The organism is Tritonibacter litoralis, assembly GCF_009496005.1.
Lineage (GTDB): Bacteria > Pseudomonadota > Alphaproteobacteria > Rhodobacterales > Rhodobacteraceae > Epibacterium > Epibacterium litoralis.
Window position 1 is genome coordinate 55530 of record NZ_WIBF01000007.1, and the last position, 115343, is coordinate 170872.

Here is a 115343-nt window from a genome sequence, read left to right on the forward strand (position 1 = left end):
ATGCCCTATGGTTGGGGCACCGGTGGCGTGCAGGTTTCGGCAGCGACGCTGACGCCGGATGATACGTTCAAAGTGATCGACCAGGGTGCGGATGATACGACCAATGCCGTTTCGATCCGTAAATTCTTTGAGCGCACTGCAAATGTCGCCACCACTGAGGAAACAGCAAAAGCCGATGTGATCCAGACCCGCCACCGCATCCCCGAGGCAGAGCTGCGCGAAGATCAGATCCTGGTTTATCAGGTGCCGATCCCCGAACCTTTGCGGTTTTTGGAGCCGCGCGAGACCGAGACACGCAAGATGCATGCGCTGGAGGAATATGGCCTCATGCATGTGAAACTCTATGAGGACATCAGCCAACATGGCGCGATTGCGACCTCATACGCCTATCCGGTGAAGGTCGAGGGGCGGTATGTGATGGACCCCAGCCCGATCCCAAAGTTTGACAACCCCAAAATGGATATGCCTGCGATCCAGCTGTTTGGCGCGGGGCGCGAGCAGCGGATTTATGCGGTGCCACCCTATACCAAGATCGTCAGTCTCGATTTTGAGGACTATCCGTTCGAGGCGACCAAGGCGGAACATGCATGCGATCTGTGCGGATCGACCCACAGCTATCTGGATGAGGTGATCCTGGATGATCAGGGCAACCGGATGTTTGTGTGTTCGGACACAGATTACTGCCGCTCCCGCCGCGCCGCAGGGCATGTGGGCCGACTGGGCACTGAAAACGAATTGGAGGCAAGCGCATGACGCCTTTGTTAGAGGTGCGGGATATCCGCAAAACCTATGGCAGCTTTGTCGGCTGTACTGATGTGAGCTTTGATCTTTATCCCGGAGAGGTGATGGGGATTGTCGGCGAAAGCGGATCCGGCAAGTCCACATTGCTGAACTGTCTGGCGGGGCATCTGGAGCCTGATCAGGGGCAGGTGGTGTTTGACACGCTGGCCGATGGGCCGGTGGATACGGTGACGATGTCCGAACCGGAACGCCGCATGCTGAGCCGCACCGACTGGGCCTTTGTGCATCAGCATGCTCGCGATGGTCTGCGCATGTCGGTTTCGGCCGGTGGCAATATCGGTGAGCGTCTGATGGCGGTTGGCGATCGCCACTATGGCAACATCCGCGACCGTGCGATTGATTGGCTGGGCCGGGTCGAGATCAAGGAAGACCGGGTGGATGACCGCCCTACGGCGTTTTCTGGCGGCATGCAGCAACGTCTGCAGATCGCGCGTAATCTGGTCACTGGCCCACGTCTGGTGTTCATGGATGAACCCACCGGGGGCTTGGATGTCTCGGTTCAGGCGCGTCTGTTGGATCTGTTGCGCGGATTGGTGCGGGAAATGGGGTTGAGCGCCATTATCGTGACCCATGATCTGGCGGTGGTGCGGCTGCTCGCGGATCGCCTGATGGTGATGAAGGACGGTCATGTGGTGGAAACCGGTCTGACCGATCAGGTTCTGGACGATCCGCAACATGCCTATACCCAGCTGCTGGTCTCCAGCGTTCTGCAAGTGTGAGGGTGCCTGCAATGATTGAACTGAACAATGTGAGCAAAAGCTTCACCCTGCATAACCAAGGCAGTGCTGTGATCCCGGTGATGGAGGGCGCCAGCCTGAAGGTCGCACCGGGGGAATGTGTGGGGCTTGTCGGCGCGTCAGGGGCGGGGAAATCCACCCTGATGCGGCTGATCTATGGCAACTATCTGGCTGCCAGCGGGCAGATCCTGATCGGCGATGTGGATGTGGCTCAGGCCGAACCGCGCGAGATCTTGGCGCTGCGGCGCGAGACCCTGGGATATGTCAGCCAGTTCCTGCGGGTCGTCCCACGGGTGCCGACGCTGGATGTGGTGGCGGAACCTTTGCTGGCCGTGGGTGTAGATCAGGCTAAGGCGCGTGATAAGGCTGCAAGCCTTTTGGCGCAGCTGAACATCCCGGAACGCCTCTGGTCCCTGAGCCCCACGACGTTTTCAGGTGGCGAGCAGCAGCGGGTGAACATCGCGCGCGGCTTTGCCTATGAGTATCCGGCGATGTTGTTGGACGAGCCGACCGCAAGTCTGGACGCCAAAAATCGCGCCACGGTTCTGGGGCTGATCAATGCCGCCAAGGCGCGTGGGGCTGCAATTGTTGGGATTTTCCACGATGAGGCGGCGCGCGAAGCGGTTTGTGATCGCTTTATCGATGTCACCGGGTTCTCGCCACAGGTGGCCGCATGACGGATGATATCTCTTTGGGGCCGGTGATTGCGATTGTCGGCCCCTCGGGCGTGGGCAAAGACAGCCTTATGGAGGCACTGGTCGCGGCTGAGCCGCGCCTGTCTTTGTTGAAACGGGTGATCACCCGCGCACCCGAAGCCGGTGGCGAGGATTACACGCCGGTGACTGAGGCTGAGTTTGCCCAGCGTGAGGCTGCGGGGGAGTTTGCGCTCCATTGGTCGGCGCATGGGCTCTTGTATGGTGTGCCAGCAGCAGCCGTGGTTGCACAGCGCGCCGCAGGGCGGGGGGTTTTGGTGAACTTCTCCCGCGCCATGCTGGTCGATGCACAAGATGTTTTTGGAAATTTTGTGATTCTGAACGTGACCGCCAGCCCCGAGGTTTTGGCCGCGCGCCTGGCGGGGCGGGGCCGCGAGAGTACAGAAGAACAGGCCAAACGGCTGGCGCAGGCGTCCAAACCGCTGCCTGAGGGGCTGCACCATGTGCACCAGATCGACAACAGCGGGGAGCTGAGCGCCGCCGTTCAGGCTGCGCTCGCGGTGATTTATCCCGATCAGCCGGAAAGGGCGTAGCGGTGGATCAGGTGAAAGCGTCCGTCCTCAGCCTCTCCCATCAGCGCAAGGTCGCGGATCTCAAACGGGTTGGGCAACAGCGGGGCCAGCGCCTCGCCCAGGGCTGCTTCGACCGCTGGCAGCTCCTGCTTGGGGAGCTTGCCGGACAGGGTGATGTGAAAGCGAAACTGGTCCAGCACATAAGGGTAGCCCCACTGCACCAGATGGGCGTCTTGCTCCGGGCTCAGCCCATTGGCGCGGCGTTTCTCCAGGTCGGCGTCAGACAGCGGGGCGCGAAAGGGGTCCAGCTCGGTCACACAGGCGGCGGCCAATGCATTGAGCGCGGTTTGGTCGCCAACTGCTCGCAGCGCCAGAAACCGGCCAAGTCGTGCAATTTCCAGACCGTCCAGCAGCACCGGTTTTTGACGCGCGGCCAAGGCCTGGCAGGCCACATGCAGCGCCTCAACCGTTTGACCGTCAGCCAGGCGCATCGGCGGCTTCATCGTTGCGTGCAAGCCGTATTTGCGCGGCGTGGCGGTGACCGCGGCCACGTCAAGTTCAGGAAAATCGGGATGCTCGACCTCGGCCCCTTTTTCCATGTCCCAGCCCAGCCAACTGGCTCCGAATGTGCTCCATGCCGCATCGGCGGGGGGCGCGTAGTAAATCGCGTATCGCGTGAATGTCACAATGGCCTCCTATACGTGGCCGTTCCCATAGCCCGAAAGATGTGAAACCGAGATGACAGAAGAATTGATCCTTGCCAATGCCACGGTTGTTTTGGCTGATGAAACCATCCATGGGTCCGTAAAATGTGTGGGTGAGACCATCACAGACATTGCCGAAGGCACCAGCGTGCCTGCTGGCGCGATCGATTGTGAAGGGGATATTGTCAGCCCCGGTCTGGTGGAGCTGCATACCGACAATCTGGAACGTCACATCCAGCCGCGCCCCAAGGTCGACTGGCCCCATGCGGCGGCGATTATTGCCCATGACGCGGAACTGGCGGGGACCGGGATTACCACAGTTTTTGATGCGCTGAGGGTGGGGTCCGTGCGTCGGGAAGAGGCGAATTACGCCAAATACGCACGCGGTCTGGCCAGCGAACTCTGGGAGCTGCGCGAGGCCGATGCGCTGAAGATCAGCCATTTTCTGCATCTGCGTGCTGAGGTGTGTTCAGAAACGCTGGTAGAAGAACTGGATGAGTTTGGGGCCGAGGACCGAGTAGGGCTGGTGTCGCTGATGGACCACACGCCGGGGCAGCGACAGTTTCGGGATGTCACGAAACTAGAAGCCTATGTGAAGGGCAAGCATGGTTTTGACGATGCAGGCTTTCAACGCCATATCGCAGAGCTGAAGGAAATGCGCGAGCTATATGGTGAGAAACACGAAGCGGAGACGGTGAAGGCCGCAAAACGCTTTGGTGCGGTATTGGCCAGCCATGATGACACCACCGAGGAACAGGTGGGAGTCTCGGCTGGCTATGGCATTCGCCTTGCAGAGTTTCCAACAACGGTTGAGGCCGCACGCGCCTGTCATAACCATGATATCAAGGTCATGATGGGAGCGCCCAATCTCATTCGCGGCGGCTCGCATTCGGGCAATGTTGCGGCCAAAGAGCTGGCGGATCTGGAACTCTTGGACATCGTCTCGTCCGACTATGTACCGGCGGCGCTGTTGATGTCAGCGGTGATGCTGGGCGATATCTGGGGCGATCTGGCCCGCGGCCTGTCCACCGTGACCTCGGCACCGGCAGATGCGGTGCGGTTGCTGGATCGCGGGCGGATTGAGATTGGCAAACGCGGCGACCTTATCCGCTTTCGCATGCGTGGCGGGACACCGGCATTGCGCGGGGTCTGGTCCCGTAGCCATCGCGTGGCCTGAACCACACAGGAATCAAAAGGAGCTCCCGCCCCGTGATCTTCCTCCCAGCCTGTCGGCCGGGCCGAAGTCACGCGTTGGGCCAAGCGCCGCGCCAAAGGCGCGGCGCGGGTCGTGCCGCAGGCGCGAAACACCTCATGGACAGGTCCGGCCCTCGGTGCGGTTGATGTCGCAAGAGGCCTTAGGCCACGCGATAAAAATTATATCGCCCCTTTGGGATATCGCAGGGTTCGGGCAGCTGTTCAAATCCAGGCAAAGCCTGATCTGACAGGATCAGACCGCCTGGCAGCATGACTTTTGCCACAAGCGGTGCGAGCCCCTCTGCCAGTACCCGGTTGTCCGCAGCCACGCCGGTGCCAAGATCGTAATGGGCCAAAATCACCTGTGGGCCTGCCTCTGCGAGTTTCGACAGCATGGCATCCGCATCTCCCTGTAGGAAATCATCCTGGGGGGGCACGCAGTCCGGGTGGCAGTTGAGGTTGCGGTCGATCACCCAGATCCGGCGGTCTGGTGTCACCGTGCGCAGATGATCATAGGTGCGCCCATTGCCCAGGCCCAGTTCCAGCACATCGCCGGGGGTGCCCTGCAACTGCTCTGCGGCCCAGTTCAACCCTGCGCGCTGGGCGGTTAGTCTTCGAATAACACTGTCGAGGCGGCTCATGTCTGTTTGGGCTCCTTGTTGTTTGTTTCAATGGGCCCTGTCTGGTGGGCCAAGGGGGTATGCGCGGTGGCTGGACCATCCAGAAGGCGTTTTATCACGCCTTCCGTGAAGGCCCAAATGGCTGGGTCATGCACCAGATGATGGGTTAACAGTCCAAGCGGTTCCGTGGCGTCAGTGTCGCCGGTGCGACGTTGCCGCAGGGTGTCAACAAGGTCGGCGATCAAGGCGGTAGGCGACACCAGAGATCGGTCGCCACGCCAGTTGATTGGGTCAATATGAGTGTTGACCTGAACAAGTCCCGGAGCCGGCATTGGTAGGGTGCGCGGTTTGAATGTTGATAGGCCACGATAGCCGATTGAGGCCAATTGCGGCACAAGGTCCGCTGCGATGCGGTTCCACGGCGGGACAAAGATGGGAACAAGCCGAGGTCCCAAAAGGGCTGTCAACTTGGTCAAAGCAGTGGTTGCATCCCCTTTGCGATCCATCAATGGGCGGCTTTGGGGAAATTCTGACTTCTTTTCAGCTGCCTGAGCATAGGAGTGATGCCCCCAGCCGTGAACCACGGGGATGCAATGTTCGGGCAGATTGGCCGCAAAAATTGGCGATACCCTTGCGGGGATAATGGCCAGATGAACCGGCATGTTGACATCTTCGGCCAGCGCGGACAGGTGATCAAAGGCTGCTGTATGTTCCACAGCATCATCATCACGCCACCACAGCGGCAAGTGGCGATTGTCGCGCGTCCAATGCCGCAGTTCTTCGTTCAGCGGCGACCAGTCGATTTGGGTGGACCGCAGATTACTCATTCAGGGGACCTGTGCCGGTCCAGCAGTTCGCGGGTCAACGTCGCGGTTTGGCGCGCGCCATCAAACCGGTGATGCGGGATCGCACGACGAGGCGTCTGGCGCAGATCTGCCACGGCCTCCAGCAGTTGGTCAGGCGTCAAAGTTGCGCGGCGCAGGGTTTTGATCGCCCCAAGCTTTCCAAGCGCATCGGCGCGAATGCCCTGTTCCACTTCGGTGCCTGCATCAAAAGGAATAAAGATCGCAGGCACGCCGGATTGCAGCACATCAAGGGCGGTATTGTAGCCGCACATGGAGATTGAGACGGCCGCATGGCACATCATCTGGCGGAAATCCGGGCGTGCAACCTCGATAATGGCGGGGGAACCGAGTGCCTTGAACGCGTCAACCCGTGTTGCAGCGTCCGAGCCGCCGATCAAAAGCCGCCACGTCAGCTCTGGTGTCTGGCGACTGGCTTGGATGGCTGCTTCAAACAGTTCATCCCCAATGGATCCGCCGCCTGCGCTGACCAGGATTTCTCCTCTGCCAACTCCATCGGGTTGGGGTTCTGGTGCGGCGGGGGCCACATAGCCGGTATAGTGGATTTTGGGTTCCAACGCTGGATCCAATGGCCAGCTGAGGTCCAGGCGCGTGGTCTCTGGATCGGAATGCACCAGGACACCATCATAGAGATCGGTCAAAATATCGTGGCACTCCTCGATCCGTTCCGGCTTGGTCGGAGGGGCAAGAATATCGCGGATCGACGACAGGATCAGCGGACGCGGCGTTGCGTGTTGGGCGGTTTCAATAATGTCGCGGAATTCGACCCGCAGGGTGCGGCGGCCAAACGGGTAGAGCTCGGTTATAATGACGTCCGGCTGAAAATCGTGAAACGCCTGTCGCAGCGCCGCTTTGCGCCGTTCAAAATAGGCCTCATCCGCCAGTTCGCCTCCCTCACCCAGCAGGCGTTTGAAGTTTACACCATCTGATTTCAGGGGCGGCAATTGCACCAGCGTCACACCTTGGGACGATAACTGCGGTGTGGGAAATCCGCCCGACAGCACCTGCACCTCGTCTCCGGCTGCCGCATAGGCGCGACCAAGTGTCAGCGCGCGCGCCAGATGGCCCGAGCCGAGAAGATGGGTGACGATGATCTGAACCTTCATAATGTGTCCTTTTGGATCAGGCGAACAGGATCTGGAATGGGGGTAAGGGCTGTGCCAGTAATTTCAACCACAAAAAGCCGGTTGCGTTTAACGGCAAAGGGGGCAGGGCCTGCAAAATCCCAGCCATATGCCCGCGCCAGGATCACACGCATGATGCCGATGTGACAAACGGCAATGGTGTCCTGGCTGAGCTGAAAGAGCCAAGGTTCCAATCGGTCCCAGACCTCAGACGGGGTTTCGCCGCCCGGAGGGCGAAAATCCCACCCCCAATGCTCGATGTCTTTAAACCCGCTTTGGGGATCGTTTTTCAGGTCGCGCCCATGAAGCCCTTCCCAATCCCCCCAGTTCATTTCAATCAGATCAGGCTCACGCCGGGCTGGGCGATTTGCCACCAGTTCTGCCGTGTGCCAGGCGCGTTCCAATGGGCTGGCGACAAGATCGGCATTGACCCAGTCCGGCGGCAAAGCTTGCGCCGCCAGTTGCTCCCGTGCGGCGTCATCGAGTGCGATATCACTGCGTCCCTGAATACGGCCCAAACGGTTCCAAGGCGTGTGACCATGGCGCAGCATCGCAAGGCGGGTCATAACTGTTGCTCCAACAAAGGTGTGATCGCGGTCAAAAACCCCTCAGCCGCAGCCGGTAAGAGGTGACGGTCTTCAATGAAACGTCGTGCATCCGTTTGGATCTTGTGGCTGATCGATGGGCTCAGCGTCTTGATCTGATCTACCAGCCCCTTTGGGCCAAGTGTAACATCGGCGGTACGAGCGTGGTTCAGTGGCGACAGGACTTCGCTGACGCCTGGGCGGTTTTGGGCAATGATCGGCAGCCCAAAGGCCTGCGCTTCCAGATAGACCATGCCAAAGGCCTCATTCACGCCGGGCCAAAGAAACAGCCGCGCGGTTTGATACTTCTGCGCCAGTTCACCGCGCGACAGTTGCCCAAGGAACCGCACGCGCCCCCCGAACTGCGCCATCATTGCACGCACGTCGGGTTGTGCTGGCCCGTCGCCCGCAATATCCAGCTGCCAGTCGCCATCAAGGTGGCGCAACGTGTCCGCGATCAATTGATAAGACGCGAGCTTATCTCCGGGGCGCATCATTCCTGCACTCAGCATTGGCCCCTGCAAAGTTGAGGGGTGGGGCAGCTCTGTGGCGGATAAAAAGGGCGGCAGCACGTTTAACGCTTGCGCAGCAAACCGGTCCCGGATCAGCGTCTTTTGATCGCGCTCTGTCAGCGACAAGATCAGATCCGCGTGGTCTGCGGCGGCATGTGCGGCCCGCGCAAACTGGTCCCACGGTCCGCCAAGGCGTTTTAATGCCCGCGTGCTTTCGATCTGCACATAAGGCACACCGCGCGCCTGTGTGAGGCGTGGACCGATCAGATCCGGCGCCTTGTAGTAATTGTGGTAGGTGACCCACAGGTCAAATGGCGCAAGCTCCTTTGTCAGCTTGGCCACTTCGCCCTCGGCCTCACGCAGCAGCTGGGCTTGCACCTCTGCATCGCCTGCTTTGTCCCGGCACCGCAGATCGCTGACCAATGTGACAGTGCAGCCTGCGCATTCCATCATCCGCATCAGATTTCGCGCCATCTCACGATCCCCAGAGGGGACCGGGTGGTTGGGCGATTTCATCGGCGCATAAAAAGCGATGCGGGGCGCCGGGGGCATGGTTACTGGTCCTGAAGCAATGCCGTGAGGCGGGATTTCAATCGCAGGATGCCTGGCATCATACCAAAGTCCTGACGCAGACGGTGCAGCGCGGCCTCCGCCATTTCTGCGACGTGATCGGGAGATCGGGCAATGTCCACGATCGCAGCCGCCAGATCACGGGGGTGATCCGAGCTGAGCCGACCATGGATGCCATCGTCAATGAATTCAGGGATCGCGGAAACAGGTGTGGACAGGATGGGCAACCGTTGTGAGGCGGCTTCCATCAGCACATTGGGCAGCCCATCGCGATCCCCATCTTTGGCAATACGGCTGGGCAGCACAAAAAGATCGCTGACGCGCATTTCGGCGATCACCTCGGGCTGGTCACAGGCTCCACGCCAGGTGATCCGGTCGCCGATCCCGGCCTCGGCGGCTTGTGCCTTCAGCTTGTCGCCCAAAGCACCGCCGCCGATATGGGTGAAATGCCAGTCCAGATCCGCAGGCAGCAGAGAAAGCGCCGCAATCAGATTGTCAAAGCCTTTCTTTTCAACCAATCGACCCACGGACATCAGCTTGAGCGGTGCGTCTGATGTGCGCCAGATCCGTTCGGGCGGTTCTGGGAACCGCGTGAGGTCCAGACCGTGATAAATCAGATCCACCGGGGTGCCATCTGACATGGCTTGCAAATGCTCTGCTCCAAACCGGGTACATGTGGCCCCAAAGGCGGCGCCAAAGCTTTTGTCTGAAAGCTTTTCAGCGATTTCCCAATCCGGCGAGGTCCAGATGTCCTTGGCATGGGCCGCAAAACTCCAAGGCATGCCGCGCATAATCCCAGCATAGCGTGCAACCGAGGACGGGGTGTGCAGAAAATGCGAATACATCGCCAGCACGTCGTCTGACATCTCAGCCGCCAGCACGCAGGCCTGGCCAAACCGGCGGACGCGGTTGGGTGTAATGTCGCGCCGCAGATCTGCGCGCCAGATCTCATAGGCTTTGGCATAGCCTGGCAATTTGCGGGCAACGTCACGGGCGGCCCACACGCGTTCTGGCTCTTCGTACAGATATTCCGGCAGGTAGTGGACGCGCGCTTGCAGGCGTTCGTGCAGCGGATGACGTTTGATATCGGTCGGATGGCGCAGGGACCAGATTTCAAATGCAACGCCCTGTTCTTCCAGCGCGACCAGCTCTTGGGCGATGAACGTCTCAGACAGGCGCGGCCAGCCTTTGACCAGCACAGCAAGGGGAGGAGTATTTGTCATTCAGCAGCCTTTGGCGCAGTGCGCGCAAGTAAAGTGTCCACGCGCCCGGTCACGTAGTCCAAACCATTTAACAGTTCAGCATGTTGATCCGCCGCAGAAGGCGGCTGTTGCTGCGCAAGCGCGCGGATCGCGCGGATCATTGATGTGGGCGTCAGACCGTCGCGTTTGGTATCCAGCATGGTCACAAGGCCCAGCTCTTCGGCGCGGCTGGCCCGGATCCATTGCTCCAGTCTGGGTTTGACGCGGGGCACGATCAGGGCGGGTTTGTCAAAGGACAGGACTTCGCAGAACGTATTGTAACCGCCCATGGCAACCACGCCTTGCGCGCCTGCAAACAGGGTTTCGATCTGGCTTTCAAAGCCCACCGCAGTTACGCGGCCATCGAGCCGAGCAACACGGGTTTCAAATTCTTCGCGGGTCTCACCGGACAGAAACGGGCCATAGACCAAAACAGCGCGTGGGGACAGGTCGGGATCCTGTTCATAGGCCGATAGAACCAGATCCACCATTGTGGCTCCGTCGCCGCCGCCACCGGGGGTAATCAGCACATAAGGCTGCTGCGGGGGCGTGCCAACGTCGCCCAGATCGCGGCGCAGATAGCCGGTCCAATGCATGCGCGCTTGGGTTTCGGATGACAGCGGCAGGCCCGCGGTTGGATCATAAACGGAGCGAGGGCCATAGACCCAGATCTCATCATAAAAGCGCTCGGTCGCGTCCAGGGCCCCTTTGCGCGCCCATTCGGCGGCCAGAACCGTGGCTTCGTCCAAGACATCGCGCAGGCCCAGCACTAGTTTCGCCGAGCCGTCTGATTTCAGCCGTTCTAGCGTCGGCAACAGCTCGCCGCGAAACCCGCAGGGCTCTTTGTCGACAATCAGAATATCCGGTGCATAAGTTTCCACCGTGGATAGGATCAGATTGGCACGCAGCTCGGTTGTTTCTTCGATCCCCATACCCAAGGTGCGCGAGGCATAGGAGCCGTCGGACCGTTTGATCACACCCGGCAGGCGCACGTGGTCGACGCGGGTGGGGAACGCAAAACGCCCGGCAACAGGTGACCCCGTCAGGATCAAGGCGGACGCCGAAGGGTCAGAGGCTGTGATCGCTTCCGCCAAGGCCCGTGAACGACGCAGATGGCCAAGGCCAAAGGTGTCATGACTGTAAAGCACAACACGAGGGCCGCGAACGGGCGTATCGGTGGTGTCGGATGCAATTTCGCTCGGCGTCATGGCAGCGTCCTACAAGAAGAGGTGATCCCTCGCCACGGATTAGGACGGTGATTGACCGATCGCATGCGCCCGTATTCGTGACCCCAATCTTTGGCCATCTTCTGCCCCGGTTCTGGCGAGGTTGCCGTTTTGGCACCTGGCGCTTGTTTTTACTGCACCGACCAGCGGGCAGGTCCTGGACCTGGTGAACCAGGCAATTCGTTACTTGCGGGCACCGGGTCAATTAAACCGGGAGATTTCCAGTGGCTCTTGGCCGTCTGTCCCACCCGCCCGCGTATAACGATACAGTGGCCCAGTTGCAATCAAGCAAAGGCTTTTGCCAAGCACAAGGGAAAACCCCGTGGTCAATCAACCATCGGCTGGATAATCTCAATGTGAGTTAACTTTCTATTCGAAAAGGTGGCGAAATGTCAGGCATATTGCGCAGACTTCTCGCAGTTGTGATTAGTTTATTTTTTGCCACAGTGGCTGCGGCGCAGGAGGCTGCGGCGACGCTTCCCTCCCAAGATCGCACAGAGGCTTTGAGCGAGGCCATTGAACAGGCCGTTGCAAATGGGCTGGGTGTCATTGTGATCGACCCGTCGGGGAACCCTGTTAATACGGCACCGCCTGCAGCCGAAGAGCCGCCGGTCGAGAACCCGATGGAGGGGCCATCGCCGTTGATGCGAGCCCAGTCCAGAATGGATTCTTTCCGACTGGCGTTGGCAAGCCGATTGGATGCGCTGCCGTATTCTGTTTTCGAATTCAAATACGTACTGCGACAGACCAGCCCGGACGGTCGGATCTTGAAGTATCTCGAAGTTCTGGCCGCTGCCGTTGTTTTGCTTCTCATTGGGCGATGGTTATCGACTGAGATCTATGGCAAGCGGATTGCCCGCAAATTTGTCGTAGCGCGGATCAAAGATAAACCTCAGGGCTATGCAGAAAAAATGCCGTTCTTGGTAATGCGATTCGTCACTGGGATCGGCGCGACCATTTTTGCAATGCTCTTTGTGGCGATCACGGCGCTTCTGTTTTTTGGCCGCGCAAATGACCAATCGATTCAGTTCACGATTATTGCGATTTTCACCGCCTTCTTCCTGTCGCGCACAGCGTCTGATCTGTGGCGCATGGTGTTATCTCCGTTCTTGCCGCAATATCGCATCCCAGTATTGAGCGATCGGGATGCGAAACGGCTTTATTATTGGGCATCCGCAATTGCGACCTATGATATCTGTTCGGTTATCTTTGCCACGTGGGTTGGGGACTTTGGCCTAAACTACAACGTTTACGCACTCGTCTATGGCGGGCTGGCGGCTGTGGGGACTTTGGGTAACCTCGCAATGGTTTTGGTCAACGGGCGCGCCATTTCCGGGGCCATTCGAGCCGGAAAACCCAAGGAGACCTGTTCCTGGTTGGTGCGGATCTTGTCCGTCGCCTGGGGGCCTGTTGTTATTGCCTATATGATTTTTGGGTGGTTGGAGCTCGCCGGGGATCTGGTCCTGGAGCGCAATGTTTCAATTCCGCTGATGGCGGGGACATACATCGTATTGACCTCTATCTTGGTGGTGTATGGTGCAATCAACTATGTGATTGAGCGCTATTTCCAAAAGCGGGCCAGACATCAGAGTTCGGCGGAAAGCTTTGAAGATGATATGCCGGAAGATGACGTGGATGTGCCGCGTCGCCACCCGGTTGCCACTTTTGAGGATTTGGCCCGGCGGGTTGCAGGTTTTCTGGCCTTTGTGGTTGGCGTTGTCGCCTTGATCTTTGTCTGGAACCCGGATGCGGCCTGGCTGAGCAGTCCCTGGGCCTCCAAAGGCATTGATGTTATTGCGATCCTTTTCATCGGCTACATTGTCTATCACATGTTCCGGATCTGGATCGACAGCATGATAGACGACGAAACAACAGACATGCCCGAAGGAGAATTGGGCGACGAAGGTGGGGCAGGGGGCGCAAGCCGTCTGGCGACCTTGTTGCCCTTGTTCCGTGGTGCCATTCTGGCGGTTGTTGTGGTCTCGATCATTCTGATTGTACTGATGGAGATCGGTATCAACGTCTCTCCGCTGTTCGCAGGTGCAGGTGTGATCGGTCTGGCGGTTGGGTTTGGATCGCAAACTCTGGTGCGGGATATTTTCTCCGGCGCCTTTTTCTTGTTGGATGATGCGTTCCGAAAAGGCGAATACATCGATATTGGCGATGTCAAAGGCACGGTTGAGAAAATCTCGGTCCGGTCATTCCAACTGCGCCACCACCTGGGCGCGTTGAACACGATCCCTTTTGGTGAGATCAAGGTTCTGACTAATTATTCCCGCGATTGGGTGATGATGAAGCTTCCCTTGCGCGTCACCTATGACACGGATGTAGAAAAGGTGCGCAAGCTGATCAAGAAACTGGGTCAGGAATTGCTGGAGGATCCGGTTGTTGGCGACAACTTCATCCAGCCGCTGAAGTCGCAAGGCGTGATTGAAATGCAGGATTCTGCTATGATCATCCGGGTGAAGTTCATGACCAAGCCAGGGGATCAATGGACGATCCGTAAACGCGTGTTCCAAGAGATCCGCGATCTGTTTGAGCGCGAAGGCATTCGATTTGCGCACCGTGAGGTAACCGTGCGGCTGGCGGGCGACCAAGTTGAGGACATGACCCCGGAGCAGAAGAAAAAAGCTGCAGCGGGTGGTGTGCAGGCGGCAATTGACGAAGATCTGATGGATATCAACGGCGGCTCTGACGGAGATTAACTGGGCTTTGTTTTATGTCTTGGACGGGTGGGGCGCTCCCGCCCGTCTTTGACCTGCCGGAGGGCAGGTCGCATCCCGTTGGGCCAGGCCGCCGTGCCCCTGCGGGGATCGGCGGCGGTTGCGTTTTGGGGTCGCTGAGGTCTCTTTTGAGGCCGATGTGTTTAAGTGGCTGGAGCTGACGGCCAGGACGCAGGATGACTGCCGCAGGCAACAGCGGGGCGGGTCCACTTCAGCTGCGTTTGCCCAACCGAGAGGGGGCTGTGCAGGCGGTGGCCGGGCCCCCAGCTTGTTTGTTCAACGGCAGGGGTGAAATCGCTGTCAACCCAGTCGAGGATTTCGGGGCCGGTTGCATGGGGTGAGAGCTGCGTCAATTCCAGCGCTGTGCGGGCCAGGGACAGATGCGCGGTTCCAATGGGCGCATGGGTTTGGGCCTGGGTCAGAGCGGACAGTACGGCCGCTGCCATCAGATAGCCGGTGGCATGATCCAAAGCTTGAAACGGCAAAGGGTGCGGTTCGGTCTTGTTCGCCCAAGCCCTGCCGCGATGATTGATGCCACAGCTCATTTGCACCAGACTGTCAAAACCACGCCGCAGGGCCCAGGGGCCGGTCCAGCCATAAGCGTTGAGCGTGACCTCCACCCGATTGGGGGCAAGCGCATCCAGTGCGTCCGGCCCAAATCCAAGCGCGGCCAATGCGCCGGGGCGGTAGCCATGGACCAGCACGTCAGCCTCTGCCAGCAAGTCAGACAAACGCGCGCGTCCTTGCGGTGTTTTGAGATCCAGCGTGGCCATGGATTTCCCCAGAGCGATATCCGGGATCACCCCGGGTTCGTCCCAGCCGGGAGGATCGATTCGCAATACTTCGGCCCCGAGGCCTGCCAGCGCGCGGGTGGCAATCGGGCCTGCCAGAACGCGGGTCAGGTCCAATACGCGCAGGCCCTTCAAAGGGCGTTGTTCTGTTGCGTTTTCAAGGGAGCGCGCTTTGACCACCCGTGGCCTTTGCCATGAGATCGAGGGTTCCTGCGCCAAGGCCTGACCTTGAGGATGGTTCGCCCAGCTTTCCGGGCTGCGCAGGGCGGCTGCAACACCTCCGGCTGCATGAATGTCCCGCTCTACTGCGTCTGCCGACAGTCTACGCAAAGTGGCGGATACCGCGCTGCGTGTGGGCGCGCAGGTGAGGGTGGCCAAAGCGGCAGAGCGATGATGCGGCAGGTTGGTGTGCAGACGGATCCATCCGTCTTGGGTCTTGTAGACACCTGCCAGATCGTCCCAGAGGTTTGGCATCTCCCAACCGTCTGGGCGAAAGCTGTATTTTCCCCACAGCGTGGCAAGGCGTTGATCTACCACGACTGAGGGAGCCGCAGCCAAGCCCGTGGCCGTCATAAAACCCGCAAGCTCCACACCCACCGCAGCAATGGCGCGGGTTACAAGATCGGTGACAGCAAAGGCGCTGGGTGCGATTCCTGCGCCGACCGTTTCAAACATGTTCGGCGTGGGCAGGGTGGTGCGCAGGCTCATTGCTGGTATGGATCCAGACTGTCGCGCAGACCGTCGCCTAAGAAGTTAAAGGCAAGCACGACAACCACGATGGGCAGCATTGGGATGGCGGTCCAGGGGTAGATCTCGATACTGGCGAGGTTTTGCGCGTCGTTCAGCATCACACCCCAGCTGACAGCCGGGGCCCGCAGGCCAAGGCCCAGATAGGACAGCGCCGTCTCCCCCAGGATCATGGCCGGGATCGATAGCGTGGCCGAGGCGATCAGGTGGCTGAGGAAATTTGGCAAAAGGTGTTTACGGATCACCCGGCCAGAGCTTGCCCCCATCATTTCGGCGGCGCGCACATATTCCTCTTCTCGCAAGGACAGGAATTTGGCGCGTACGGCTCTGGCCAGTCCGGGCCAATCCAACAGGCCTAGGATGATGGAGATGACAAAGAACACCGCAATGGGTGACCAGTATGATGGCACCGCCGCAGAAAGCGCGAGCCACAAGGGGAGTTCGGGCAAGGAGCGCAAGATCTCAATCACGCGGTTAATCACCCAATCAAGGGTGCCGCCAAAGTACCCCGCCAGCGAGCCAAAGAAGATGCCAAGCACAAAGGATACGGAGATGCCGATCAAACCCACGGTCAGCGACAGTTGAGCGCCATAAAGAATGCGGCTGAACACATCACGTCCCAAACGGTCAGACCCCCACAGGAAGAAGGGCACAACTTCTTCTTCCAAAGTTTCCGGCGGGCAGAACAGATGGGTGTCGGCCGGGATGATGCCTGCGATACGGTACGTCTTGCCTTCGCAGAAAAACCGCAGTTTGCGCGGGTTGTCGAGGTCGGGAATGAATTCCCATTGGAAAGTTTCCAGATTGGCCTCGGAGGTCATCGGATAGATGAAGGGGCCAAGGAATTCACCCTGATGAAAGAAGTGGATGCTTTGCGGAGGTGAATAGAGATGCTCCGCATGGCGTTCGTTGGGGCCATAAGGCGCAACAAAGCCGATGAACGGCAGCAGCAGGTAGCAAAACAGCAGGAAGGCGCCGGATATCAGCCCCAGACGGTGGGTGCGGAATTTGCGCCAGACCAAAAGCCAATTGGGCGCATCCAGATCCTTGCGCTCGATTTCTTGCAAAGCGGGGGCGGGATCAAAGGGGGCGTCGCTGACGTAACGGGTGTCTTTGGTCATGCTTTGCGCCCCTCATAGCGGATGCGGGGGTCCAACAGGACCAAAAGAACGTCAGAGATCATTGTGCCGATCAACGTTAACAGCGCCACAAACATCAGCACAAAGGCGGACAAGAACATATCTTGCGATTTGAGCGCCTGCAGCAGATCCGGGCCAATGGTTTGCAGGCCCAGAACAACCGACACCAGAACCGAGCCCGAGACCATCGAGGGCAGCAGGTTGCCGATATCCGCAACAAAGGGGTTAAAGGCCACGCGCAGCGGGTATTTCATCAACATACGACGCGGCGGCATGCCCTTGGCGATGGCGGTTTCCACATAGGGTTTGCCCAGCTCATCCAGCATGTTGGCCCGAAGACGCTGCATCATGGCCGAGGCTCCCGATGTGCCGATCACAAAGGTTGGCACGATCAGGTGCAGCAGGATCGATTTCACCTTGTCCCAGGACATGGGCGCGTTTTCATAGATTGGATCCATCAAGCCGCCAATCGGCAGGTTCAGGTGCTTGTGGCCATAATAAAACAGCACCAGCGCCAGCAGGAAGTTTGGTGTCGCAAGACCAAGATAGCCCACAAAGGCAGAGGTATAATCCACCCAGGTGCGCGCCCGCGCTGCGGCCAGAACGCCCAAGGGAAGGGCGACAAGGTAGACGAACAAAACGGCGGCCAGATTGACCATCACCGTCATCCACAGGCTGTCACCCACGATATCCGCCACCGGGGCGTCAAATTCAAAAGACCAGCCAAAGTTGCCCTGGATCAGCCCGGAAAACCCATGGGGTCCAGGCATAAACCCTGCCCAGATCAGATATTGCTGCCATAGGGGCCGGTCCAGAGCGTATTCCTTGCGCAGGAACTCAGCTTTGGCCACGCCGGCGGATTGGCCTGAGGCTTGCAGTTCAGCAATCTGGTTTGACAGATAATCGCCGGGAGGCAGGTTGATGATGATAAATATCAGGATCGACACCACCCACAGCGTCAACAGCATGGTGGCAAATCGATAGAGTGCATAGCGCAGGATCTGCATCAGCCTTGGCCACCTTCAAAATAAAACTCATCCATTCGGTGAATGCCAAAATGTGCACCGGGGTCCCAGGCCCAGATCCCTTTTTCGGGCACGTTGCGCAGCTTGCGATTGATCACCACCGGCTGTGGCGCGCCTGCAACCAGGCCGATGCCGTAAACTTGTTCCGCGTGAATCATCAGCATGTCATGCCAGATCCGGCTGCGCTCTTCGTCGGTTGTGGCAATGTTCCAGGCATGCATTAAATGCATCAACTCTTCGGCTGCAGGGTCATCCGGTGCTTCGCCCACCTGGCCGCTGGTCTGATAGAATTGCCCCCATTTGGGCCAGGCCAGAAACGTCTGATCCGTGGGCGCAAGGTAGGAGGGCGAGGTATAAGGCCCCGGCAACCCATTGTCCCAACCATACCAGACCGAGGCCATCGTGGTGCCTGAAAACACCCGATTGCGCAGGATGTCCCGATCCAGCGGACGCAGGATCAGTTTGATACCAACATCTTTCCAATCATCGGTGATGATCTGCAGCGCGTTTTCAACCTCTTGCCGCTCACCCGCTGTTTCCACCACCAGCTGCATCTGGCGGCCATCGGGCAAATAACGGATGCCATAGGCGTCCCTCTCCGTCAGCCCTGCTTCGTCCAGCAGCTGGTTGGCCAATTCAGGATCATAGGCGGACCAGGCGGTGCGCATCTTTTCCTCGTAAAACGGGCTTTTCTCCAGAACGGCCATGGCACCGGGGTGGCCCAGTTTGAAATAGAGCGCTTTGTTGATGGCGCGCCGATTGATCGCCAGGGAGAGGGCGCGACGGACGCGTACGTCCCGCAGCGTTTTACGCCACACCGGGTCGTTGACGTTTAAATTGGGGTAGATCGCAATCTGTGAAGCCGCACCACTTTGCCAAAGCACGGACCGATAGTTGCCGCCTTCGTTCTCGCCTTTGCGCAGGATTGGGATGTCTCGAAAGCCCAGCCCACGGGCCTGCAGATCCGCTTCGCCTGCATTGGATTTGGCCGCAATCAACCCGCCCGACACGATCTCCATCTCAACCGTATCAATATAGGGCAGCTGGATGCCGCGGCTGTCGACCCGGTGGTAATAGGGGTTCTTAACAAACTGATGGCGGATCTTCTTGCCCGAGGATGCGTTCATCCAAGGCTGCAGAGTTGGCAGCTCGTGATTGTCGAACTTGTACATATTGTCGAGCTTGTTGTGCAGCGCGGCCCAGGACTTCACCCGGAAATAGTCCACCTCTTCCTGCAAATCTTCTGGTGACGTGAAATCAGCGTGGAAGTTTTTGAGGTATTCTGAAGGTCGGTAAATGAACGGCGGCCGTGCCTGGGCGAGGCTTTGCATGAAATTGGGATTTGGCGTCGACCACGCGTAGATCACTGTGGTGTCATCCGGAAAGCTGACTTTGGGCAGCTCGCCATCGACACGCAGGAAATCGGGTGGGCCCGCGGGGCTGAGCAGCGGGTTGTTGGCCACATCCTCCCACCAGTACCGGAAATCCTCGGCGGTAAAAGGCGCGCCATTTGACCATTTGTGACCGGGACGCAAGCGCAGGGTGAACGTGCGGTTGTCTTCCGTTTCGCAAGCCAGCAGAAGATCTGGTTTCAGGTTGTAGTCCTGATCGTATCCGACCAAACGTGCATAGCCATAAACAACCATCTGCCGGATGTCTTTGGAACGGCTGACCATGGTGTTCAGCGTACCACCCTGCACCCCAAAACTGCGCCCCTTGGCCGCAAGATCCACAACCAATGGCACCTCTGGCAAGCGCTCGTCCACCGGCGGCAGGTGATTGGCCTTTACCTCTGATTGCCAAAAGGAGCTTTCCTGGAAAACAGGTCGCTCGTCAGCTGTGGATAACTGCGTGGACAAAGAAAGTGCAACTGTTGAAAGGCACAGGAAACGCAAGAGTTTAGACATGACACCTCACCTTATGTCCTGGCTTCAGTTGTATCAAAGGTGGCGCGTCATTTGCCGCAAATCGAAAGGCTTCGGGCCAGGATCCTGGCTCACCTGCGCCTTGGGCAACCAGTTTGAGGTTGATCGGGCGGCCGATCTCGGGCTCGGGCTGGGCGGCAATCAGCGCTTTTGTGTACGGATGTTGAGGATTGTAAAAAAGTTCGGCTGGTGTGGCCTGTTCAACCACCAGTCCACGTCGCATTACTGCAACCTCATCTGCGATGCGGGCCACCACTGCAAGGTCGTGGCTGATGAATAAATAGGACAGTTTCTTGTGTTCGCGGATCTCTTCCAGCAACAACAGGATCTGTTCCTGGACGGAAACATCCAGGGCCGAGGTCGGCTCATCACAGACCACAAGTTTCGGGTCCAGCATCAGGGCCCGCGCGATGGAAAGGCGTTGGCGTTGACCGCCAGAAAACGCATGGGGATAACGTAGCATCATGTCAGGGCCCAGACCGACCAAACGCAAGAGGTCTGCCGCCTTTTCCCGCCGGGAACTGCGGTCGCCAATCTCGTGGATTTCCAAGGGTTCGGTCAGCGCGTCTTGAATCCGCATGCGCGGGCTGAGCGAAGAGTAGGGGTCTTGAAACACCATCTGTGCTTCGCGCTGAAACTTGAGCCGCGTTGCGTGGTCCATCGCGTGCACCGGCAGCGCATCTGCGCCGGCTGCGCTGCGAAATAGGACCTGCCCGCCCGGATCCGGCAATTCCGCCCCAAGCGCAATCCGCGCCGCCGTTGTCTTGCCCGATCCGCTTTCACCAACGATGGCCAATGTCTTTCCCCGCTCCAACGCCAGATCGACACCACGGCAGGCATGGACCATCTGCGGAGCGGACCATCCTCGCCCGGAGCGCAGCTTATAGGTTTTGGCCACGCTTTTCAGCTCAAGGATCACGTCTTCCTTTGGTTGTGTGGTCACCGGTGTCGGCGCCTCGGGGATGCGGGGGGCTGCGTTGATCAGTGCCCGTGTATAGGGATGGGCTGGCGCATCTAGGATCGGTGCGGCATCGCCGGCTTCCATGACGGAACCCTTGTGCATCACAACAACTTTTTCCGCCATATTGGCCACGACACCCAGATCATGTGTGACCAGGATCATGGCCATTCCGGTCTGTTGCTGCAGATCCTTCATCAGTCCCAAAACCTGGGCTTGGGTTGTAACATCCAGCGCGGTTGTTGGCTCATCCGCGATCATCAGCTTGGGACGCGCCACCATGGCCATGGCGATCATGGCGCGTTGGCGCATGCCGCCCGACAGTTCAAACGGATAAGAGCGATAGGTGCGTTCCGGATCTGGAAAGCCAACCTGCTCAAAGACATCCAGAACCTTTTGCCGCGCCTTGGCACCCATCGGCCCACCATGCAGATGCAGGACTTCGACAACTTGGTTGCCGATCCGATGCAGCGGTGACAAGGACCGCATGGGCTCTTGGAAGATCATCGAGACGTGATTGCCGCGAATGTCCCGCAGGGAACGCTTGTCCAACCGAAGCAGATCCACCGGTCCTTGATCCAGGCGAAGATTTATCTGGCCTGATGTGATCTTTGCGGTCCGTGGCAGAATGCCCAAGGCGGCGCGGCAGGTCAGCGTTTTTCCTGAACCGCTTTCCCCAACCAACGCAAGCGTTTCGCCGGCTTGAAGAGCAAAGCTGACATCATTCACCACTGGGGTGCTCCCAGCAAAGGAAATGCTGAGATTATTCACCGCAAAAAGAGCGCTCATCTGGTGAAAGTCTCTCCGTGCGGGGTCACAAGATGCGATAAATAGTGCTGGCCCTTAATCTGCATGGTCTTCCCAGAGTGATGTTCGCTTGTCAGCATCGCGCGAATGTCCTTTCGCCGTCAAATGATTTACACATGCCAATTTGCGGTTCCATAACAGGGATACCCTGCTATGAGCCTACGCGATGTTAAGCGATAACAATACTGTTTAGGATTAAAATTTCATCTGTTGAAAGCTCAAAGCTAACCAACGGCAAAAAAGGCACATCCACTGTCGAGAGCGCCATTTCATGCCGGGGCAATTCAAATGTTCACAAGAACAGTCGCAAAAACGTGTTTAAGCCTTGGGTCGAAAAAGCGTCAAACGAGCACAAATGCGCACCAAGCCCAGCCCATCGCCAGATAGGTCGCCTGATGAAGCGCCTGATCCGTTCCCATCGCCCACCAGTAATGCGCCTGATTTGGTTTCAGTGATTTGCATTCGTTGTATCTGGCTTTGGCAAAATCGATGTGGAAATGTGCAATCCACTCCAAAACGCAGATCATAATCGCAAATAAAACAGGTGAAGAGAGCAGCAAAAAAACCGCGGCGGTGCCGATAAGGTGAACTGTGGCATGTTGGGCCCGCCCCAAATGAAGGTAAATACTGCGTCCTGACAGCATACGGGGGGTCTGAAGGAAAAAGTCTGCGAACATATGCTTGACCTGCAACAACAGCAGTAAGGCCAGCAAAGATACGATATGCTCGGACAACGGTTTTTCCTTCTTAAGATCTTAATTGATTTGAACCTTACGGTTTTTCCGCCCATTGGCAAATACTGCGATTTGAGTCAAAGCACAGAACTCTCAAAACTTTCGGTACTTCGTTGGGCTTGGCGAGAGGCCTCTGGAAGGCTAAATGTACAAAGCCGAGGCCAAAATCCGGAGCAGGGTCATCGAACGTTCTCTATTTAAGTTTATTTGGAAGTACTCCAAGCGCGATCAACTTGTGCTGCTTGTGGTTACCTCCTGTTTGTTTCCACTTCTTTACCTGACGCTGGAACTTCCAAAACGGATCATCAACGACGCAATCGGTGCGCAGACCTCCACCATTGCGGTTATGGGGTATGAGCTGGAGCAGCTGCATTTCCTGTGGCTGCTGTGCGGGGCTTTTTTGGTGTCGGTCCTGTGCCATGGTCTGCTCAAGATGCGGATCAACACAATGAAAGGCATCCTGGCCGAGCGTATGTTGCGTCGGCTCAGGTTCCAATTGATCGAACGTGTCATGCGGTTTCCTCAGCCGTATTTTGAGCGCGTGAGCCAAGGCGAACTGGTCTCTATGGTCACCTCTGAAAGCGAGCCCATGGGGGGCTTGATGGGAGATGCAATCAGCCAGCCAGTGCTTCAGGCCGGGCAGATGCTGACGATTCTGTTCTTTTTGTTCTCCCAAAACCTTTGGTTCGGGCTGGCTGCGGTTGCCTTGATCCCCTTGCAGGGCTGGTTAATTCCAATGCTCCAGCGACGGATCAATTTGTTGAACAAAAAGCGCATACATCAGGTGCGCGCCCTGGCTTCTGAGATCGGTGAAAGTGCGGCAGGAGCCTCTACTTTGCGGGTGAACGGCGGCTGGCGATATCGACTTGCGGTGATCACCGAGCGGCTGGGGCGGCTCTATGACATCCGCTTTGAAATCTACAAGAAGAAGTTTTTTATGAAGTTTCTCAATAACTTCATAACGCAGCTGACCCCGTTTTTCTTTTACGCGGTGGGCGGCTTTCTTGTTCTTCAGGGCAAAGTCTCATTGGGTGCTTTGGTTGCGGCCTTGGCCGCCTACAAAGACCTGGCCTCTCCCTGGAAGGAGCTTTTGGCCTATTACAATCAAACCCAAGACATGTCTTTGCGCTGGGACGTGATCCTTGAGCGATTTGCACCCGCCGGAATGGTAGATGCCGAACTGATGCAGGGTGATCCCCAGGACATTCCCCGTTTGAATGGGGATGTGGTGCTGCACGGGGTGAATGTGCGCGATGGCGATGGCAATCTCGTCCTGGAGGATTTGAATGCCACGCTGCCCAAAGGGAATGTCGTCGGGATAGCGGCGCCTTCTGAGGAAGATCGCCGTGCTTTGGCCCAGTTGCTGACCCGTGAGGTGCTGCCATCTGCGGGACATGTTGCGATCGCGGGTCACGACCTGCGCCAGATGCACCAGGCCGTGCTGGCAACACGTGTGGGCCATGCGACCTCACGTCCCGTGTTGTTCCAGGGGTCGTTCGGCGACAACGTCTTGATGCCAATGCGACCGCGTCCTCAAAGCGTCGCGCGGGATCAGAGGCGCAATGCTGATGCGATCAAGGCCGGCAACAGCGCAGATCCGTTGGATGCTCATTGGCTGGATCCCAGTGTTGCTCGGCTGGAGAATGAGGGCGACCTGCGCCGTTGGTGGTTGAGGTTGGTCGAAGGTATCGGCTCGCAAACGGCTCTGTTTCGCCGGGGATTGGATCAGAAGTTTCAGGGTGAGATCCATCCAATGTTGGCGCAAAAGCTTGTTAATCTGCGCCCCCAGATCCAAGCGGCCATTCGTGAGGCAGAGCTGGATGCGCACGCCCAGTTCTTTGCACCCAAGGCTTATAACGCAGCGATGCCTGTGGCGGAAAACCTGCTTTATGCGACGACCTTTGATCCGCTGACCGATGCGCAGCTGACACAGCAAAGAGAGTTTTTACAACATTTATCGAGACTTGGACTGGTACAGGACTTAGTTGCCCTGACCCAGGACGTGGTTGACATGTTGCGTCAGACTTTTGGCATGGATGGCGTGGATCACCCGCTGTTTCGGAAATTGGGCATTGGCGCCGGGGCCTATGAGACAGCGCTGTCCCTGACCGAAAAAACCCGCAAAAACGGTGCAGAGGCGCTGGATCTGATGGAACTGGCGCAGTTGTTGATTGTGCCCTTCAGGATTTCAGCAGAAAAAATCGGACCTGCGTTCACGGATGAGATGAAGGGCCGCATTCTGGAGTTTCGCCATGCCCATGGTCCGGAGATGCGTGAAGCCTTGAAAGATACGTTTGCGCCCATTTCGGATGATGCGTTTACACCCGGTCTGACGGTGCTTGAGAACGCGATGTTCGGCAAGATTTCAGATGGGGCAGGGGCCAAGGGGGAAGAGCTTCGTAAGTTGGTGTCGCAGATTCTGATCGCCAATGGGCTGCGGGACCTGGTGGTTGAGCTGATCTTCGATCTGCCCATTGCGGTTGGCGGCCAGGGGCTGCCCGCAAGTTTTGCCGAACCATTGGCGTTTTCCCGAGCGACCGTGAAACGGCCTGATGTGCTGATCCTGGATGATGCGATGGCAAGCTATGACATCGAAACCCGCATCGCCGTGCACAAGAACCTGCGGAAGCTTCTGCCTGAGACCACGCTGATTTATTTGAGTGCTGAGTTTTCGAAACCTGAAGTCTTTGACACCTATTATGAGCTGCGTCAGGGGCGTCTGGTGACAGATGAGGTGCGGGCTGATGCTGTCGAAGATGGTGCCGCAAGTGCCGATTTGGCGCGAAAACTCAGAGCTTTGGAGCAAACGGAACTGTTTTCAGGTCTCAATCGTCGCCAATTGCGCCTATTGGCCTTTGGAGCACGTTGGTTTGACGCCAAGGCGGGGCAGACGGTTTTCCGAAAGGATGATGTGGCGTCGGATGGTGCCTATATGATCCTGGATGGAGAGGCCGATTTCTATCTGCCGCAACCTGGTCAAGAGGACCGCTATATCGTAACCTTTGGTCCTGGGCGTCTTGTGGGAGAGCTTGGTTTGATCCGTCGAGAGGCGCGCGCATTGACGATGGTGGCCAAAACGGATCTGACCTGCCTTAGGATCGGCGAAGAAGAATTCCTCGCCGTTGTTGAAAACGATGCTTCAACAGCCTTCAAGCTGTTGCAGGTGGTCGCCGGATATGTGTCGAACTAAATTTGTTTTTAAGCCGGCTGCGGTTCGGCGGGTTGGTCTTTGCAAAACATCTCATGCAGAAGTTCAAGGACCTGTGCTGCGTTTTGATCTTTGAGGCTGTAGTAAACCGTTTTCCCGGCGCGCCGGGTGTGGACCATGCCTTCATCGCGTAAGCGTGCCAGCATTTGGCTCACGGCTGCTTGGCGCAGGCCCAAGAGATCTTCGAGTTCGCCTACGGACCGCTCGCCCTCAATGAGATGACAAAGGATCATCAGGCGCCCCTCATGTGCCAGAGCTTTAAGGAAAGCTGCAGCCGTCGCTGCCCTCTCTGACATGTCTTCGAATGCGGGTTTAGGTGCTTGTGAAGAGATATTCATAATCGTAAAGTTTGATTGCTCACATGGAAAACTGTTACCACATTACATAAAAAGTTTAGCGTAATCTAGAGCTTTGATTTACATCGAAATATCAATTGATAGCGTTTGTCATTCTGGGTTAAATGTCTGAAAATAAATGATTTTTACGGTAATTTCGCCTAGGCATTCGCACCGCGGCAAAAAGTAGCAAACTACTAATTGCGCAATAATCCTTATCACGGCGCGTTTTGATGTAGATTTCATAAAAGTGTAACGAGGCGATCTTGGACGAAAGCCTTGAGACCCACCTGACGCGGGCAACTCGGTTAGGTTCGCTCAGGCGTTAAATTGCCGTCATTTCAAGCGAGAGCACGCACTGTTTGCGCGAAATTATTTGCTGTTTCGCGGCTCTGCCCCATTTGAGCATCAGCCTTGAAAACGGCAGTTAAGTCAGCCTCGGAAGCGTGTTTCTGCGCAAGCTGAGAAAGCGGCACGCCGGTTTCCGTAGCTTCTTTACAGAGGGCTTTCACGATATCTTGAGCTTGGGTTCGAGTTAACGATTGAGCCAGCGCAAATGTCAACGCTTCGGCGTGAATCAGGTCCAAGTTTTGGGACAGTTCGCCGCGCATTTGAGCATCCTGTGGCTGAAGGGCCGCGGAAAGCCCGACCGCGGTTTCCGCTGCAGATGCAGCAGCCAGTACGATTTGAGGTAGGCACAGCCATTCGGTAAACCATGCACCGGCATCGCGTTGGTATTGGTGAGTGGCCGCAGATTGGAGGCTCGCATTCAGGCCTGTGCTGTGTTGGGCCAGGGCGACCAGCTTGGCGGCGGCAACTGGGTTTTGCTTGTGTGGCATGGTTGAGGAACTGCCCGTTTGCGCCAGTCGCAGCGTTGCGATCCCGGTCTGCACCATCGCGTGGCAATCCAGTCCCATTTTGCTGAGGGCGAGGGTCGCGCGGTGCATCCAGCCGAGAATGCGTAGCACGGGCCCGCGGTCCGTGTGCCAGCTGCGCCCCGGGTCTGACAAAGCCAGCCCCTTGGCCAGTTCCGCACGTTGGGCGTCGGCCTTTGGGCCCAATGCGCTGGCTGTTCCAACCGCCCCCGACAATGAAACCAACAGAGATGTGCGGCGCAGCTCTGGCAATTCGTCCAGCAGATCCAAAAGAGGTGCGCCCCAGCTTGCCACAACAGCACCAAACGAAGTGGGTGTTGCATGTAGACCAAAGCTGCGCCCAGCCATTGGGAGCGCGGCATTGGTTTCGGCCTGTTCTGCCAGATGCGACAGAGTGTTTTTCAGATTTTCCTCAATCAACCCCAGGGCCTGGCGCAGGCGCAGCATCAATGCGGTGTCCATGATGTCCTGCGAGGTCGCACCCCAATGCACATATTGCGCATGTTCGGGTGCGTTCATCTCGGCCCGGAATGCAGACACCAGGGCGGGCACGGGTACACCATTTTGGGCGGTCTCGGCCCGCAAAGCGCCGGGATCAATGGCGACTTCCATAACCGCGCGTTGAATGGCTGCTGCACTGATTTCGGGGATGACACCCAATGCGCCCTGAGCTTTGGCCAAGGCACCTTCGACCAAGAGCATAGCGCGTATTTCTGCGCTGTCGGAAAACAGACGACCGGCGTCTCCGGCGTTAAAAGCGCCACCATAAAGCTGGCTTTCAAAGAGAGATGCGGCCATCCTAGCCTCCTGTCTGTGCGTTAAGTGCTGCTGATATGGCCGATTTTGCGCAAGAAGGCCACCAGATGCTCGGCAAAGGCATCGGGTTGTTCAACACAGGGCATATGGCCGGATCTGCGGATAAGATGAAATTCGCTGCCCGGGATCAGCCCAACCGTTTCGCGCACCAGATCAGCAGGTGTCGATCCATCTTCGGTTCCGCACAAACCCAGTGTGGGAAGGCGCAATCCGCTGGTGGGGGTATAAAAATCCGTGCCGGAGATCGCTGCGCAACAGCCGATGTATCCGTCTGGGCTGGTTTTCGTGATCATCGCGCGCAATTCATCTGAAAGCTCACCGTTTCGGTTTGAACGCGCCAGCCAGCGATCCAACGTCGGCTCCGCGATGGCGGGCAGGCCTTTGGCCTCGATCAGATCAATGCGGTCCTGCCAGATCTTGGGCGTGCCGATTTTGGCAGCGGTGTTCGATAGCACCAGCGCCCGGATCTGGTCCAACCGTTTGACCGCAAGGCCCTGGGCAACCATCCCGCCGATGGACAGGCCGACAAAGACCGCATCGCGAATGTCCAGATGGGCCAGAAGTCCCTCGGCGTCCTTGACCAGATTTCCCATGCGATAGGGAGCTTTGAGGGCTGAGGACTGCCCGTGCCCCCGCAGATCAAACCGCAGCACACGCAGCGACTTGGGCAAGCGATCCACGACCTGATCCCACAGCGTCAAATTCGTGCCAAGCGCATGCGCAAAGACAATCGGCGCCCCGTCTTCTGGTCCGTCCAACTGATAATGGAGATCAACGTTTCCGATGGTTGCGATGGTCATGTGGCTCTCCTGCGGCTGATTTTGGCTTTTTGCCGTCTCAGCGCAGGGCAGTGCAACCGGTTTAATGGTCTACCGTGTCGATCTTTGACCATTTGATCGCGGCTTTCGCGATTGTGCCTAGAACGGGTGTTGTGAAAGGGCGGATTGGAACACTGTTGGATCGACATTGCCCCCTGTGGCAACGGCGATCACCGTATCGCAGTCAAAAGCATCCTGTTGGAAGAGTGCCGCCGCCAAAGATACGGCGCCACCGGGTTCCAGCACGATTTTCAAGCGCAAGAAGGCAAGAGCCATTGCGTGAATGGCCTGCGCATCGGTGACAACAACACCGGGTCCAGCCAGACGCGATAAAATGGCAAAGGTGTTTTCCCCTGGTTCAACGGTCAGAATCGCGTCGCAAATGGATCCGGATTGGGAGGGGTTGGATTTAATCTCGCCTGAGGCCAGGGAACGCGCCATATCGTCAAACCCTTGAGGCTCCACAGGACGGACACGCATGTGCGGCGCGTATTTTTCGAGCGCCAGCGCGGTTCCCGCAGCCAGCCCACCGCCACCGCAACAGATGGCCACATCGGCTTGGGTTATGCCCAATTCCGCTGCCTGCCGCGCGATTTCCAGACCAACACTGCCTTGGCCCGCGACGACCTCAGGGTTTTCATAAGGCGTCACCAACGTCAGCCCGCGCTCTTCTGCGAGAGCCGCGCCGACCTCTTCGCGGCTTTCGCCACCAACGCGGTCATAAAGTACAACTTCAGCCCCCAAGGCGCGGGTATTGTCGATTTTAAGCTTTGGGGCATCCGCGGGCATCACAATGACAGCGGGCGTGTTGTGGGCCTTGGCAGCGGCGGCAACCCCTTGGGCGTGATTGCCGCTGGAGTAGGCAATCACCCCACGTTTGCGTTGATGAAATCCAAGCGCCGAAAGGGCGGCCCAACCGCCGCGAAACTTGAACGAACCGGTGTGCTGCAAACATTCCGCTTTGACCAATACACGTCGCCCGGCAATAGCGTCGAGGTCAGGTGACGACAGCAGAGGCGTGACGCGGGCCTTGCCATGCAGGCGTTTGGCGGCGGCTTCGATTTTTTCTATGGTTGCCATTGGGTTTGCTCCAGCACGGTATGGATGGTTTCAACCGCCTCAGGTTCATCCAGGAACGGCACATGGCCACGGTTGGGAATTTCTTGGGCTACAGCAGAAGGGATCGCATCGCGCATTTTCTGAAACGTCTCAGCCGAGAGAATATCAGAATTCGCACCACGCAGCACGCCAAGGGGGAGACCTTCCAGGGCCATGTACATCGGCCAAAGATCCGGAACTGTGTCGCCCAAGGCTTGGGCCTGAGCCAGCAGCGCGTCGCGCATCTTGGCGTCATATCTCAAGTCGAGACCGTCATCTGTCTGGGTGTAAAAGGTTTCGACCTCTTCCCGCCAGCGCTGAGAAGGGACGTCCGGAAACGCCGGCGCCATTGCTGCGTGCAGTTGTTGTGCCGCGAGCTCCAGCGTTTTGGCCGCTGGTTTGCGGCCGAGGTAGTCCATGATCCGCGCCAGCCCATCACTTGGAATTTCAGGACCCACATCATTGAGGATGACGGCCGCCAGCCGGTCCTTGGCCGTGGCGGCCAGCGTCATTGCGACCAACCCGCCGCGCGACGTGCCCAGGATGGCTGCGGTTTTTAATCCCAGATGGTCCATCAGCGCCAGAACGTCCTGCGCCTCTTGGAGGACATTGTAGTTCATGAAATTGTTGTCATAGGCCGAGCGACCACGCCCCCGCGCGTCCAGGGTGATTATCCGATAGGCCTGCGCATGTGGGGCGAAATAGCGAAAATCCAGGCCGCAGCGTGTTAGTCCCGGCAGACAGATCAGCGGGAGTTTGGCATCCTGGGTGCTGTCTGCGGTATCGGTGTAATACAATCGCAGCCCGTCCTGCGTTTCAAAATTAGCCATTTTGCGCGTCCGCCAGATCCGGGATTGGGTTGAGGTTGCACAGGGTATAGTCCGGCACCCAAGGGAGCCTGTCCGTGGGTTCGTTCAAGCGGTTCACCCAAGCGGTTGTAAACCCGTATCCGCCAGCGGCAGCAGCATCCCAGCCATTGGAGGAGACAAACAGAACCTCTTCTTTCTGGCAGGAAAACCGTTGCCCGACGAGGTCATAGACGCTGTGGGCGGGTTTGAAGATCCCAACGCTTTCGACGGACAGCACATCATCCAGAACCTCGCGAACCCCTGCAGAATCCACGGCCCCGGCCAGCATGTTTGGGGACCCGTTTGAGAGGATCGCCACGTTGAACCCTTTTTCCTTGAGGCTTTTCAGGACGCTGGGGACCTCGGGATAGGCTTGGAGCTCCCAAAATAGGTCCAAGAGACGTTGGCGCAACGCGGGGTCGCCTGACAGACCGCAAGCGTCTAGCGCCCAGTCCAGGCTTTCCTCGGTCACAATCCAGAAATCCGTGTGAGCCTTGGTGATTGCACGTAACCAAGTGTACTGTAGCTGCTTGAGCCGCCAATGGCCTGCCAAGGTGACCCAGTGGTCCTGAAGATGTGGAAACTCAGGCTCTTGCGCCGCGCGCCGTGCGGCTGATGTGACATCGAACAAAGTTCCATAGGCGTCAAAGATACAGGTCGTAATAGGCATGGCATGCGTCTCCCTTGCTGCACCCTTGCATATGGGGTTGGGGCCTGGAAGTGTGAATGCAACTGCGGGGTGTTTTTGCAAGCAAAGCAGGGGCTCCCGCCCATTGTGGTGCAGCCAAAGGCTGCACCCGCATTGGTTGGGCCTGGCAGCGCGCGGGCGCGCGCTGCCCACCGTCTGTGGCGTTGTCGCGAAAAAAGGCAGCCGTTGAGCTGCCTTTTGTGTGTCTTCTATGGTGTTGAGGCTGTCGAAATCCGGATCAGAGGTTGTCTGGCTGCGGCATGCCAAGCACGTGAAAGCCGCCGTCGACGCGAATGATCTCACCCGTCGTGCAAGCACCTGCATCGGATGCGAGGTACACAGCCGTACCGCCAACTGCGTCAAGCGTTGCGTTTGAGCGCATTGGCGCGTTCTGGTCAGTGTGTTTAAACGTCTTGCGCGCGCCACCAATTGCGGCACCAGCTAGGGTTTTCATCGGGCCAGGGGAGATCGCGTTGACGCGGATGCCTTCGGGACCCAGATCATTGGCCAAATAACGCGTCGCGGATTCCAAAGCAGCCTTGGCCACGCCCATGACATTGTAATTGGGAACAACGCGGTTCGAGCCCAGATAGGTCAGGGTCAGAAGGGTGCCACCGTTTTCCTGCATCATCGGGTAGGCGCGGCGCGCCACTTCGATAAAGGAATAGGCCGAGATATCCATCGAGTTTTTGAAGTTCGCGCGGCTTGTGTCCAGGAACCGCCCGGTCAGCTCGGATTTATCGGAATAGGCAATGGCGTGGACCACAAAGTCGATTGTCGGCCAGCGTTCAGACAGTTGGGCAAAAGCTGCGTCTAGGGAAGCGTCATCGGTGACATCCACATCCACCATAAAGTCGCTTCCAACACTTTCGGCAAGCGGTTTCAGGCGGTTGCCAAAAGCCTCGCCCTGATAGGTGAACGCCAGTTCCGCCCCGGCGGCGTGCATTGCTTTGGCGATGCCCCAAGCGATAGAACGGTCATTGGCCACGCCCATGACGAGGCCGCGTTTGCCCTCAAGTACTCCGGTCATGGAAGTTATCCTTTGTATTTGCTGAGAACCATGGATCCATTAGTGCCACCAAAGCCAAAGCTGTTGGTCATCACGGAATCCAGGCCTGCGTTTTCCACCAGATCAGTTGCGACTTCGCCTGGCAGGATGCCATCGGCGAGTGTGTCCACATTGATGGAGGGGGTAATGAAGTCATGTTCCAGCATCAAAAGGCAGAAGATTGCTTCCAATGCGCCCGCCGCACCCTGGGCGTGGCCGGTCATGGATTTGGTCGAAGAGATTGGCGGAACCGCGCCTTCACCGAACACGCGGCGTGCGGCCTCAACCTCACCCACATCGCCAACGGGGGTCGATGTGCCATGGGCGTTAATATAGTCCACTTTGCGCCCTTCGGGCAGGGTGGAGAGGGCCAAGCGCATGGCGCGCTCGCCGCCTTCACCGGATGGTGCAACCATGTCGTGGCCGTCAGATGTGGCCGCAAACCCGGTCACTTCGGCGTAAATCTTGGCACCGCGCGCCAGCGCGTGTTCCAGATCTTCCAGCACGACCATCCCGCCGCCGCCGGAAATCACAAACCCATCACGGTCCTGATCAAAGGCGCGGGAGGCTTTGGTCGGGTCGTCGTTCTTCTTCGACGACATCGCGCCCATCGCGTCGAACAGGCACGACAATGTCCAGTCCAGCTCTTCACCACCGCCAGCAAACATCACGTCCTGCTTGCCCATCATGATCTGTTCGGCCGCATTGCCGATGCAGTGAAGAGAGGTCGAGCATGCAGATGTAATCGAGTAGTTGATGCCCTTGATCTTGAACGCAGTCGCAAGGTTCGCAGAGATCGTCGAGGACATACATTTCGGCACCGCAAAGGGGCCAATCCGTTTGGTCGCGCCGGTTTTCAGCACGGTTTGATGCGCGGTCAGCATGGCCGAGGTCGACGGCCCGCCAGAGCCCGCCACAAGGCCGGTGCGTTCGTTCACCACCTGATCATCCGACAGGCCCGCATCAGCAATCGCCTGGGTCATGGCAATATGGGCATAAGCTGCACCGGGCCCCATAAAGCGCAGGGTGCGTTTGTCCACCAGCTCTTTGACGTCCAGATTAATGGTGCCGGCAATCTGGCTGCGAAAGCCATGTTCCGCCATTTCAGGGCTGGCTTCGATACCGGATTTACCGGCCTTCAAAGAGGCCAGAACTTCCTCGGCATTGTTCCCGATCGAGGACACGATCCCCAAACCGGTGACGACGACACGACGCATACGTGCTCTCCCTTTTCTGTTAAAGCCTTACTAGGCTGTGTGGGGCAGGGGTGCAAGGTAGGAAGGATTGCTAAAGAGCAACGCTGTTTGAGTGTCGGCAATGCGGATAAAACCGACATTTGCGCTTTCTCACGAAATGGCCGCATTTCCAAGGCTGCTCATGCAGCGATGCAAACCTCGAGCCGAGAGCGGGAGTTTGTTGCAGAACTGCTGTAATAGGTCGGCAATGTTAGATATGGTGGCACTATCACCCGAGTGTGGTGACTATGATCTGAATTTCTGCAAGGTGTTCGGGCCCAAAGCGGCTCAGCAAAACTCTATTGCCAAATAGCAAAGGGCATTTTTCGAAGGGCAGAACAACGCCCAGAGAAACAGTGCGTTTTAGAGAACAAGTACCGCCCTAAAATCATTCACGTTAGTGAGAGTCGGTCCAGTGTGAATAAGGGCATCCAATTTGTAAAAGAGTGTGTAGCTATCGTGTGACGACAGGTAGTATTCAGGATCCAGTCCCGCGTCTCGGGCCTTGGTTAAGCTGTTTGGTCCGAGGATGGCACCGGCAGCGTCTTCGTTTCCGTCGATCCCGTCAGTGTCGGCAGCGATTGCATGGATATCCGGGCCTGTGGAAAGCCCAAGTGCGAGCCCAAGGAGAAACTCCGTGTTTCGCCCGCCCTTGCCGGGGCGCCCCGATCCGATTGAAACGGTGGTTTCGCCTCCGGAAATCAAAATTGCGGGCGCTTTCGCCGGGTTTCCGTGCGTTCGAATAGCCTTTGCGATTCCAGCCATTACGGTGCCGAGCTCACGTGCTTCTCCTTCCAGCGCATCGCCGAGAACGACAGGTGTGATACCGGCGTCTTGCGCGACTTGTGCGGCGGCCTCAAGTGCCATTTGGGGTACTGCTATGAGCCGGAAATCCGCGTCAAACTCTGGCCCAGGTGCTGGCTCAGCGAGGAGTATGCGCCTTGCTGCTTCCGGCATGCTCTCGCCGAGGCTTTCTACAATGGCGGACAGATCATCCCCGGCTGTTGGATCCGGCACGGTTGGTCCAGACGCGATGGCCGCAGGATGATCGCCGGGAACATCCGATATTGCCAGCGTGACGATTTTCGCCGGATGGGCCGCTTCTGCCAAGCCTCCGCCTTTTATCAGCGACAAGCGGCGCCGGACGCGGTTCATATCGTCAATCGGCAAGCCGGATCTCAACAACGCTTTGTTCACCAGGACTTCGTCCTCGATGGTCAGCGGCGGTCGTGGCATCGGCATCAGGGCGGATCCGCCCCCAGAAATGAGAGCCAGCACCAAATCCCCTGCTTGCGCTCCCTGTGCGGCCCTTAAAACTTCATGAGCCGCCGATAGACCAGCCTCGTCGGGCACCGGGTGTGATGCTTCCCTTACTGTGATCCTGTCTGTCGATGTCGAATGGCCATAGCGCGTGACCACAACGCCCGAAATATCTACATCAGGCCAAGCGACTTCTACCGCGCGCGCCATGCTTGCAGCCGCCTTGCCCGCGCCCACCACGATGCAGCGTCCCGTCGGCTTTTCGGGCAAATGCTGCGCCAACACCATTGCCGGGTCCGCCGCCGATATTGCTGCGTCTAGCATCCGGCGGAGCAAGAGCTGCGGATCAGAAGCGCTCATCAAACCGGCCTCCGTTAGATGTTTTCGCGTCGGATTGCTTCGCAGACCGCGTCGGTAACTTCGCTGGTCGTGGCTGTGCCACCCACGTCCGGTGTGACAATGCCATCGGCGCAGACCCTTTCAACCGCGCGCATGAGGCGTGCGGAGGCTTCGGGTTCCCCAAGGTGGTCAAGCATCTGGCTGGCTGTCCAGAAACTGGCGACCGGGTTTGCGATACCCTTGCCGGTAATGTCAAAGGCCGAGCCGTGGATCGGTTCGAACATTGACGGGAAGCGCTTCTCGGGGTCAATGTTCGCGGTTGGTGCAACCCCCAGCGATCCCGCTAGTGCTCCCGCAAGATCCGATAGAATGTCCGCGTGAAGATTGGTGGCCACGATGGTGTCAATGGATTTCGGATCTTTGACCATTCGTACCGTCATTGCGTCGACCAGCATTTTATCCCAAGTCACATCCGGGAACTCCGCCGCGATCTCGGCTGCGATTTCGTCCCACATTACCATTCCGAACCTCTGCGCGTTCGATTTCGTCACAACGGTCAGGTGTTTACGTGGCCGCGATTGGGCCAGCGCGAAGGCGTAACGCATAATCCGGGTGACGCCGACACGGGTAAAGATCGACACTTCGGTGCCAACTTCTTCAGGCATGCCCTTGTGTGCTCGTCCACCGTGGCCGGAATATTCCCCTTCGGAGTTTTCGCGCACGATGACCCAATCCAGATCGCCGACGCCCACATCCTTTAATGGCGAGGATACGCCCGGGATGATCTTTGTCGGGCGAACGTTGGCGTATTGGTCAAAGCCCTGACAGATCGGCAAGCGTAGGCCCCACAAAGTGATATGATCCGGCACGTCCGCCGCTCCAACCGCGCCAAAGTAGATCGCATCGAATGGCTTCAGCTGCTCAAGTCCGTCGTCAGGCATCATGACGCCGTGCTGTTTATAGTAGTCCGATCCCCAGTCGAACGTTTCGACGTCGAACTTGATGGTTCCGTCCCGCTTTTCCAACGCGGATAGCACTTCAAGCCCGGCTTCTATCACTTCCGGGCCGATTCCATCGGCGGGGATGGCGGCAATTTTGTATGTACGCATAATTTGTCTCCGCATTGGTGCGACCCGCGCTTAACGAAGTTGCTCAGGCGGTTCGAATGCTCCCTCTTTCCGGAACAGTCGCAACTTGACGGTCGCGCTGCAAGAATGCATTTATCATATAAATTTTTGCAATAATGGCCCGAGTATATGGAACTTCGTCAACTTCGCTGCTTGATCGCCGTCGCCGACACTTTGCACTTTGGGAAGGCCGCACAGCAGATGGACATGCTTCCCGCTTCGTTCGGACGGCAAATTAAGCTGCTAGAAGATCGCCTGGGAAGCAGATTGCTGGTGCGCACCACACGACACGTATCGCTGACAGAGGCCGGACGTGACTTTGTCGAAGCTGCACGAGACATTGTGGACCGGGCAGATCGTTTAGAAGCAGAGTTTCGTGAGGGGCAACAAGATCAGTTACCCGTGCTTCGCATTGGGGCAATCGACAGTGCCGCGGCCGGACTGATGCCGCAGTTCTTACCCCATTTTCGTGAGCTTTATCCCAAGATCGATATCGAATTGATGGAACAAAAGACTATCCGGTTATTGCCGAGAGTTCTGTCCGGTCGGCTGGATGCGGCCATTGTTAGACCGCCGGAAGTGAGAGACACAAGGCTGAAATTTCGCTCACTTTTCAATGAGACTGCCGTTGTTGCCGTGCCAGAGCAACATGATTTGGCAACGAAAACCGAAATCACCGTGGCCGATATGGCAGATGAACCATTGATCGTACCAGAGCGGCAGTCGCGGCCCCATAGTCATGACCTGACCATGAAACTGTTCCTGGGTTCCGGCTATGCGGCCCGTGTGGCCCAGGTCGCTGAAGAGAAACAGACTATTGTCAGCCTGGTGTCGACCGGCGTCGGTTTGGCAATCGTGCCAAAATGGGCGTCGCGCCTCGCGGTTGGTGGTGTGCGTTTTGTTCCGCTGTCGATCCCACCGGGCATCGCCCGCGAAAAATTGGCCTTGTCGGTGGTCTGGTTGCGGGACACGCGGCATCCAGCGCGTGATGCTTTTTTGGATGTGCTCGACGCGAATGTGGAGGCATTGTCCCGGACCGCCTGAAAATTATTTAAATTTATTGTATAATAATGGGCGTCATTCTGAACACGCTTTTTTCTTGAGTTCACCAATTTCTTGCATGTAGCGTCTGATACATTCTGACACGAGGGGTGTATGCCGGACGACGCGAAATGGAGGTCGCGTTGTCTCACACGGCAAAACAACAAGGAGGAACTTATGCATTTCAAAGCGATCAAGCGGCTAACGACCGTATGTGCTGCAACAGCGTTGACCGCAGGCGCGGCAGTCGCAGAAACTCAAGTCGATAAGACCGGTTGGCCTGAAAGCTTTACTGTTGGCACCGGCTCACAGGGCGGTACATATTTCGGTTATGGCTCGGGCTGGGCCGGTATCGTGTCGGACGCGTTGGGCGTGTCTGGCGGCGCGGAAGTCACTGGTGGACCGATGCAGAACATGGCCTTGGTTCACACGGGCGACCTGCCATTTGGCATGACCACAATGGGCCCGGCGGCTGAATCCATTGCCGGAAGCAACCCGATCGCACCAGGTCTACAGATGACCAATGCGTGCGCGATGTTCCCAATGTACCAGACGCCATTCTCGGTAACGGCTCTGTCGGCTTCAGGTATCTCCTCGGTAGCGGATATCCCGGACGGTGCGCGCATCGGTTTTGGCCCTGCGGGTTCGACATCGGACACCTACTTCCCGCGTATGATGGAAGAACTGGGTGTCAATTTTGAGCGCCGCAATGGTGGCTGGTCCGACCTTGGCAGCCAGCTTCAAGACGGTCTGCTGGACGTAATCGCATTCGCGGCGGGTGTTCCGGTTCCGGCGGTATCCCAGCTTGAGGCACAGGTGGCGGTGAATATCATCGAGTTCACGGAAGACGAGCAGGCAAAAATCACCGCAGCCTTCCCCGTAGCTCCGTTTGACATCTCGGCAGACTCCTACACAACCCTAGAGGCGCCAGCGCGCTCTGTCTCGATGTGGAATTTTGCAATTGCGAACTGCGATCTGCCTGAAACCTTCGTTTACGGTGTTGTCGACGCGGTTATGTCTGACAACGAGCGTATGGTGAACACACACCGTGCGGCCCGGTCCACGTTGCCACAGTACTGGGATCGCAACACCGTGATGGCATGGCACCCTGGCGCAGCCCGCTGGTTCAACGAAAACGCAGGCGCTGACATTGCTGACGGCATGATCCACGGCAACTGAGCCACACAGGTCGCGCATCGGCCGCCAAATGGCTGGGCCGGTGCGCCTTTTTCTTTGAAAAGACGGACGATGCCCTGCGGCGGCTTATGACGGTTCCGGTCATCCGAAACCCTCACGGCGAGGCACGTCTGGCGGCATATACGGCCGACAGGGGACACCATGGCAGAGCATACTAAAAGAACTGAAACGACTGACCCAGCAGCATTGGAGGATCAGGCAACAGTCTTGGCCGAAGGCGTGGATGAAGAGCCCATTGAGGGCAATCGCCGCCTGTTCACAGGCTCCGGCTATATGTTCATTGCAGCACTTTCGACGCTTTATGCCATGTTCCACATGATCGCGCTGAACGGTGTTTCTGTTTCCGATTGGACTGGCATCGAAATTCCATTGCTACCGCAGTTCCCGATGGAAACATGGAACTTCCGTATCGTCCACATCGCGGGCGCGCTGGCACTCGGGTTCCTTTTGTTCTCGGCGCACAGTTTTCACCCAGACAAAGAGTACAACAAGTCGCCGCTCCTGTCGTGGTTCGCACTTGCCCTTACCATTCCGGTTCTGATCGCCGGTGTAACCGCAGTTGGATTTGCAAGTACGATCAGTTCAGGCACTTTGCCGCAGATGGGTGGCCTGATCACCTGGCCTGCGTTCCCCGGCACTGAGATCTTTCAGACTGAAGTTCGCTGGTTCGGTATCCCGCTGTTGATCGCCACGTTTGGCGGGATCCTGTTGGGCTGGTTTGAGCGACGCGGGCGAGAGCTTTTTGCAGCCTCCGATGTGGTGCTGGCACTCTGTGGTGCAGTCGTGGCTGTCTATCTGGTGGCAATTTATGGCACAGCGGCGCGCAATTCGGTCGGGACCCCGTTCGTTCCGGTCGGGGTTGCTTTTGCAGCAACCGCAGGTGCGGCGATGATCATGGAACTGACGCGCCGCGTGGCGGGGCTCGCTCTGGTCATCATTACCGGTGTGTTCCTTGTCTACACGTTTACAGCGCACCTGCTGCCCGGCATTCTTGCCGTGCAAAGCGCCTATAGCTGGCAGCGTTTCTTCGGTCATGTCTATTCCGACGCAGGTATTCTTGGGCCAACCACCGCGGTTTCATCGACCTATATCATCCTGTTCATCATTTTCGCGGCGTTCTTGCAGGCCTCAAAGGTGGGCGACTATTTTGTGAACTTTGCCTTCGCCACCGCCGGGCGTGCGCGTGGTGGTCCTGCCAAAGTTGCGATCTTTGCGTCGGGCCTCATGGGCATGATCAACGGTACATCAGCGGGCAATGTTGTGGCTACCGGATCACTGACCATTCCGCTGATGAAGAAGGTCGGCTATCACAAGAAAACCGCTGGCGCGATTGAAGCCGCCGCCTCCACCGGTGGCCAGATCATGCCACCGATCATGGGGGCAGGCGCTTTTATCATGGCCGAGGTAACGGGCATTCCCTACCAGGAAATCGCGATTGCGGCTGTAATCCCGGCGATCCTCTACTTTGCCTCGATCTACTTCATGGTCGACTTTGAGGCGGCAAAGCTGAACATGCGTGGGATGCGCGAAGACGAATTGCCAAAATTCGCGAAACTGGTGCGCCAAGCATACCTGTTTATTCCCATCATTATTCTGATCGCGGCACTTTTCCTTGGATATTCGGTTATTCGCGCGGGCACACTGGCCACGGTGGCGGCTGCGGTGGTGTCTTGGCTGACGCCACATCGAATGGGTATCCGGTCGATCATCAAGGCCTTCGAGCTGGCCGGCGTCATGTCAATCCAGATCATCGCCGTCTGCGCCTGTGCAGGGATCATCGTGGGAGTCATCAGCTTGACTGGTGTCGGTGCGCGCTTCTCGGCGGTCTTGCTGGACCTTGCAGGTTTAAGCCAGCTGCTGGCACTTTTCTTTGCTATGTGCATCGCGATTCTTCTGGGAATGGGAATGCCGACAACGGCGGCCTATGCGGTTGCGGCATCGGTTGTGGCACCGGGCCTGATCCAACTGGGCATTCCACAGCTAACCGCGCATTTCTTCGTCTTCTACTTTGCAGTTGTATCCGCGATCACACCGCCCGTCGCCTTGGCCAGCTACGCTGCGGCGGGGATTTCGGGTGCAAACCCGATGGAGACCTCTGTGGCCTCGTTCAAGATCGGCATTGCCGCCTTTATCGTGCCGTTCATGTTTTTCTACAACAGCGCCATCCTGATGGAAGGCTCAACCGTCGAGATCCTTCGTGCAGGCGTCACGGCGGTCTTCGGCGTCTTCCTTTTGTCAGCAGGCGTACAAGGCTGGTTCATGGGCAGCCGCAGCGCATGGTTCCTGCGCATCGCACTTTTGGCCGCGGCGCTCTTCATGATCGAAGGCGGGATTGTGACCGACTTGGTTGGTGTCTGTGCTGCGGTTGCGATCTATTTTATCCAGAAAGTGTTCAACCCAAAGCCATACGCTACGATTGATGTACGCGGCGCAGATTAATACCGAACCACCCCGCATCGACGCCGATCATTGCTCGGTGCGGGTGATACCCTAACGGCAGCCTTCTAGTCTGTACCGTTGTGCAGCTGCATAGGCTTTGCATTTGAGCAACCGATTGAGGCTTGGTCTGATATTCGGCGTTAGGAACCGCAGATTGAACTTGCAAAAATCCTTTGCCACGAAACGTGTGGGATCAGGTGCTTGGTCCACCAGCATTCCGCGCCCTAGGAGTGAATGCGCAACGAAGGCGACGCCCAGTTCTTGGCAGATCTGCACAAGTTCCTGATCGCTTGTCTGGTCCAGAGAGAGTATTCGCTTTGCGCGACAGGTGGCGCTGCATAGCAGCGACCGACGAAATGGGAAGTGCCCAATCTGGGATGTGCTTCACAGAATTTCAGATAGTCATTTCTCGTACACGGGCTTTAGCTGCGGTATAACACGTCGGAAATAACGGTTCGAAGCAGGTATTGCCCCCAAAAAAAGAGGCCTGCTGGCCTCTTTCGTGTTTGGATGCAGAGTTGAGATTTAATCTCTGTTTCAGCTCTCGCTGAGCGCCACTTTCATGTCTTTGACCTGGTAGATCACTTCGCCATCCGCTTCGACGATACCGTCGGCCACGCCCATGGTCAGGCGGCGGGTTTGGATGGCTTTGGTGAAATCGATCTTGTAGGTCAGCATCTTGCGATCCGGGCGGACCATGCCGGTCAGTTTGACTTCGCCCACACCCAGAGCATAGCCACGACCCTGCCAGCCGCGCCAGCCGAGGTTGAAGCCGGTCAGTTGCCACAAACCATCCAGGCCCAGGCAGCCAGGCATGATCGGGTTTCCAGGGAAATGGCAGTCAAAGAACCACAGGTCCGGTGTGATGTCGAATTCCGCAATCACGTGACCTTTGCCGTGCGCCCCGCCGTCGCCACTGATGTCGGTGATGCGATCCATCATCAACATCGGTGGTGCAGGAAGCTGCGCGTTGCCGGGACCGAAAAGTTCGCCACGGGCACATTTCAGCAGATCTTCCTTGTCAAAGCTGTTGGGGTATTCGGCCATACTGGCGCTTCTCCTGCCTGATACATCGCATTTATCTGGCCTCCTGTAACACCGGCGTAACGGGTCCTGCAAGGGCACAGGCGGTAATCATAACGGGGAATAACACTCAGTTGCGAGTGAATTTCATTTGAACTCAGGGTGGGGGGAGTCCTATATATACGATCAGCAAAGGGATTCAGGAAAGACAGGATGCCCAATAGCGTGGAAATCGCGACGAACTGGTTGGTGACAGCCGGGTTACGTCCAACTCGTCAACGTTTGGCTTTGGCTGAACTGCTGGTAGGGGATGGAAATCACCGCCATGTCACCGCCGAAAGCCTTTTTGAATCCGCAAAGGATCGCGGTGCTGCCGTCTCTTTGGCGACCGTATACAATACGTTGCGCGCTTTCTGTGATGCAGGCGTCTTGCAGGAAATTACTGTCGACGGCTCCAAGAGCTATTTCGATACCAATACCCATGACCACCCGCATTTCTATCACGAGAATGAAGCACGGCTGTCTGACGCGCCTTCTGAAGAGCTGGTGATCAAACAGCTGCCCACGGCACCTGACGGGTTTGAGATTGCCTCAGTCGATGTTGTGATTCGGCTGCGGAAGGTGTGAAGTCTTCCGCACCCCGATTGTTTAAAACCACTGACCCGGCTCCATCAGGCCCAGATCCAGCAGCTGGCGGGAATGCCATTCAAAGGGTGTTGAATTATGCCACAGGAAGCTGTTGATCTCAAAGCGTGAGCCCGGATTGCGTCTCAACGCCTTGGCGGTTCGGAACGAGCAAACCGCTGCCGTCAGATTGTGGTGCCAGGGGCAGGCATAAGTGTTGTATTCCTGATCATTGAACGTGTGGTTGTCCTGCAGGATCAGGTCCGGTTTGGCCCGGAACAGCGAGATACGGTCAATCTTGCGGCTGGTCTCGGGAATATGCTCTTCAAACCGCCAGCGGACACCGCCAAAGAAATCCAATTGACGTTCGCGCGGGTGGCCGGTTTCTGGCGCATTGCGGGCCTGTGCGTAGTAACCCGATTTATCCAGATGTGCCTGTTCCAGCGACACGGCCGACGGTGTGGTTGTCAGATCGCCCGCATACAGGTCGATTACATAGGCCAGCATCGCATCCCGGCGTTCTTCGGCGTGAAACGCCAGCATCTCCCCGACGCTGCGGGTCTCGCAGAAGGGATAGAAGAGATATTCGGCGTTATGGCAATAATAAAGCCATGCCCCTTGGGGAACCTGCGCGATGATCTTGTTCATCGCCCTGGATACAGCGCCGTGGGGTGTGCAATCAAACGGAACCCGGTGGATCTTGTCCGCGACGTCCTTGGGAATTGAAAACGCGTCGGGCACCAGTGCAGCCACATGTTTAAAGCCACAGTCCAAATGATGGCGCAGTGTGGATGGGATCTCGACCTCGTCTTCCACAAAGATCAAAGCAATCGGCCCTTTGCCCAAGCCAGGAGCCTGGGTGAGGAAATCGTCAAACGAAGGATACTTGGTGCCTGTCATAGGATGCCTGTGCTGCAAGGTGGCCCAATTGCCGTTCTGGCCTTTTGTTGCAAAATCGGTTAATTGCGCCTCCATTGCAAGCGGCTCGGTTTCAGGCTATGAGCCGCGGCTGATCTCACCCCGTTTGGAAGGCTGACCACGATGAGCGCCCCAAAGAAGCTTTATATCAAGACCTATGGCTGTCAGATGAACGTCTATGACAGCGAGCGCATGGCGGAGACGCTGGGCGGGCAGGGCTATGTCGAGACCAAAAGTCCTGATGACGCGGATATGATCCTGCTCAATACCTGCCATATTCGCGAAAAAGCGGCTGAGAAGGTCTATTCCGAATTGGGACGTTTCAAAGGTCTGAAGGCTGAGAAACCAGATCTGAAAATCGGGGTGGCGGGCTGTGTGGCCCAGGCTGAGGGCGAAGAAATCATGCGCCGCCAGCCGTTGGTGGATCTGGTCGTTGGCCCGCAAAGCTATCACCGCCTGCCGGAGATGGAAGCAAAAGCCGGGCAGGGTGAGAAGGTGCTGGACACCGACATGCCCGAAGAAGACAAGTTTGAAAAACTCAAGAGCCGCCCCAAGGCAAAACGGGGCCCGACTGCGTTTTTGACGGTTCAGGAAGGCTGCGACAAATTCTGTGCCTTCTGTGTTGTGCCGTATACCCGTGGCGCCGAAGTCTCACGCCCGGTGGATCGCATTCTGACCGAAGCGCGGGATCTGGTGGAACGCGGTGTGCGTGAGATCACCTTGCTGGGGCAGAACGTCAACGCCTATCACGGGGCCGGGTCCAACGGGGCCGACTGGACATTGGCGCAATTGATCTGGGAGCTCGACAAAGTGGACGGGCTGGAGCGCATCCGGTTCACCACAAGCCATCCCAATGACATGCAGGATGACCTGATCGAGGCGCACGGCACCTGCAAAAAGCTGATGCCTTACCTGCACCTGCCGGTCCAGGCGGGCTCTGACAAAATCCTGAAGCGGATGAACCGCAGCCATACCGCCGAAAGCTATATTCGCCTGATCGAGCGGATCCGGGCCGCGCGCCCGGATATTCTGTTGTCTGGTGACTTTATTGTTGGCTTCCCGGAAGAGACCGAGGAAGATTTCCAGGCCACGCTGGATCTGATCAAAGAGGTCAAATACGGCACCGCTTACTCCTTTAAATACTCGACCCGCCCCGGCACCCCAGCCGCAGAGCGACCACAGGTGGACCCGGCCGAAGCGGATGATCGTCTGCAGCGGCTGCAATCGCTGCTGAACACGCAGCAACGCGAGATCCAGGACAGTATGGTTGGCCGCGAAGTTGGGGTTCTGTTTGAGAAGGCAGGGCGGTTCCCAGGCCAAATGGTGGGTAAATCCGATTACCTTCACGCGGTGCATGTTGCCGATTGTGGTCGTGAGGTGGGTGATCTGGCGCGGGTGCGAATTGTGTCATCCGGCGCGAACTCTTTGGCGGGTGAGCTGATCGAATAAGGCTGTCGCCAAACGCAAACGCTTATAAAGCCGTCACAGTCGTGACGGCTTTTGCGTTGATATTCACAAAAGTGAGTCCGAATTGCATCGCTTTGCGCAACAATTCTTCCATATGTGTTTTAGTGTTCCCAAATCTGTTTTAACTTCTTTGAAAATATTTGAATTACATCGCGCTTGACGGCTGCAAAGCAGCTATGCTGGCGCGGAAATAGGTCTCTAAACCGGTAAATTGGCAGCCGTGCTGTATTGATCCGTTTGGATAAAAGACCTTGTCGGGGGAAACGGAGCGAAGGATTTCGGGTCGTGTTGATTGAAAAAGCAAAAACGCTGGGTGCTGTGGTTGCAGCAGGCACATTGGCATTGGCCCTTGGGGTCTCGGGCGCTGCTGCGCAGACGCGTACGGTTATTGGGGAACGCTATATCCCGACAATCTGGGTGGATCCGGACGGGTGCGAACACTGGGTGCTGGATGATGGTGCCGAAGGGTATATGACCCCACATGTGACACCGGATGGCAAACCCGTCTGTCGGCGTGGTGAGTTGTGCGGCATGATGCCGACTGATCAGTTCTTTGCCACGGACAAACATTATATCAACACGGCGGGCCGCAAGCGTTTGGAGGATTTCTTTAACTCCAAAAAAGGCAGCTTCCGTGGGTTTGTGGTTGCAGGTCACACCGACAGCCGTGCCTCGGATGAATACAACATTGGCCTGTCTCAGCGTCGCGCCAATGCGGTTGCACATGTGGCCCGCTCGGTCGGGGCGCGTTTGTTCGATGTGCGTGCCTACGGTGAACGCGACCCGCGTAAGCCGAACACAAGTGCCGCCAACATGGCTGAAAACCGCCGCGTTGAAATCTACTGCCTGCGCTAAGGGAGAGAGAGTATGAAAGTTACCAAAGTTTTCGCCCTGATCGCAGTTGCGGGCCTGACGGCCGCCTGTTCTGCGGGGCACGGTGTGGTTGGACCAAATAAATCCTTGGACCGTGGCACCGATAGCAAAGACCTGTCGCAGCTGACCGCGGGCATCTGGGTTGACCCAAACGGTTGTGAACATTGGATCATTGACGATGGTGTCGAAGGTTACGCGGACCTGCGTCGCACACCTGACGGAAAGCCTGTGTGCAACAGCGAACTGCCGCGCAATGTGGCAACAGGACCTTTCAAGCAAGGCTCTCCGATTGCCGACAGCCTCTGAGGCTTGCGCAAAAACCTGCTGAATTGGCCGCCGTTTCCGGCGGCCATTTTGTTTCACTTCCATGAAATTTCTTGATGGGTGCTTGCGCGGGGCGGGCGACGGATGCAGACTTGAACCTGTAACGCCGGAAACAGGAGAACCGCTTGGCCTTTGGTGCCCCGAACCCTGCAGAAGACCAGACCACGATCCATGAAGTGCTGCTGGAATTCCCTGATAATCGTTTGTTGATCGACCTTTGCGGAGAATACGATCGACATCTGGCTGAAATCGAACAAAAGTTGACTGTGCAGATCGTGCGACGCGGCAATATGTTGTCCGTAATGGGCGATCCGGATATGCGCGAACAAGCGGCGGCTGTTTTGACCGCGTTGTATGACCGGCTTGAGACCGGGCGCAGCGTCGAAGTTGCTGATGTGGACCGCGAATTGCGGATGGACACCCGTGCCACCGAAGAGCCTGCGCCAGGTGACCAGCTGGAAATGTTCCGCGGCGGCAAGGTTGAAATCAAGACCCGCAAAAAGCTGGTTGAACCGCGCACCGACGCGCAGAAAGCCTATGTTCAGTCTCTGTTTGAGCATGAGCTGGCTTTTGGCATCGGGCCTGCCGGTACGGGTAAGACCTATCTTGCGGTGGCTGTGGGTGTGTCCATGTTCATCACCGGACATGTGGACAAAATTATCCTCTGTCGGCCTGCGGTCGAAGCCGGTGAACGCTTGGGCTTTCTGCCCGGCACGCAGGAAGAAAAAGTCGATCCCTATATGCAGCCGCTTTATGATGCGCTGAATGATTTTCTTCCCGGCAAGCAGCTGGCTAAGCTAAAAGAAGAAAAGACCATCGAGATCGCGCCGCTGGCCTTTATGCGTGGGCGGACTCTCTCCAATGCCTTTGTGGTGCTGGATGAGGCGCAGAACGCCACTACCATGCAGATGAAAATGTTCCTGACCCGTCTGGGTGAAGGGTCGCGCATGGTGATTACCGGCGACCGCAGTCAGGTCGACCTGCCGCGCGGGGTGACGTCTGGTTTGGCGGATGCAGAGCGGTTGCTGAATACGATCCCCAAGATCAGCTTTAACTACTTCACCTCCCGCGATGTGGTGCGTCACCCTCTTGTCGCAGCCATCATCGAAGCCTATGAGGCCGACGACGCGCCGGCCTAAGGGTCTGCGCCCGGATCGGATAGGGGACGAGGGCGGTTATGCTGGATATCGAAATCGAGGACATGCGCTGGCAGGAGCTGGCGCTTGAGACCTTGGCGCATGAGGCCGTTTCGGCCGCTCTTGCTCATGTGCAGCTGGATCTGGACGACTGTGAAGTTGTGATCCTGGCCTGCGATGACGCACGCATTGCAGAGCTGAACGAAGAGTTTCGCGAAAAGGCCAAAGCGACAAATGTCCTCAGCTGGCCCTCGGAAGACCTGGCGGCCGAGACGCCAGGTGCTGATCCCGAACGGCCTGAAGCCGATTTTACCGGCGAAATAGCACTGGGGGATATCGCGATTGCCTATGACACTTGCGCTCGCGAGGCGGAAGAGGCGGGCAAATCAATGACAGACCATGTTCGCCATCTGGTTGTTCATGGAACGTTGCATCTTTTGGGATATGATCACATACGTGACGAAGATGCCACGCTGATGGAAACTTTGGAGGTGGAGATACTTGGCAAGCTGGGTATCCCCAACCCATATGAGCATTAACGCATGCCCCGGGCCGGGCACAAATGGATTGGATAGATGGGCGATATAGAAGGCAGTTCTAACGCGGCGCAGAGCGCGCTGCCGAATGAGAACGAAGACGGGATGAGGCCGGGGGCCGGTTTCTTAGGTCGATTTTTTGGCAACCTGTCAGCACATGAACAGCCAAAACCTTCTGAAGTAAACGGTTTTTCCGCTCTGCCTCAGCAGCCACACGGGATGATGAACCTGCGCCGTTTGCGGGTGGAAGATGTGGCAACACCAGCGGCTGAAATCGTTTCGGTCCCTGCAAATATGTCCAAGGACGAGCTGGTGCAGGTGTTCCGCGACAGCGGCTTTACCCGCATTCCCGTCTATGAGGGCACGTTGGACACGCCGGTTGGTATGGCCCACCTCAAAGATTTTGCCCTGACCCATGGGTTCAATGGCGAGACCAGCGTCTTTGATCTGACCCAGATGCTGCGCCCCTTGCTGTTTGTGCCCCCATCGATGCCGATCGGGGTCTTGCTGACCAAGATGCAAGCCGAGCGGCGGCATATGGCTTTGGTGATTGATGAATATGGCGGTGTCGACGGGCTGGTGACAATCGAAGATCTGATTGAACAGGTTGTTGGTGAGATCGAAGATGAACATGACACCAACGAGCTGCAGACCTGGTTTCAGGAAAAGCCCGGCTGTTACGTGGCGCAGGCTCGCACACCACTGCCCGAGTTTGAGACTGAGCTTGGCCGATCTTTGACCGCACATGAGGATATCGACGAGGAAGAGATCGACACTTTGGGCGGTCTTGTCTTTGTGCTGTCGGGACGGGTGCCCGCGCGTGGCGAGGTGATCCGTCACCCTGAAGGGGTTGAGTTTGAGGTGATGGATGCGGATCCGCGCCGGATCAAACGTCTGCGGGTGCGTCTGCCACAGGCGGCGGCAGAGTAAGCGCTGATGGTGGCGCGGGTCGGGCCAGTGCTTGCGGCGTTGCTGCTTGGCGCGCTGATGGCGCATGCTCTTGCGCCCCATAATTGGTTGGGTGTGACGCCGGTTGCCCTAGTTTCCATAACTTTCCTTCTTCTGCGCGCGCGCACAGTCCGCGCAGCTGGCGGTCTGGGTTGGTTTTTTGGCTTTGGCTATTTCCTGAATGGGTTGTCCTGGATCCTTGAACCTTTCCAGGTAGAGGCTGAGCTTTATGGCTGGATGGCCCCCTTTGCCCTTGTGTTTCTGGCGGGCGGACTTGCGCTGTTCTGGGGTGCGGCTTTTGCTTTGGCGCAGCGATGCGCCGCAGGAAACTGGCGTGTTCTCGCGCTCATCGGGTTCTGGTCCCTGTTGGAGTTTGCGCGCGCCTATGCACTCACCGGTTTCCCCTGGGCTGGGCTGGCGCAATTGGGCATAACCCCGTGGACCTTTGGTGTTCTTCCTCTTTTAGGACCGCATGGTTTTGCCATCGTGAAACTCATGCTGTTTCTACCGCTTGCGCTGCTGCGGATGCGCAGGATCTGGCCCGTCTTACCTTTGGCGGGTTATGTCTTGACGGTGTTTAGCTTGCTGCCCGAAGCACCGCGCGAAGACGGCGTCGCCTATACCGATCACACGGTCCGGTTGGTGCAACCCAATGCCCCACAGGACGAAAAATGGCACCCCGATAAACGTTGGGATTTTGTCCGCAGGCAGGTTGCGTTTTCCGCGAATGAGCCACGGCCTGATCTTATCGTTTGGCCGGAAACCGCTGTGCCGCAGCTGTTGAACTATGCCGACGACACGCTCGCCGCGATATCACAGGCCGCGCATGGCGTGCCGATCCTGCTGGGCATCCAGCGCGAAGAAGACGGGCGCTATTTCAACTCGGCTGTCTTGTTGGATGAGTCGGGCGTCGCCACGGCGACCTATGACAAAATGCATCTGGTGCCCTTTGGGGAGTATATGCCCTTCCCGGATCTGGTGGCGCGATTTGGCATCTATGGTCTCGCAGCACGGGCAGAAGCAGGCTATAGCGCCGGAGAGGCGCGAACCTTTTTGGACACGCCTGCGGGGCGAACTTTGCTGCTGATCTGTTACGAAGGTGTCTTTGCGCATGAGATCGACACCCGCGACGCGCGCCCCGATTACCTGACGCTGATCACCAATGACGCCTGGTTTGGGACCTATTCCGGACCGCAGCAGCATCTGGTGCAGGCACAGATGCGGGCGGCTGAACAGGGCCTGCCGATGGTGCGCGTGGCCAATACTGGGGTCTCTGCAATGATCGACCCTTACGGGCGGATCGTACCCGGAATGAAACTGCCACTGGGGCAGGCCGGATACATCGACGCGGATCTTCCCGCACCTTTGCCGCCCACACTCTATTCCCGCACAGGGGATTTGCCTTGGTTCCTTTTGGCGGTGTTTTTGACGGCTGGATCGATGATTTCCCGGCGTAGCGGCCATTCTCGCAAAGAAGCGGTTAATCTCTAGGCGATAAAGATTGACCTTGAAGCAAGCTCCGCATAAGCGGAGAGAACACTCTCGTCACAACGGCTTCCTGGCGTGACGGGTAAATCACAATGGAGCACCTTCCCCATGACACGTAAGAACTACACCTTTACCTCGGAATCAGTATCCGAAGGTCACCCGGACAAAGTCTGTGACCGGATTTCTGATGCAGTGCTGGACGCATTCCTGGCCGAAGAGCCGGAAGCGCGCGTCGCAGCCGAAACATTTGCCACCACGGATCGCGTGGTCATCGGGGGCGAAGTGGGCCTGTCCGATCAGGACAAGCTGCATGACTATATGGGCAAGATCGATGAGATCGCCCGCGCTTGTATCAAAGACATCGGATACGAGCAGGACAAGTTCCACCATGAAACCGTGGAAATCACCAATCTGCTGCACGAGCAATCCGCGCATATCGCACAAGGTGTCGATGCGGCGGCAGACAAGGATGAGGGGGCAGGCGACCAGGGCATCATGTTTGGCTATGCCACCAATGAGACCGAAGCCTTGATGCCAGCGCCGATCCAGTATTCCCACGCCATCCTACGCCGTCTGGCAGAGGTGCGCAAAAACGGCACCGAGCCTGCGCTGGGCCCGGACGCCAAATCTCAGCTGTCCGTTGTCTATCGCGACGGCAAGCCGGTTGGCGTCAGCTCTCTGGTTCTGTCGACCCAGCACCTGGATGAAACGCTGACTTCAAACGACATCCGCGCGATTGTCGAACCCTATTTCCACGAAGTTCTGCCCGAAGGCTGGCTGACGGATGAAACCGTTTGGCACGTGAACCCAACCGGTAAGTTTGTGATCGGCGGCCCCGATGGCGACGCAGGTCTGACCGGGCGTAAAATCATCGTCGACACCTATGGTGGCGCGGCGCCGCATGGTGGCGGTGCTTTCTCTGGCAAAGATCCAACCAAAGTGGACCGTTCGGCGGCCTATGTCGCGCGGTATCTGGCCAAGAATGTGGTTGCCGCTGGCATGGCCGAGCGCTGCACCATCCAGCTGTCCTATGCCATCGGCGTGGCGGCTCCTCTGTCGATCTATGCGGATCTGCATGGCACCGGCAAAGTTGAGGCTGTCGCCATTGAGGCTGCGATACCGCAGGTCATCGATCTGACCCCGCGAGGTATCCGCACGCACCTGGGGCTGAACAAGCCGATCTATCAGCGCACTGCTGCTTATGGCCACTTTGGCCGCACGCCGGATGCAGACGGTGGTTTCAGCTGGGAGAAGACCGATCTGGTCGATGCGCTGACCAAATCCGTTTAATCGGCCCAATACGCCGGACAAAACAGACAAACGGGTCGCCTGGCGGCCCGTTTTCTTTTGTCGCGGCCCTCAATTTTGCATCGCGGCGCCGTGGCTTTGCCGCTAAGGAGGGCCGCATGGACAAAACTGCTGACTTTGAGATCTTTTTGATGGTGCCCCCTGGGCTGGAGCATCCGCTGGCCGCCGAGGCGCGCGAGCTGGGCTTTAAAGTGTCCCAGATCATCCCGGGCGGAGTGATGACCCAAGGCGGCTGGCCGGATGTGTGGCGGGCCAATTACCTGTTGCGCGGCGCGACACGGGTTTTGGCGCGTATCGGCGGGTTTCGCGCCTTCCATCTTGCACAGCTGGATAAACGCGCGCGCAAGTTTCCCTGGGCCGATGTCTTACGCCCGGATGTGCCGGTCAAGGTGGAGACAACCACCAACAAAAAGTCCAAGATCTATCATGCGGGTGCTGCAACCCAGCGCATCGAACGGGCGCTCAGCGAAGAGATGGGCATCCAGATTGCTGAGGATGCGCCGATCACGATCAAGCTGCGCATCGATGACAATACCTGTGTCTTCAGCGTTGATACCTCTGGTGAGCCGCTTCACAAACGGGGCCACAAAGCAGCCGTTGGCAAAGCCCCCATGCGTGAGACGATGGCAGCGATGTTCCTGCGTGAATGCGGGTTTGACGGTCAGGAAACCGTGTTGGATCCAATGTGTGGGTCTGGCACCTTTGTTTTGGAGGCTGCAGACATTGCGCAAGGCTTGGCACCGGGGCGCAGCCGCAGCTTTGCGTTTGAACAGCTTGCCACATTTGATCCGGCTGGTTGGGACGCGGTCAAATCGCAATCCACGCCGCAGCCATCCCAAATGCGGTTTTACGGGTCTGATCGCAATGCAGGCGCGGTTGAGATGTCGGCGCAAAACGCCGCGCGTGCGGATGTTGCGGACCTGTGCAGGTTTCAGCAACTGGCCATGGGCGACGTGCGCCCGCCCGAGGGACCGCCGGGATTGGTGATGATCAACCCGCCCTATGGTGCGCGTATCGGCAACAAAAAACTGCTGTTTGCTTTGCATGGCACAATGGGAGAGGTGTTGATGGAGCGGTTTTCTGGCTGGCGTGTCGGCATCGTGACCAGCGACAGCGGCTTGGCCAAGGCTACGAAATTGCCGTTTCTCCCAACCGGCGCACCGGTCGCACACGGTGGGTTAAAAGTAAGGCTGTTTCGAACGGATCCTTTGCCTTAAGCCGCCCCTTAGCCCAAGAGATATATTCAATTATATCTACTTCTTACGCAGAAATGCGCCGCGAGGCTCTGTTTTGCCGCAATATATTCAGATTTTCGCAGCAGTCTGATCCATTAGCTGAGAGACCTTAGGATCTCTGTTTGGGTTAGACTGTGTGAGGTTAAAATGGATGGGTCTCTGAACGATCGTGAGCGCATGATCATGGGGATTGCGGCCGGTCATTTTGGCAAGGATGTGATCCGTGTCGAGGCGCTGAAACAATCGCCGCATTCTTCCATGCGGGTGTGGTTTTCCGATGGATCCGTCATCGCGAGCCAGCGCCACAACTATCGCCGCACCCATCTGGAGGCGATGGTTCTGGAACAACTCTCTCCGATCTGCGATGATGTTCCAACCTTCCTTGGTTTGTCTGATGGGTTCTTGTTCCAATCAGACATCGGTCACGCAAGGTTGGGGGACGAAATTCTGGAGCATGACGCCGCTGACAGGATAGAATTGGCAGCCGAAGCCTGTGCGTCCATCTTCCGCATTCAGTCCGCAGCACGCCAATCCGGGGTGGTGCAGCTGGTGCCCAAGATCGGCACAAGCCAGGAGTGGATGGAAAACTTGGTCGGGTCTGTGGACGCTTTGCAGCTGTTTTCCGGTGGAATCCCGGACAGTTTTGACTTTCAGGCTGTGGCAGATCGGTTGACGGTGCAGAAATGGGATTTTGTCAAATGGCATTGCCGCCCCAGTTACGCGGTGATCAGCGATGATGGTTTTCTGCGTTGGAACGGGTTTGATCTGTCCGGCAGCCGTCATGGGGCCGAAGATCTGGCTTGGCTCATCGGTGATGAAGAATGGCCCATCGCGCCGCATGATATGCTGGACATCGTGAAACAGACATTTGATCCGCACAATGGCATCGGTTGGGATCAGTATTTGGACTATTTGGCAGTTTATACCACGTTGCATTGTGTACAGCGGTTTAAATTGATCATTCGTGGCGCGCAGGAACACGGGTGGTACTGCGACCAGTCGATGGCGCGCAAGGACAGCCCCGGCGTTGACCCGAATTTCGCGCGGCAATTGTGCCAGGTGGGCGCGTTTTTTGCGGATCAGTCCAAACTGACACGGCCCTTGGTTCGCAATTTTGAGCGCACGTCCTTTGTCACTGATGCGATTAACCAATCAGATCTGCGTACTTAGGATACGTCGACGCGCAGCGTTTAGCCCGGCAAGGCAGGTTTTCTCAGGCCGGGCGAGTGTCACAGGTAAAAACTGGCTCTGAAACGCCGCCTCATAAATGGGTGACACATCAGCGGCGGCAATCAGCGCCAGGTTTTGTCCCAACCAATAGGGGCGCGTCGCTGCAAGCTCTGCACCCAGCAACGCGCCCCAGCCTTGTGAAGCCGAAAGGTCAGCCGTGTTGGGGTGGGCCTTTCTGGACCAAACCGCACTGCTGAGACGAGCGGCCAAAGCCTCGGGGCGCGACAGTGTATCCTCAAGCGCGCTGGTCAACACAGCCGTATCAGCGGGCGATGTGAAACCCAAAGAACGGGCCAAGGTCGGGGTGAGGGTTGTTTCAAAGCTGACAACTTCATCCGCGCTGATCTGCGCCCAGGTGCTGCTGTTTCCAACAACACAGATGACCCCATCCCAATTTGGGTTCAGCGACAAGAAGCCCGCGATTTTTGTCGCATCCCCTTGCAGCTGGCCGCAAGGGTGAGTTTGGGAAATCTCTGCCAGGGTAAAAACAGAAGTTTCTCCAAAGTCACTGCGCCGAATGGGCACCTGCGCAGGGGCGGTCGGCACCGACACCTTCTCGCAATCGTCCAGACCAGCGGCGACAACGGGAACTGCGTTCCAGCCAGTTTGGGACAGAATTCCAGCCAAATCTTCGGCTGTGACCGTCGGTCCAATGACTTGGCGTTGCGTATGTTCCACCTGTTGGTCGCGCATCTTCCAAATCGACAGTGTATCCCCATCGCGGACAACTGCGATCCACTGTGTTGATTGGGCTAAGCTTACCATGGGCACACCAGTGTTTTGAGATTGCTAAAAACAAGAGACATACATCTCTCGTCTCAGGTGGTAAACTCATTGGGTGATTGAAAGCTACTCCGCATGTCAAAACCAATGTGCGGGCGGATGTAGCCCCTATGCCATCGTGTGCCCGGCCTGAGCTTTGGAAAGCTCATCCCCTCAGGCAAAGACCTTACGTTGTCGCAGAATACATAGAATTCAAAGAATTGCGTATTGCGTTGGAACTGTAGTGCCGGACGTTTGCCTTTTGAAGGGCGGCGCGGGGCGGGAGAACACACATGGAAAAAGGTGCAAACATCACTCTGTCTCATACGGTGCCGGTGCGACGGCCGGGTTTTCTGGTCCAAGACGTGGTGCAACGGCTTCATGCAAAGGGCGTTTTGATTGAAGATTTGTTCCCACTGGGCCCTGCGGCCTCAACGGTATTGGATGGTGAAGCACCGGATTTGAGCTTCTCTGAAGCTGCATCATTTTTTGAGCACGCAGCCCGTGTGACCGAACAGCCGGATTTCGGGTTTTTAATGGGTTTGCGTCGTGATTTTCGACTGTTGGGTCTTGTTGCCTATTCCGCGCTCAGCGCCGCCACTTTGGCGGAATTTCTAAATGCGTTTTCGCGAAACCTATTTTGTTATTCAGGTGGCGTGCAGGCAAAGCTCACGAATACGGGAAAGATGGTTTGGCAGGTCACGGAACAGCCGCATTTACCGCATCGACAATATCTTGAGTTTTTGGTGACGCTGTTGTTCAAAGCTGCGCGCATGTATCTTGAACCACGCTCAGGCAGCCAGGTGCTTTCTGCCAAAGCGGTGTGGCTGGACCTGTCTGACGGCAATCGAAATGGGGAGAGAGAGGCCTTTTGGGGCTGTCCTCTGATCCACGAGACCGGGCGATTTGAAATCCATTTTAACGGTTCTGACCTGCGGCGGCAGATGCGCAATGTTGATCCCTTTCTGTCCCGGTTGATTGAAGGTTTTGCCACGCTCCAAGCCCAAGAGGATCAACGATTGCAAAACACTTTGGTTCATCGGCTCAGGACCGTCATGTATCAAAAACTGGCCGATCCCGGTTTGACGCAGGAGGCTGTGGCGCAAGAATTGGGAATGAGCGTGCGGACATTGTCGCGCGAATTACAGCGACTTAATATGCGGTTCTTTGAAGAATTAGACGATATCCGGCAAGATCTGGCTTGTCGATATTTGTACGAAACAGAATGGACGAGCGCTAATGTGGCGGAGCAGCTGGGCTACGCGAGTGTGAGCAGTTTCAACGATGCCTTTCGTCGGTGGACTTCAACGACTCCGACCAAATTTCGCCGAAAGGTTAGGGCCACATTAGAAAGGTAAGGTTTGTTTGTACAAATGCATTAGATTCTTAAAACTTGTGACTTAATCCCATGATCTATTTAGCGTTTCTCGAAACAGTTTTGTGAAAAAAGATAGACTGTTTACTCCGAAAGGGGTGATCTTAACCATATTTTATCCTATCTTAACCTAAATGCAAATTTTGAAAAAACTGCCTCAAATTTAAGGTAAAAGAAAGGCGAGAATTTCGCTGCTCTTCCGGCCGGTGGGTCAAGGGGCATTCGGGTGTCCGCTGGCGGAAAATTACAGACAGATCTGCACGTTGGGGAATGTGCACAGGACCTGATTGGGCGCCTGTATGGTTCTGTTTGGCGCGGCGGAATGTGTAGTACGTGGGATCAGTGGGGGTTTTACATGGATGAGTTGCTTGTGCGCGACAAAGGGTCAATCTTTGTCGGACGGAAGACGGCTGTGACTGGCGGTCATGCAGGAGAAGAGGCCGCTGTTCTGCCAGAGCCTGAAACATTTGCTGTTTGGGGGAGCGGTGATTCAGGGTTCGATGGGTATGGGCGTTTTGGAAAACGAGTCATTGATCTGATTTTGATCTTGGGCAGCGCGCCCATTGTGCTGCCGATTATTGCACTTTGTGCCTTGGCCTTGTGGATCGAAAGCGGACTGCCTTTTTATCGCCAAATCCGTTTAGGTCGAGATGGGCGCGAGTTCTCTATTTTGAAGCTACGAACCATGGTTCGGGATGCAGAAACATTGCTGGCTTATCATTTGGACGCTGACCCGCAGCTTAGGGCTGAATGGGACAGCACTCAAAAGCTCAAAAATGATCCACGGATCACGCCGGTTGGCCGGTTTTTGCGTGTCACATCTTTGGATGAGTTGCCGCAAATCTGGAATGTTTTGAAAGGTGAGATGAGCCTGGTTGGTCCACGGCCGATGATGCCGGACCAACTGCATATGTACGGCGCTCCGGATGCCTATTTCGCGCTGCGTCCTGGAATAACAGGAAAATGGCAAGTGTCTGCGCGAAATGAGAGTGGCTTTGGTGCACGTCAAATCTTGGATCGTGACTATTTGGCTCAACTGAGTTTTTTCGAAGATGCCAAAATTCTTCGTCGTACCTTCGGCGTGGTTTGGCGCGGCACCGGATATTGAGTTTTTCCTTCACAGGCCGGTGTTTTGAAATGCGCCGAACTATTTTAAGCTGCAAGGACGTGGAGATTTCAAGATGAAAGACCTATGCGATTGGAATACCGCTGAGTTGGGCGACGGCGACAAGGTTGAGCATGTTCGTCCATTGACCGAGGAGCGCACTGTGGCACAGCCGCCCAAGATCAAGAGCTTTCACCGCCGGAACCGTGAGATTGAGACCGTTTTGGTGACCGAACCGAAACCCGTTGCCCCCCCGGCTACTCTCGCGGCCACGCACTCTATGCCAGCGGAGAAACCTGAAGCTGTTCTCGAAAAAGAGCCAACCCCGTCTGTCAGCAGAAGCCCACTGTGGAGCCGGGTACGTACGATCAAAGTCGATACGGATCTTGCCATGCGACGCGGGTTGCCAATGGTTGATCGCTTCCGGGACACTGAAAGCGCCAAGGCCATTGATTTGCTGCGCACACGCATGCTGCACACTTTGCGTGCGCAAGGCTGGCGCCGGGTGGCCATCGCCGCACCCACCAGCGGCTGCGGCGCAACTTGGGTCACAACAAATCTCGCACAGGGTCTCGCACGTATTCCGAATTCGCGCACAATTGTAATGGATCTGAACTTTCGCAAGCCCGGAGTGGCGCAGGCGCTCGCTTTGCCAGTTCAAGGCGATATGGCTGGTTTTTTGTCGGGTCGTTTGCCGGGACACCGGCACTTGTTGCGACTGACGGATGGCTTGGCGGTTGGCTTAAACGGTGCAAGCACCGCTGTTGGGTCCGAAGTGCTTCACAATCCCACGGCAGCAAAGGTCATCGACACAATGATGGAAGACAGCCGCGCAGACGTGGCTTTGTTTGATCTTCCGCCCGTGCTGGAACACGACGATCTGACGGCTTTTTTGCCGCAAGTCGATGGTGTTTTGCTGGTGGCCGATGGAACCCGCACCACCGCAAAGGATCTTGCGGCTTGTGAGAAGATCCTGGCAGGCCATACCCAACTGCTGGGGGTTGTGTTGAACCGCGCGCGCCCTAAATAATAGCGCCTTTTGTATTTGCTTCGATTTTTGTCATAGTTTCGCCTGTTTGATATGGTCCAACGAACAGGACAATGCTGCAGTGCTGTGGCAGGACTATCCTAAACACGTTTTATAGAGTTACGAAATGGGGCCTATCTATTCGCTGCGGGACTTCTTGGACATGCTGCGGCGTCGCGCGCGTGTCATCTTGGTCTTGACCTTGTTGGGCTGTATGGGTTCGGTTTGGTTTGCCCTCCAGCAAGAGCATTCCTACCAATCAGCCGTTGTTATTCAGGTCGCGCAGCCCACCATTGCGGACGACCTTGCAAAATCGACGGTGGATGGCTCTTCGGCCCGACGCATTCAATTGATTGAACAGCGGTTGATGTCGCGCAATCAATTGCTTGAGATTGTTGATAAGTTTGGAATTTACGATGATCTGCCACAGCTGCGCCCTTCCGAGATTGTCGACCTTATGCGACAGTCGATTGGGATCACCGGTGTTGCTGCGGCGCGCGAAGGATTTGCGGATGACGGGACGATTTCGGTCCTGACCATCACGGCCACCATGTCCACACCGGAAATGGCGCAACAGGTCGCGGATGAGTTTGCATCGCGCATCATTGATCTCAGCATTCAATCTCGGATTTCGCAGGCGCGGGAAACCCTGCAATTCTTTGTTGAAAAAGAAAACGCGCTCAAGGAAGAGCTGGTGCGCCTCGAAGATGAGGTGGCGACCTATCGTTTTGAACATGATGTGTCTTTGCCGGGCGTGGTTGAACTGCGGCGCGGTGAAGTTGCGCAGATCAATCAAAGCCTCTTGGAAATTGCCCAGGACAAGATCGCTTTGCGTCGTGAAGCGGATCAAGTGCAGGAAAATGAGCGCCCCGCGACGGCCCGGCGTAAGTTGGCCGAGCTGCAGGAACAGATGGCAACGCTGGATGAGCAAAACGATTTGCTGAACACGCGCAAAGAAGAGTTGGAAGCAGGATTGCAGACAACACCGCAGGTGGAGCGACAATTGGGGGCCTTTGAGCGCCAGATCGAACAGCTGCAAAGCCAGCTTGGTACGATCATCGAGCGTCGCAGCGAAGCCGAAGTTGGCTTTCGCCTGGAACAATCCAGCCAATCGGAACGGTTGACGGTGATCGAGGCAGCGTCCTACCCGGACTATCCAGTTGATGGCGGTCGCAAAAAGCTTGCGATTATGGGTGCGATGGGCAGCATCGTCATGGGGATCTGCGCGGCCTTTGGGCTGGAGCTGTTGCGCCCTGTGATGCGTACCGCAGCGCAGATGGAGCGGGAAACGGGACTGATGCCCGTTGTGTCGATACCAGAGCTCAAAACTGACGCGAGATCGATAAAGCGGCGTCAGAAACAAAAGGCAAAACAGCGCGGCGTTCGGCGCACGGTTTGAGACTTTCTCAGGGTTGAAAAGTCAACAGCATGTGCCAAACCCTGTCCCAATGGATCCACACGGCGTAACTCGCAACCAGCAAGGTGAGACCCGTTGCCACGACATCATGTAGCGGGTCCCAAACCTTGTGTGCGCGCGCGATTGCCACAATCGCAGGATATGTTACCAAAAGGGCGATGCCCATGGCTGCGATGCCACCTGGCAGGCCGAACCAAACAACGCCGCACAGAAACAGAAGGGTTTGCGAAACGGCCCGGATGGCGCTGACCCAGAAGAAAGATTTACTGTCTCCTGCGGCCAGTGCGGCTTGGTCATAGGTCATGACAATGACAGCTGGGGCTAGAACCAAGGACAAGGGAACCATAATGGCACCTGCAATTTGGTAGCGATCATCATACAGCAGATCGACCAGCCAGGGTCCGGCCAGAGCCATGGTCCACAAGAGGGCAAGAATACCACCAGACAATCCGGCGCGCAGCATGCGTTGTTTGCGCAAACTTTGCGCATCTGCGGCCGATGAATCGCGATAAATTGGGATCATCAGCCGTTGATTAACCGCATAGCCCAGGGACATCGGAAAACTCGCCAGGAAAAAGGCGATATTATAAACGCCCAGCATCTCTAAGGAGATGAACTTTCCCAAAATCGCCCGGTCGCCTTGTGATGTGATGAACCAAAATGCGGTCGACAAAAAGATCCATTTGCCGAACTTTATCAAGTCCTGCGCGCAGCTCTTGTCCCAATGAAACCTGTTCCGATGACCCGGCAGATTGATGTGTGTGGACAAGACATAAAACAAAGACTGTATGACAGTGCCAAGCGCCAGCGCGACAACAGATTGGGTCGCCAGCGCAAGAAGGACGATAACAATCAGGCTTACCGCTTGGCTTGCCAATTCCAATTGGGTCACGCGACCAACCAAAAGATGACGGTGCGCTGTCTCGATCCGGGTGGGTTTAAACCCTTCAACTGCCAGCATGGTGCCCGCAATTGGCAAAAGGTAAATGAGTTCCGGTGCATCGTAAAAACGGGCAACGGGCCAGGCCAGCAGAAAAGTAATCCCCCACAAGCCCAATCCGCGCACCACTTGGATCGTCCAAGCCGTGTCCAAGAAATCAGGATCATCCCCTCGTTTGCTTTGCAAGATCGCGGGGCCGATCCCCACATCGGAAAATAGGACCAATCCGGTGGTGATCACAGTGATCAGGGCCATCACGCCAAAGGCTTCGGGAAACAGGATCCGGGTCAGGATTAGGTTGGACGCCAGCCGCATCGCTTGGCTGCCGCCAAAGCCCAAAATCATCCAAGAGGCAGAGCGCACCGCACGCGCCATCAATCCAGACCCTTGAATTCGCGCGATGACCCCAACCATTCAAATTATCCTTTTACATCTGTGGGCAAGCTAGGGGCCGCCAGAACTGCGGTCAATTCCCGTCGAATGCTGATCGAGATTAGTCTTGTTGGTGCTTTGGTTTGCGCAACAATTCAATCCTCTCTAAAGGGAAATCATTTATAAATCAGGCTAGGGCGATGCATTGTTTTGCGCCTTTGTGTTTCGCGGGGTAGCCTGCGGTCAAACCCATTTCGACCAAGGGCGTTTATTGTGAAAATTGCGTATGTTTTGAACACTTATCCGCAACCGTCGCATTCATTTATCCGGCGTGAACTGCGGGCTTTGGAACGCCAGGGGTTTGACGTCCTTCGGTTGGCCATGCGTGCCAGTGATGCGGAATTGGTGGACGCGGGTGATCAGGACGAAGCGACCAAGACCGAATATGTTCTGGCCGCAGGAGGCTTGTCCCTGTTGACGGCTTTATTGCTGGAAATCCGGAACCCGGCGCGGTTTTGGTCTGCTTGGACCACTGCGGTTGCCTTGGGGCGTCGGTCTTCGGTCGGGATCCTCCGGCATCTGATTTATCTGGCTGAGGCCGCCTGGGTGAAACGTCGCTGTGCGCAGACCGGGACCCGCCATATGCATGCACATTTTGGGACAAACTCTACCGCCGTTGCTCTGTTGGCTCAGGCACTTGGTGGGCCAAGCTACAGTTTCACCGCGCATGGCCCCGAAGAATTTGACGCCCCAGACGCGCTGTCATTGGGAGAGAAGGTGAACGCCTCTGGCTTTGCTGTTGCCATCAGCAGTTTTGGCCGCAGTCAGCTGAGCCGATGGGCGGCGTTTGAGGCCTGGGAAAAGATCAAAGTGGTCCATTGCGGGATCGAGGTGGAGAAATTCGCAGATCCCGCGCCAATGCCCGGTGGTGACCTGCGATTGGTGGCAATTGGTCGCTTTGTCGAGCAGAAGGGACAAATGATCTTGCTGCATGCGATGGCTGAGGTGGTGAAGACCCAACCCAAGACACAGCTGTTTCTGGTAGGCGATGGGGCAATGCGCGAAGATCTGGAGGCGGCGATTGCGGCCCTGGAACTGCAGAACAACGTTACTTTGACTGGATGGCTGGATGAGGCGGGCGTGCGGGCACAACTGGCCCAGGCCCATGCGCTGGTGATGCCGTCCTTTGCCGAAGGTCTGCCAATGGTGGTGATGGAAGCAATGGCAGCGATGCGTCCGGTGATTGCCACCTATATTGCTGGAACCCCTGAACTGGTCTTGGAAGGGGAGACCGGCTGGTTGGTGCCTGCCGGGGACGCGGGGCGCTTGGCGGATGCTATTTGCAAACTGGACCAGTCTCCTATGTCCAAGCGCGTGGAAATGGGGCAGGCGGCGCGCGACCGTGTACTCGCGCGCCACAACAGCGACACAGAAGCTGCGAAACTTGCTGGATACATCCGCGACGTTGCGGGTTAACGGCCGCGGGTCCAACGGTTTTGGCTGCGAAACAAGGGAGTTTTCACCGCCACACTCACCGCAGCATAGGCAAGAAACCCCACAGGGTCGCCGAGGAACAGCCGGATCACGTCGGATGGGCTGGGGGACAGCTTGTCATCATTGTCCAAAAGCGCCGGGTAAAGGCGTTCGATCTCTTCCACGCCTTGGTTTTGCCGACGTCGAACCCGGACCAGATTGCGAAACCCCTGAACCAGCGGCCAACGGTATCCTGCCGCGGCGATGTGGCGTTCATTGGGGGCAAACATCAACCGCGCATAAGTGTCATCCGCGATGATTTGAGGCCAGCTCTGCCATCGGTTCCGGCCTGCACTGTTCATCGCAAACAGCCCAAAACCCGGTACGCCTTGGGTCACAAAAGGCAAACGCTCCCAAAGGCGACCATAGGCCCGGCTAAATGCAGACTGCCCGCCCAAGACACTGGGCCGACCAGAGGCATAGCCCGGCGCATCGCCGTTCAAAAGCGCGTAAAGCTCTGACAACAAAGATGTCTCGATGCGCACATCCGCATCGAGGTAGACCAGAACACCGCCCTGTGCTGCGGCATCGCCCTGGTTCAAGGCGTTCAGCTTTCCCCCTTGTGCAATGTCAATCACGCGCAGTTGCCAGGGGGCAGGCACCGGGTGGTCGCGCGCGATGGCCGCGGTGTCGTCCTTGCAGCCATTCGCCAGAACAAGCACTTCTGCTGTAACAGGCTCTGGCAAGGGGTCAGATGCAAACACCGCAGCAAGGCATTCCGCGATCTCATCCGCTTCGTTGTGGGCGGGGATCAAAACGCTAAGGCCGATTTTGGGCGTTGTCACTTTGCCCCCTCCAGAACGGCCCAACGGGGGTTTTCGTCGCTCAACGTCCTGAGCGCGCCCCAGCTGCCCCAGGGGCCTGGCGCATAGACGTCGGCATAGGCATTGAACAAAGTTCCCCCAAGCGCGGCCCATCCGTCCAACAATTCTTGATACAAATGCCCCATATCGTCTGAGTAATTGTAATGCGTGAAGAACGCCGTCAAAGTGTCGTCTTCGACATGGGGGCCGACCCCAACCACATGGCTGCCGCCTTCATACATGATCAAGTCCATGCCATAGCTTTTGGCGACCTTGGCGTGATAGGGCAGGATGCGCGTCAACAGATCCGCCAAAGTGTCGGCTTCCTGACCGGAGATCAGACCGTCACGCAATTCGGCAGTGGCCTGGGCTGTGGCAATGTCGAATTGATGCGCCCGAACAAATGCTCGCAGATCTGCGCCGATCAGACCTTTTTGGCGACCGGCTTCATGGGCACGGGCGCGGCTGTCGGCGATCCACGCGCGCACCACATCCACATAGTCATCCCGGCCTAAAACCCCGCCAAAATAGCCGGTGACTGCATAGGCATCAAAGTAATCCGCAGGCCGTCCGTTTTGCGGCGCTTCGCTGCGCCACAAGGGGGCCTCTAACATCTGTTCTTCAAGCCCCAGCCAGCCAGTATGCGCCGCGATGACCCGGACCAGCCGGTCCGGGGCGTCCGCAAAAACCCGGCTCCAGATCTGGGACATCTCAGCGGACCGCACACCGTAATACTGCATCCACAAGTTTTCACCGCCCCAACGACGGCGGGCCTGTGTTTCGGCCCATTGGGCCTGTTCAAATTGCCAGTTCCAAACCTCGTTCGAATACTCGACATAAAGCTTCAGATCCTCGTCCAACATCTGATGCGACAGGCGGGCAAAGTTACGCATGTAGCTGTCGTCGCTTTGATGCGGCATGGAGAACCAGGGCGATGCCCCCAGTTCATTCACAAGGCTCAGCATCACCTCGGCTGGTACACCCTTGAGCGCCCAGGAATAATCCGTTGGAAGCGGGCGATCTTCCCAGCCGATTTGGGTCGATCCGTTGGTCTCCATCCAGTCCATGAACCGCAGCACTTCAAACCCGTCCAGCACATCCAGCCAACGTGGGTTGAACAGACGCCCGGCGGCAAAGGCGTCCAGATGTTCTTGTTTCACAACCGAAATGTTGCGCACATAGTCCCCGGTTTTCTTGCGGTCACTGCGTTGAATACGGACCTCGACAATGCCGTCGCCGGGGGTGAAATCGAACCAGATCTCATTGTCTCCATATCGGACGTTGCTGGCACGTCCCGCGACCTCGACAATGCCATCCCCTTCAAAGCGGAGACGATAGCGCCCCGCGAGGGATCGGGCCTCTTCTGGTAGATCGGCAAAGAGCACTGTCCCGATTGAGCCAAGCTGCGCTGGCACCGCTTTTGGCCAGCCGTTGTCATCCAGATATCCTGCCTCTTCCAGCTCTTGGGCCGTTGTGCCACCCCAACGTCCGGGCTGGTGGCCAATCCAGGCACGGGCGGTTTTGAAATGGTCCAAAAACGGTGCCTGTGGCGACCAATCCGCAATGCCTGCAAGGTTGATTGCAATCGGGCGTTGAATTTCTTTTGCGGTACGGGGGGCTGCGGTTCTGGGGGATTGGTTCAAACGTACCACATCTGGGTCCTGCGGCAACGCGCTGGGCGCCGGTGGCAGGGCAGTCCGCTGCGCATCCTTGCGTGCGGCGCGATCCGCGATTTCCTGAAGCCGCTGCGCTTGGGCGGCAGTGGCCGCTTGATAAGGGGTGCCCCATTCATCGGTCAGTTTGCGCGGGAGACCTTGCGCGGATTGGCCGGTCAGCACCGCGTATTGAAACAGGCTGATGTAATAAAACCCGATGTCATTGGGATGGATATCATCCTCGAACACGTCGCGCAGGCTGGTCAGCCCGGGCACCGTACCGGCCAAGATCGCATCCTCCAGCCGGGCCAGTGCCTGGCCCGCTTCGAGCAGTTCAATATCCCCTCCGGTGGTCGCGTTCACGTCATCAACCACAGCTTGCCAGGCCGACAGATCCTGTTCCAGACGCTCGCGCCAAGGAACGCTCATCCCATCATCAAAAGGCACGGCAACACCCGTTCCGCTGTCGAGACTGTGCCATGTTTCTTGCAAAAAGAACCGCACGTCCGGATTTTGGCTGCGCGCCAGTTCGTAAAACTGGGTCACGGATTCGCGGGTGTTGCTCCATTTCAGGTGGTTGGCCAGCGGGATTGCTTCGGTCACAATGACCGCATCAACGCCTTCGGCCAAACGCGTGCGGGCGTTGATACCCTCCGCCTCGGCCGCGTGTTGCCAATTATAGCTCAACGGTGCGCCGTTGATGATCTGTGCTTCGACCGCTGTGGGCTGTGTTGCATCAAACAGCTGGTCCAACATCCGCGGGTTGTCATGGCTGAACAGCGAATGCCCCACAAACACGAGCGAAGTTATAAGTTCAGAAGGAGTCATGGGAGTTATTCGGCCTGTGTAAGTCCGGTTCGATCAAAGGTGGTGACCGTGGCCCAGACGATTTTCTGCACGGCTTCGGCGGTTGCTTGGTCAAAGGCTTGCGCAGCCGTGCCGTCAGGCAGGGTCAGCTGGTGCGCCAGACCTTCTGGGCTTTTATGATAAAGCACCGCGTAATGGGTCAAAGCCACCACATAAGCGCCCAGGTCGTTCAAATGGATGGTATCCGTGAACAGTTCGCTGCGTGCTGTAAGACCAGGAATGCCACCGGTTTCGGCCGCGCGTACCACGGCTGCCATGACCTGGCCAGCGGGGATCAGATACACCGGATGGTCTGCATTTCGGCGACTGTCCGGGCCCAGCAGTTTTTTGAGCCACAAGGGGTCAAGATCGCCATCAATCCGTTCCAACCACCCGTCGGCGTCGTCCAGATTGTGCCAGGTCTCATATAGGTAGATCCGAGGTGGCTTTGGCGCGTTTCGGGCCAGATCTGCCCAGCGGCGCATGTATTTGGCCGAGCCAAAATATTTGATCGCATCCCGCAGCTCGACCATCTCGGTCAGGACCACCGCGTCATAATCACCTGATCCCACCGCCTCGCGCGCTTCGCGATAGGCAGGCGGGTTGTTTGAAATCTCGAAATCGCGGATTGGCTGGTCCGGCTCCCAATGTTCCTTGAGCGAGGTGCCAGAGCCCAACTGGCTGTTCCACTGATGACCTTCGGGTGCCAGCTGCGCCAACATATGGGGCATGACCGGCCCAACCAAGGAATGCCCCAGGTGATAGACCTGCAGTGCCTGAGCAGGTGGGGCAAGCGGCGGAACAGGTGTCGCGCGACTTTGGGTGCTGACAAGAAAGGCGCCGATCGGCACCAGGGTTAACAGTCCCAACAAAGCACGTCGCTTGGTCATCGTCCCCTCATCGTGATCTGATCCGCCACCATACGTGGCAGGGTTGCGGCTGTAACAATAACACCTGCGCCAATTGCAAACCGCCCAGCGATCTCATCACCGGATTGGAACGGCAACTGGTCGCCGGTAAACCGGGCCAGAAACCGCGCAGACGGCATGTCAATCTCCAACTCCATACCGTCGAATCCATAATACCGTTGGCTGATGGAATACTGACATTTGTAAGCGGCTTCTTTGGCTGAGAAAATGAGTTTTCCCATTTGGCCTGGATCAGCTTGCGCGCGCATCCAGGACTGTTCATCTGCCGAGCAGATCGCATCCCACAGTTCGGGTTTCAGCGGCGTGTCCTCTTCGACGTCCAGTCCGATGCCGCCAAATTCACTGGCGCGTGCTACGCCTGCCATGGCGCAGCTTTGGGTATGGGTGATCGAGCCCGTTAACCCATCGGGCCAGACCGGCGCACGTTTTTCACCGATGAATACTGGCTGGGCGGGAAACCCCAAATCGATCATGGCTTGCCGCGCCATGGCACGACCGGCGGCAAATTCACGACGACGTTTGTCCACACAACGTTCGGACAGCCCCGCGGCCTCGGCAGGCAAGGGGGCGGGTTGCGGTATCAGCGGGTCGCAGGCCGCAACACAGATACCAGACCCCACACAAGACCGAAGCATCCCCAGCCGGATCTGGGTGCGATCGGACACATCCGTCACCATCACGCACGCGCTTTGCGGTTGGCCCGCATCGCCCGACGTTTGGACATACGGTCCGCGCGATCCGCTTCGACTGCGGCGGTGTCTTCTGCGGCGGGCTCAGCTGGTTTCCCGCCCGAAAGCCCTTCAATATGATCCGCAAGCCCCGAAAGCGTTGGGAAGCGGAAGATATCGGTGATCGACAGCTTGGCCGCATCCAACCCCTGACGAATTTCGCGATGGGCCTGCACCGCCAGCAAAGAATGCCCGCCAAGCGCAAAGAAATTGTCCTGAGCCCCAACCGCGCTTACACCCAAAATCCGTGACCAGATGGCCGCGATCTGAGACTGTGCCCCATCGCTTGGGGTCTCGGGCGCGCTGGTTTCCATCCGCTGTGGCTTTGGATCCGGCAACGCTTTGCGGTCAATCTTCTTGTTTGGCGTCAACGGGAAGGCATCCAGCGTTACGATATGGGCTGGTATCATGACTTCCGCCAGAGTTTGGGCCAGGGCCTGTTTGGCTGCCGCTTCATCCACCGGGGCAGAGGTTGTGACATAGCCAACCAGCCGTTCCCCTTCACCCATTTTGCGGGGCATCACAACGGCTGCTGTCACACCCGGGAATGCTGCAAGCGCCGCCTCGATCTCACCCAGTTCGATGCGCTGCCCTCGAATTTTGACCTGATGATCCGTCCGTCCCAGGAAATCAAGCCGCCCATCCGCGCGCCACCGCACCAGATCGCCCGTGCGATAGAATGTTCCGGGCCTCAGCGGCAGTTCGACAAACCGTTCTGCGGTCATCGCCTCGCGCTGCCAGTATCCTGCGGTGACGCCAGCACCGCCGATCAAAAGCTCCCCAGGAGCGCCAATGGGTTGCGGTGCATTGGCGTCATCCACCACCAGAATTTCCGTATTGGCAATCGGCGTGCCCACATCGACCACACCTGCGGGCACCGCGTCAAGGGTTTGGACGGTGGACCAGATCGTTGTCTCGGTCGGGCCATACATATTGTGGATCTCGGCCCGGGTGCCGGTGCGCAAGGCGGCCACCAGATCACCGGGCAGCGCTTCCCCGCCAACCAAGAGATGCCGCAGACGGCCGGTGGCCATGCGCGCCTCTTCGTTCATTGCAATCATCCGTGCCATGGATGGGGTGCACTGCATATGTGTGACGTTGTGACGGATGATCTGAGCGGCCAGAGAGAAGTCATCTGCTGCCAGCTCTTGCGGCGCGTTTGAGAGGCGCAGCACCTCAGCCAAGGGTTTCAACCCGTCCAAAACCACATCCGGTGCAATGCCGTAATCGATCAGGCAAGCGACCTCATCCACGCCGATCCGTTTCAATTCTTCGACCCGCTGGCACGCGTCAGAAACGGTGCCAAACAGACCGGAATCCTCAAAATAACGCTCGAAGGCAAAGTCGAGGATGGCTTCCAATTCATCCTCAGACAGGCTGCCCAGATCCATCTCAAACGGGTTTTTGACGCCTTCGGGGCGTTTGAACGCCGGGAAAGCCCAAGCGTATTGTTTGATCAGCCCGGCGGCAGAGCGCAGATAGTCTTTCATCGGTTCCCGTGCGATCTGGCGGGCCTCGTCGCGGCTGTCCGCCAGATAGGTGTGCAGCATCAAGGTGACGGTGTAGTCTGCGGGATCATGCCCGGCGGCGCGTAGGGCAGTGTGATAGATCTCGATCTTGCCAGCAACTTCGTCGATGCTTTGCCCCAGAAGATGGGTCAGAACATTGGCCCCGATCGCGCCCGCCTCACGCCATGTCTCGGGATTGCCGGCGGTGGTGACCCACACTGGCAACTCCTTGGACACGGGGCGTGGCTGGGACAAAACGCTGTGTTCGCCGCCGTCTTTGCGAGGGAAGGAAACCTCTTCACCGCGCCACAGTTTGCGAACGGTCTCGATACTGTCAAACAATGCTGGTTTGTTTGCGGGTGGCGTGTTTTCGGGGCGAAGGATAAAATCATCCGGTTGCCAGCCCGAGGCAAAGCCAATGCCTGCCCGGCCGTTGGTCAGATTGTCGATCACCGCCCATTCCTCGGCGATGCGCGCCGGGTGGTGCAGGGGGGCCACGCAAGAGCCCGCGCGCACGCCCAGGTTCTGGGTCACAGCAGCCACAGCCGCGCCGGTAACCGACGGGTTGGGGTAGGGGCCGCCAAAGGCATGGAAATGGCGTTCCGGCGTCCAGACCGCGTTGAACCCGTGTTGATCGGCGAATTTCGCGCCTTCCAGCAGCAATTCATATTTCTTCGGACCCGCACCATCGTCGTTGCCCCAGTAAAACAAGTTGAACGCCATCTTCCGGTCGCTCATGGCGATGGGGCCATTTGACAGTTCCAGGCGACTTTCATCACTGGACAGCACCAGTTTGAACCCGCGCGACAGGGTCCAGAACAGCTCAAGAACCGAAATGTCGAAGGAGAGTGACGTGACCGCCAACCAGCTGTCGCCAGGCTTATGGGGAATGCGTTGATCCATGCCGGTGAAGAAATTGGACACGTTGGCGTGTTTAACCATCACGCCTTTGGGCAAACCTGTCGAGCCGGAGGTATAGATCAGATAGGCCAGATCGTCGCCGGTGGCGCCTCCATTAACTGGGGCGGTCTGGCTCTGGTCAGCCGTCGCGTCGATGTCCAAAACCGCCGCATCCGAGGCCGGAAGACCAGCTGCCAAAGCTGTTTGTGTCACGATCACAGCGGCTTGGCTGTCTTTGACGTAATGCGCAATCCGATCCGCGGGATAGGCCGGATCCAGCGGCACATAAGCGCCCCCGGCTTTCAGAACCGCAAAGGCGGCAACAACCAGATCCATGGACCTGCGAATGTAAATCCCGACATGCGCACCGGGTTTGACGCCCATATCCTGCAGACGCGCGGCGACGGCATTGGCGCGCGCATCTAATTGGGCATAGGTCAGCGTTGCGTCTTCAACAACCAGTGCCGTTGCATCTGGGGTTTTGGCCACCTGCGCTTCCAAAGCGGCATGAATGGTCAGGTCTGACGGGAAGTCACAGGTCGTGTTGTTCCACGTTTCCAACAGCGTTTTACGCTCGGCATCCGGCAGGATTGGCAGCGATTTTACAGGGTCCAGACCAGCGGTGCCCATAGCCTCCAGCACAAGCTGCAACCGGGCCGCCAGCAATTCCACCCCGTCGTCTGGCAGCAGCGTCTTGTCCGCATAAAGGGTGGCGGTTTCGTTGACCACGGCTAGGGTCAACACACTGCCCTCCGCTGCGCCGTCGCGGCCCAGAGACAGGGTTACGGCTGGTCGCCCCTGATCTGCAAGCTCTGGCGCACGGGCGATGAGGTCACAGGCAAAACCACCTAGTTTTTGAGTTCTGGTGATATCCACCTCAAGGCGGGCAACCGCATCGGATATGGGTTCGTCCCGCGTGATCGCGATCGGGCCCCAATCGGTTGTCCAGTTGGGCAACCCTTCCATACCATCAAGTTGGAGCGCGATATCGCCGTGGTCTTCACCGGCACTCAGCAGGGCCCAGGCGGCGGTTGCAGCTGCAATCTGTGCGTGGCTCAGACCGGTCGGCAACGAGATGCCGTGGCTGTGCCAACCGGTGGCATCGGTTGCCTGCGACAATGGAACGGGCAACGGGAGCATCTGGCCCAAAGCTTTGCGCCAATGGCTCTCTCCGCTTTGGGCTTTGGCTGTTGCGGCTTCGACCCTGGCCACAAGATCGGCGTCCGGGCCCTCTATCTGCGCGCCAACCGCGATGATCTTGGCGGGTGAAATGGCAGTCCCAGAAGTGGTTGCAATCCCTGTCAGCCGCACAGCACCTTCGCCGCAGGCGATGGTGAGGGCGTCGTCCGACACTTCCTGCACAGTTCCGGCCTGTGCTTTTTGCGGAACGACCTCGGCAGCGCCGACGAGATAGACGGTGTCTGCGATCATGATCTTGGGGGTGCAGATCGGGTTCCAATAGCCACCAAAATCCAATGCGCGCACCAACCGGGCGAGATCGACCGCAGGGCGCGCAAAATCCATCAGACCCGCAGCTGCCGGGCGGTCCGCCTTGCCAAAATAACGTCGGGTGCTCAGATCCTGAGGTCGGCGCTTTAGGTCACCTGTTTCAAGTTGCTCCACAACTTCGGGGAAACTGTCCATTGCAGCGGCATAGCATTTGGAGTTCAGCGTGAATGCGGTCTCCCCATCTGTGATGTCAAACAGGCGCTGGGCTAGGATGTCACCCTCATCTACGCCGCCCTCGATCACATGCCAGGTGATACCGTGCTGCGTTTCACCGCTGATCAACGCCCAGTTCGGCGTGTTCAAACCGGCATACTGCGGCAATGGACCGTCGTGAAAATTCACGGCCCCTTTGGCTGCTTTTGCCAGGGTAGAATCCGGGATCATTCGCAGGTTGGCAATCGACAACAGCCAGTCAAACCCGTCCGGAACCTCGGTCAAGGCACATGTGGCAATGCCATTTGTCTTGGCCCAGTCAACAATATCCGCCTGTTCCGACACTACGGCTCGTATGGTATGGCCGCGTGCAACCATCATGTCGGCGCAACCAATCAAAAGGGATTCATTACCAATTAGAACGGCGGAAAACGGTGTCATTTCGGCTCCTTCGGCTCGGACGATAGGGGGCGCGTTTCAATCAAATCAACAGGTTGTGTCAACTGGCTCCGCATATGGGACCAGAGGTCACGTGTAAATCCGTCAGGATCCATTTGCGGTTTGGTCTGGATCAAACGGCGCAGCCCATAAAGAGCTTTGCCCGCCAACAAGGCCAACGTTGCCGCGATCGCATAGGGGCGGCCATGTACCTTGGAAAAGTAATACCAGCGGGAATCAAACCAATAAGACGGCGTGCGGTTCCACTTCTTCATACCCGTTGAAGCCGAGCCCACATGCGCAATGGTGCTGTCTGGCACATAATAAGTGGGCCATCCTGCACGGGCGGCGCGGTGGCACAGTTCGGTTTCCTCAAAATAAAGGAAGAAACTTTCATCAAAGGGGCCGACGTCGCGGATGACATCTGACCGGATCATCAGGCTGGCCCCGGCTGTCCAATCAACCGGAGCGGCTGAGGTTGGCAGATCCATAGGCACACGGGCTTTTGCAAATAAGCGCGAAATTATCCCGGTATGGGCGGCACCTTCGAATTCCCCCGCAATGGACGGAAAGCGAAACGCGGTGCAATGGGGGGTGTCATCGGTTCCATGAACGTAGGACCCCGCCAGCCCGGCGCTAGGGTTCTCCAACAGAAAGTCGCGCAAGCGGGCAATTGTATCTTCATTGGCAAAAGCGTCCGAGTTCAGCAGATAGTAAAACGCCGGGCGCGCGCCATTTGAAAGCCCTGACGCCATCCCGACATTCATACCAGCGCCAAAGCCACCATTGACGGGGGACTGGATGATCCGAACCCGATCATTGTGCAGCCAGCCTGCCTGTTGGGCTGCGTTGTGGATATACTCAAAAGAGCCATCGCCAGAGGCATTGTCGACCACGACAATTTCACCAGGTAAATCCTCCATCGCGGCCATTGCGGCACGCAGGGATTTCACCGTCATCTCAGGTGTTTGGTAATTGAGCAGGATGACCAAAACGGTCTGAGGTCCAGCGTGGTTTTCTGTCTGGCTCATTCCGCCGCCTCCTTGTGCGGTGGGGCCGCGCGGCGCTGGTCCGCTTGGTCCAGAACCGATTTCACTTGTCCCGCAAGAACGGAAACATTGGGCACAAGCACCATACTGTCGTGATCGCCGGGCACTTCCACCACCTCTACATTGGCGGCCCAACGGGTCCAATCATTGTCTTCAAAGACATATTCCCGTTCTGCAGACACCCAATTGCCATTGCTGACCTGCCAATGCCGGTCCAGCGGCGGACGGAACAACGTCATCGCTCCGTGCCAAGGTTTCAGGTCATAAACTTCAATCGCTTCACGGAAGGCCAATTCGATCTTGCGGTTGTTGAATTCGGGCGTCTGGCCGGTCTCTGCCGGTTTGGCGCGGCGTTTCTCAAACTCCCATGCGATCCGGGCCTTCCCCCAATCCCACAGATAACCCGCACCTTTGGTTTTCAGCTCATGAACTTTGATCAGCGCTTTGTCCTGACGGGTTAGGGGCGGGCGCATCGGTAGTGGCGTATCCAGCAGGACAAGCGCCGCGGTTTCCTCGCCCACGGCTTGCAACTGTTGCGCCATCTCATAGGCTGTCAAACCGCCACCCGAAAAGCCGCCAAGCATGTAAGGCCCTTCTGGCTGGATCGTGCGAACCTCCGCAAGGCAGGCGCGGGCTGCATCTTCCAGCCGGGTATGGGGCTCGTCCGAGCCGATCAACCCTTTGGCCTGCAGGCCGTAAACAGGTCGGTCCTTGCCTACCATCAAGGCGAGGTGACGCAGGTTCAGCACATTGCCAAACATCCCCGCCACCAAAAAGAAAGGCCGCCGCCCGGTGCCATCGCCAGGGTGCAGCTGCACCAGATGTGTGTGGCTTGGGTGTTGGGTGTCTTTCTCTGTGTCTGTTGCCTCTTCGGTGACACTGCCTCCGGTGCGCGGAATGATTTGCTCCGCAAGGGCTGCAACGCTTGGAGCCTCAAACAGGACCGAGATTGCAAATTCCACGCCAAAGGCACGTTTGACCTGCGCAAATAGCCGCACGGCGATCAGTGAATGCCCACCAAGGTCAAAGAAGCTGTCCTCAACGCCAACCTGGGTCACGCCGAGCAGAGCAGCAAACATATCAGCCAGCTTCTCTTCGACAGGGTTGCGTGGCGCGACATAATCGGTGTCCAGCTGCGGACGTTCAAAGCTTTGCTGATCGTCCTGCGGAATGCTGCTGTAACCGGCTTCTGAGATCAGGTCAGGCAAAGGCAGGGAAGAAACCACAACATGCGGATGCCCTGTAGCCAAGGCGCGTTCCAGCGCGGGTCCACCGTCTTTGGCACGGATGCCGTGGGCGATATTGTGCTGTAACCTGCGCTCGTCACTGGACAGGGGGGCGGAGGATTGCGACACGGCCATGCCAATGGCCTCGGCGGTGAAATCCGCAGTGGCGGTCGTGTTCTGAAACCCGCCGGTCAGTCGCTTCATCTGAAACTGGGAAATTTCAACCAAAACCTGACCATCTGTGTCGCAAATTGTGATGTCAAAGCGCGCAAAGCCCTCATCTGGCGCGGGGCCGTCGGGGTGGCTCAGGCGTATATGACTGTGGATTTTCGCCGTCAGCGGGCGATGCATGCGGATCCGGTCATAGCTGACAGGCACCCACAAGGCATCAGCCCTGTAACTCTTGGCCAGTTGGATGGCCCAGCCGGTGGCCAGATCCATCAATCCGGGATGCAACAGGCATCCGTCGCTCTGGGCGCTGATCGCCAGTTCAAGGCAGGCGAAACCTTCCCCGTCGCCGGTCGCGGCCTCGGACAAGACCTGCCAACGCGGGCCGAACGCCAGGTGGCTTTCTTGGGGCGACTGCAGACGGCCCGCCACCGGTGCCATGTGCATGTCGCACCGCGCCGCCACAGTTGTGAGGTCCAAATCAGGCGCAGGCTCTGCCTCCAGCCGCAACCGCCCCTGAGCGATCAAGGCATACCCAGTCTCAAGGCGGGCAAGGATCTGCATTTCATATCCTTGCTCCTCTGCGATCATCCGCACGAGCAGTTCGCGGCTTTCGCCATCGGCCACCACAAAGGGGCGCAGGAAATAGAGGTCTTCCAGATCAAACGCACCATCAAAACCAACCCCGCGCAGGGCCTCAGCAGCGAGCTCAATGTAGCCGGTGCCCGGGATCAGCGCTGTGCCATCCTTGGTGCGGTGTTCATCCACCAACCAATGGTTGGACGAAATCTCAGTCGAAAAGAAACGCTGGCCAAACCCATCAAACCCCTGGCTGTCAAACAGCGGCAGGTCGCAGGCCTCGCGGTCGCTTGGCCCGGTGCCATCGGTGCGCGCGGAAAGGGCATCAAAGGCCATGCCCACATCGCTCCACACTCCCCAGTTCACGGCCACGACGCGCGGGCCATCCGGAGCGGTGTTTTTCTGTTTGGCCCAGGCGTTCAAATAGGCATTGGCCGCCACATAATCCACCTGACCTGCCGGGCAAGTCGCGGTTGAGGACGAAGAAAACAGTGCAATCAGGTCCAGCTCGCCATCACCAAAGACCTGTTCCAACACCCGCAGCCCAGCCACTTTGGGGGCAAAGACCTGTGCGATCTGATCTTCGCTTTTGGCTAGGATCGGTCCGTCATTGATGTACCCTGCGCCGTGTAGGATGCCGGTGATCGGGCCAAACTTGGCCTCGATCGCCTCTTTGGCGCGGATCATGTCGCCGCTATTGGCGACATCCGCACCGATTGCCATGACCTGCCCATGTCCAATGGCCTCTAGCGATTGGAGCGCCTGGATCCGGCGGGCGGTTTTATTGGCACTGGAATGGCTGGCCACATAGGCGCCCCAGCGGTCCCGTGGGGGCAGGGCACCACGCGCCACCAGGGCCACTTTGGCGTCATAGGTCCACATTAGATGCGCGGCAAGCGTCAGCCCGATGCCCCCAAAGCCACCGGTGATCAAATAGGTGCCGCCTGGGCGGAAGGCCGGTGCCTCTGCCGCGTCAAGCGGCAGCGTCCGCCAGTCCATCCCATACCGTTTGTCGCCGCGCCAAAGCGCCACTTCGTCAGCCGGGTTTGCCAGCAGTTCTTCAAGCACACGTGGCGTTATATCTTCGGCCAAACGCCCCAGTGCACGATCCACAAGACCCGGCGTGCGCGGCAGTTCGATGTCGACGCTGGCACAGGTGATGCCCGGAAACTCACGCGGGATAACGCCCATTGGCCCCTGGATCATCGCTTTTTCAGGATAGGGCAGCGCTTCATCCCGGTATTGGGCCGCGCCTGTGGTCAGGGCCGTGATATGGACACCGTCCAATTCAGCGGCACCCAGGGTCTGCGCCAACGCGGTCAGCGCATAAAACCCCATCTCTAGATTTCGGTCAAAGAAGGAAGAGCCCGGGCGGAACGTCTCTGCTGCCGTAACCAGCCAGAAATGTGCGATCCGTTCCGGGGCCAGCCCATCTTCCACAAGGTCCGCCAGCACAGCTTCATACCCAAACCGACCTTCTTCGGGCGCAAGGACAAACTGGTCCTGTGCCAGTCGCGCATAGGTATCGCCAGGTTTGACCGTTGCCACAAAATGGCCCGCAGCGCGCAGGGCGGCAATAGCTGGTGCGGCCACGCCTGCGTCATCCTCAAAGATCAGCCAATTTGTTTTGGCGTCGCGCAGCTCTGTTTCAATGTCCCAGGCGCAATCCGCCAGACGGGGACGCCAGACAGGTCGATAGCCCCAATCGCGAATATCATCCTGCCGGGTTGGGTGCGGCAGCTCTTGGACCTGACTGGTCTGTCCTGGCTCAATAAAATAGCGGCTGCGCTGAAAGGCATAGGTGGGCAAGGGTAGGCGGTGGCGTTTTGCGTCCCCCCAGATCTGCGGCCAATCGGCGTCCACGCCGCAGGCCCACAAACGGCCAATCACGCCAAAGAAATAGGCGTCGTCCATGACCTCTTGGTCCGGGTGGCGCAGTGAGCTGAGCACTTGCCCCGCTTGGATTGTGGGCGACATCTGCGCCAGCGAGCTGAGCGCTTTGCCAGGGCCAACTTCCAGGAACACGCGACCTTGCTGGCTTGCAAGCGTTTCGATGCAATCGGCAAAGCGAACCGTATTGCGCAGCTGCGCCACCCAGTAATCTGGATCGGTGGCCTGTTCTGCGGTCAGGGCGACGCCTGTGCGGTTAGACATGATCGGCAGGGACGGCGCGCTGAGGTCCAGCTTGCGCAAAAACGCGCCGTATTCACTTAAGATGCCATCCAGCATGCGGCTGTGGGCGGCGATGTCGATCTGAATGCGCTGATGGTCAATATCGCGTGCTTTCAGCGTTTCCGACAGCTGGTCCAACGCCGCTTGTGGTCCTGAGACGGCCGTCAGATTAGGGGCGTTAACACTTGCGATATCGATGTCATTGCCAATGATCGCTTCGACCTCGGTCAACGGCAGTGAGATCGAGAGCATCCCGCCCGCAGGCACGGTGTCAAACAGCCGCCCCCGCAGATGCACCAGGTCAATACAGTCTTCGAACCGCATCACCCCAGCCAGACAGGCGGCGGTGTTTTCCCCCATGGAGTGACCAACAAGGGCTGCAGGCTTGACGCCCCAGCTCATCCACAATTGGGCCAGCGCGTATTCCACAATCATGATCAGCGGAAGCTGAACCGAGGGTTGTTGCAGTTTGGCGTTTGCTTCAGCTTCGGCCCCGTCTTCTGGCAGCCAAATGGCACGGATATCGTAGTCCAGTGATTTTTGCAGATGGTCGAGACCTTGATCCATTACATCGGCAAAATCTGGCTCGGTCTCATAAAGATCGCGCGCCATACCCGCATATTGGGCGCCGCCGCCGGGAAACATAAACACAACCTCGGGCGTGTCGCCCAGATGGTCATGAGTGAACACCCGGCGCGGGTTCATTTCGGTCAGCGCCTCGGCGGCTTCGGCCGCGGTTTCGGCAACAACCACCCGGCGTTTGGAAAAGCCACGACGCCCTTCTTTGAGCGTGTAGGCCACATCTGCCAGCTCAAGCTCGGGGTTAGCGCGCAGATGGTCCGCCAGCGCAGCTGTGTTGGCGTCCAGCGCGGCTTTGGACTGGCCGGACAGACAGAGGATGTGAAACGGAAAATCGCTTTCTTCAGACGGCGTGCGCTCTGGTGCTTCTTCCAGGATGGCATGCGCATTGGTGCCGCCGACGCCCAGGGCATTCACAGCACCACGCCGCGGCCCTTTGTGAGAGATCCAGGGCTGGCGTTTTGCCGCGACCTGAAACGGCGATGTATCAAAATCAATCGCCGGGTTCGGTGCTTCATATCCCAAAGACGGCGGTATCTCTTGGTGTTTGAGGGCCAGTGCGGTTTTGGCAAGCCCGGCAATCCCTGCCGCAGTATCCAAATGGCCGATGTTGGTTTTGACCGACCCCAGGAGGCAGAAGCCGACATCCTGCGTGCTGTCGCGATAGGCTTCGGTCAGGGCAGAGACTTCGATTGGATCGCCCAAATAGGTGCCAGTACCATGGCATTCGACATAGTCCACCGTGTCAGCTGCAACATTGGCCGCAGATAGCGCCTGACGCACGGCGGCGGATTGTCCACCAACAGAAGGGGCCAGATACCCTGCCTTGTCCGCACCATCATTGTTGATGGCCGAACCTTTGATCACGGCCCAGATGTGATCGCCATCGGCAATTGCATCCTCTAACCGGCGCAAGGCCACGGCCCCGGCACCTGAGCCGAACACGGTACCTTGAGCCCGGTGGTCAAAGGCATGGCATCGCCCGTCAGGCGACAGGATTTCGTTTTCCTTGTATAGATATCCGCGCCCTTGCGGCAGCTCGATGGTGACGCCACCGGCCAATGCCATTGCGCATTCACCTTTGCGGAGTGCTTCACAAGCATAGTGCACCGCCACCAAAGAGGTCGAACAGGCCGTCTGAATGTTCACCGAGGGCCCTTTGAGGTCAAAGACATGGCTGACACGGGTGGTCAGAAAATCCTTGTCGTTGCCGGTGTGGCGCAGCAGGAACATACCCACATCATCCACCAGGCCTGGGTTTGAGCAAATGTTGAAATAGAAGTAGCTGCCCATGCCACATCCCGCGTAGACGCCAATCGGGCCATCTGAGGTTTCGGGGACGTGGCCGGCCTGTTCCATTGCTTCCCACGCAACCTCAAGAAACTTGCGGTGCTGTGGGTCCAGAATGGCCGCTTCCTTGGGCGAAAACCCAAAGAAATCGGCGTCAAACTTATCAAACCCATCCAGCTTGGCAGCGGCGCGCACGTAATTGGGATCCGACAAAAGGGCCGGGCGTTCATTAGCGGCTAGGATCTCGGCGTCATCCAGAGTTTGGATTGAACAGATGCCATTGCGCAGGTTGTCCCAATATTCTTGTGCAGAATGGGCCCCCGGCACCGACACAGAGAGACCGACGATCGCGATGTCGTGGGTGGTGGTGTGATCCGTCAAGCGGCTCTCCTTAGATGACATTGCAGTACCCTGTACCGCGTTGAACTCTTACCGTTTTTTAGTTTAGGCCTCATCCGTCCAGAAACCGACGGCCATTGACTTGATACGCAAGGTTTTGCCCCGCAAAGACGCCCATGGATCCGTACAGGACGGCAAGGAAACATGGACCAATTATGGGCATCGCTCTCTGAAACAATTCGGGTGAATTTCCGAAATGACTATAGCGACACGGAGGGCGTTTTAAAAAACAATGGCGTATCACATCACGCTCCGCTGTTCTTTTGGTGTCCGGGTGTCGCCAATCGCAAGATTCCCCTGGAACAGTTTCCGCCTCTGTTCATCCAGGTTCGGGTATTTGAGCTGTTCGGCGTATCCCAGAATCGCTCCGGCACAGAGCCATGTGAAAGGGATCAATGTCGCGTTCAGCAACATATCCAAAAGGGTCACGCTCAACACGATGACCAGAACGCCGATGTAGGGTGATACATCCTCAACATCGCGATGTCGCATCTGCTGCCACAGGTAAAACAACGGCAGCGTGAGCAGGCCGATTTCTGCAATGTAGCCAAACCATCCAAAGGTGCCAAAAACGATAATCCAGCGCCCATCTGGTATAGATATGATCTCGCCCGTTTGGATATCGCGAACCAGGTTTCGTCCCCAGCCGCCCCATCCAAACAGAGGCTTTTCCGCGGCGCGTGCCAGCATCAGCTCTTCGTTGTCCAAACGATAGCCCAGGGATTGCGCCCGCTCTGCGCTGTAGGCTTCAGCCTGCGCCATAATGGCGTCCAAAGGGATAACTTCGAAATTTCGTAACATAGGATAAACGATCGCAATGACTCCGAGGATTACGCATATCCTGAGTTGGGTTTTGATCGGCGACCATAGGAGAATTGGAATAAAACATAATACATAGATCTGCGTCGCTAGACTTTTGCATAGGAACAAAAAGCCAAACAGATAGAGCAAAGCAAACCCGTATCGGACTTGCTGCTTATCTTTGGACATTTTCATCAAAATTGCGGCGCTCAGGACGGCATAGGTTACAAACAGCGCATACCAAAGAGGATGTTCCAGAAACACCAGAGGACGATAACCACCCTGGCGAATGGTTTGGCTGAAATCATGTTGGAAAAACCCATAGACCCAGGTGTTGACCTGCGGGCTGAGGCGGATTTCGACAAAGCCTGGAATTGAATAGAATATAGCTGCAATGACCAGGGCGATAGCGATCTCACGTTGTCCTTGGGGTGATGCGAAAAACCGTCGACCAACAAAAAACGGGATCAGCACGATCAATTGGTTGACGACCACCGAGCCGAGATCGATCAGACGCAGTCCAGGAACAGCCCCATTGAAGAAAACAGTGGGAGCCGCGTTTTGTACGGTTTCAAAGATCAAAGTGTCCCGGTTGGTGAGAACCGTAGGCACCACTCCCAGCACAAACAGCAGCACCAGAGCCTTTGCGAGAATCGGTTTTGGCCAAAAGGAAATCCGTTTCTTCAGAACGAAAACGCAAAGGAGGAAAACAACAAGCGACGGAATAGAGGATTTGTCCAAATCCGGAACCAATGGGAGATCGAATTCGGCAACCGGTGGCAAAATTAAGTATCCGGCAATCAAACACCAGAGAACAGCCCGCTCCAGCGGCATTCTTTGGAACAGAATAACGCTGATAACAGGCCAAAGGATCAACATTACTGATGCAATCGCATTTGGCATTTGCGTGTTTTACAGGTTCAAAAACTCTTTTTCCGGATCCCAACTACCCCATTATGTATTGCGGGCTTACACAAATGCATAGTTGGCAAGTCGATTACTTTTTGATTTCCTGTTATGGCCTCAATGAGGCGTGTTCAGGTTTGCAACATGGCTTTTGTTGCGGCCATGATGGGGGATTGGGTTTGAAGTTTCGTTTTGGCGAACAGTTTATTCGGGTCAACGTTGAGACGCGCGAGAGTTTGAGGGAGCAAGTCCTTCAACGGCTTCACGCACGTCAGGGTTTTGCGTTGGCGACCATCAACCTGGATCATCTTGTGAAAATGTCTAGCTGTGGAAAGTTTTTAAAAGCTTACCAACAGCAAGATATGGTTGTTGCGGATGGGCGACCAATTGTGTGGCTGTCCAAGTTGGCTGGGCGTCCTGTCTCGTTGATGCCGGGCTCTGATATGGTGGACCCGTTGTGTCACTGGGCTGCTGAAGCGCGCGCTCCCGTGGCACTGGTGGGCAGCTCAACGGCGGCGCTTGAGGATGCGACAGCGGCCTTGCAGGCAAAAGTGCCGGGCTTGGATGTGGCCTGGTCCTATGCGCCAGGCAAACTGGACCCCGAAGGTGAGGAGGCGGCCTGGATCCTGCAAACCCTACAAGAAAAAGGGATCGGCCTCTGCTTCCTTGCGCTTGGTGCGCCAAAGCAAGAGCGTATGGCGGAACGTGGTCGTCAACTGGCCCCAAGTGTCGGTTTTGCCTCTGTTGGAGCCGGGCTTGATTTTCTGGGTGGCCATCAACGGCGTGCGCCAAAATGGGTGCGTGATTTGGCGCTTGAATGGCTATGGCGCGCGCTGAGCAGCCCGTTGCGGCTTGGCCCTAGGTATCTCAAGTGTCTTGCGATCCTGCCGCGCCAAATTGTGGACGCGGTACGCCTCAGGTTTCAGCAGCCTCACTTGTACTCCAAAATCTCGCGGCGCTGACCTGTCAGGCGGTTTTTATAGAATTCCAAGGCACCTTGCGCCTCTGCAAATTTTCCCAGCAGGCTGAACGCCGCTTCGGGTATTGGCATTTTGCGCGCCAGTCGCGCGAATTGCAGCAGATAGGTCGCAAATCCCAACAGTGCCGGCGGCCATATTACTGCGGCCAGAAAAATCGCGATTGGCAGACCAGCGCCCCAGATCAAAGCCCGGCGTGTTTCCTTGACCCAATGGCGTTCGGGTGTGGATCCGTGCAGGGCTGCACCTTCGGCAAAAGCGTGACCGGCACGGCGCGTGCGTTTCCACCATTGGCGAAACTTGAACATCTGGGCATCATGCAGCGTCATCTCTTCGTCAATCCGCCAGATCCGCCAGCCGCCTGCACGTAGCCTGACGCACATTTCCGGCTCTTCACCCGCAATCAAATCATCCCGGTAGCCGCCCACTTGTCGCAGAGCCGCAAGCCGCATCAGGGCATCCCCGCCGCAGGCCTTTGCTTCTCCAACAGGGGTGTCCCATTCCGCATCACAAAAACGATTGTAAAGCGAGGCCTCTGGTGCCCGTTCACGCCTTCGGCCGCACACAACGGCCACCTCCGGGTTTGCCACCAAAAATTGCCGCGCTACGGTGATCCAACCTGGCACAACCTCGCAATCCCCATCCACAAATTGGACCAGCCCATCACCTGTTAACTGCGCCAAACCAGCGTTTCGGGCCCGTGCTGCGGTGAAGGGTCGCGACATATCCAGTTCGACTACCTCAGCACCCAGGGCACGCGCTGCGTCAACTGATCCATCGGTTGAACCGCTGTCCACATAGACCAGCTGGTCGACGGCATCCTGCAACGAGCGCAGGCAGGTCAGCAACCGCTCCCCTTCGTTGCGTCCTATCACAACCGCGTCGACTTTGGGTAGTGTTTTGGAGCTCATCCTGCGTCCCCGAGGTGTTAGTAATCGCGTTTAAACAACAGACCGATGCCGGTCTCTCCAGTGCTGTCGACTGTACCGGAGACGGATAAGCTTGGGCTCAGATCCAGGTTAATCGACAACTCGCTGTCACCACGGGTGTTAACATTGAAATCTGTATAAAGGTTTTCCGCCGCATATCCGCCAAGGCCAAGCTGTCCGGTGCCAAGGTTGTCAAACCCCAAATCCACATCATCCACGCCGGTCTCTTCGGCCAGTTTTTCTTCGGTTCCCAAACCGCGTCCGCTGAGGCGTGCGGCTGAGGCCGCCAACCGCGCCAAAGCAAGCGGGGAGAGATCCTGCACATTGTCGCCAAACAGCAAAAGCGCCAGCGCTTCTTCGCTTGGGCGGTTGGGCTCTGCTGTGACTTGGATTTCGGGCGCGTTTACGGGCCCTGCAATGCGCAGGGTTGCTGTTCCCTCAGAGGTGTTGCTGGAGGCTGAGAAATCGAGGAAAGGCGTCAGGCTTCCCACCAGCGAGATGCGACCGTCATCCAACGTCAGACGCCGCCCCAGGATGTCGAAACTGCCGCGGATCAGATTGATTTCCCCTGCGGGCTCTGGCGCGTTTGCTGTGCCACGAATGCGAAGGCTGCCGCCGAGCTCTGAGCGAAGCCCCCGCCCGCGTGCAAAGATCCGGTTAGGCGCATTGATTAGGAGGTCCAGCGCAATCGGTCGGCTGGATTGCGCTGAGGTCTGCTCTGTTAATCCTGCGTGGCGGCGGGTTTGATAGGCGGACGCAGTTTCGCCAATGTGGCGGATGTCCGGGATTGGGGCCGCATCGATTGCCCCCCCGGCGCTGGCGATGTTGATATTGGTCTCGCCCACGTCAATTTGCCCTGCGATGACAGGCCCCTGCGTCAGCGCCCCGCTGAGGCGCAGCGCGCCGCCAAGCGTGGTTTTGTAGATCAGATTGTCTGTCAGAACCACAGAGCCAAGGTTGATGGACAGGTCGCTGTTGAACGGAGGCAGCAACGCAACCGGCCCGGTCACGCGCACTTGCCCGCCGTCGCGCGGGGCGGCGGTCAATGCCAGTTGAGCCCGTGCATTGGCGATCCGGACGTCGCCGGAAATCGCGTCGATCTCTTGTCTTGCGTCTGGCAGAACAATGCGGCTGCCTTGGGTGCGGATTTGTCCCGAAACAGCGTCAAGTCCCGGCTTGCCGCGCAGGGTCAGGTCAAAACCCGCCGACCCGGTCAAAAGGTTCGGCGCTATGAACAAATTGGCCACATCCAGCCGCAGGTCACCTGTCGCGCGCAGGTCGGCTTCGGCCTTGGTCTCATCCCATGCTCCCCGGACTTGGGCATTCACACCGGCGGGACCTTGGGCATCCAGATCCAGCTGCCACAAACCGGCCTCGCGTTGCGCCGATCCGGTGGCACGCAATTGACCTGCAAGTTGTGGGACAAACCGTTCCAATTGCGCCAGCGTGGCGTCTAGTTGCAAATCCGCACTGCCGTCCAGTGTCGCGGTCCCCGAGAGTTTAAGGTCAGAGCTGTTGGGACCTTGAAGGGTGAGCATGCCGTCAAACACGTCGGCGGCGCGCGCAACATTACCGGCAATCGTCAGCGGGCCCGGCACTTGTGGAACCAGTGGTGCCAGATCAGCCAGCCGCGCGTTCAATTCCAGGCGGCCATCCGCGCTGCTGAGGGTTCCGGCGGCCTTGGCTGTAAGTCCGGGCGCATCCAGGGCAAAGTCGTCGATAAAAAGACCACCATCATCGCGGCGCGCGATGAGCGTCAGGTGACTGTCCCCGGCGATCATTGGATCCAGTTGGGGAATGCCGCTGGCAAGATCTTGGGTACGGGCCTTTAGATTCGCGTGAAACGCTCCGCTCAGAGGGGTATAGCGTCCTTGGACGTCAGCAAACGCCGCACCAGAGAGGTCAAAGCCGACAATTGGGGCAAAGCGCGACAGCGCGTCGACCTCGGTTGTCAATGTCGAGGAAATTTCCAGACCATCAGCCCAATCCGCAACAGCCACATTGCCCGCCACCGCAAGGCCTTGGGACGTCAGCTGCAGGTTTTGCGCATTCAGGTTCTCTCCATCGGCCAAAAGGTCCGTGACAAACGACAGTTCCGGCCCAAGTGCTGCAGACAGTGCAGGGTCCGACAAACGCAGCCCTGTCAGCGTTGCTTCTGTGTGGGCTTCCAGTTGGAACGGGGCGTTTTCCAACAGACCATCGATGGTCACGGTTGCCTGATCCAGATCCGCCCCATCGGTTTCCAAGTCAATCAGATCAGCGCGCAACTGCCACGTATTTCCAACCGGTTTCTGGGCGATCAGCGACAGTTCCGACACTGCGGTCCCACCGCCGGCAACAGGCAAAATCACACGGGATTGGCCGGATTCCGGCAAAACCGTCGCCCGCAGGTTCGCGGTCTCCAGCGCACCGTCTTGCACCATGGCCGCTCCGCTCAACCGCAAGGCGCGGCTGGAAATCGCCAGAGAGTGAAGCGCCACACCTTGTGCGCCGGCTTCGGTTTGAAACTGCTCTCCTTTGACCCGCAAGCGTAGATCCGGGCCAAAGAACGGCCGATAAACCTCAGGGATCAGCGCATCAATATCGCCGTTGAGATCGGCTGAGAAATCCAACCCTTGTTGCGGGTCCTCGGCATTCGCGTCACCTGCGGCAATCCGCACCTGGCCGGTCACCTGCGCCAAATCGGCGGCGGCAAAGTCAAGATCAGCCCGGAAATCAGACAGCGGGCCAGTGCCATTCAACGTCAGATCAAGGCGCGGAGCCTGCGGCAAAGGCAACAGGCTGCCGATTAATCCGCCGGGCGCTTCGCTGGCGACCAAGTCCAGATCTGCGCCATCTGTTTCGGCCCCGACCTGCAGCGCCATCTGCAGCTTGTCCCCCTTTCGGTCCAGCCGCAGCAAGTCCAGCGTGCTGTCCAAGGCCCCGTCCGCAAGGTCCAAATCGCCATTTAAGGACCAGACGCTGTCTTGTCCCAGTAAAGGCGCGCCTAGTTCAATACGATCCACCTGCAGGCTGCCCAGTTTGATGGCAATCGGAAGCTCTGGCACGCGAAGCGGCGTTGCCTCGGGCGTGGGCAGCGCGGGATCCGTTGGCGCGGGCAGGGGCGCGCGTAAAACCGCAATACGTTTGGCCGAAAGCGCGTTGACCGACAGGTTTCCGCGCAAAAGGGCGGCGCGATTCCAATCGAGTTCGGCCCCCTCAAGCTCCAGCCAGATCCCGTCGGAATCCGCGATGGTCAATCGCTCGATCTGCGCGCGGGACGAAAACGTCCCCGTCAGCCCTACCACATTTACGGAACGGTTTTCCCCTGACAGGCTGTCCTCAAGAAAGCGCACAATAAACCCGCCGCTGTCTTCGGTTGAGATCTTCTCTTGCGCCTGAACAGGGCTCAAGGTGATTGAGGTGGCTGCTGCGGCGATCAGAAAAGGTCTGAGGGTCAAAACGCTTGTCCTATGCCAATGTAAAACTGCAATCCATCTTCGGTGCCGCCGCTGACGGGGACCGCCAGATCAAGCCGCAAGGGACCAATGCCTGCGATGTCATAGCGCAGGCCGATGCCCGCGCCGGAATGCTGGTTGTCGCCAGATGTTGGGAAGCTGTCGGCAGACACCAAACCAATATCATAAAACCCCACAAGCGATAGGCTGTCGGTTAACTGCCCGCGCAATTCTGCGGAAACCGCGGCAAATCCGCGCCCCGCTGCCGTCTCGCCGCCCACAGGCACACCAAAGGCCTGAAACTCCTGCCCGCGTACGGTCCCCGCGCCCCCCGAGAAAAAGCCCAGCGTCGGAGACACTTCTGAGAGGCCGGGCCCCAGAAGCGATCCCAACTGGAACCGAGCCGCTGCGACCAACCGATTGCCGATCGGGCGATAAATCCGGGCGTCCCCGATGAATTGCAGCCCGGATTTCGCGCCGCGCAGCCCGACAAAGGGCGTTACAGTGGCCGAAAGGAAATGTCCGTTTGTGGCATTGACGGTGCTGTTGCGCAGATCCTGTTCCAGCTTGGCACGGGCAAACAGATACCGGAACCGACGCTTTCCAAATGCATCTGTGACCAAACTGCTGGCGGCCCCAAGTGCAATCTCCCCCTCAAGCGTGTCGGAATAAATCCGCCGCACCCCGATGGCTCCAAGCGCGCGCAGGGCCGTGTAATGTTCTTCGTCCAGGCGTTCCAATTCAGCCAGGTAAAAGGTGCTGTCGTCGGGCCCCAAAGTGGCCGGTCGTTCAAGGCGAACCCCAATGCGGCCATCAATGTCCGAACTGCCACCGATCCCCGAAAGCCGTGTTTCGAACCGGAAACGCTCAGCGCCTCCAAAGAGGTTGCGATGGGTCCAGGTTGTGCTGATTTCAGCACCATCCGATGTCAGCTCGCCGCCGAAGGTAAATCGCCGCTTGGGTTGGTCACTCACTTCGGCGGTGAAATCCAGCGTCTGGTCTGGGTTTGCTTGCGCGTCTTCGCGCAGCACGACCGAGGAAAACGCCCCGGTGCGCCGAAGACGGTTGGCGGATTTTGCGACAAGATCGGGGTGATAACGCGCGCCTTCTGGCAAGCCTGCAATCCGTCGAATGGCCTCATCCCGCACATCGCTGGGGCCTTTGATGTCCAGCTGCCCAAGCCGCAACTGCGGGCCGGGTTGCAGTTGGATTTGGGCGTCCAATCGACGTGTGCGGTGGTTGGCGGTTATCGACTGCCCTGATACATCCGCCTTGGCATGGCCTTCTTGTCGCCAGGCTGTCACGCCGGCCGCTGCTGCATCGCGTAAAATGCCGGTGTTAGCCGGGGCACCGCTTCGAAAATCATTGGGCAGCGGGGTTTGTGGGTTTGCGGGCAGCGGGGCCACCGTTGCCCGCCCCAATGTAAACGACGCGCCCGGATCCACGGTGATACGCACAGTTTCGATTTTCGCGGGCAGGCGCAGCGGATTGATCCCGGCCGCCTCGCGCCCATCAATTTTGATCGAGACGACAGGCGAGAAAAACCCCTGATCATAAAGAACCTGCACCAGACTGCGATAGTCCGACAGGGCTGCGGCAAGGATGTCCTGAACCGCATCCGCGCTGCGGCCGCGTGCGCGCCATGTGGCCGATGTTTTTAAAAGCCGTTCACGCAGATCTTCGCTGGCGCTTGGCGTGGAAAAATCCGTGGGAACGGCTTTGACAGGTGTGGCCAGGCAAAGAATGGCGCATAGACCAGCAGCGACGGCAAAATTGCGCAGAACTTGGGACAGATCGGGCCCTGAAATCATGTGCTCCCCGCCTCATGTGCGCACTTTGTAACTTAATCCAACCAGTAGCACGGACCATGGCTGCTGAGGAACGGGGAAATTGGCGAGGCTGGGGTCGAAATTACAACTGGCCCAGCCCCTGCAGATCTGCGCTGCGGTACCATGCCCGGATGGCTGCGCGGGCCTCATCCTCCATATAGGTCAAATTTGCGGGGGGCATCGCATGGGTTACCCCTGCCTGCAGAAAAACAGCCCGGCCATTGCGCGCCAGATCATTGGGGGTTTCCAGCAAGACGCCTTTGGGAGCGTGGGCAATCCCGTCGTAAAACGGCTCGCGCGCGTGGCACATGCTGCAATTGGCGCTGACGATCTCTTGAACCGTGTCAAAACCCGGGGCCGCCGCCAGAGCCTGGGCGGTGCCGGACAAGGCATAGTCTTCGTCCCCCGCCTGTTCCCGGCCTGCAAGCGAAAGGAAAACGGCGGCCAGAAACAGGACAGCCGTGGCAACCCATGTCCACCTGGGATCACCTGCTTTGGCATGATGGGTGTTGAAGTAATGGCGGATCGTCACCCCCATCAAGAACACCAACGCGGCGATCAACCAATTGTAATGGCTGGCAAACGCCAGCGGATAATGGTTCGACAGCATCAGGAAAATCACGGGCAAGGTGAGGTAGTTGTTATGTGTCGAACGCAGCTTGGCGATCTTGCCGTATTTGGGATCCGGTTTGCGCCCGGCCTTTAGGTCGGCCACGACGATTTTCTGGTTTGGAATGATGATGAAAAAGACATTCGCGCTCATGATCGTCGCGGTGAATGCCCCCAGATGCAGCATCATCGCACGGCCCGTGAAGACTTGGTTCAGCGCCCAGCCCAAAACCACAAGAAACAGGAACAAAACCACCATCAACACGGTGGGCCGGTTTGCCATTCTTGACTGGCACAGAGTGTTATAAAACAGCCAGCCTCCGCCCAGAACAGCCGCTGACAACAGCATGCCCTCATAGATATCCAGATCTGCTTTGGATTGGTCGATCAGGTAAATCTCACCCCCGGCCCAATAGACAACCATCAACAAGGCAAAACCCGAAAGCCAGGTTGCATAGCTTTCCCATTTGAACCAGGTCAGATGCTCCGGCATGCGCTCTGGCGCGACCAGGTATTTCTGGATGTGATAAAACCCGCCGCCGTGGACCTGCCATTCTTCGCCATCGGCAGGGCCTGCAATGTCGCGGTTCAGGCCAAGATCCAGTGCGATGAAATAAAAAGACGAACCGATCCACGCAATCGCGGTGATGACATGGGTCCACCGGGCCGCGAAACTCAACCATTCCCACCAAAGCGCCAGATCCCACATCCGCTATGCTCCTGTCTTTTGTGCTGTTTTTCCGAGCATCTGCCTCGGCACCTCTGATCGCGACCCTATTGGTATTTGCATTTTTCTGGTATTCCTATGTATGAGCCAAGAGTATCAAAAAAATCGGCATAATGTCTTACCTAGATAACATACGGACTTTTGTTCGGGTCTATGAGCTCGGCTCGATGTCGGCGGCCGGCCGCGATTTGCGGATTTCACCCGCGGTGACCTCGGCCCGGATTTCTCAGCTTGAAGACTATCTGAGCGTGCGGCTGTTTCAACGCACCACGCGCAACCTGTCGGCGACGGAACAAGGGCGTGCCTTTTATCCGGGCGCTGTGGCGGTGCTGGAGGCGGTGGATGAAGCCGAGGCGCAGGTGATGCAGCTGACAGAGACGCCGCGCGGGACGTTGTTTGTTGCGGCCCCTTTGGGCATTGGACGGCGTTTGGTGGCTCCTGCTGTACCGCGTTTTCTTGAGGATTATCCCGAAATCGCGATCCGATTGCGCCTGTCGGATAGGGCTGTGGACCTGACCACCGAGGGGCTGGATCTGGCGTTTTTCCTGGGGCAGCCTTCGGATAGCGCCTTAAAAATGCGCAAAATCGCCGAGTGTAGCCGGGTTCTTTGTGCGTCGCCAGAGTATGTTTCGCGGCGCGGGATGCCGCAGTCGGGTGCGGATTTGGTCGCGCATGGGCACAATTGCCTGAACCTCAGATACCCAGGTGCGGATGAGTTCCAATGGCAGCTGGAGACAGAGGAAGGCCCGCGCCGTTTTGCCGTATCTGGGCGCCATGAATGCGATGATGGGGATGTCTTGACCGATTGGGCTGTTGCGGGAGAGGGGGTGGTCCTGAAGCCGGTGTTTGAAGTGGCCTCACTGATCGCCTCCGGCGCATTGGTCCCGGTTGCGGTTCAAACGCCGCCCGTGCCAGTGCAGCTCGCGTGCCTTTATGCCCATCGCCGCCATCAGGATCCAAAAACACGGCTGTTTTTGGACTTTATGGCAACGCAAATGGGCGCAGCTGTGCTGTCCGCAGAACAAGAGGGGAGCTCCCGCGCCTGAAAGCGCCGCTTGCGCGGCCGCATTACAGCCTTGGGCCAAGCGCCGCTGGCGCGGCGCGACGGTGGCCAATTGGATCGGCTCGCTTTGGAAACAGCGCCAACCGCGCCGCGTTAGCGGCGCTTGGCCCAACGGGGGAGGGGGCTTCTATGAAGCCTCCAAGCCGGGCGGGAGCTTTTGTTCTGTGCAGGGTTCAACTGCCGCGATAGGTTGAATAGCTGTACGGCGACAGAAGAAGCGGCACGTGATAGTGGGCGTCGCTGTCGCTCATCCCGAAACGCAGCGGGATCTGGTCAAGAAACAACGGCTCAGCCCCTGCCAGACCTGTGGAACGCAGGTAATCGCCGGCATGAAACACCAACTCATACGTCCCAATTTCAAACTTATTTTCTGGCAGAATGGGCGCATCTGTCCGCCCATCCGAATTGGTGCGCATCTCGACCAATTTGGAGCGAGCCGTTTGCGTGATTGCATAGAGCTCAATCAGTAAACCCTCGGCCGGGCAGCCGCGGCTAGTGTCCAACACGTGGGTCGTAAGATATCCGCTCATTTGTCGCGCTCCTTGCTCAAGCCTTTGGCAAAACTCTGCCCCAAGCTCTGGTACAAGGCAAATTCGCTGTGTCCTCAGGTGCTTTCGGGAAAATTTGAAAAAACCGCTCTGCCTTCTGGCATAGTAAGGAATAACGTTTTGATCAACCTGCACCGTGAGACCGATGACATCCTCAGACTTGCCACCGCGCTACCCGCGAAACATGATTGGATATGGGGCCGCCCCTTTGGATGCGAAATGGCCGGGCGGCGCAAAAGTCGCGGTTCAGTTCGTATTGAACTATGAGGAAGGCGGCGAAAACAACATATTGCACGGTGATGCCGCATCCGAGGCGTTTTTGTCCGATATTCCTGGAGCCGCGCAATGGCCGGGGCAGCGTCATTGGAACATGGAATCAATCTATGAATATGGCGCGCGCGCTGGCTTCTGGCGGTTGCACCGGATGTTCACCCAAGTGGCCATTCCCGTGACCATTTACGGGGTCGCCACCGCACTGGCCCGATCCCCTGAGCAGGTGGCTGCCATGAAAGAGGCAGGTTGGGAAATCGCCTCTCATGGGCTGAAATGGGTCGAACACAAGGACATGCCAGAAGAGGAAGAGCGCGCGGCCATTGCGGACGCCATCCGCCTACATACAGAAGTTGTCGGCAGCCGCCCACAGGGATGGTACACAGGCCGTTGCAGCGCAAATACGGTGCGTCTGGTGGCGGAAGAAGGCGGGTTTGATTACATTTCGGACACTTATGACGACGATCTTCCCTATTGGATGGAAGTTGGTGACCGTGACCAGCTGATTATTCCATATACGCTGGAAGCCAACGACATGCGTTTTGCTACGGCACCGGGGTACATCACGGGTGAGCAATTCTTTCAGTATCTAAAGGATGCGTTTGATCTTCTCTATGCCGAAGCGGAAGACGGCGCACCCAAGATGATGTCGGTGGGCTTGCATTGCCGGTTGATCGGACGCCCGGGCAAGGCCGCAGGGCTCAAACGGTTTATCGACTACATCCAGGGGTTTGACGGTGTTTGGTGTCCGCGCCGCATTGATATTGCTGAACATTGGGCCAAAACCCATCCTCACCAGCGCATCACCCGTCCCAGCGCGATGGGCCAAGAGGCGTTTGTCGCAGCCTACGGCAGCATCTTTGAACATTCTCCTTGGGTTGCCGAACGTGCCTATCAGTTGGAGCTGGGCCCCGCCCATGATCGCGCGTTGGGTCTGCACAATGCGCTGTGTCGTGCATTTCGCTGCGCAAGCGAGGCTGAGCGCAAGGCCGTTTTGATGGCGCACCCTGACCTGGCGGGCAAATTGGCGGCGGCCAAATATCTGACTGCAGAAAGCACCTCGGAACAGGCCTCGGCCGGGTTGGACGCGTTGACGGATGCGGAGCGCAGCCAGTTCACAAAATTGAACACCGAATATACGGCCCGCTTTGGCTTCCCCTTTATCATCGCAGTGCGCGATCACAGCAAATCCTCGATCCTGGCGGCGTTTGAGCAGCGTATGAAAAACAGCGGCGCAGAGGAATTCGATGAGGCCTGTCGGCAGGTCGAACGCATTGCGCTTCATCGGTTGATGGATCTGCTGCCATGACCGCCGCACCGGTTCTGCCCGCAGATGTCATCCTGATTGAACCGATCACCGAAACGGGGTTTGCGCCCTTTGGTGATCTGTTGGACACCACTGGCAATCCGGATAAAATCATCAACCAGGGGGCTTGTGGCCGCTATCATGACCGAGCCAACCTGGCCTTTGGCGACGGGCGTGCTGGCCTGAGCCTGTTTCAGGCTGAGGCCCGGCAATTGCCCTATCGCCTGGATATGGTGGAACGCCACCCCGAGGGTAGTCAGGCCTTTGTTCCCATGAGTGCACATGGGTTTTTGGTGATTGTCGCAGCAGACGAAGGTGGCACCCCCGGTCGTCCCTTGGCCTTTGAAACGCGACCCGGGCAGGCGATCAATTTCCATCGCGGGACCTGGCATGGGGTTTTGACGCCACTGGAGGCTCCGGGTCTTTTTGCTGTGATCGATCGGATCGGCACAGGCGATAATCTTGAAGAATTTTGGTTCGATCAACCGTTTGAGGTGCAGCGCCCGTAAGAGGCGCGATTTTTAAAAAGGAAGGGACGCCCCAGGAACAAGAAGAGGTCGCCCTTTGTTGCAACAGAAGAGGGACATGAAAAATGTCAGACGCCCCCATGAGCGCGCAAGGAAACTTGCGTGATCCGAATTACACGCCTCCATTGGCACAGGCGATCCCTTTGGGGATTCAGCATGTGTTGGCGATGTTTGTTTCAAACGTGACGCCTGCGATCATTGTCGCCGGGGCAGCGGGGTTTGGGTTTGGGTCCAACTCGCCGGATTTTCCAGAACTGCTTTATATGATCCAGATGTCGATGTTGTTTGCAGGGGTTACGACCTTGCTTCAGACCATCACGGTGGGCCCGGTTGGGGCCGCGCTGCCGATTGTGCAGGGGACAAGCTTTGCCTTCCTGCCAATTATGATCCCGCTGGTCGCCGGTAAAGGCGTGGATGCGCTGTCGGTGCTTTATGGCGGCGTCATCATTGGCGGGCTTTTTCATGCTGCTTTGGGGTTGGTGATCGGCAAGATCCGATTTGCCCTACCGCCGCTTGTTACCGGCCTGGTGGTCACGATGATCGGCCTGTCACTGGTCAAGGTTGGGATACAATATGCGGCGGGGGGTGTGCCTGCAATTGGCACGCCGGAATATGGCTCATTGCTCAACTGGTCAGCTGCGGCTGTGGTCATTGTGGTGACGCTGGGGCTTAAGTTCTATACGCGCGGCATGCTGTCTGTGGCCGCGGTTCTGATCGGGCTGATCGCGGGCTATGTCTATGCGATGATGGTGGGAATGGTCACTGTCGAAGGCATCGCCACCAGCTGGTCTCGGGCGGCAAGTTTTGCCCTGCCGCAGCCGTTTAAATACGGGTTTGAGTTTTCCTTTGCCGCAATCCTGGGGTTTTGCCTGATGGCTTTTGTCTCGGCTGTTGAGACAGTTGGCGACGTAAGTGGCATCACCAAAGGTGGGGCGGGGCGCGAAGCAACAGACGCTGAAATCGAAGGTGCGACTTATGCGGATGGGTTTGGGTCTGCTTTGGCGGGTGTATTTGGCGGCCTGCCCAATACGTCATTCAGCCAGAACGTCGGGTTGATTGCGATGACCGGCGTGATGAGCCGCCATGTGGTGACGATTGGTGCGCTGTTTTTGATCCTGTGTGGCCTGGTGCCGAAGGTGGGTGCGTTGATCCGAACGGTTCCAATAGAAGTTTTAGGAGGCGGTGTGATTGTGATGTTTGGCATGGTTGCGGCCGCGGGGATTTCTATGCTGTCTGAGGTTGCGTGGAGCCGCCGCAATATGGTGATATTTGCGATTGCGCTGTCCATCGGACTTGGGCTGCAGCTGGAGCCGGGGGCGGTGCAATATGTGCCAGGATCTGCCCGTATCCTGTTGACCAGCGGGCTGCTGCCCGCAGCGGTGATTGCAATTGTACTTAATCTGATACTACCGGATGAGGTTTGAGGACGCGCTGACGCGTGGTGCTCCCGCCCGTCTTGGGGCAATCAAAGATTGCCCCGCGCCCGTTGGGCCTGGCGCCGCGCTGACGCGCGGCGTGCGCGCACCGCACTCTTTAGGCCGCCATCAGCCGGGCGACGTCGATCATCCGGGCGGAAAAGCCCCATTCATTGTCATACCAGCCAAAGACCCGGAGTTGTCGATCATCAATCATCCGGGTTTCTGGCGCTGCGATCACCAGCGACTCGGGGCGTGCACGCAAGTCTGAGGACACTAGCGGCAGCTTGGTCCAGCCCAAAACGGGCGAGGCGTCGACCCGCGCTTCAAGCTGTTCCAAAAGCGTATCTGCTGCCGTGGGGCGTTCAAGCTGGGCGACCAGATCGACCGCAGATACAGAAGCGGTTGGAACCCGCACGGCTGCGCCCGAGATCTTGCCCTTGAGGTGCGGCAGGACCGTTTCGATCATATGTGAGGCCGAGGTTGTGGTCGGCACCATTGACAAGGCACCGGCGCGAGAGCGGGCAAAATCACCGCGCGGCGCGTCCACCATGGGCTGTGAGTTTGTATAGCAGTGGATCGTGGTCATATGAGCTCGTTCGATGCCCGCAAGTTCATCCACCAACCGGGCCAAAGGACCAAGCCCATTTGTGGTACAGGAAGCATTTGACACCACCTGCGCTGAGCCAAGGTCGCTGTCGTTGGCCCCGAGGACGCAGGTAAATTCCGCCGCAGGCGAAGGGCCGGAAATCAGCACTTTTTGTGCGCCTGCGGTTAAGCCACGTCGGGCCACATCCGAGGTCCGGGCAATCCCCGTACATTCCAGCACCACATCCACGCCGCGCAGATCCACGTCCGTCAGATCTGCGGCGTGGCTCATGGGGATGTGACGCCCCATCACGTGCAAGGCCCCATCGCGCCCTTCTACGTAGTGCGGAAACGGCCCAAAGGTGCTGTCGTATTGAAACAGATAGGCGCAGATATCGAGCGCGGCGATGTCGTTGATCTGCACCACTTCAATCCCATCGCCACGTTCGGTGGTCAGCAGTTGGCGTAGGATCGCACGGCCAATGCGGCCAAAGCCGTTGATGGCGATTTTCATAGGCGCTCTCTCCTTGATCGCATATGAGACATGGCATCGGAACCCGTGCCATGTCTCATTTGATCATATCAATGCAGCGCGTAAGGGAGGAGGGCAAGGGCGGAATTGTATCCGCAACAATGCCTGAACCACGTGCTTACCGGGGGCAGATCAGAACCGTGTGATAGTCGCCATTGTCTGTGCGATACATCACATCATAATTGGCAGTGCACCCGGTGGCGCCACGATAGGCGCGCATGGCCTGGCGCACGGTCAGAACCGCCGGAGGACGTTCGGGCAAAAGCTCAACGTTTTGGCGTCGCGCCACATGTTCGCCCGGCACCCGTGTGGACGGCCAGACCAGCCACTCTCGTCCCAGAACTGTAATTTTTTTGATCTCGCCCGCCGGAGCTTCGGCCACGGCGCTGCTGGCCATGGCCATTGACATCATCAGTGCTGCAAAAACCAAACGCATCTCTTACTCCCCCTTCACCAAAACCCGTTGGATAGAAACGTAACATTGCTCATCTTTGAATGTGAACAGCCTACGTCCATCTGGGCGGCTCGGGCAAGGATGTTCCGCGTCTGAAGTATTGTTGGTGCTACCGGAGTGGGGCCAGCGGCATATGCCGGTTCACGTCCTTATAGAGGAGGTAACGGAACCGTCCCGGTCCACCAGCATAGCAGGCCTGCGGGCAAAAGGCGCGCAGCCACATGAAATCACCTGCTTCGACTTCAACCCAATCCTGATTCAGGCGATAAACGGCCTTGCCTTCCAACACATACAGCCCGTGTTCCATAACATGGGTTTCCGCAAAGGGGATAATGCCGCCGGGTTCAAAGGTCACAACGGTGACATGCATATCATGGGCCATATCGGTGGGATCCATGAACCGTGTGGTCGCCCAGCTGCCATTTGTGTCCGGCATGGGCGTCGGCGCGATGTCTTGTTCATGGGCGACAAAAGCGGCGGGCGGGGTGACGCCGGGAGCGCCTTTCCATTCCTTGCGGATCCAGTGAAAGGCGCAGAGATCCTGGGCGTCGTCATTGGCCACAGACCAGGTCGCTCCGGCCGGTACATAGGCAAAGCCACCTTCGCCGAGCTGATGTGCGGTGCCTTCAATCGTTACGCTCAGCCTGCCTTGGGTGACAAAAAGTGCCCCCTGTGCATTGGCATCAGTTTCAGGTGTTGCCGCCCCACCGCCAGGTTGCAGTTCGACGATGTATTGCGAAAACGTTTCGGCAAAGCCGCTGAGCGGGCGCGCCAGAACCCACATGCGCATGCCGGTCCATCCGGGCAGGAAAGAGGTCACGATATCCCGCATCGTGTCTCGAGGGATCACCGCATAGGCGTCTGTGAACACGGCACGGCCGGTGAGCAGCTGATGTTGATCCGGCAGTCCGCCGGATGGGGTGAAATAGGGCGGTCGTCCGGCCATGGTCAAATTCTCCAATGGGGTGCCTTTGGTTCACTCTACGGGGCAGGCTGCCTGTGGGGGAATGGCAAAGCACAGAAAAGCAGTCTTTGGAAATATTTGAAAAGCTTGCTTTTCTGGCCCTCGGGCCCGCAGGTGCGGCTACATCAGGCTCAGATTTGTAAGACTGCTCAGATCCGCCGCGCAGTCGTGCAGAAGATCGACGCAGGTTTCAATGGTCTCGGACAGTGGTTGAGAGGGTTTGTAGAGCAGCCCCACCACAAGGGCTTGGTCTGTTGATGTCTGCACGGGAACCGCCAGGTTGGCATACCCAAACCGGCACGCCCCATCGTCAAAAGCAAATCCGGCCGTGCGCGCGGTTTGGATGTGTCTTGAAAGCTCTGGGGTGGTTATCGTATCCACTGGTTCCGTCTGCGCGATCTGGTCCATGAGTGTCTGCGAAATCTCCTGGGGCTGTTGGGCCAGAAGCATCTGCCCCAACGCGCTGCTCAGAGGGGCAAAGCCCGGCCCGGCTGAATTGCGCATGGCTGTGGAAGAATACGGAAACACTGCGGTGCAGATCAGCAAAACTCGCGTGTCAATCAAAGTGGCCAAACACACATCGGCCTTCAGCCGGGTCGCACATTGATTGAGGATGGGCCAAACATCCTGTGGGACGCGGCTGGATTGCAAAAAGCTTTCAGACAGTTTCAAAACCTTGGGCGTCAATGAGAACAACCGCCCGTGACGACGCAGAAACCCCATCGCTTCAAGTGTCAGAATACCTCGGCGTGCCGTCGCGCGGTCCTGCCCGGCGCGTCTGGCGATATCCGCCATGGAGAGCAAAGCCGTGTCACCTTCAAAAGCCTCAAGGATACGTAACCCTTTGGCAAAGCTGTTGGACTCAAATTCGCTCCGCCCGTTGTGGGAGGGAAACACTTTAGACATCGGTGCCTGTACATCACTTGCGGACCACGGCGCCTCACCCGTGAACGAGCTGCCTGGACCGCTGACCTCATATTATTGTGATGTTACGGTACGTATACTTAGTAAACAAAAACCTAATTGTACGGACCTAGGGGTAACTCCCGCGTTTATTGGGCAAAAACCGGTTCAGGATAGCCCACGCGGGCGAGATAAAGCCCATGTCCGGGGCACACAGGACCACATGCAGCCCGGTCGCATGCCTCAAGCGCGGTGCGCACATCCACGGGATCCCAGGCACCAGCGCCCACCCGTTCCAGCGTGCCGACAAAACTGCGCACCTGATTATGCAGGAATGACCGTGCCCGCACATGGAAATGGACTTCGGGTCCTGACATGCCGTGCACGGCCTCAACACGCAGCTCATCCAAGGTTTTGACCGGGCTTTGCGCCTGGCAGATTGACGAGCGGAACGTGGTGAAATCATGCAGACCCAAAAGGTGGTTGGCACCGTCTTGCATCGCGTCGAGATCCAGTTGGTGATTGATCTGCCAGACCTGACCCGCATCATGGGTGGCCGGTGCGCGACGCATCAAGATCCGGAACAGATACTGACGTTCAATTGCCGAAAAACGCGCATGCCAATCCTCTGCAACCTGGACACAGTCAACAATCGCAACAGGTGCAGGCTTCAGGTGAAAGTTCAGCGCCTCGGACAGGCGAAACGGATCCCAGTCTTTGACCATGTCACAATGGGCCACCTGACCCAGACCATGCACCCCTGTGTCGGTTCGGCCCGCTGCCGCAATCGTATGAGCACGCGGTTCCAACTTGGCCAAGGCGTCTTCAATCGCCCCCTGAACCGAGGGAAGATCTTTTTGACGCTGCCACCCGGCAAAGGGCGCGCCGTGGTATTCGACTTTTAGGGCATATCTGGGCATGGCGGTCCCCTAGCGCGGCCTGTATCACAATGGCAAGGGGTTTTGCGCTGGTGTAAGCAAAGACTGGTAAGCGCGCGCTGGGCTCCCTATCTTGAAGAAAACAACAAGGTCAGAGGGTTAATGAGTGGTCATCGGCACGGTTATAGATGAGGTCGCGCGCACGGTCGATAGTGTCGGCGCGCGGGTTTCATCAAGTCTCTTTGACAGTACATTGCGGTTGGGTGTGACCGGGCTTGCGCGGTCCGGCAAGACGGTTTTTATCACCTCGCTTGTCGCGGGGCTGATGAATCGCGAGCGTATGGTGCAGCTCAAGGCTGCGCGCAGTGGCCGGATCGAGGCGGCCTATCTGCAACCGCAACCGGATGACACCGTGCCCCGATTTGAGTTTGAGCGCCACCTTGCCGCGCTGACCGGTCCCGAGCCGCATTGGCCCGACAGCACACGCGCCATTTCCGAACTGCGCCTGTCGCTCAAGGTGCGACCAGCAGGATTTCTGTCTGGGCTTCAGGGACCGCATACACTGCATTTGGACATCGTGGATTATCCGGGGGAATGGCTGCTGGATCTCGCGCTGTTGGATAAATCCTTTGCGCAGTGGAGCGCCGAGGTGCTGGAGCGGATTGGCAACCGACCAGAAGCCGCCCGGTTTTTGGCCGCGTTGCAAGCGGCAGATCCGGATGCGCGGCATGAGGAGCCGGTGGCCCAAGACCTTGCAGCTGCGTTTACACACTATCTTACGGATGCTCGTGCCGCTGGTTTTTCTGACTGTACGCCTGGGCGGTTCCTGTTGCCCGGTGATCTTGAAGGCACGCCGGCGTTGACCTTCGCGCCATTGCCGCCCAATGCCGCGCGACGCGGCACGCTGGGCGCGGAGCTTCAGCGCCGCTATGAGGCCTATAAGGCCAAAGTGGTCAAACCCTTCTTTCGCGATCATTTTGCCCGGATTGATCGTCAGGTGGTTCTGGTCGATGCGCTTTCGGCAATCCACAATGGCCCCCGCGCGGTTGAGGATATGCGGCAGGGCCTGTCGGATATCTTGGCGGCCTTTCGTCCCGGCCGGAATGATATTTTGACCCGGCTTTTGCGTGGCAAGCGGGTGGAGAAAATCCTGTTTGCGGCGACCAAAGCGGATCATCTGCATCACCAACAACACCCACAATTGACCGCAATTATCGATGCGCTCACGCGGGACGCTCGCGATCGCGCTCAGTTTGTTGGTGCCGAGACGGCGGCCCTTTCATTGGCATCTTTGCGCACCACAACCGAAGAACTGCGCAGCCACAATGGGCAAGACCTGCCTTGTGTGCGCGGACGCCTGTTAAACAGCGGAAAGTCGGCCGCTTTTTATCCCGGCGCTTTGCCGCAGGATCCGACCCAGTTGCTGGCCCCCGCACGCCAAGGGGCCGAGAGCTGGCTGGATGGAGAGTTCCAGGCCATGGCCTTTGCTCCGGCGGCCCTGTCGCTCAAGCCGGGGGATGGCCCGCCCCATATTCGCCTGGACCGCGCCGCAGAGTTTTTGATCGGAGATCGCCTATGACTGTGACCTTGCGCCCGGCGCGCTCCACGGATGCGGGGCAGATCGGAGAGATTTTGCATGGGTTTGAAACCTCGACCCCATGGATGTCCAAACAGCATTCGGGGGCCGAAGCCATCGCCTTTTGCGGGGCGATGATTGACCGCGGTTGGGTCACAGTCGCGGTTGAGGAACGTCGGACTCTGGGGTTTTTGGCACAGGATCAAGAGGAGATCTGCTCGCTTTATGTGGCACAGGATGCCCGTGGACAGGGGATTGGGCAGATGTTGCTTGCCCATGCAAAATCCTGCTCTAACAGGCTGAACCTTTGGACGTTTCAGGCCAACACAGGCGCGCAGCGGTTTTATGAACGCGCGGGATTTGTCGAAGCTCGCCGCACCGATGGCCAAGGCAATGATGAGAGGCTGCCAGATATTGCCTATGTTTGGCCAGACCCCGCGACAGCCGCAAAGGCGGCCCAAACCAACAAAACGAGCGAGGGCCGCGCATGACCCAAAAACCGGTTCTGTTTGAAATCGAAGAAGACAGCCCTGAGCCCGAAGTGGATGAAGCACCGCCGGTTCCGGATCCAGAAGGTGTTGCCTTGCGCCAGGGCAATGCGGTGGGGGATGAACGGTCCACGACCGCCGCCGTTGCATCCATTGTCGGACGCAGGCCGTCGCGGCTTGGCCAGTTGTTTTGGGGCCTTTGCGCCGCGTTGCTCGGCGCTTTGCTCTCCTTGTGGGTCTGGGATGTTGTCACCAATCTGATCATGCAAGTGCCGCTTTTGGGCTGGGCCATGACGGCGGGCTTTGGGCTGTTGCTTGCGCTGGCCGCGCTGTTTGTCTGTCGGGAGTTCCTCAGTCTCCGGCGTCTGCGCCGCGTGGATCACCTGCGTCAAACGGCAGAGGTTTCGGGGCAGGATCTGACCGCCGCGCGGGCTTTTGCCCATGAGCTTTTGGCGTTTTACAAAGGGCGGCCAGATTTGGCTTGGGCCCGGCAAAACCTTTCTGAGCGCTTGCCAGAGGTTATGGATGCAGACGCAGTGCACGACCTGGTAGAGGCTGAACTGCTCACCCCTCTGGACCAGGCTGCCTTGGCAGAGGTCGAAACCGCCGCACGCCAAGTTGCCACGGTGACCGCCTTTGTACCTTTGGCCTTGGCGGATGTGATAGTGGCTCTGGTTGCGGCTGTGCGCATGATCCGACGAATTGGTGAAATCTACGGCGGTCGCTCCGGGGGGCTGGCCGCCTGGCGCCTCACCCGTCGCGTCTTTGCGCATCTGGTGGCCACAGGAGCGATGGCGGCAGGGGACGACCTTCTTGAACCCATCTTGGGCGCGTCTATCCTCTCCAAACTCTCCCGGCGTTTTGGCGAAGGTCTGGTGAACGGAGCTCTGTCTGCGCGGGTTGGACTTGCAGCCATCGACCTCTGCCGACCGATGCCGTTTTCCAAAGCCCGGCGCCCAAATACGCGCCAAGTGATCGGCCAGGCTCTCAAAGGCCTCGTTGGGCGATCCACCTAAACCCACGGTGACGCGCTTTGCGCCCGCGCGCAAAGCGCCCGGCCCAAGCGGGCCAAGGTCGGGCTTGCCCGTCCTGCACGCGCGGGAGTGCACTGCTGATCCGCAGTGAAACCTTAAAAAAGCTTTGGTGGCGCATCCTTGGGCTGACGCATTGCGACAATGCCGGTGCGAAACCCTTCGCCGATCCGATCTGCCAATGCCCCCCATTGGTGTGCCTGCATATCGGGCAATTCGGCCTTCAGCGTTTCATGAAACAGGTTTAGCCAGACCGGAAAATGCTCTGCTTTGACATCCGGGCGCGAGACATGCACACGCATGGGATTGCCGGAATAGCAGTTCTCCCGCAGGATCGCATTACGCCAGAACGCAGCGATTTTGCTCTCATGCTCTGGCCAGTCGGCAACATGAGCCGCAAAGACAGGCCCCAACACAGCATCGCGCCGCACCTCTGTGTAAAACCGGGAAACGACACGGTCTATGTCCGCGGGCGACACGTCGAACCGGGCGAAACTGTTGTCTGACATATTATGCCTTTCACTGCGATCATCTGTCCTTTGCCATGGTTCCTGCGGTGTTACCATGCGACCATGTGAAAACATGCGGCGAAAACCCAGCCACAATCGTCCCCAATTGCCTTTTGGTTTTCGATCGCCGGGACACAATCCGTGACGACCGCGTGAGCGTGATTGACCCAGGTAATTCCCGGTTCTTATATCCCAATGATCAGGGATGGGGCGGTGAACAAGGCAATGGTGTTTGACAGTAAAGCTACAAAGCATTCGCCTTTTGCAGGTTCGGATCAGCGTCGCCCTTTGCAGTCCGGTCTACAAGAAGCTGGGCAATACCATGAGCTGCAAACAGCTGGGCGGTTTTATCCGGTGGCCTGTGTAGCACTGGAAATCACGCAGCGCTGCAACCTCGATTGCACGCTATGCTATTTGTCGGAACATGCGGAGCAGGCAAAAGACGTGCCGCTTGAATTGCTGTTGCATCGCGTTGACGAAATCTGGGCCTGCTATGGTGCCGGAACCACAATCCAGATCACCGGTGGCGATCCAACGCTGCGGCCCATTGCGGATATCGAAGTGCTTTGCCGACGGATCAAACAGCTTGGCCTTCGGTCCTGCCTGATGACCAATGGGATCCGCGCAAGCCGTCTGTATCTTAAACGGTTGGCGGAGGCCGAGTTGGATGATGTGGCGTTTCATGTGGACATGACGCAAGAGCGCAACGGGTTCCACAGCGAATTGGACCTGAACGCGCTGCGTCACCAGTTGATCGAAGACGCGCGCGGCTTGGGCCTGCGCATCCTGTTCAACACAACTGTGTTCCAAGGCAATCTGGACGAGATCCCGATGCTCTGCCGGTTTTTTGCGGAACACGCAAAAGATCTGTCTTTGGTCTCGTTTCAGATGCAGGCTGAAACCGGACGCGGCCATGAGGCCCCCCGCGATGATGCGCTGACGCAGGCGCGGGTGGCCGAGCAAATCTCCAAAGGGTTTGGTGCCAGTTTCCCATCCGCGGTTGGCATCGGCCATTCTGACTGTGGTCAATATGATCACCTGCTTGTGGCAGGCGGCCAGGCTGTGTCCGTCCTGGAAAATACCACTTGGATCGCGCGTGTGGTGCGTGCCTTGGCAGCTGCTGACACCTCTGGCCATGCGGTCGCGGATATTCGGCAGATGGTTCTGTCCGCTGGTGTGCGCAATCCGGGCCTTGCTCTGCGCGGCCTTTTGGAAGGTATCCGGGCGCTTTGGCAGATCCGGCGCGGGATTTGGCAGGCCAAAGGGCAGGTGGCGCGGCTGAGCGTGATGATCCATTCCTTTATGGACGCATCAGCATTGGACGCCGATCGCTGCGCCTCTTGTGTCTTTATGGTGATGACCCAAGACGGGCCTTTGTCCATGTGTGCTTATAACGCCGAGCGGGATCATTACCTCTTTGCACCGCAAAGGATGGCGAGCACCCAAGGCCATTCCTGGTGGAACGCGGCAACGGGCGCCGTCACGCCCGAACCAACGCAGGCCGATCTTCAGCCGCCGGCATATAAACATATGAAAGGGCGGATGCGGGTGCAGGAAGCCAAACGGCGGAAGGAAAAAGCCCTATGAAACGGTTGCTTCTATGGTTCATCATGATCGCGGTCTGTGCCTGCGCGCGGGTGGAACGGGCAGCGCTGCCTGCTCCCAGCCTGTTGTCGCCTGACGTCGCGCAAACGAATGTGCAGTCCAGCCGACGTGTGGATCATGCGGCCTGGGCCGGGTTCCTGAACCGATATGTTGCCCAAGACGCCAATGGGATCAACCGGGTGGACTACGGGGCTGTGTCGGACGCGGACCGCAATGAATTGCGCAGATATCTGAGTGACCTGCAGCGGGTCGAGGTCAGCAGTCTCAACCGGGACGAACAGCTGGCGTTTTGGATCAACCTATACAATGCGGTGACTGTAAATGTGGTTCTGGAGCATTATCCCGTCGCCTCGATCCGCAAGATTAATGACGGGTTCTTGTCCTTTGGTCCCTGGGATCGCCCGCTGGTAACGGTTGAGGGGCGCAGCCTTTCGTTGAACGATATCGAGCACCGCATCATCCGCCCTGTTTTTGCCGAGCCAAGGATCCATTATGCCTTGAACTGCGCAGCTGCGGGATGTCCCAACCTCATGTCGCGGCCCTGGCGCGCCAATACGTTGGAGGCGGATCTCACCCAGGCTGAACGCGCCTATGTGAACGATCCGCGGGGCGTGTCCGTTGGTCCGCATGGGGTGATCTTGTCCAAAATCTACATCTGGTTCCAAGAGGATTTTGGCGCGGACGAGGCCGCAGTGCTGGACAGGTTGCGGTCGGTAGCAGGGCCTGAGCTGGCGACCGCCTTGCAGGGGAAAACACGCGTCGCGCGGTATATCTATGATTGGTCATTGAACGACACAGTCCCGGCACGGCCTTGATCCTGTTCGTGTGATCAATGGACAAAAACGCGGGTCGTACTATGTCATGCAAAAACATGGGAATTGCTTAAACCCTTCGGTCAATTGACGAAAAAATAGCGTCAGGTGACACTAAGGCATGTATGGGGAAATGTTGAAATGCGCGGTTGCTGCGGTCGTTTTGGCCCAGTCCGCGACCGCAGATGAAATTGCGTTTGGCATCGGATGGGATGATATGTTCGACGCAGGCGGCCGTGAAAGCCTGTCGTTCTTGTTTGAATATCACGCGGATCCATTTTTTGAGGGGCACGTTCTAAACCTTGCGCTGATGGCCGTTATTCAGGCTGATGATCGGGGGGACATCTTTGCAGGTGTTGGGGTCCATAACCGCACGGATATTGGCCGCGCGCGACGGTTTTTTCTGGAAGCCAGCTTGGCTGTTGGTCACTTTGACGAAGGCGGCAACACCGGCACACGAGACAATGGCACCCGGTTTCGCACCTCGCTTGGGGCGGGGGTGCACCTGTCAGAGCGTGAACGTCTGTCGCTGACGCTGGATCATATCCTAGACATGGATTTCAAAAACGACCACCCGGGCAGCGAGACCCTGCACCTGCGCTATAGCCGCGCGTTCTGAGCGCGCCTTACCGGTTGCGATAGGTCGCAGCCTTGGCTCGGTTGCCGCACAGATCCATCGAACACCAGCGCCGCTTGTGGCTTTTGCTGACGTCCAGAAAGTAAAGCGAGCAATCGGGGCCTTCGCAATTCTTGATGTATCGAAAATCGGCCTCACAGATGAGCTGCGCACATACCGCAGCCACACGGGGCAATAGGTCTGTTGCATCTCTCAATTGCGGGCGATACCGCAGCTCATAGGGAACTTGGTTGGGTTTGGGCGCTTGCGCCATTTCCTCGACCTGCAGCACCTGTACCGTGTCTTTCAGAATCTGGTTGATCTCATCAACTATGGGGTGCCCCATGACTGCTTGAGGCTGACCGCCGACAGTGGTGATAAAGTCGCGGAAACGCTCCCGAAATTCCGACACCTCGGCAATGGCCTGTTCAAGCCCTTTTGGGTTTTGGCGCAGCGGTGCCAATTCATCTGCAGTGGCCAGTCCTGATTGCTGAAACCAGTTGAGCATCGTGCTTTCAGACGTCAACCAATCCACCGTGCCGGATTTGGGGCGGATGATTGAGTTGAGGAAATCCAACCCACGGTGTTCTCCGATGAACAAAGGGTCTGCTGTGTTGGCCTTGGACAAGGTTTTGCTCCTGCATCCCAATAGGGACATCACGTGACAAGCCTTTATCGATAGGCGCAGGAGCGCGCTTTGAACAGGGTTCGACAACCCAAAGCCGGTCGCAATGGATCACAATCTTGTAACTTGCTTGGTGGAGGTTCAGTGGTTAGCAATTGAATAACCGGTAAAAAGTATTTTTAGCGGTTATTTTTGATCCTGAGGGAGATGAGACATGACACATCGCACCACCGCTGCCACCGCTTTGGTCGCATCGATGACGATCGCTGCGCCGCTTTTTGCTGGCACGGCTCACGTAACCGAAACCACCTACAACACCACCGATGTGGATGGTGTTTCGATCTTTTACCGCGAAGCAGGTCCCAAGGACGCGCCGACGGTTCTGCTGCTGCACGGCTTTCCGTCGTCCTCGCATATGTTTCGGGATCTGATCCCTGAGCTTGCGAAATCCTACCATGTGGTTGCGCCGGATTATCCTGGATATGGCCAATCGGCGGCACCGGCTGCGGATGCGTATGACTATGACTTTGCGACGCTTGCCACCACGATGGAGCATTTTACGGAACAGCTCGGTCTGGACGAATATACCCTTTATATGCAGGACTTTGGCGGGCCCGTGGGTCTGCGGATGATCCAGAACCATCCCGAGCGTCTGGAAGGGTTGATCATTCAGAATGCCACCTTCCATGTGGAAGGGTGGAACCCTGATGTTGTGAAACAATTCGCGCCGTTTTGGGGCGATCGCAACGCAGAGACCGAGGCACCGCTGCGCCAGTTTCTGGCCCCGCAAACAACCGAATGGCAGTATCGTCAGGGCAGTACACTGGCGGATCGTCTGAGCCCGGATGCATGGATCCATGATCAGGCTGGGTTGGATCGTCCGGGCAATACCGAGGTGCAGCTGGAATATCTGTGGAACTATCAGGACAATGTTGCAAACTATGAGTCCTGGCAGAACAAACTGGGTGAGCTGCAGCCGGATACGTTGATTGTCTGGGGTGAAAATGATCCGTTCTTCACGATCCAAGGTGTCGAAGCAGTTCAGAAGCTGCTGCCAAATGCCGAGACACATCTGTACGATGCGGGCCATTTTGCATTGGAAACTCATGCGGATGAAATCTCGACCGAGATTCTGGAATTCCTAGCCCGCTAATTGGCGCATTGCGAGCAAACAAAAAGGCCAAGCGTGCAAAAGAAGCGCGCTTGGCCTTGTTTTGTTTTATCGAGACATCACGCGTCAGCGCGCGCCCTTAGTATTTGGGCTTGCCGCCCGCAGCTGGACGTTTGCCTTTTGTGCCAGGTTTGCCGACCGTCAGCGCACGCGCTTTGTTCTTTTTGCTGTTGGGCTTTCCGGCTGGGGGCGTTGGGCCTTTGCGCTTGGGCTTGTGCGCATCACGGCCCCCGGCGTCGGCCGTCCGTGGGCTGCGGCGCTCGGTAGGTTTGGCCGGTTTTGGTTTGGCCGCGCGCGGCTTTTCATCCGCATCAGACCATGTGCGTTCCCGGCGTGGTCCTCGTTTGAACTCACCATCCCCGTCAGTGCGCCGTGGGCGGTCTGTACGCTCTTTGCGTTCTGGGCGATCCGGACGATCCGGGCGGCTGAACTTGCCGGGACGTTCTGGGCGACGAGCGCGATCGGGGCGCGGTCCGCCAAGGTTTGGCGGCGTATCCAGCTGTTTGATCGCCGCGCCATCCTCAACCGTCATATCGGGGCCGATGGCCTCCAGGAATTTGGCGACACTTGCATCCAAAACCTGTACAAAGCTTTCTTCATCCCGCACGCGAATGGCGCCGATGTCGTCTTTGTTCAACCCACCCAATTTACACAGCATCGGCAACAGGCGACGCGGTTCTGCACCCGTGGCGCGGCCACCGGCGATGGAGAACCATTGCGACGGACCAAACTCTTCTTTTGCACGGGGTTTGCGCTCTTCGACTTCCGAGAGCTCTTCGGGCGCGGAGCGGACAGAGCGATACAGACGCAAATAGGCGGCGGCCAATTGCTGCAGGTCAAAGGATGCGGTCAGGGTTGCTACGGTTGCAGCCTCGGACCCATCAATTTCGGTGGTCCAGATCTCATCACCCAGCATTCGCTCTTCGTCACGGGCGCGGACTTCCTCTGCCGAAGGTGCATTGCCCCATTCCGGAGTGATCTTGGCGAATTTCAGGATCCGCTCTGCTTTCTTGCGGTTGCGCTTGGTCACAATCAGGGCGCTGACGCCATGGCGACCAGCGCGACCGGTCCGGCCTGAGCGGTGCAGCAGGGTTTCATGGCTTGATGGCAATTCTGCGTGCACGACCAGATCCAGGCCCGGCAGGTCGATCCCGCGCGCCGCCACGTCGGTGGCAACACAGACCTGTGCCCGCCCATCCCGCAGCGCTTGCAGCGCGTGGGAGCGTTCAGCTTGGGACAGCTCGCCAGACAGGGCCACAACTTTGAACCCGCGGTTTGACAGACGTGTGGTCAATCGGTTCACCATGGCGCGCGTGTTGGCGAAAACAATGGCGTTGGGGGCCTGATGGAACAGCAGCGTGTTGATGACCGCGTTCTCTGTGTCGCGCTCGTTGACCTGCATCGCCTTATAGTCGATGTCTGCGTGCTGATCGCTCTCAGATTTTGTGACAATACGCTGCGCGTCTTTTTGATAGCTCTTGGCCAATTCGGCAATCGAACGGGGTACTGTTGCGGAGAACAGGAGGGTTTGGCGATCCTCGGGCGTTTCTCCCAGGATGAACTCCAGATCTTCGCGGAAGCCCAGATCCAGCATCTCATCGGCTTCGTCCAAAACAACCGAACGCACGGCGCTCAGATCAATTGAGCCGCGCATGATGTGATCGCGCAGACGGCCCGGGGTCGCCACAACGATATGGGCGCCACGTGCCAAGGCACGACGTTCATCGCGCATATCCATACCGCCCACACAGGAGGCCATCACGGCGCCTGCTTTGGCATAGAGCCAGGCCAGTTCGCGTTTGACCTGCAGCGCCAATTCACGTGTTGGGGCAATGACTAGGGCAAGCGGCGCATCGGCGGCGTCAAATTCTTCCACATCCTTTAACAGGGTGGGGGCAATGGCGAGACCAAAGCCAAGGGTCTTGCCGGAACCGGTCTGGGCTGAGACCAAGAGGTCTTGGCCTGCAAGATCCGGATCCATAACGGCGGTTTGGACGGGGGTTAGCGTGGCATAGCCACGGTCATCAAGGGCGTCTCGAAGAGCTTTTTTCACGGGATGTTCTTTTCACTTGGGTTACGCTTCCCAAATGAAGAGCAGGCCCCCACTCACATAAATGGGCCGCACCGTGTTTTGGACTAAGCGATGGAAGGCCGCAGCGATATGGCATTGCGCAGGCTTTGTACAGGTCTTTCTGAGGGTCTTCACAGGTTTTTAAAATGGCTCTTGAATCAAAGCGGCTCTGTGCAGCCAATGAGTGGCCCCGCAGCGCAGCTGAGACGATCCATCATAAACCGTTCGCAAAACATGCGCGCAGAACACCTGTTTAATTGTGTATTTTTACGTCTTTCCAGCGGTTTGACTGGAAAGCCTTTGATAACTTTCAACCGTTACCCCGATGGAGAAAGTGTTCTCTGTTACGGGGGCAAATCGGCGGCTTCCTAAGCGCGAACGGGAAGCGTTCCATTTGCACCCCGCACCTTTGGTGCAGCCGTTGCGGCGGGCACAATCAGATCTTTTACGGGTTCGAACCACTCCGAACCAAGACCAAAAGGGTTACCTATGTTGTCGCGCAAGCTCTCTGTCCGCAATCTGTCCCGCCTGATGGTGGGTTTGGTGATCGGCTATGGCATTTTTCTGTCCGCTGCATGTTTTTACATGTTCAATATGATCCAAGGTTCCCAAAACGCATGGGACGCTTATCAAAAGGCGAACGCTCCGCGGGTCCAGCTTGTAAATTCAGTGGCTTCGTCCATGGGTTACAATGGCATGATCCATCACTTTAAGAACTACGTGTTGCGTCAGGACGATCCGCGCATCCAAAAGGTTCAATCCGCCGCAGGTGCCAGCCTGCAAGCGCTGAATGCGCTGGAGGTTTTGATCCATGACACAGAAGAGCTGGAGGCCATTTCGGCCGTGCGGCAGGTGATTTCGGAATATCTGGCAGCCTTGGAGACCGCGCGTCTTATGGCAAGCGAGGGGCAGTCCGCACAGGCCATTGATGCGGCGGTCAAGATCAGCGACGCGGCGGCTTTGGCTGGGATCGCGAATCTGACTCAACATATCCAGAAGATGGAACTGGCAGGGGAGCCAACCAAAGCGGTCTATATGGGCGATCTTGCCCATGCCCTCGGCTATGGGGGAATGATCCATCAGTTCAAGAATTATGTGCTGCGCCAGGATGCGGCACGTGTCGCCAAGGTGCAAGCAGGCATCGATACTGCCCGCGCAGCAATTGCCGGATACCGTAGCTTCCCGCTCAGTGCGGTTGAGGTGAGCGCGCTGGCTGATATCGAAACTGTCATCGCAAGCTATGAGTCGGGGCTTGCACAAGCCACGCAACTGGCGCGCCAGGGGGCGACCGCGCAAGAGATTGACCGGTCCGTAAAAGTCTCTGACAAACCGGCGGTGGCCGGGGTGAAGACCTTGTTGCGGGCAACCGCACAAGAGGTGTCGACTGCAAAACAAGGGCTGACGGACAATTTTGAACTACTTGCAAAAATCACGTTCACGGGCAGCATTGCATTGATGGTGGCGGCCATTTTTGCGGCATTTTTTGCGATGGGCATCATGATCTTTCTGATCGCGCGCCCCGCACAGGACGTGGCGCAGCGGTTGTTGATGCTGGCGGAAGGAAAAACAGAAGTTCAGTTTGACCACCTGCAGGGGCGTACTGAGATCGGAGCGATTGCCCAAGCTGCAGCCGTGTTCCGTCAAAACATGGTCGACAGCCAAAACATCCAGCGTGAGATTTCTGCGGTTGTTGCGGCCTGTGCGGAAGGCAATTTTGCCCGAACCATTACGGTCGGCGCACGCACCGGACCCTTGGCTGAAATATGCGAAGGCGTGAACAGGATTGGAGCGCTGACCAATGCGGGTGTCAGCCAGACCCAGGCCGCGTTACGCGCGATGTCCTGTGGTGACCTGACCTTCAAGATGGAAGGCGAGTTCAAAGGAGCATTTGCTGAGATCCAGACGGCAGTGAACCAGACCTTCCAAAGCCTGTCTGGAAACATCTTGCAAATTGAGAACAGCGCCACCCGCATTGGCGAGTCCACAGGCGAGATTTCTCAGGCTTCGTCAGATTTGGCCAAACGGACCGAGGCGTCTTCTGCCACGCTGAGCGAGATCTCGGGTTCGATTAACTCGCTGTCCGATGCGGTCAACCACTCGGCGGAATTGGCCAATCAAACCCGCGAAGAGATCGCGGGCATCCAGGCCGATGCGGGTACAAGCGCTGATACCGTCGACAGTACAATTGCCGCGATGCATAGCATCCGAGAAAGTTCGGCCACCATTTCCAAGACGATCTCGGTTATTGATGACATCGCCTTTCAGACCAACCTTCTGGCGTTGAACGCAGGGGTCGAGGCAGCGCGCGCCGGCGAAGCTGGGCAGGGGTTCGCGGTGGTGGCCGCCGAAGTGCGGGTGCTGGCACAGCGATCTGCGAATGCAGCCAAAGAGATCAAAGAACTGATCGCCGACAGTGAACAGCGGGTCAAACACGGGGTCACTTTGGTGGATCAAACCGGCAAGGCGCTGAAGGACATCGCTGAAAGCGTCGGAACCATCACCGCACACATTCGCGAAATTGCCGCCTCAGCCTCGGAACAGTCTCATTCAATCCTCTCGATCAATGAGGCCACCAGCGAGCTGGATCAGGTCACCCAAAAGAACGCCGCCATGTTTGAGCAGACAACGGCAGCTGGAATGGCACTGAACACAGAAACCGAAAACCTGTCCGAAGTCATTTCAACCTTCCAGATTGATCGAGCAGGCTCCAGTTCTGACTTTGCGGTGCTCAACCGGGCGGTTGCCTGATTCCGCGTTCGGGGTGGGGGATCAGAAATCCCCCGCCGCGCATTGCAGGCAGATCAGACCTTGCGCGCGCCAAAAGGCCACAACCGACGACCGGTCATCAAACACGATCCATGGCGCATAGCCATCGCCGCGCATTTCTTCCAACAGCGCGTGTTTCACGTCCGGATCGCTCATTGCATCCGTGCCGTCGTGGCGCAGATACACCGCATCAAAGGGCAGGTTGTTCTTGATCAGCCAGGCTTCGGTCTGTGCTTGCCAGCCGCGCGGACGGCCGGAACACAGAACGATCTTTTCTCCGGCGGCGTGCAGGTGCCGCATTACGCGGGCGACAGGTTCGATCACAGCGGTTTCGGCCATGGCGTCGTGAAACGCATCCCAGTGTTTGTCGACACCATGAACCAGATGCCCCAGTTTATCTGCGTCGAATTCCGCCAATGTGCCGTCAATGTCAAAGATTGCGCAGGAAAGGTCAGGCATAGGGTCGTTCCTCATGAGTGGTTCCAGTCCAATGGAAAAAGATTGGGGTCGCATTGGCTGGACGTGCGCCGGGTGTGTCTTGTCCGGCCAAGATGCGCGCGGCGCGGATCACGCCGGAATGGCAGACCAGGATCGGAAGGGCGGTTCCGGCGATGTCGCACGCGATGCAAATACCGGTTTGGACACGGGCGATCATCTCGTCCCAGGCTTCACCGTCCACTGGTGTCTGGCTGCGCGGGGGCAGATCTGCCAGTGGCCCACGCTCATAAATGCCCCAGTCACGTTCGCTTAATTCGGGGATCGTCTGAAAAGCCTGTCCGGGAAAGATCAAACTGGCGGTCTCATCCGCTCGGTTCATCGGGCTGGCAAAGATTGCAACCTCTTGCGCCCATTGTACCGCCTGCAAGGCGCGGGCCTGCGCGCGGCCGGTTTCCGTCAAAGGCACGTCCCATCGCCCGGCCACCAGCCCGTCCCGATTGGCCGTGGTCTCGCCGTGGCGGATCATACAAATGGATCGCTTGGGAAGCTGGGGGGCATTTGGTCGGATCATAGGGGGATCACCTCATGCAAAAACACCTCAGCGCCAAAGCCTGCCTCCACAAAATATTGCTCCGGCAGGGTACAGAAGGCGGGTGCAAAACGTGTGGCTCCGATCCGTTTGATCATGGCGATCTGGTCCGTCAAAGGCGGATGCACGTTCCAACGGCGAAAATACCCGCCTTGAACCCGGCCGATCCCGCGGGCGTGGGCGGTCATATGTCCGGTAAACACAACATGCGCATCGCGCCCCAAACGTCCGCTTTCGCTCCATGCGCGCACATAACCCCAGGCGGCGCCACCGTCTGCATTGGGGGTGTCGCAGATCAAAAACCGCGCAGCTTCCAGATCACCGCGCTGCAACAGCGGTGCAATTTCCTGTGCAACGCCCGTCACCCCGTCTGAGCGCAGGGCATTTTCCACGGCCATTCTGCATTCTGGGTCCAGCATTACAGCCGCAGCCCCGTGGCGGCGGGCCAGATGCAGCGCCAATTCACCTGCACGTCCAGACGGTGGAACCGGAAACAGAACCTGTCCGGGCAGGCCGTCGATCAATTCATCCAGTTCTGCCAGACGTTGGGTCTGGCTCACATCATTCAGATGATAGGAACAATCAATCACCGCGGTCTTTGCAGGAGGTGGTGCGTCAAATCGAAACCACCGGCTCTCTTCGGACCAGTCGCCCGAGTAAAACAGCCCATCGCCCAGATCGAAATGCATCCAGATCCCACCCAAGGCATGGCCATTGCGCCCGGTTGTGAGTGTCACACCTGCAATGTCCACAACGCCCTGTTCCGGTAACTCGCGCACATCTGCCGATGGTGGCAGGGCCTGGGCTGTGCGCTTGGTTGTGTAGATCGGCAAGCCTGCCTCAACCGCATGGGCCGCGCCGCCGATGTGGTCGATATGATCGTGTGAGATAAACACCGCCGCGACGCCGTCAAGCCACGCGGGATCGAATTTGGCATTGGCCTCGGGACCAAATCCACAATCCAGAAGCCAGCGCGTTGCCCCGATATTGAGCTGCATACAGGCAGGCCCTTTGTCGCCGATGCCCGAAAGGACACGCAAAGTATTGATGGTCTGTATCTGGCTCATGCGGCAAAGGCCCAGGGGTTTGAGATGGACAGCCCCAGTTGTTCGCCCGCGGTGTGGCGCTGCCGGGTTTCCGCGACCAAGAGATGATCACACAGGGTCTTGAGCGTCAGCCGGTAAGAACCCCCCAAATAGGTCGCGCGCTCCACCGTCACCCGCAGATCACCATTTTCGCCCAAGGTCAGGTTTTCGGGGCGCAGGCAGGCGTGGGTTGGGGTGGCTGTCTCCGACTGCACCGCAACCCTTGCGCCCAGGACCATCGCGGCGTTCTCGATCGTGTCGACCAAGGGCACAACGGCACCTTGTCCGATGAACTCGGCGACAAAGCGGCTGCGGGGTCTGGCATAAAGCGCTTCGGGCGTGTCGATCTGCAGGATGCGCCCCTGATCCATCACAGCGATGCGATCAGCCATGGCCATCGCCTCGCTTTGGTCATGGGTGACATAGACCATTGTCGCCTTGGTGCGGTGGTGGAAATCCAAAAACACCTCTTGCATGGAGGCGCGCAGAGCCACGTCGAGATTGGCGAGGGGCTCATCCAACAAAACCGCCGTCGGGTCCAAAACCAGACAGCGCGCCAAAGCAACCCGTTGACGCTGCCCACCTGACAGATCCGAGGGCATCCGGTCTCCATAAGGCGTCAGCGCAGTGGCCTCTAGCGCCGCATCAACCTGGGCGTCGCGATCGGCCCGTGGCAATCCACGCACCTCAAGCGGATAGGATATATTCCGCCGCACGCTCATATGGGGCCACAGCGCATAGGATTGAAACACAAACCCAATGTTGCGCGCTTCAGGCGGAACAGATCGGCCGGTTCCGGCATCCGCAACCACGTCGGACCCGATACGGATCTGGCCTGTGGTGGGCAGGTCAAACCCGGCCATCAACCGCAGCAGGGTCGATTTTCCACATCCCGACGGTCCCAGAAGGGCGACAAATTCGCCATCCTTTATTGTGGTTGAAATGTCGGACAACGCCGGTACCCCATCAAAGGATTTGCCGATGTTTTCAAAGGTCAGCTTTGCCAAGGGACCACTCCTTTGGGAAGGCGGCGCGCGGTCAGCTGAATGACCCCCATCAGCGCCATAACAACAAAGACAATGGTCATCGCCACGGCCGAGGCCA

Annotated in this window: 93 protein-coding genes and 1 riboswitch (2 of these 94 cut by a window edge); of the genes, 39 read left to right on the top strand and 54 right to left on the bottom strand. The window is 57.7% G+C overall.

All coding sequences use genetic code 11. The features are described 5' to 3' along the window. The 4 genes in view from GFB49_RS12210 to phnN are tightly spaced (at most 11 nt apart) and all read left to right on the top strand, a layout consistent with a single transcriptional unit that may run on beyond the window. Positions 1-753, top strand: partial view of an alpha-D-ribose 1-methylphosphonate 5-phosphate C-P-lyase PhnJ gene (locus GFB49_RS12210; RefSeq protein ID WP_153216167.1) — the 3' portion only. Its footprint begins 126 nt before the window's first position; only the last 753 of its 879 coding nucleotides appear in the window; the start codon falls outside the window, past its left edge; its stop codon occupies positions 751-753. Further along, positions 750-1520, top strand: a complete 771-nt coding sequence (phnK, locus tag GFB49_RS12215) for a phosphonate C-P lyase system protein PhnK (protein ID WP_153216168.1) — start codon at positions 750-752, stop codon at positions 1518-1520. The genes GFB49_RS12210 and phnK overlap by 4 nt, the downstream gene beginning before the upstream one ends. Before the next feature lie 11 nt (positions 1521-1531). Beyond that, positions 1532-2215: a phosphonate C-P lyase system protein PhnL gene (gene phnL / locus GFB49_RS12220; RefSeq protein WP_153216169.1), complete on the top strand. Its 684-nt coding sequence runs from the start codon at positions 1532-1534 to the stop codon at positions 2213-2215. Then, positions 2212-2784, top strand: coding sequence for a phosphonate metabolism protein/1,5-bisphosphokinase (PRPP-forming) PhnN (gene phnN / locus GFB49_RS12225; protein WP_153216170.1), 573 nt, complete (start codon positions 2212-2214; stop codon positions 2782-2784). Before phnL ends, phnN begins: the two co-directional genes overlap by 4 nt. Here the strand turns inward: phnN and GFB49_RS12230 are convergent. Then, positions 2766-3449: a DUF1045 domain-containing protein gene (locus GFB49_RS12230; RefSeq protein WP_343032556.1), complete on the bottom strand. Its 684-nt coding sequence runs from the start codon at positions 3447-3449 to the stop codon at positions 2766-2768. The genes phnN and GFB49_RS12230 overlap by 19 nt on opposite strands. A gap of 52 nt (positions 3450-3501) precedes the next feature. On the opposite strand from GFB49_RS12230, the gene GFB49_RS12235 reads away from it, so the two are divergent. Beyond that, entirely contained in the window at positions 3502-4644 is a 1143-nt protein-coding gene (locus tag GFB49_RS12235) for an alpha-D-ribose 1-methylphosphonate 5-triphosphate diphosphatase (protein WP_153216171.1), read from the top strand. A 178-nt stretch (positions 4645-4822) separates the two neighbouring features. On the opposite strand, the gene GFB49_RS12240 is transcribed toward GFB49_RS12235, so the two are convergent. The 7 genes from GFB49_RS12240 to GFB49_RS12270 are packed head-to-tail and all read right to left on the bottom strand — an operon-like array spanning position 4823 to position 11383. Further along, a complete protein-coding gene (locus GFB49_RS12240) occupies positions 4823-5302 on the bottom strand; it encodes a class I SAM-dependent methyltransferase (protein WP_153216172.1) in 480 nt (159 codons plus the stop codon). Continuing rightward, positions 5299-6108, bottom strand: coding sequence for a polysaccharide deacetylase family protein (locus GFB49_RS12245; RefSeq protein ID WP_246149703.1), 810 nt, complete (start codon positions 6106-6108; stop codon positions 5299-5301). The genes GFB49_RS12240 and GFB49_RS12245 overlap by 4 nt, the downstream gene beginning before the upstream one ends. Next, positions 6105-7250 (bottom strand): glycosyltransferase family protein, encoded by a 1146-nt coding sequence (locus GFB49_RS12250; protein ID WP_153216173.1) that lies wholly within the window; start codon positions 7248-7250, stop codon positions 6105-6107. The genes GFB49_RS12245 and GFB49_RS12250 overlap by 4 nt, the downstream gene beginning before the upstream one ends. After that, on the bottom strand, positions 7247-7834 hold the full coding sequence (locus GFB49_RS12255; protein WP_153216174.1) for a histidine phosphatase family protein: 588 nt from the start codon (positions 7832-7834) through the stop codon (positions 7247-7249). Before GFB49_RS12255 ends, GFB49_RS12250 begins: the two co-directional genes overlap by 4 nt. Next, positions 7831-8916 (bottom strand): glycosyltransferase family 4 protein, encoded by a 1086-nt coding sequence (locus tag GFB49_RS12260; RefSeq protein ID WP_246149704.1) that lies wholly within the window; start codon positions 8914-8916, stop codon positions 7831-7833. The genes GFB49_RS12255 and GFB49_RS12260 overlap by 4 nt, the downstream gene beginning before the upstream one ends. 2 nt (positions 8917-8918) lie before the next feature. After that, on the bottom strand, positions 8919-10157 hold the full coding sequence (locus tag GFB49_RS12265; protein WP_153216175.1) for a glycosyltransferase: 1239 nt from the start codon (positions 10155-10157) through the stop codon (positions 8919-8921). Next, complete coding sequence (locus tag GFB49_RS12270) at positions 10154-11383, bottom strand: glycosyltransferase family protein (protein WP_153216176.1); 1230 nt, start codon at positions 11381-11383, stop codon at positions 10154-10156. The genes GFB49_RS12265 and GFB49_RS12270 overlap by 4 nt, the downstream gene beginning before the upstream one ends. A 407-nt stretch (positions 11384-11790) precedes the next feature. Between GFB49_RS12270 and GFB49_RS12275 the strand changes: the two genes are divergently transcribed. Further along, complete coding sequence (locus GFB49_RS12275) at positions 11791-14106, top strand: mechanosensitive ion channel family protein (protein ID WP_153216177.1); 2316 nt, start codon at positions 11791-11793, stop codon at positions 14104-14106. A 161-nt stretch (positions 14107-14267) separates the two neighbouring features. Here GFB49_RS12275 and GFB49_RS12280 read toward each other — a convergent pair whose 3' ends face one another. The 6 genes from GFB49_RS12280 to GFB49_RS12305 all read right to left on the bottom strand — a co-directional run bounded on the left by GFB49_RS12280 (position 14268) and on the right by GFB49_RS12305 (position 22250). Beyond that, positions 14268-15623, bottom strand: a complete 1356-nt coding sequence (locus GFB49_RS12280; protein WP_153216178.1) for a CoA transferase — start codon at positions 15621-15623, stop codon at positions 14268-14270. Beyond that, on the bottom strand, positions 15620-16783 hold the full coding sequence (locus GFB49_RS12285; protein WP_153216179.1) for an ABC transporter permease: 1164 nt from the start codon (positions 16781-16783) through the stop codon (positions 15620-15622). The genes GFB49_RS12280 and GFB49_RS12285 overlap by 4 nt, the downstream gene beginning before the upstream one ends. Further along, a complete protein-coding gene (locus tag GFB49_RS12290; RefSeq protein WP_153216180.1) occupies positions 16780-17808 on the bottom strand; it encodes an ABC transporter permease in 1029 nt (342 codons plus the stop codon). The genes GFB49_RS12285 and GFB49_RS12290 overlap by 4 nt, the downstream gene beginning before the upstream one ends. Further along, positions 17808-19733, bottom strand: coding sequence for an ABC transporter substrate-binding protein (locus tag GFB49_RS12295; RefSeq protein WP_153216181.1), 1926 nt, complete (start codon positions 19731-19733; stop codon positions 17808-17810). Before GFB49_RS12295 ends, GFB49_RS12290 begins: the two co-directional genes overlap by 1 nt. Next, positions 19726-21498, bottom strand: a complete 1773-nt coding sequence (locus tag GFB49_RS12300; protein WP_153216182.1) for an ABC transporter ATP-binding protein — start codon at positions 21496-21498, stop codon at positions 19726-19728. The genes GFB49_RS12295 and GFB49_RS12300 overlap by 8 nt, the downstream gene beginning before the upstream one ends. A 359-nt stretch (positions 21499-21857) precedes the next feature. Continuing rightward, entirely contained in the window at positions 21858-22250 is a 393-nt protein-coding gene (locus GFB49_RS12305; RefSeq protein ID WP_153216183.1) for a DUF3307 domain-containing protein, read from the bottom strand. A gap of 145 nt (positions 22251-22395) precedes the next feature. Between GFB49_RS12305 and GFB49_RS12310 the strand changes: the two genes are divergently transcribed. Then, the gene (locus GFB49_RS12310; protein ID WP_153216184.1) at positions 22396-25440 is read left to right on the top strand and encodes an ABC transporter transmembrane domain-containing protein; all 3045 of its coding nucleotides are present in this window, start codon (positions 22396-22398) and stop codon (positions 25438-25440) included. An 8-nt stretch (positions 25441-25448) separates the two neighbouring features. On the opposite strand, the gene GFB49_RS12315 is transcribed toward GFB49_RS12310, so the two are convergent. The 10 genes from GFB49_RS12315 to GFB49_RS12360 all read right to left on the bottom strand — a co-directional run bounded on the left by GFB49_RS12315 (position 25449) and on the right by GFB49_RS12360 (position 35927). Continuing rightward, the gene (locus GFB49_RS12315; protein WP_153216292.1) at positions 25449-25754 is read right to left on the bottom strand and encodes an ArsR/SmtB family transcription factor; all 306 of its coding nucleotides are present in this window, start codon (positions 25752-25754) and stop codon (positions 25449-25451) included. 380 nt (positions 25755-26134) lie between these two features. Beyond that, positions 26135-27466: a lyase family protein gene (locus tag GFB49_RS12320; protein ID WP_153216185.1), complete on the bottom strand. Its 1332-nt coding sequence runs from the start codon at positions 27464-27466 to the stop codon at positions 26135-26137. 20 nt (positions 27467-27486) lie between these two features. Further along, entirely contained in the window at positions 27487-28284 is a 798-nt protein-coding gene (pcaD, locus tag GFB49_RS12325; protein WP_153216186.1) for a 3-oxoadipate enol-lactonase, read from the bottom strand. Positions 28285-28401: 117 nt separating this feature from the next. Further along, positions 28402-29382 (bottom strand): threonine ammonia-lyase, encoded by a 981-nt coding sequence (locus GFB49_RS12330; RefSeq protein WP_153216187.1) that lies wholly within the window; start codon positions 29380-29382, stop codon positions 28402-28404. Then, a complete protein-coding gene (locus tag GFB49_RS12335; RefSeq protein WP_153216188.1) occupies positions 29370-30230 on the bottom strand; it encodes an alpha/beta fold hydrolase in 861 nt (286 codons plus the stop codon). Before GFB49_RS12335 ends, GFB49_RS12330 begins: the two co-directional genes overlap by 13 nt. Continuing rightward, positions 30223-30918: a haloacid dehalogenase type II gene (locus tag GFB49_RS12340; RefSeq protein ID WP_153216189.1), complete on the bottom strand. Its 696-nt coding sequence runs from the start codon at positions 30916-30918 to the stop codon at positions 30223-30225. Before GFB49_RS12340 ends, GFB49_RS12335 begins: the two co-directional genes overlap by 8 nt. 256 nt (positions 30919-31174) lie before the next feature. Beyond that, a complete protein-coding gene (locus GFB49_RS12345) occupies positions 31175-31966 on the bottom strand; it encodes an enoyl-ACP reductase FabI (RefSeq protein ID WP_153216190.1) in 792 nt (263 codons plus the stop codon). Positions 31967-31971: 5 nt separating this feature from the next. Further along, positions 31972-33201 carry a beta-ketoacyl-ACP synthase I gene (fabB, locus tag GFB49_RS12350; protein WP_153216191.1) on the bottom strand — a complete coding sequence of 410 codons (1230 nt, stop codon included), beginning with the start codon at positions 33199-33201 and terminating at the stop codon, positions 31972-31974. Between the two features lie 381 nt (positions 33202-33582). Further along, positions 33583-34839, bottom strand: coding sequence for a glycerate kinase type-2 family protein (locus tag GFB49_RS12355; protein WP_153216192.1), 1257 nt, complete (start codon positions 34837-34839; stop codon positions 33583-33585). A 14-nt stretch (positions 34840-34853) separates the two neighbouring features. After that, positions 34854-35927: a tartrate dehydrogenase gene (locus GFB49_RS12360; RefSeq protein WP_153216193.1), complete on the bottom strand. Its 1074-nt coding sequence runs from the start codon at positions 35925-35927 to the stop codon at positions 34854-34856. A 147-nt stretch (positions 35928-36074) separates the two neighbouring features. Here GFB49_RS12360 and GFB49_RS12365 point away from each other — a divergent pair, with 147 nt between their 5' ends. From GFB49_RS12365 to GFB49_RS12375, 3 genes are all read left to right on the top strand, one after another. Next, positions 36075-36989, top strand: a complete 915-nt coding sequence (locus tag GFB49_RS12365) for a LysR family transcriptional regulator (RefSeq protein WP_153216194.1) — start codon at positions 36075-36077, stop codon at positions 36987-36989. 174 nt (positions 36990-37163) lie between these two features. Continuing rightward, positions 37164-38165: a TAXI family TRAP transporter solute-binding subunit gene (locus tag GFB49_RS12370; RefSeq protein WP_153216195.1), complete on the top strand. Its 1002-nt coding sequence runs from the start codon at positions 37164-37166 to the stop codon at positions 38163-38165. A 159-nt stretch (positions 38166-38324) separates the two neighbouring features. Next, positions 38325-40622: a TRAP transporter permease gene (locus GFB49_RS12375; protein ID WP_153216196.1), complete on the top strand. Its 2298-nt coding sequence runs from the start codon at positions 38325-38327 to the stop codon at positions 40620-40622. Between the two features lie 537 nt (positions 40623-41159). Here GFB49_RS12375 and fabA read toward each other — a convergent pair. Beyond that, entirely contained in the window at positions 41160-41669 is a 510-nt protein-coding gene (gene fabA, locus GFB49_RS12385; RefSeq protein ID WP_153216197.1) for a bifunctional 3-hydroxydecanoyl-ACP dehydratase/trans-2-decenoyl-ACP isomerase, read from the bottom strand. A gap of 189 nt (positions 41670-41858) precedes the next feature. On the opposite strand from fabA, the gene irrA reads away from it, so the two are divergent. Further along, a complete protein-coding gene (gene irrA, locus GFB49_RS12390; protein ID WP_153216198.1) occupies positions 41859-42272 on the top strand; it encodes an iron response transcriptional regulator IrrA in 414 nt (137 codons plus the stop codon). Positions 42273-42293: 21 nt separating this feature from the next. Here irrA and GFB49_RS12395 read toward each other — a convergent pair whose 3' ends face one another. After that, positions 42294-43169 (bottom strand): glycosyltransferase family protein, encoded by an 876-nt coding sequence (locus tag GFB49_RS12395; RefSeq protein WP_153216199.1) that lies wholly within the window; start codon positions 43167-43169, stop codon positions 42294-42296. A gap of 141 nt (positions 43170-43310) precedes the next feature. On the opposite strand from GFB49_RS12395, the gene miaB reads away from it, so the two are divergent. The 10 genes from miaB to GFB49_RS12445 all read left to right on the top strand — a co-directional run bounded on the left by miaB (position 43311) and on the right by GFB49_RS12445 (position 53672). After that, on the top strand, positions 43311-44636 hold the full coding sequence (miaB, locus tag GFB49_RS12400; protein ID WP_153216200.1) for a tRNA (N6-isopentenyl adenosine(37)-C2)-methylthiotransferase MiaB: 1326 nt from the start codon (positions 43311-43313) through the stop codon (positions 44634-44636). A 306-nt stretch (positions 44637-44942) separates the two neighbouring features. Continuing rightward, a complete protein-coding gene (locus GFB49_RS12405) occupies positions 44943-45509 on the top strand; it encodes an OmpA family protein (RefSeq protein ID WP_194269340.1) in 567 nt (188 codons plus the stop codon). Positions 45510-45521: 12 nt separating this feature from the next. Further along, complete coding sequence (locus GFB49_RS12410; RefSeq protein WP_153216201.1) at positions 45522-45833, top strand: hypothetical protein; 312 nt, start codon at positions 45522-45524, stop codon at positions 45831-45833. Positions 45834-45976: 143 nt separating this feature from the next. After that, on the top strand, positions 45977-46990 hold the full coding sequence (locus tag GFB49_RS12415) for a PhoH family protein (protein WP_153216202.1): 1014 nt from the start codon (positions 45977-45979) through the stop codon (positions 46988-46990). Positions 46991-47028: 38 nt separating this feature from the next. Next, positions 47029-47526: an rRNA maturation RNase YbeY gene (gene ybeY / locus GFB49_RS12420; RefSeq protein ID WP_153216203.1), complete on the top strand. Its 498-nt coding sequence runs from the start codon at positions 47029-47031 to the stop codon at positions 47524-47526. 36 nt (positions 47527-47562) lie between these two features. Further along, positions 47563-48453 carry a hemolysin family protein gene (locus GFB49_RS12425; RefSeq protein ID WP_153216204.1) on the top strand — a complete coding sequence of 297 codons (891 nt, stop codon included), beginning with the start codon at positions 47563-47565 and terminating at the stop codon, positions 48451-48453. 6 nt (positions 48454-48459) lie between these two features. Next, positions 48460-49962 (top strand): apolipoprotein N-acyltransferase, encoded by a 1503-nt coding sequence (gene lnt, locus GFB49_RS12430; protein WP_153216205.1) that lies wholly within the window; start codon positions 48460-48462, stop codon positions 49960-49962. Positions 49963-50010: 48 nt separating this feature from the next. Next, a riboswitch (SAM-SAH riboswitch) is annotated at positions 50011-50059 on the top strand. 8 nt (positions 50060-50067) lie between these two features. After that, complete coding sequence (gene metK / locus GFB49_RS12435; protein ID WP_153216206.1) at positions 50068-51249, top strand: methionine adenosyltransferase; 1182 nt, start codon at positions 50068-50070, stop codon at positions 51247-51249. Between the two features lie 116 nt (positions 51250-51365). Further along, entirely contained in the window at positions 51366-52484 is a 1119-nt protein-coding gene (locus tag GFB49_RS12440) for a THUMP domain-containing class I SAM-dependent RNA methyltransferase (RefSeq protein ID WP_153216207.1), read from the top strand. Positions 52485-52649: 165 nt separating this feature from the next. After that, a complete protein-coding gene (locus GFB49_RS12445) occupies positions 52650-53672 on the top strand; it encodes a hypothetical protein (protein ID WP_153216208.1) in 1023 nt (340 codons plus the stop codon). Here the strand turns inward: GFB49_RS12445 and GFB49_RS12450 are convergent. Continuing rightward, entirely contained in the window at positions 53655-54497 is an 843-nt protein-coding gene (locus tag GFB49_RS12450; protein WP_153216209.1) for a 2-dehydro-3-deoxygalactonokinase, read from the bottom strand. The two genes, GFB49_RS12445 and GFB49_RS12450, sit on opposite strands and share 18 nt — an antisense overlap. 290 nt (positions 54498-54787) lie before the next feature. Between GFB49_RS12450 and GFB49_RS12455 the strand changes: the two genes are divergently transcribed. From GFB49_RS12455 to GFB49_RS12470, 4 genes are all read left to right on the top strand, one after another. Then, positions 54788-55852 carry an AraC family transcriptional regulator gene (locus GFB49_RS12455; protein ID WP_153216210.1) on the top strand — a complete coding sequence of 355 codons (1065 nt, stop codon included), beginning with the start codon at positions 54788-54790 and terminating at the stop codon, positions 55850-55852. Positions 55853-56095: 243 nt separating this feature from the next. Then, positions 56096-56977: a sugar transferase gene (locus GFB49_RS12460; RefSeq protein ID WP_343032557.1), complete on the top strand. Its 882-nt coding sequence runs from the start codon at positions 56096-56098 to the stop codon at positions 56975-56977. A 73-nt stretch (positions 56978-57050) separates the two neighbouring features. Then, entirely contained in the window at positions 57051-58004 is a 954-nt protein-coding gene (locus GFB49_RS12465; protein WP_153216211.1) for a CpsD/CapB family tyrosine-protein kinase, read from the top strand. A gap of 124 nt (positions 58005-58128) precedes the next feature. After that, complete coding sequence (locus tag GFB49_RS12470; RefSeq protein ID WP_153216212.1) at positions 58129-59400, top strand: GumC family protein; 1272 nt, start codon at positions 58129-58131, stop codon at positions 59398-59400. Between the two features lie 7 nt (positions 59401-59407). Here the strand turns inward: GFB49_RS12470 and GFB49_RS12475 are convergent, their stop codons facing one another. Beyond that, entirely contained in the window at positions 59408-60772 is a 1365-nt protein-coding gene (locus GFB49_RS12475) for an oligosaccharide flippase family protein (protein ID WP_246149705.1), read from the bottom strand. 231 nt (positions 60773-61003) lie between these two features. On the opposite strand from GFB49_RS12475, the gene GFB49_RS12480 reads away from it, so the two are divergent. Further along, a complete protein-coding gene (locus tag GFB49_RS12480; protein ID WP_343032558.1) occupies positions 61004-62206 on the top strand; it encodes a glycosyltransferase in 1203 nt (400 codons plus the stop codon). On the opposite strand, the gene GFB49_RS12485 is transcribed toward GFB49_RS12480, so the two are convergent. The 8 genes from GFB49_RS12485 to GFB49_RS12520 form a co-directional block, all read right to left on the bottom strand. Next, positions 62203-63048, bottom strand: coding sequence for a glycosyltransferase family 2 protein (locus GFB49_RS12485; protein WP_343032559.1), 846 nt, complete (start codon positions 63046-63048; stop codon positions 62203-62205). The two genes, GFB49_RS12480 and GFB49_RS12485, sit on opposite strands and share 4 nt — an antisense overlap. Next, positions 63045-65549 carry a hypothetical protein gene (locus tag GFB49_RS12490; protein ID WP_153216214.1) on the bottom strand — a complete coding sequence of 835 codons (2505 nt, stop codon included), beginning with the start codon at positions 65547-65549 and terminating at the stop codon, positions 63045-63047. Before GFB49_RS12490 ends, GFB49_RS12485 begins: the two co-directional genes overlap by 4 nt. 5 nt (positions 65550-65554) lie before the next feature. Continuing rightward, positions 65555-66457 (bottom strand): hypothetical protein, encoded by a 903-nt coding sequence (locus tag GFB49_RS12495; protein WP_153216215.1) that lies wholly within the window; start codon positions 66455-66457, stop codon positions 65555-65557. Next, positions 66454-67161, bottom strand: coding sequence for a 4'-phosphopantetheinyl transferase family protein (locus tag GFB49_RS12500; RefSeq protein ID WP_343032560.1), 708 nt, complete (start codon positions 67159-67161; stop codon positions 66454-66456). The genes GFB49_RS12495 and GFB49_RS12500 overlap by 4 nt, the downstream gene beginning before the upstream one ends. Positions 67162-67172: 11 nt before the next feature. Then, positions 67173-71735, bottom strand: coding sequence for a MupA/Atu3671 family FMN-dependent luciferase-like monooxygenase (locus tag GFB49_RS12505; RefSeq protein ID WP_153216217.1), 4563 nt, complete (start codon positions 71733-71735; stop codon positions 67173-67175). Continuing rightward, the gene (locus GFB49_RS12510; protein WP_153216218.1) at positions 71732-72763 is read right to left on the bottom strand and encodes a glycosyltransferase family 2 protein; all 1032 of its coding nucleotides are present in this window, start codon (positions 72761-72763) and stop codon (positions 71732-71734) included. The genes GFB49_RS12505 and GFB49_RS12510 overlap by 4 nt, the downstream gene beginning before the upstream one ends. Continuing rightward, complete coding sequence (locus GFB49_RS12515; protein WP_153216219.1) at positions 72760-79197, bottom strand: type I polyketide synthase; 6438 nt, start codon at positions 79195-79197, stop codon at positions 72760-72762. Before GFB49_RS12515 ends, GFB49_RS12510 begins: the two co-directional genes overlap by 4 nt. 237 nt (positions 79198-79434) lie before the next feature. Further along, the gene (locus GFB49_RS12520; protein ID WP_343032561.1) at positions 79435-80607 is read right to left on the bottom strand and encodes a hypothetical protein; all 1173 of its coding nucleotides are present in this window, start codon (positions 80605-80607) and stop codon (positions 79435-79437) included. 473 nt (positions 80608-81080) lie between these two features. Between GFB49_RS12520 and GFB49_RS12525 the strand changes: the two genes are divergently transcribed. After that, complete coding sequence (locus GFB49_RS12525) at positions 81081-81863, top strand: WecB/TagA/CpsF family glycosyltransferase (RefSeq protein ID WP_425505220.1); 783 nt, start codon at positions 81081-81083, stop codon at positions 81861-81863. Here GFB49_RS12525 and GFB49_RS12530 read toward each other — a convergent pair. The 4 genes from GFB49_RS12530 to GFB49_RS12545 all read right to left on the bottom strand — a co-directional run bounded on the left by GFB49_RS12530 (position 81833) and on the right by GFB49_RS12545 (position 89391). Further along, on the bottom strand, positions 81833-82789 hold the full coding sequence (locus tag GFB49_RS12530) for a glycosyltransferase family 2 protein (RefSeq protein WP_153216222.1): 957 nt from the start codon (positions 82787-82789) through the stop codon (positions 81833-81835). The two genes, GFB49_RS12525 and GFB49_RS12530, sit on opposite strands and share 31 nt — an antisense overlap. A 17-nt stretch (positions 82790-82806) precedes the next feature. Continuing rightward, entirely contained in the window at positions 82807-86247 is a 3441-nt protein-coding gene (locus tag GFB49_RS12535; protein ID WP_153216223.1) for a translocation/assembly module TamB domain-containing protein, read from the bottom strand. Next, the gene (locus GFB49_RS12540; protein ID WP_153216224.1) at positions 86244-88055 is read right to left on the bottom strand and encodes an autotransporter assembly complex protein TamA; all 1812 of its coding nucleotides are present in this window, start codon (positions 88053-88055) and stop codon (positions 86244-86246) included. Before GFB49_RS12540 ends, GFB49_RS12535 begins: the two co-directional genes overlap by 4 nt. A 100-nt stretch (positions 88056-88155) precedes the next feature. Continuing rightward, positions 88156-89391 (bottom strand): urate hydroxylase PuuD, encoded by a 1236-nt coding sequence (locus GFB49_RS12545; protein WP_153216225.1) that lies wholly within the window; start codon positions 89389-89391, stop codon positions 88156-88158. 131 nt (positions 89392-89522) lie between these two features. Here GFB49_RS12545 and GFB49_RS12550 point away from each other — a divergent pair, with 131 nt between their 5' ends. Further along, a complete protein-coding gene (locus GFB49_RS12550) occupies positions 89523-90455 on the top strand; it encodes a LysR family transcriptional regulator (protein WP_153216226.1) in 933 nt (310 codons plus the stop codon). Between the two features lie 190 nt (positions 90456-90645). Here the strand turns inward: GFB49_RS12550 and uraH are convergent, their stop codons facing one another. Continuing rightward, positions 90646-91002 (bottom strand): hydroxyisourate hydrolase, encoded by a 357-nt coding sequence (gene uraH, locus GFB49_RS12555; RefSeq protein WP_153216227.1) that lies wholly within the window; start codon positions 91000-91002, stop codon positions 90646-90648. A 163-nt stretch (positions 91003-91165) separates the two neighbouring features. On the opposite strand from uraH, the gene puuE reads away from it, so the two are divergent. The 3 genes from puuE (at position 91166) to GFB49_RS12570 (ending at position 94547) form a co-directional block, all read left to right on the top strand. Next, on the top strand, positions 91166-92599 hold the full coding sequence (puuE, locus tag GFB49_RS12560; protein WP_153216228.1) for an allantoinase PuuE: 1434 nt from the start codon (positions 91166-91168) through the stop codon (positions 92597-92599). Next, positions 92596-93105, top strand: a complete 510-nt coding sequence (locus GFB49_RS12565; protein ID WP_153216229.1) for an ureidoglycolate lyase — start codon at positions 92596-92598, stop codon at positions 93103-93105. The genes puuE and GFB49_RS12565 overlap by 4 nt, the downstream gene beginning before the upstream one ends. An 83-nt stretch (positions 93106-93188) precedes the next feature. Next, the gene (locus GFB49_RS12570) at positions 93189-94547 is read left to right on the top strand and encodes a uracil-xanthine permease family protein (RefSeq protein WP_153216230.1); all 1359 of its coding nucleotides are present in this window, start codon (positions 93189-93191) and stop codon (positions 94545-94547) included. Between the two features lie 109 nt (positions 94548-94656). Here GFB49_RS12570 and GFB49_RS12575 read toward each other — a convergent pair whose 3' ends face one another. The 5 genes from GFB49_RS12575 to truA all read right to left on the bottom strand — a co-directional run bounded on the left by GFB49_RS12575 (position 94657) and on the right by truA (position 98899). Continuing rightward, positions 94657-95640, bottom strand: coding sequence for a type I glyceraldehyde-3-phosphate dehydrogenase (locus GFB49_RS12575; RefSeq protein WP_153216231.1), 984 nt, complete (start codon positions 95638-95640; stop codon positions 94657-94659). Between the two features lie 136 nt (positions 95641-95776). Continuing rightward, positions 95777-96094 (bottom strand): hypothetical protein, encoded by a 318-nt coding sequence (locus tag GFB49_RS12580; protein ID WP_153216232.1) that lies wholly within the window; start codon positions 96092-96094, stop codon positions 95777-95779. Between the two features lie 127 nt (positions 96095-96221). Then, entirely contained in the window at positions 96222-97058 is an 837-nt protein-coding gene (locus GFB49_RS12585; RefSeq protein ID WP_153216233.1) for a bifunctional allantoicase/(S)-ureidoglycine aminohydrolase, read from the bottom strand. Positions 97059-97196: 138 nt separating this feature from the next. Continuing rightward, positions 97197-97982, bottom strand: a complete 786-nt coding sequence (locus GFB49_RS12590; RefSeq protein ID WP_153216234.1) for an IclR family transcriptional regulator — start codon at positions 97980-97982, stop codon at positions 97197-97199. A gap of 146 nt (positions 97983-98128) precedes the next feature. Next, complete coding sequence (truA, locus tag GFB49_RS12595) at positions 98129-98899, bottom strand: tRNA pseudouridine(38-40) synthase TruA (protein ID WP_153216235.1); 771 nt, start codon at positions 98897-98899, stop codon at positions 98129-98131. 124 nt (positions 98900-99023) lie between these two features. Between truA and GFB49_RS12600 the strand changes: the two genes are divergently transcribed. Genes GFB49_RS12600 through GFB49_RS12610 form a run of 3 tightly spaced genes read left to right on the top strand, consistent with a single transcriptional unit; the run spans position 99024 to position 101937 of the window. Continuing rightward, entirely contained in the window at positions 99024-100436 is a 1413-nt protein-coding gene (locus tag GFB49_RS12600) for a YcjX family GTP-binding protein (RefSeq protein WP_343032562.1), read from the top strand. Next, positions 100433-100924, top strand: coding sequence for a GNAT family N-acetyltransferase (locus GFB49_RS12605; RefSeq protein ID WP_153216236.1), 492 nt, complete (start codon positions 100433-100435; stop codon positions 100922-100924). The genes GFB49_RS12600 and GFB49_RS12605 overlap by 4 nt, the downstream gene beginning before the upstream one ends. Further along, positions 100921-101937, top strand: coding sequence for a YcjF family protein (locus GFB49_RS12610; RefSeq protein WP_153216237.1), 1017 nt, complete (start codon positions 100921-100923; stop codon positions 101935-101937). The genes GFB49_RS12605 and GFB49_RS12610 overlap by 4 nt, the downstream gene beginning before the upstream one ends. 113 nt (positions 101938-102050) lie before the next feature. Here GFB49_RS12610 and GFB49_RS12615 read toward each other — a convergent pair whose 3' ends face one another. Then, positions 102051-102461 (bottom strand): group III truncated hemoglobin, encoded by a 411-nt coding sequence (locus GFB49_RS12615; RefSeq protein ID WP_153216238.1) that lies wholly within the window; start codon positions 102459-102461, stop codon positions 102051-102053. Positions 102462-102674: 213 nt separating this feature from the next. Here GFB49_RS12615 and GFB49_RS12620 point away from each other — a divergent pair, with 213 nt between their 5' ends. The 3 genes from GFB49_RS12620 (at position 102675) to GFB49_RS12630 (ending at position 105497) form a co-directional block, all read left to right on the top strand. Next, positions 102675-104048 carry a radical SAM protein gene (locus GFB49_RS12620; protein ID WP_194269336.1) on the top strand — a complete coding sequence of 458 codons (1374 nt, stop codon included), beginning with the start codon at positions 102675-102677 and terminating at the stop codon, positions 104046-104048. Continuing rightward, positions 104045-104881, top strand: a complete 837-nt coding sequence (locus tag GFB49_RS12625) for a DUF547 domain-containing protein (RefSeq protein ID WP_153216240.1) — start codon at positions 104045-104047, stop codon at positions 104879-104881. The genes GFB49_RS12620 and GFB49_RS12625 overlap by 4 nt, the downstream gene beginning before the upstream one ends. Positions 104882-104999: 118 nt before the next feature. Further along, positions 105000-105497, top strand: a complete 498-nt coding sequence (locus GFB49_RS12630; protein WP_153216241.1) for an acyloxyacyl hydrolase — start codon at positions 105000-105002, stop codon at positions 105495-105497. A gap of 7 nt (positions 105498-105504) precedes the next feature. Here the strand turns inward: GFB49_RS12630 and GFB49_RS12635 are convergent, their stop codons facing one another. Continuing rightward, positions 105505-106122, bottom strand: coding sequence for a CGNR zinc finger domain-containing protein (locus GFB49_RS12635; protein WP_194269337.1), 618 nt, complete (start codon positions 106120-106122; stop codon positions 105505-105507). 211 nt (positions 106123-106333) lie between these two features. Here GFB49_RS12635 and GFB49_RS12640 point away from each other — a divergent pair, with 211 nt between their 5' ends. Further along, a complete protein-coding gene (locus GFB49_RS12640; protein WP_153216243.1) occupies positions 106334-107272 on the top strand; it encodes an alpha/beta fold hydrolase in 939 nt (312 codons plus the stop codon). 97 nt (positions 107273-107369) lie between these two features. On the opposite strand, the gene GFB49_RS12645 is transcribed toward GFB49_RS12640, so the two are convergent. Then, positions 107370-109343, bottom strand: a complete 1974-nt coding sequence (locus tag GFB49_RS12645) for a DEAD/DEAH box helicase (protein ID WP_343032563.1) — start codon at positions 109341-109343, stop codon at positions 107370-107372. A 507-nt stretch (positions 109344-109850) separates the two neighbouring features. On the opposite strand from GFB49_RS12645, the gene GFB49_RS12650 reads away from it, so the two are divergent. After that, positions 109851-112109 (top strand): methyl-accepting chemotaxis protein, encoded by a 2259-nt coding sequence (locus GFB49_RS12650; RefSeq protein ID WP_153216244.1) that lies wholly within the window; start codon positions 109851-109853, stop codon positions 112107-112109. A gap of 21 nt (positions 112110-112130) precedes the next feature. Here the strand turns inward: GFB49_RS12650 and GFB49_RS12655 are convergent, their stop codons facing one another. The 5 genes from GFB49_RS12655 to GFB49_RS12675 all read right to left on the bottom strand — a co-directional run. Further along, on the bottom strand, positions 112131-112586 hold the full coding sequence (locus GFB49_RS12655; protein ID WP_153216245.1) for a phosphatase domain-containing protein: 456 nt from the start codon (positions 112584-112586) through the stop codon (positions 112131-112133). Beyond that, the gene (locus GFB49_RS12660) at positions 112579-113136 is read right to left on the bottom strand and encodes a histidine phosphatase family protein (RefSeq protein ID WP_246149706.1); all 558 of its coding nucleotides are present in this window, start codon (positions 113134-113136) and stop codon (positions 112579-112581) included. The genes GFB49_RS12655 and GFB49_RS12660 overlap by 8 nt, the downstream gene beginning before the upstream one ends. Continuing rightward, positions 113133-114152 carry an MBL fold metallo-hydrolase gene (locus GFB49_RS12665; RefSeq protein ID WP_153216301.1) on the bottom strand — a complete coding sequence of 340 codons (1020 nt, stop codon included), beginning with the start codon at positions 114150-114152 and terminating at the stop codon, positions 113133-113135. Before GFB49_RS12665 ends, GFB49_RS12660 begins: the two co-directional genes overlap by 4 nt. 65 nt (positions 114153-114217) lie before the next feature. Further along, positions 114218-115246, bottom strand: coding sequence for an ABC transporter ATP-binding protein (locus tag GFB49_RS12670; RefSeq protein ID WP_153216246.1), 1029 nt, complete (start codon positions 115244-115246; stop codon positions 114218-114220). Next, positions 115234-115343, bottom strand: the 3' end of a protein-coding gene (locus GFB49_RS12675) for an ABC transporter permease (RefSeq protein ID WP_153216247.1). The gene runs 1597 nt beyond the window's last position; the window shows 110 of its 1707 coding nt (coding positions 1598-1707); its start codon lies off the right edge, out of view; it ends in the stop codon at positions 115234-115236. Before GFB49_RS12675 ends, GFB49_RS12670 begins: the two co-directional genes overlap by 13 nt.

Coding starts and splice junctions, on each gene's coding strand:
- GFB49_RS12665 (WP_153216301.1), bottom strand. CDS start 114,152: ATGCAGCTCAATATCGGGGCAACGCGCTGGCTTCTGGATTGTGGATTT.
- GFB49_RS12340 (WP_153216189.1), bottom strand. CDS start 30,918: ATGCCTATTACGACCTGTATCTTTGACGCCTATGGAACTTTGTTCGAT.
- GFB49_RS12590 (WP_153216234.1), bottom strand. CDS start 97,982: ATGTCTAAAGTGTTTCCCTCCCACAACGGGCGGAGCGAATTTGAGTCC.
- GFB49_RS12440 (WP_153216207.1), top strand. CDS start 51,366: ATGGACAAAACTGCTGACTTTGAGATCTTTTTGATGGTGCCCCCTGGG.
- GFB49_RS12285 (WP_153216179.1), bottom strand. CDS start 16,783: ATGACCAAAGACACCCGTTACGTCAGCGACGCCCCCTTTGATCCCGCC.
- GFB49_RS12565 (WP_153216229.1), top strand. CDS start 92,596: ATGACCGCCGCACCGGTTCTGCCCGCAGATGTCATCCTGATTGAACCG.
- GFB49_RS12515 (WP_153216219.1), bottom strand. CDS start 79,197: ATGTCATCTAAGGAGAGCCGCTTGACGGATCACACCACCACCCACGAC.
- GFB49_RS12545 (WP_153216225.1), bottom strand. CDS start 89,391: ATGTGGGATCTGGCGCTTTGGTGGGAATGGTTGAGTTTCGCGGCCCGG.
- GFB49_RS12360 (WP_153216193.1), bottom strand. CDS start 35,927: ATGCGTACATACAAAATTGCCGCCATCCCCGCCGATGGAATCGGCCCG.
- GFB49_RS12345 (WP_153216190.1), bottom strand. CDS start 31,966: ATGACCGGAGTACTTGAGGGCAAACGCGGCCTCGTCATGGGCGTGGCC.
- GFB49_RS12260 (WP_246149704.1), bottom strand. CDS start 8,916: ATGCCCCCGGCGCCCCGCATCGCTTTTTATGCGCCGATGAAATCGCCC.
- fabB (WP_153216191.1), bottom strand. CDS start 33,201: ATGCGTCGTGTCGTCGTCACCGGTTTGGGGATCGTGTCCTCGATCGGG.
- GFB49_RS12270 (WP_153216176.1), bottom strand. CDS start 11,383: ATGACGCCGAGCGAAATTGCATCCGACACCACCGATACGCCCGTTCGC.
- GFB49_RS12455 (WP_153216210.1), top strand. CDS start 54,788: ATGGAAAAAGGTGCAAACATCACTCTGTCTCATACGGTGCCGGTGCGA.
- ybeY (WP_153216203.1), top strand. CDS start 47,029: ATGCTGGATATCGAAATCGAGGACATGCGCTGGCAGGAGCTGGCGCTT.
- GFB49_RS12585 (WP_153216233.1), bottom strand. CDS start 97,058: ATGGCCGGACGACCGCCCTATTTCACCCCATCCGGCGGACTGCCGGAT.
- GFB49_RS12300 (WP_153216182.1), bottom strand. CDS start 21,498: ATGAGCGCTCTTTTTGCGGTGAATAATCTCAGCATTTCCTTTGCTGGG.
- GFB49_RS12330 (WP_153216187.1), bottom strand. CDS start 29,382: ATGGCAACCATAGAAAAAATCGAAGCCGCCGCCAAACGCCTGCATGGC.
- GFB49_RS12290 (WP_153216180.1), bottom strand. CDS start 17,808: ATGCAGATCCTGCGCTATGCACTCTATCGATTTGCCACCATGCTGTTG.
- GFB49_RS12280 (WP_153216178.1), bottom strand. CDS start 15,623: ATGAGCCTGCGCACCACCCTGCCCACGCCGAACATGTTTGAAACGGTC.
- GFB49_RS12470 (WP_153216212.1), top strand. CDS start 58,129: ATGGGGCCTATCTATTCGCTGCGGGACTTCTTGGACATGCTGCGGCGT.
- GFB49_RS12275 (WP_153216177.1), top strand. CDS start 11,791: ATGTCAGGCATATTGCGCAGACTTCTCGCAGTTGTGATTAGTTTATTT.
- GFB49_RS12625 (WP_153216240.1), top strand. CDS start 104,045: ATGAAACGGTTGCTTCTATGGTTCATCATGATCGCGGTCTGTGCCTGC.
- GFB49_RS12375 (WP_153216196.1), top strand. CDS start 38,325: ATGGCAGAGCATACTAAAAGAACTGAAACGACTGACCCAGCAGCATTG.
- GFB49_RS12245 (WP_246149703.1), bottom strand. CDS start 6,108: ATGAGTAATCTGCGGTCCACCCAAATCGACTGGTCGCCGCTGAACGAA.
- uraH (WP_153216227.1), bottom strand. CDS start 91,002: ATGAGCGGATATCTTACGACCCACGTGTTGGACACTAGCCGCGGCTGC.
- GFB49_RS12550 (WP_153216226.1), top strand. CDS start 89,523: ATGTCTTACCTAGATAACATACGGACTTTTGTTCGGGTCTATGAGCTC.
- pcaD (WP_153216186.1), bottom strand. CDS start 28,284: ATGACCATCGCAACCATCGGAAACGTTGATCTCCATTATCAGTTGGAC.
- GFB49_RS12450 (WP_153216209.1), bottom strand. CDS start 54,497: ATGGTAAGCTTAGCCCAATCAACACAGTGGATCGCAGTTGTCCGCGAT.
- GFB49_RS12630 (WP_153216241.1), top strand. CDS start 105,000: ATGTATGGGGAAATGTTGAAATGCGCGGTTGCTGCGGTCGTTTTGGCC.
- GFB49_RS12570 (WP_153216230.1), top strand. CDS start 93,189: ATGTCAGACGCCCCCATGAGCGCGCAAGGAAACTTGCGTGATCCGAAT.
- GFB49_RS12490 (WP_153216214.1), bottom strand. CDS start 65,549: ATGACTCCTTCTGAACTTATAACTTCGCTCGTGTTTGTGGGGCATTCG.
- GFB49_RS12475 (WP_246149705.1), bottom strand. CDS start 60,772: ATGGTTGGGGTCATCGCGCGAATTCAAGGGTCTGGATTGATGGCGCGT.
- GFB49_RS12575 (WP_153216231.1), bottom strand. CDS start 95,640: ATGAAAATCGCCATCAACGGCTTTGGCCGCATTGGCCGTGCGATCCTA.
- GFB49_RS12235 (WP_153216171.1), top strand. CDS start 3,502: ATGACAGAAGAATTGATCCTTGCCAATGCCACGGTTGTTTTGGCTGAT.
- GFB49_RS12425 (WP_153216204.1), top strand. CDS start 47,563: ATGGGCGATATAGAAGGCAGTTCTAACGCGGCGCAGAGCGCGCTGCCG.
- phnN (WP_153216170.1), top strand. CDS start 2,212: ATGACGGATGATATCTCTTTGGGGCCGGTGATTGCGATTGTCGGCCCC.
- GFB49_RS12395 (WP_153216199.1), bottom strand. CDS start 43,169: ATGACAGGCACCAAGTATCCTTCGTTTGACGATTTCCTCACCCAGGCT.
- GFB49_RS12355 (WP_153216192.1), bottom strand. CDS start 34,839: ATGAGCGCTTCTGATCCGCAGCTCTTGCTCCGCCGGATGCTAGACGCA.
- GFB49_RS12615 (WP_153216238.1), bottom strand. CDS start 102,461: ATGTCAGACAACAGTTTCGCCCGGTTCGACGTGTCGCCCGCGGACATA.
- GFB49_RS12610 (WP_153216237.1), top strand. CDS start 100,921: ATGACCCAAAAACCGGTTCTGTTTGAAATCGAAGAAGACAGCCCTGAG.
- GFB49_RS12660 (WP_246149706.1), bottom strand. CDS start 113,136: ATGATCCGACCAAATGCCCCCCAGCTTCCCAAGCGATCCATTTGTATG.
- GFB49_RS12240 (WP_153216172.1), bottom strand. CDS start 5,302: ATGAGCCGCCTCGACAGTGTTATTCGAAGACTAACCGCCCAGCGCGCA.
- GFB49_RS12335 (WP_153216188.1), bottom strand. CDS start 30,230: ATGGCTAATTTTGAAACGCAGGACGGGCTGCGATTGTATTACACCGAT.
- GFB49_RS12510 (WP_153216218.1), bottom strand. CDS start 72,763: ATGAGCCAGACAGAAAACCACGCTGGACCTCAGACCGTTTTGGTCATC.
- truA (WP_153216235.1), bottom strand. CDS start 98,899: ATGCCCAGATATGCCCTAAAAGTCGAATACCACGGCGCGCCCTTTGCC.
- GFB49_RS12445 (WP_153216208.1), top strand. CDS start 52,650: ATGGATGGGTCTCTGAACGATCGTGAGCGCATGATCATGGGGATTGCG.
- phnK (WP_153216168.1), top strand. CDS start 750: ATGACGCCTTTGTTAGAGGTGCGGGATATCCGCAAAACCTATGGCAGC.
- GFB49_RS12315 (WP_153216292.1), bottom strand. CDS start 25,754: ATGTCAGAGAGGGCAGCGACGGCTGCAGCTTTCCTTAAAGCTCTGGCA.
- GFB49_RS12255 (WP_153216174.1), bottom strand. CDS start 7,834: ATGACCCGCCTTGCGATGCTGCGCCATGGTCACACGCCTTGGAACCGT.
- GFB49_RS12465 (WP_153216211.1), top strand. CDS start 57,051: ATGAAAGACCTATGCGATTGGAATACCGCTGAGTTGGGCGACGGCGAC.
- GFB49_RS12530 (WP_153216222.1), bottom strand. CDS start 82,789: ATGAGCTCCAAAACACTACCCAAAGTCGACGCGGTTGTGATAGGACGC.
- GFB49_RS12655 (WP_153216245.1), bottom strand. CDS start 112,586: ATGCCTGACCTTTCCTGCGCAATCTTTGACATTGACGGCACATTGGCG.
- GFB49_RS12580 (WP_153216232.1), bottom strand. CDS start 96,094: ATGCGTTTGGTTTTTGCAGCACTGATGATGTCAATGGCCATGGCCAGC.
- GFB49_RS12320 (WP_153216185.1), bottom strand. CDS start 27,466: ATGGCCGCATCTCTCTTTGAAAGCCAGCTTTATGGTGGCGCTTTTAAC.
- GFB49_RS12605 (WP_153216236.1), top strand. CDS start 100,433: ATGACTGTGACCTTGCGCCCGGCGCGCTCCACGGATGCGGGGCAGATC.
- fabA (WP_153216197.1), bottom strand. CDS start 41,669: ATGGCCGAATACCCCAACAGCTTTGACAAGGAAGATCTGCTGAAATGT.
- irrA (WP_153216198.1), top strand. CDS start 41,859: ATGCCCAATAGCGTGGAAATCGCGACGAACTGGTTGGTGACAGCCGGG.
- GFB49_RS12265 (WP_153216175.1), bottom strand. CDS start 10,157: ATGACAAATACTCCTCCCCTTGCTGTGCTGGTCAAAGGCTGGCCGCGC.
- GFB49_RS12640 (WP_153216243.1), top strand. CDS start 106,334: ATGACACATCGCACCACCGCTGCCACCGCTTTGGTCGCATCGATGACG.
- lnt (WP_153216205.1), top strand. CDS start 48,460: ATGGTGGCGCGGGTCGGGCCAGTGCTTGCGGCGTTGCTGCTTGGCGCG.
- GFB49_RS12410 (WP_153216201.1), top strand. CDS start 45,522: ATGAAAGTTACCAAAGTTTTCGCCCTGATCGCAGTTGCGGGCCTGACG.
- miaB (WP_153216200.1), top strand. CDS start 43,311: ATGAGCGCCCCAAAGAAGCTTTATATCAAGACCTATGGCTGTCAGATG.
- GFB49_RS12365 (WP_153216194.1), top strand. CDS start 36,075: ATGGAACTTCGTCAACTTCGCTGCTTGATCGCCGTCGCCGACACTTTG.
- metK (WP_153216206.1), top strand. CDS start 50,068: ATGACACGTAAGAACTACACCTTTACCTCGGAATCAGTATCCGAAGGT.
- GFB49_RS12310 (WP_153216184.1), top strand. CDS start 22,396: ATGTACAAAGCCGAGGCCAAAATCCGGAGCAGGGTCATCGAACGTTCT.
- GFB49_RS12505 (WP_153216217.1), bottom strand. CDS start 71,735: ATGACACCGTTTTCCGCCGTTCTAATTGGTAATGAATCCCTTTTGATT.
- phnL (WP_153216169.1), top strand. CDS start 1,532: ATGATTGAACTGAACAATGTGAGCAAAAGCTTCACCCTGCATAACCAA.
- puuE (WP_153216228.1), top strand. CDS start 91,166: ATGACATCCTCAGACTTGCCACCGCGCTACCCGCGAAACATGATTGGA.
- GFB49_RS12295 (WP_153216181.1), bottom strand. CDS start 19,733: ATGTCTAAACTCTTGCGTTTCCTGTGCCTTTCAACAGTTGCACTTTCT.
- GFB49_RS12650 (WP_153216244.1), top strand. CDS start 109,851: ATGTTGTCGCGCAAGCTCTCTGTCCGCAATCTGTCCCGCCTGATGGTG.
- GFB49_RS12540 (WP_153216224.1), bottom strand. CDS start 88,055: ATGATTTCAGGGCCCGATCTGTCCCAAGTTCTGCGCAATTTTGCCGTC.
- GFB49_RS12250 (WP_153216173.1), bottom strand. CDS start 7,250: ATGAAGGTTCAGATCATCGTCACCCATCTTCTCGGCTCGGGCCATCTG.
- GFB49_RS12370 (WP_153216195.1), top strand. CDS start 37,164: ATGCATTTCAAAGCGATCAAGCGGCTAACGACCGTATGTGCTGCAACA.
- GFB49_RS12495 (WP_153216215.1), bottom strand. CDS start 66,457: ATGACCAAGCGACGTGCTTTGTTGGGACTGTTAACCCTGGTGCCGATC.